Origin of the sequence: Sulfitobacter delicatus, from assembly GCF_900102535.1 — a bacterium.
Classification (GTDB): Bacteria; Pseudomonadota; Alphaproteobacteria; order Rhodobacterales; family Rhodobacteraceae; genus Sulfitobacter; species Sulfitobacter delicatus.
In genome coordinates this window covers 112,578-222,333 of record NZ_FNBP01000005.1, presented here as the reverse complement: position 1 = coordinate 222,333, position 109,756 = coordinate 112,578, and the positions used below count along the sequence as shown (strand labels likewise).

The 109,756-nt window shown below is 61.0% G+C and carries 121 protein-coding genes (2 of these 121 only partly in view); 49 read left to right on the top strand and 72 right to left on the bottom strand.

Features of this window, described 5'->3' with window-relative positions; all coding sequences use genetic code 11:
- From BLS57_RS11405 to BLS57_RS11380, 6 genes are all read right to left on the bottom strand, one after another.
- Positions 1 to 800 carry the 5' portion of a quaternary amine ABC transporter ATP-binding protein gene (locus BLS57_RS11405; RefSeq protein WP_093742328.1) on the bottom strand. The gene continues 244 nt to the left of window position 1, outside the view, so only the first 800 of its 1,044 coding nucleotides appear in the window; it begins with the start codon at positions 798 to 800; its stop codon lies off the left edge, out of view.
- An 8-nt stretch (positions 801 to 808) separates the two neighbouring features.
- Positions 809 to 1,834 (bottom strand): ABC transporter permease, encoded by a 1,026-nt coding sequence (locus tag BLS57_RS11400; RefSeq protein ID WP_093742326.1) that lies wholly within the window; start codon positions 1,832 to 1,834, stop codon positions 809 to 811.
- A 246-nt stretch (positions 1,835 to 2,080) separates the two neighbouring features.
- Positions 2,081 to 3,049, bottom strand: a complete 969-nt coding sequence (locus BLS57_RS11395; RefSeq protein WP_093742325.1) for an ABC transporter substrate-binding protein — start codon at positions 3,047 to 3,049, stop codon at positions 2,081 to 2,083.
- A gap of 236 nt (positions 3,050 to 3,285) precedes the next feature.
- Positions 3,286 to 3,603, bottom strand: coding sequence for a DUF1127 domain-containing protein (locus BLS57_RS11390; RefSeq protein ID WP_093742324.1), 318 nt, complete (start codon positions 3,601 to 3,603; stop codon positions 3,286 to 3,288).
- Between the two features lie 277 nt (positions 3,604 to 3,880).
- Positions 3,881 to 4,411 carry a DUF488 domain-containing protein gene (locus BLS57_RS11385; protein ID WP_093742322.1) on the bottom strand — a complete coding sequence of 177 codons (531 nt, stop codon included), beginning with the start codon at positions 4,409 to 4,411 and terminating at the stop codon, positions 3,881 to 3,883.
- A complete protein-coding gene (locus BLS57_RS11380; RefSeq protein WP_093742318.1) occupies positions 4,408 to 4,620 on the bottom strand; it encodes a hypervirulence associated TUDOR domain-containing protein in 213 nt (70 codons plus the stop codon). Before BLS57_RS11380 ends, BLS57_RS11385 begins: the two co-directional genes overlap by 4 nt.
- 870 nt (positions 4,621 to 5,490) lie before the next feature.
- Between BLS57_RS11380 and BLS57_RS11370 the strand changes: the two genes are divergently transcribed.
- Together BLS57_RS11370 and BLS57_RS11365 are read left to right on the top strand one after the other, a co-directional pair.
- Positions 5,491 to 8,406, top strand: a complete 2,916-nt coding sequence (locus tag BLS57_RS11370; protein WP_093742314.1) for a Hint domain-containing protein — start codon at positions 5,491 to 5,493, stop codon at positions 8,404 to 8,406.
- 210 nt (positions 8,407 to 8,616) lie between these two features.
- The gene (locus BLS57_RS11365) at positions 8,617 to 9,492 is read left to right on the top strand and encodes a class I SAM-dependent methyltransferase (protein ID WP_167356415.1); all 876 of its coding nucleotides are present in this window, start codon (positions 8,617 to 8,619) and stop codon (positions 9,490 to 9,492) included.
- Here BLS57_RS11365 and BLS57_RS11360 read toward each other — a convergent pair.
- Positions 9,489 to 10,094, bottom strand: a complete 606-nt coding sequence (locus BLS57_RS11360) for a nucleotidyltransferase family protein (protein WP_093742310.1) — start codon at positions 10,092 to 10,094, stop codon at positions 9,489 to 9,491. The genes BLS57_RS11365 and BLS57_RS11360 overlap by 4 nt on opposite strands.
- Positions 10,095 to 10,217: 123 nt before the next feature.
- On the opposite strand from BLS57_RS11360, the gene BLS57_RS11355 reads away from it, so the two are divergent.
- Positions 10,218 to 11,513, top strand: a complete 1,296-nt coding sequence (locus BLS57_RS11355; RefSeq protein ID WP_244153664.1) for a DUF2254 domain-containing protein — start codon at positions 10,218 to 10,220, stop codon at positions 11,511 to 11,513.
- Here the strand turns inward: BLS57_RS11355 and BLS57_RS11350 are convergent.
- Entirely contained in the window at positions 11,510 to 12,817 is a 1,308-nt protein-coding gene (locus BLS57_RS11350; protein WP_093742306.1) for an HlyC/CorC family transporter, read from the bottom strand. The two genes, BLS57_RS11355 and BLS57_RS11350, sit on opposite strands and share 4 nt — an antisense overlap.
- Positions 12,818 to 12,905: 88 nt before the next feature.
- On the opposite strand from BLS57_RS11350, the gene BLS57_RS11345 reads away from it, so the two are divergent.
- Positions 12,906 to 13,736, top strand: coding sequence for a metallophosphoesterase family protein (locus tag BLS57_RS11345; protein ID WP_093742384.1), 831 nt, complete (start codon positions 12,906 to 12,908; stop codon positions 13,734 to 13,736).
- Here the strand turns inward: BLS57_RS11345 and BLS57_RS11340 are convergent.
- Genes BLS57_RS11340 through BLS57_RS19765 form a run of 3 tightly spaced genes read right to left on the bottom strand, consistent with a single transcriptional unit; the run spans position 13,700 to position 16,478 of the window.
- Complete coding sequence (locus BLS57_RS11340) at positions 13,700 to 14,656, bottom strand: tyrosine recombinase (protein WP_093742304.1); 957 nt, start codon at positions 14,654 to 14,656, stop codon at positions 13,700 to 13,702. The genes BLS57_RS11345 and BLS57_RS11340 overlap by 37 nt on opposite strands.
- The gene (locus BLS57_RS11335) at positions 14,653 to 16,323 is read right to left on the bottom strand and encodes a hypothetical protein (protein WP_093742302.1); all 1,671 of its coding nucleotides are present in this window, start codon (positions 16,321 to 16,323) and stop codon (positions 14,653 to 14,655) included. Before BLS57_RS11335 ends, BLS57_RS11340 begins: the two co-directional genes overlap by 4 nt.
- Before the next feature lie 5 nt (positions 16,324 to 16,328).
- Positions 16,329 to 16,478: a hypothetical protein gene (locus BLS57_RS19765; RefSeq protein ID WP_167356414.1), complete on the bottom strand. Its 150-nt coding sequence runs from the start codon at positions 16,476 to 16,478 to the stop codon at positions 16,329 to 16,331.
- A gap of 80 nt (positions 16,479 to 16,558) precedes the next feature.
- Between BLS57_RS19765 and BLS57_RS11330 the strand changes: the two genes are divergently transcribed.
- Entirely contained in the window at positions 16,559 to 17,152 is a 594-nt protein-coding gene (locus BLS57_RS11330) for a shikimate kinase (RefSeq protein WP_093742300.1), read from the top strand.
- Positions 17,145 to 18,260: a 3-dehydroquinate synthase gene (gene aroB, locus BLS57_RS11325; protein WP_093742298.1), complete on the top strand. Its 1,116-nt coding sequence runs from the start codon at positions 17,145 to 17,147 to the stop codon at positions 18,258 to 18,260. The genes BLS57_RS11330 and aroB overlap by 8 nt, the downstream gene beginning before the upstream one ends.
- Before the next feature lie 287 nt (positions 18,261 to 18,547).
- Here the strand turns inward: aroB and BLS57_RS11320 are convergent, their stop codons facing one another.
- Entirely contained in the window at positions 18,548 to 19,069 is a 522-nt protein-coding gene (locus BLS57_RS11320; RefSeq protein WP_093742296.1) for a single-stranded DNA-binding protein, read from the bottom strand.
- A 192-nt stretch (positions 19,070 to 19,261) separates the two neighbouring features.
- Here BLS57_RS11320 and BLS57_RS11315 point away from each other — a divergent pair, with 192 nt between their 5' ends.
- Together BLS57_RS11315 and BLS57_RS11310 are read left to right on the top strand one after the other, a co-directional pair.
- Positions 19,262 to 19,858, top strand: coding sequence for a lytic transglycosylase domain-containing protein (locus BLS57_RS11315; protein ID WP_425274345.1), 597 nt, complete (start codon positions 19,262 to 19,264; stop codon positions 19,856 to 19,858).
- A gap of 170 nt (positions 19,859 to 20,028) precedes the next feature.
- Positions 20,029 to 20,556, top strand: coding sequence for a hypothetical protein (locus BLS57_RS11310; RefSeq protein WP_093742292.1), 528 nt, complete (start codon positions 20,029 to 20,031; stop codon positions 20,554 to 20,556).
- 90 nt (positions 20,557 to 20,646) lie between these two features.
- Here the strand turns inward: BLS57_RS11310 and BLS57_RS11305 are convergent, their stop codons facing one another.
- The 4 genes from BLS57_RS11305 to miaA form a co-directional block, all read right to left on the bottom strand.
- The gene (locus tag BLS57_RS11305; RefSeq protein ID WP_425274344.1) at positions 20,647 to 22,740 is read right to left on the bottom strand and encodes a dipeptide ABC transporter ATP-binding protein; all 2,094 of its coding nucleotides are present in this window, start codon (positions 22,738 to 22,740) and stop codon (positions 20,647 to 20,649) included.
- A gap of 105 nt (positions 22,741 to 22,845) precedes the next feature.
- Entirely contained in the window at positions 22,846 to 24,312 is a 1,467-nt protein-coding gene (locus BLS57_RS11300; protein WP_167356413.1) for an ABC transporter permease, read from the bottom strand.
- Between the two features lie 12 nt (positions 24,313 to 24,324).
- Complete coding sequence (locus tag BLS57_RS11295; protein WP_093742290.1) at positions 24,325 to 25,413, bottom strand: ABC transporter permease; 1,089 nt, start codon at positions 25,411 to 25,413, stop codon at positions 24,325 to 24,327.
- Positions 25,414 to 25,729: 316 nt separating this feature from the next.
- Positions 25,730 to 26,620 carry a tRNA (adenosine(37)-N6)-dimethylallyltransferase MiaA gene (gene miaA, locus BLS57_RS11290; RefSeq protein WP_093742289.1) on the bottom strand — a complete coding sequence of 297 codons (891 nt, stop codon included), beginning with the start codon at positions 26,618 to 26,620 and terminating at the stop codon, positions 25,730 to 25,732.
- A 130-nt stretch (positions 26,621 to 26,750) separates the two neighbouring features.
- On the opposite strand from miaA, the gene pyrH reads away from it, so the two are divergent.
- From pyrH to lpxB, 16 genes are all read left to right on the top strand, one after another.
- On the top strand, positions 26,751 to 27,479 hold the full coding sequence (pyrH, locus tag BLS57_RS11285; RefSeq protein WP_093742287.1) for a UMP kinase: 729 nt from the start codon (positions 26,751 to 26,753) through the stop codon (positions 27,477 to 27,479).
- Positions 27,480 to 27,617: 138 nt separating this feature from the next.
- Positions 27,618 to 28,184 (top strand): ribosome recycling factor, encoded by a 567-nt coding sequence (gene frr, locus BLS57_RS11280; RefSeq protein WP_093742286.1) that lies wholly within the window; start codon positions 27,618 to 27,620, stop codon positions 28,182 to 28,184.
- Positions 28,185 to 28,238: 54 nt separating this feature from the next.
- Positions 28,239 to 28,976: a polyprenyl diphosphate synthase gene (gene uppS / locus BLS57_RS11275; RefSeq protein ID WP_093742283.1), complete on the top strand. Its 738-nt coding sequence runs from the start codon at positions 28,239 to 28,241 to the stop codon at positions 28,974 to 28,976.
- Between the two features lie 12 nt (positions 28,977 to 28,988).
- Positions 28,989 to 29,780, top strand: a complete 792-nt coding sequence (locus tag BLS57_RS11270) for a phosphatidate cytidylyltransferase (RefSeq protein ID WP_093742281.1) — start codon at positions 28,989 to 28,991, stop codon at positions 29,778 to 29,780.
- Between the two features lie 6 nt (positions 29,781 to 29,786).
- On the top strand, positions 29,787 to 30,968 hold the full coding sequence (gene dxr / locus BLS57_RS11265) for a 1-deoxy-D-xylulose-5-phosphate reductoisomerase (RefSeq protein WP_093742278.1): 1,182 nt from the start codon (positions 29,787 to 29,789) through the stop codon (positions 30,966 to 30,968).
- A 4-nt stretch (positions 30,969 to 30,972) separates the two neighbouring features.
- The gene (rseP, locus tag BLS57_RS11260) at positions 30,973 to 32,325 is read left to right on the top strand and encodes an RIP metalloprotease RseP (RefSeq protein ID WP_093742276.1); all 1,353 of its coding nucleotides are present in this window, start codon (positions 30,973 to 30,975) and stop codon (positions 32,323 to 32,325) included.
- A 123-nt stretch (positions 32,326 to 32,448) separates the two neighbouring features.
- Positions 32,449 to 32,859, top strand: coding sequence for an L-alanine exporter AlaE (gene alaE / locus BLS57_RS11255; RefSeq protein WP_093742274.1), 411 nt, complete (start codon positions 32,449 to 32,451; stop codon positions 32,857 to 32,859).
- Positions 32,860 to 32,985: 126 nt separating this feature from the next.
- On the top strand, positions 32,986 to 34,803 hold the full coding sequence (locus tag BLS57_RS11250) for a cation:proton antiporter (protein ID WP_093742272.1): 1,818 nt from the start codon (positions 32,986 to 32,988) through the stop codon (positions 34,801 to 34,803).
- A 57-nt stretch (positions 34,804 to 34,860) separates the two neighbouring features.
- The gene (locus tag BLS57_RS11245) at positions 34,861 to 35,286 is read left to right on the top strand and encodes a VOC family protein (protein WP_093742269.1); all 426 of its coding nucleotides are present in this window, start codon (positions 34,861 to 34,863) and stop codon (positions 35,284 to 35,286) included.
- 117 nt (positions 35,287 to 35,403) lie between these two features.
- Positions 35,404 to 35,529, top strand: a complete 126-nt coding sequence (locus tag BLS57_RS20055; RefSeq protein ID WP_279626450.1) for a hypothetical protein — start codon at positions 35,404 to 35,406, stop codon at positions 35,527 to 35,529.
- Positions 35,530 to 35,724: 195 nt separating this feature from the next.
- Positions 35,725 to 38,067 carry an outer membrane protein assembly factor BamA gene (gene bamA, locus BLS57_RS11240; protein ID WP_093742267.1) on the top strand — a complete coding sequence of 781 codons (2,343 nt, stop codon included), beginning with the start codon at positions 35,725 to 35,727 and terminating at the stop codon, positions 38,065 to 38,067.
- Between the two features lie 4 nt (positions 38,068 to 38,071).
- Entirely contained in the window at positions 38,072 to 38,680 is a 609-nt protein-coding gene (locus BLS57_RS11235; protein ID WP_093742266.1) for an OmpH family outer membrane protein, read from the top strand.
- Between the two features lie 81 nt (positions 38,681 to 38,761).
- A complete protein-coding gene (gene fabZ / locus BLS57_RS11230) occupies positions 38,762 to 39,232 on the top strand; it encodes a 3-hydroxyacyl-ACP dehydratase FabZ (protein WP_093742264.1) in 471 nt (156 codons plus the stop codon).
- Complete coding sequence (gene lpxA / locus BLS57_RS11225) at positions 39,229 to 40,011, top strand: acyl-ACP--UDP-N-acetylglucosamine O-acyltransferase (RefSeq protein ID WP_093742263.1); 783 nt, start codon at positions 39,229 to 39,231, stop codon at positions 40,009 to 40,011. Before fabZ ends, lpxA begins: the two co-directional genes overlap by 4 nt.
- Complete coding sequence (locus tag BLS57_RS11220) at positions 40,008 to 40,805, top strand: LpxI family protein (protein ID WP_093742261.1); 798 nt, start codon at positions 40,008 to 40,010, stop codon at positions 40,803 to 40,805. Before lpxA ends, BLS57_RS11220 begins: the two co-directional genes overlap by 4 nt.
- Positions 40,802 to 41,953: a lipid-A-disaccharide synthase gene (gene lpxB, locus BLS57_RS11215; protein ID WP_093742259.1), complete on the top strand. Its 1,152-nt coding sequence runs from the start codon at positions 40,802 to 40,804 to the stop codon at positions 41,951 to 41,953. Before BLS57_RS11220 ends, lpxB begins: the two co-directional genes overlap by 4 nt.
- 86 nt (positions 41,954 to 42,039) lie before the next feature.
- Here lpxB and mnmA read toward each other — a convergent pair whose 3' ends face one another.
- A complete protein-coding gene (mnmA, locus tag BLS57_RS11210; protein WP_093742258.1) occupies positions 42,040 to 43,182 on the bottom strand; it encodes a tRNA 2-thiouridine(34) synthase MnmA in 1,143 nt (380 codons plus the stop codon).
- A 121-nt stretch (positions 43,183 to 43,303) separates the two neighbouring features.
- Between mnmA and sciP the strand changes: the two genes are divergently transcribed.
- The 5 genes from sciP to BLS57_RS20050 all read left to right on the top strand — a co-directional run bounded on the left by sciP (position 43,304) and on the right by BLS57_RS20050 (position 48,894).
- Entirely contained in the window at positions 43,304 to 43,582 is a 279-nt protein-coding gene (gene sciP / locus BLS57_RS11205) for a CtrA inhibitor SciP (RefSeq protein WP_093742377.1), read from the top strand.
- A 95-nt stretch (positions 43,583 to 43,677) separates the two neighbouring features.
- A complete protein-coding gene (gene ctrA / locus BLS57_RS11200; protein ID WP_093742256.1) occupies positions 43,678 to 44,385 on the top strand; it encodes a response regulator transcription factor CtrA in 708 nt (235 codons plus the stop codon).
- 74 nt (positions 44,386 to 44,459) lie between these two features.
- Positions 44,460 to 46,580: an NAD-dependent DNA ligase LigA gene (gene ligA / locus BLS57_RS11195; RefSeq protein ID WP_093742254.1), complete on the top strand. Its 2,121-nt coding sequence runs from the start codon at positions 44,460 to 44,462 to the stop codon at positions 46,578 to 46,580.
- Entirely contained in the window at positions 46,577 to 48,667 is a 2,091-nt protein-coding gene (recG, locus tag BLS57_RS11190) for an ATP-dependent DNA helicase RecG (RefSeq protein ID WP_093742252.1), read from the top strand. The genes ligA and recG overlap by 4 nt, the downstream gene beginning before the upstream one ends.
- A gap of 98 nt (positions 48,668 to 48,765) precedes the next feature.
- On the top strand, positions 48,766 to 48,894 hold the full coding sequence (locus tag BLS57_RS20050) for a hypothetical protein (RefSeq protein ID WP_279626449.1): 129 nt from the start codon (positions 48,766 to 48,768) through the stop codon (positions 48,892 to 48,894).
- Between the two features lie 163 nt (positions 48,895 to 49,057).
- On the opposite strand, the gene BLS57_RS11185 is transcribed toward BLS57_RS20050, so the two are convergent.
- Both BLS57_RS11185 and BLS57_RS11180 read right to left on the bottom strand, forming a co-directional pair.
- Positions 49,058 to 50,452 carry a methyl-accepting chemotaxis protein gene (locus BLS57_RS11185; protein WP_093742250.1) on the bottom strand — a complete coding sequence of 465 codons (1,395 nt, stop codon included), beginning with the start codon at positions 50,450 to 50,452 and terminating at the stop codon, positions 49,058 to 49,060.
- A gap of 48 nt (positions 50,453 to 50,500) precedes the next feature.
- Positions 50,501 to 50,962, bottom strand: coding sequence for an iron-sulfur cluster assembly scaffold protein (locus BLS57_RS11180; protein WP_093742248.1), 462 nt, complete (start codon positions 50,960 to 50,962; stop codon positions 50,501 to 50,503).
- A 75-nt stretch (positions 50,963 to 51,037) separates the two neighbouring features.
- Here BLS57_RS11180 and hisI point away from each other — a divergent pair, with 75 nt between their 5' ends.
- On the top strand, positions 51,038 to 51,397 hold the full coding sequence (hisI, locus tag BLS57_RS11175) for a phosphoribosyl-AMP cyclohydrolase (protein ID WP_093742246.1): 360 nt from the start codon (positions 51,038 to 51,040) through the stop codon (positions 51,395 to 51,397).
- A 9-nt stretch (positions 51,398 to 51,406) separates the two neighbouring features.
- Here hisI and gluQRS read toward each other — a convergent pair whose 3' ends face one another.
- The 4 genes from gluQRS to BLS57_RS11155 all read right to left on the bottom strand — a co-directional run bounded on the left by gluQRS (position 51,407) and on the right by BLS57_RS11155 (position 55,284).
- The gene (gluQRS, locus tag BLS57_RS11170) at positions 51,407 to 52,264 is read right to left on the bottom strand and encodes a tRNA glutamyl-Q(34) synthetase GluQRS (RefSeq protein WP_093742244.1); all 858 of its coding nucleotides are present in this window, start codon (positions 52,262 to 52,264) and stop codon (positions 51,407 to 51,409) included.
- Positions 52,261 to 52,875 carry a class I SAM-dependent DNA methyltransferase gene (locus BLS57_RS11165; protein WP_093742242.1) on the bottom strand — a complete coding sequence of 205 codons (615 nt, stop codon included), beginning with the start codon at positions 52,873 to 52,875 and terminating at the stop codon, positions 52,261 to 52,263. Before BLS57_RS11165 ends, gluQRS begins: the two co-directional genes overlap by 4 nt.
- Before the next feature lie 38 nt (positions 52,876 to 52,913).
- The gene (trmFO, locus tag BLS57_RS11160; protein WP_093742375.1) at positions 52,914 to 54,254 is read right to left on the bottom strand and encodes a methylenetetrahydrofolate--tRNA-(uracil(54)-C(5))-methyltransferase (FADH(2)-oxidizing) TrmFO; all 1,341 of its coding nucleotides are present in this window, start codon (positions 54,252 to 54,254) and stop codon (positions 52,914 to 52,916) included.
- Between the two features lie 244 nt (positions 54,255 to 54,498).
- Positions 54,499 to 55,284 carry an enoyl-CoA hydratase gene (locus BLS57_RS11155; protein ID WP_093742240.1) on the bottom strand — a complete coding sequence of 262 codons (786 nt, stop codon included), beginning with the start codon at positions 55,282 to 55,284 and terminating at the stop codon, positions 54,499 to 54,501.
- Positions 55,285 to 55,342: 58 nt separating this feature from the next.
- Here BLS57_RS11155 and BLS57_RS11150 point away from each other — a divergent pair, with 58 nt between their 5' ends.
- Entirely contained in the window at positions 55,343 to 55,768 is a 426-nt protein-coding gene (locus tag BLS57_RS11150; RefSeq protein ID WP_093742238.1) for a PaaI family thioesterase, read from the top strand.
- A gap of 238 nt (positions 55,769 to 56,006) precedes the next feature.
- On the opposite strand, the gene BLS57_RS11145 is transcribed toward BLS57_RS11150, so the two are convergent.
- Positions 56,007 to 56,237, bottom strand: coding sequence for a YjiS-like domain-containing protein (locus BLS57_RS11145; RefSeq protein WP_093742236.1), 231 nt, complete (start codon positions 56,235 to 56,237; stop codon positions 56,007 to 56,009).
- 93 nt (positions 56,238 to 56,330) lie between these two features.
- On the opposite strand from BLS57_RS11145, the gene BLS57_RS11140 reads away from it, so the two are divergent.
- From BLS57_RS11140 to BLS57_RS11125, 4 genes are all read left to right on the top strand, one after another.
- Entirely contained in the window at positions 56,331 to 57,746 is a 1,416-nt protein-coding gene (locus tag BLS57_RS11140; RefSeq protein WP_093742234.1) for an aminotransferase-like domain-containing protein, read from the top strand.
- A gap of 160 nt (positions 57,747 to 57,906) precedes the next feature.
- Positions 57,907 to 58,368 (top strand): 50S ribosomal protein L13, encoded by a 462-nt coding sequence (gene rplM, locus BLS57_RS11135; protein ID WP_093742232.1) that lies wholly within the window; start codon positions 57,907 to 57,909, stop codon positions 58,366 to 58,368.
- 2 nt (positions 58,369 to 58,370) lie between these two features.
- A complete protein-coding gene (rpsI, locus tag BLS57_RS11130) occupies positions 58,371 to 58,871 on the top strand; it encodes a 30S ribosomal protein S9 (protein ID WP_093742230.1) in 501 nt (166 codons plus the stop codon).
- 150 nt (positions 58,872 to 59,021) lie between these two features.
- The gene (locus BLS57_RS11125; protein WP_208597555.1) at positions 59,022 to 59,813 is read left to right on the top strand and encodes an endonuclease/exonuclease/phosphatase family protein; all 792 of its coding nucleotides are present in this window, start codon (positions 59,022 to 59,024) and stop codon (positions 59,811 to 59,813) included.
- Between the two features lie 61 nt (positions 59,814 to 59,874).
- Here the strand turns inward: BLS57_RS11125 and BLS57_RS11120 are convergent, their stop codons facing one another.
- Positions 59,875 to 60,747, bottom strand: coding sequence for an ornithine carbamoyltransferase (locus BLS57_RS11120; RefSeq protein ID WP_093742228.1), 873 nt, complete (start codon positions 60,745 to 60,747; stop codon positions 59,875 to 59,877).
- A 216-nt stretch (positions 60,748 to 60,963) separates the two neighbouring features.
- Positions 60,964 to 61,653 (bottom strand): hypothetical protein, encoded by a 690-nt coding sequence (locus BLS57_RS11115; RefSeq protein ID WP_093742226.1) that lies wholly within the window; start codon positions 61,651 to 61,653, stop codon positions 60,964 to 60,966.
- Positions 61,654 to 61,870: 217 nt separating this feature from the next.
- On the opposite strand from BLS57_RS11115, the gene BLS57_RS11110 reads away from it, so the two are divergent.
- Positions 61,871 to 62,866, top strand: a complete 996-nt coding sequence (locus BLS57_RS11110; protein WP_093742224.1) for an LLM class flavin-dependent oxidoreductase — start codon at positions 61,871 to 61,873, stop codon at positions 62,864 to 62,866.
- A 5-nt stretch (positions 62,867 to 62,871) separates the two neighbouring features.
- Here the strand turns inward: BLS57_RS11110 and BLS57_RS11105 are convergent, their stop codons facing one another.
- From BLS57_RS11105 to guaA, 11 genes are all read right to left on the bottom strand, one after another.
- Complete coding sequence (locus BLS57_RS11105) at positions 62,872 to 63,615, bottom strand: FkbM family methyltransferase (RefSeq protein ID WP_093742223.1); 744 nt, start codon at positions 63,613 to 63,615, stop codon at positions 62,872 to 62,874.
- Positions 63,616 to 63,660: 45 nt separating this feature from the next.
- Complete coding sequence (locus BLS57_RS11100; RefSeq protein ID WP_093742221.1) at positions 63,661 to 64,278, bottom strand: TetR/AcrR family transcriptional regulator; 618 nt, start codon at positions 64,276 to 64,278, stop codon at positions 63,661 to 63,663.
- Positions 64,271 to 65,140, bottom strand: coding sequence for a polyphosphate kinase 2 (gene ppk2 / locus BLS57_RS11095; RefSeq protein ID WP_093742219.1), 870 nt, complete (start codon positions 65,138 to 65,140; stop codon positions 64,271 to 64,273). Before ppk2 ends, BLS57_RS11100 begins: the two co-directional genes overlap by 8 nt.
- Positions 65,141 to 65,189: 49 nt before the next feature.
- Complete coding sequence (locus BLS57_RS11090) at positions 65,190 to 66,170, bottom strand: alpha/beta fold hydrolase (RefSeq protein WP_093742217.1); 981 nt, start codon at positions 66,168 to 66,170, stop codon at positions 65,190 to 65,192.
- On the bottom strand, positions 66,154 to 67,071 hold the full coding sequence (gene metA / locus BLS57_RS11085; protein ID WP_093742215.1) for a homoserine O-acetyltransferase MetA: 918 nt from the start codon (positions 67,069 to 67,071) through the stop codon (positions 66,154 to 66,156). Before metA ends, BLS57_RS11090 begins: the two co-directional genes overlap by 17 nt.
- A 54-nt stretch (positions 67,072 to 67,125) precedes the next feature.
- Complete coding sequence (locus BLS57_RS11080; protein WP_093742213.1) at positions 67,126 to 67,986, bottom strand: ATPase; 861 nt, start codon at positions 67,984 to 67,986, stop codon at positions 67,126 to 67,128.
- A gap of 13 nt (positions 67,987 to 67,999) precedes the next feature.
- Positions 68,000 to 68,932, bottom strand: coding sequence for a DMT family transporter (locus BLS57_RS11075; RefSeq protein WP_093742211.1), 933 nt, complete (start codon positions 68,930 to 68,932; stop codon positions 68,000 to 68,002).
- Between the two features lie 109 nt (positions 68,933 to 69,041).
- Positions 69,042 to 70,130 (bottom strand): OmpP1/FadL family transporter, encoded by a 1,089-nt coding sequence (locus BLS57_RS11070; protein ID WP_093742209.1) that lies wholly within the window; start codon positions 70,128 to 70,130, stop codon positions 69,042 to 69,044.
- A gap of 116 nt (positions 70,131 to 70,246) precedes the next feature.
- The gene (locus BLS57_RS11065) at positions 70,247 to 71,122 is read right to left on the bottom strand and encodes a DMT family transporter (protein ID WP_093742208.1); all 876 of its coding nucleotides are present in this window, start codon (positions 71,120 to 71,122) and stop codon (positions 70,247 to 70,249) included.
- Positions 71,119 to 71,397, bottom strand: a complete 279-nt coding sequence (locus tag BLS57_RS11060) for a putative quinol monooxygenase (protein ID WP_093742206.1) — start codon at positions 71,395 to 71,397, stop codon at positions 71,119 to 71,121. Before BLS57_RS11060 ends, BLS57_RS11065 begins: the two co-directional genes overlap by 4 nt.
- A 2-nt stretch (positions 71,398 to 71,399) precedes the next feature.
- Positions 71,400 to 72,962 (bottom strand): glutamine-hydrolyzing GMP synthase, encoded by a 1,563-nt coding sequence (guaA, locus tag BLS57_RS11055; protein WP_093742204.1) that lies wholly within the window; start codon positions 72,960 to 72,962, stop codon positions 71,400 to 71,402.
- 198 nt (positions 72,963 to 73,160) lie between these two features.
- On the opposite strand from guaA, the gene BLS57_RS11050 reads away from it, so the two are divergent.
- The gene (locus tag BLS57_RS11050) at positions 73,161 to 74,699 is read left to right on the top strand and encodes a trimethylamine methyltransferase family protein (RefSeq protein ID WP_093742202.1); all 1,539 of its coding nucleotides are present in this window, start codon (positions 73,161 to 73,163) and stop codon (positions 74,697 to 74,699) included.
- Between the two features lie 27 nt (positions 74,700 to 74,726).
- Here BLS57_RS11050 and BLS57_RS11045 read toward each other — a convergent pair whose 3' ends face one another.
- Positions 74,727 to 75,029, bottom strand: a complete 303-nt coding sequence (locus tag BLS57_RS11045; RefSeq protein ID WP_093742371.1) for a DUF6477 family protein — start codon at positions 75,027 to 75,029, stop codon at positions 74,727 to 74,729.
- A gap of 279 nt (positions 75,030 to 75,308) precedes the next feature.
- Between BLS57_RS11045 and BLS57_RS11040 the strand changes: the two genes are divergently transcribed.
- Entirely contained in the window at positions 75,309 to 76,400 is a 1,092-nt protein-coding gene (locus BLS57_RS11040) for a DUF6456 domain-containing protein (protein ID WP_093742369.1), read from the top strand.
- A gap of 41 nt (positions 76,401 to 76,441) precedes the next feature.
- Here the strand turns inward: BLS57_RS11040 and BLS57_RS11035 are convergent, their stop codons facing one another.
- A complete protein-coding gene (locus BLS57_RS11035; protein WP_093742200.1) occupies positions 76,442 to 77,938 on the bottom strand; it encodes a catalase in 1,497 nt (498 codons plus the stop codon).
- 94 nt (positions 77,939 to 78,032) lie between these two features.
- On the opposite strand from BLS57_RS11035, the gene BLS57_RS11030 reads away from it, so the two are divergent.
- Complete coding sequence (locus BLS57_RS11030) at positions 78,033 to 78,950, top strand: hydrogen peroxide-inducible genes activator (protein ID WP_093742198.1); 918 nt, start codon at positions 78,033 to 78,035, stop codon at positions 78,948 to 78,950.
- Positions 78,951 to 79,011: 61 nt separating this feature from the next.
- On the opposite strand, the gene BLS57_RS11025 is transcribed toward BLS57_RS11030, so the two are convergent.
- Positions 79,012 to 79,560 (bottom strand): peroxiredoxin, encoded by a 549-nt coding sequence (locus BLS57_RS11025; RefSeq protein WP_093742195.1) that lies wholly within the window; start codon positions 79,558 to 79,560, stop codon positions 79,012 to 79,014.
- A gap of 241 nt (positions 79,561 to 79,801) precedes the next feature.
- Here BLS57_RS11025 and lipA point away from each other — a divergent pair, with 241 nt between their 5' ends.
- On the top strand, positions 79,802 to 80,755 hold the full coding sequence (gene lipA, locus BLS57_RS11020) for a lipoyl synthase (RefSeq protein ID WP_093742192.1): 954 nt from the start codon (positions 79,802 to 79,804) through the stop codon (positions 80,753 to 80,755).
- Positions 80,756 to 80,769: 14 nt separating this feature from the next.
- Here the strand turns inward: lipA and BLS57_RS11015 are convergent, their stop codons facing one another.
- From BLS57_RS11015 to hpt, 4 genes are all read right to left on the bottom strand, one after another.
- Positions 80,770 to 81,657 carry a cytochrome c gene (locus BLS57_RS11015; RefSeq protein ID WP_093742190.1) on the bottom strand — a complete coding sequence of 296 codons (888 nt, stop codon included), beginning with the start codon at positions 81,655 to 81,657 and terminating at the stop codon, positions 80,770 to 80,772.
- 3 nt (positions 81,658 to 81,660) lie between these two features.
- Positions 81,661 to 82,140: a c-type cytochrome gene (locus BLS57_RS11010; RefSeq protein WP_167356412.1), complete on the bottom strand. Its 480-nt coding sequence runs from the start codon at positions 82,138 to 82,140 to the stop codon at positions 81,661 to 81,663.
- Between the two features lie 82 nt (positions 82,141 to 82,222).
- Positions 82,223 to 82,399: a hypothetical protein gene (locus BLS57_RS19760; RefSeq protein WP_167356411.1), complete on the bottom strand. Its 177-nt coding sequence runs from the start codon at positions 82,397 to 82,399 to the stop codon at positions 82,223 to 82,225.
- On the bottom strand, positions 82,396 to 82,932 hold the full coding sequence (gene hpt, locus BLS57_RS11005) for a hypoxanthine phosphoribosyltransferase (RefSeq protein WP_093742187.1): 537 nt from the start codon (positions 82,930 to 82,932) through the stop codon (positions 82,396 to 82,398). Before hpt ends, BLS57_RS19760 begins: the two co-directional genes overlap by 4 nt.
- A 68-nt stretch (positions 82,933 to 83,000) precedes the next feature.
- On the opposite strand from hpt, the gene BLS57_RS11000 reads away from it, so the two are divergent.
- Positions 83,001 to 83,453 carry a type II toxin-antitoxin system RatA family toxin gene (locus BLS57_RS11000; protein WP_093742185.1) on the top strand — a complete coding sequence of 151 codons (453 nt, stop codon included), beginning with the start codon at positions 83,001 to 83,003 and terminating at the stop codon, positions 83,451 to 83,453.
- A 74-nt stretch (positions 83,454 to 83,527) separates the two neighbouring features.
- Here the strand turns inward: BLS57_RS11000 and BLS57_RS10995 are convergent, their stop codons facing one another.
- From BLS57_RS10995 to BLS57_RS10915, 17 genes are all read right to left on the bottom strand, one after another.
- On the bottom strand, positions 83,528 to 84,499 hold the full coding sequence (locus tag BLS57_RS10995) for a contractile injection system protein, VgrG/Pvc8 family (RefSeq protein WP_093742183.1): 972 nt from the start codon (positions 84,497 to 84,499) through the stop codon (positions 83,528 to 83,530).
- Between the two features lie 4 nt (positions 84,500 to 84,503).
- The gene (locus BLS57_RS10990) at positions 84,504 to 84,710 is read right to left on the bottom strand and encodes a tail protein X (protein WP_093742181.1); all 207 of its coding nucleotides are present in this window, start codon (positions 84,708 to 84,710) and stop codon (positions 84,504 to 84,506) included.
- Complete coding sequence (locus tag BLS57_RS10985; protein WP_093742179.1) at positions 84,707 to 85,162, bottom strand: phage tail protein; 456 nt, start codon at positions 85,160 to 85,162, stop codon at positions 84,707 to 84,709. Before BLS57_RS10985 ends, BLS57_RS10990 begins: the two co-directional genes overlap by 4 nt.
- Entirely contained in the window at positions 85,155 to 88,232 is a 3,078-nt protein-coding gene (locus BLS57_RS10980) for a phage tail tape measure protein (protein WP_093742177.1), read from the bottom strand. Before BLS57_RS10980 ends, BLS57_RS10985 begins: the two co-directional genes overlap by 8 nt.
- A 115-nt stretch (positions 88,233 to 88,347) precedes the next feature.
- Positions 88,348 to 88,641 carry a phage tail assembly protein gene (locus BLS57_RS10975; RefSeq protein WP_093742175.1) on the bottom strand — a complete coding sequence of 98 codons (294 nt, stop codon included), beginning with the start codon at positions 88,639 to 88,641 and terminating at the stop codon, positions 88,348 to 88,350.
- A 54-nt stretch (positions 88,642 to 88,695) separates the two neighbouring features.
- Entirely contained in the window at positions 88,696 to 89,202 is a 507-nt protein-coding gene (locus BLS57_RS10970; protein WP_093742173.1) for a phage major tail tube protein, read from the bottom strand.
- Positions 89,203 to 89,217: 15 nt separating this feature from the next.
- The gene (locus BLS57_RS10965) at positions 89,218 to 90,387 is read right to left on the bottom strand and encodes a phage tail sheath subtilisin-like domain-containing protein (protein ID WP_093742171.1); all 1,170 of its coding nucleotides are present in this window, start codon (positions 90,385 to 90,387) and stop codon (positions 89,218 to 89,220) included.
- Positions 90,388 to 90,399: 12 nt separating this feature from the next.
- Positions 90,400 to 91,074 (bottom strand): DUF4376 domain-containing protein, encoded by a 675-nt coding sequence (locus BLS57_RS10960; RefSeq protein WP_139186633.1) that lies wholly within the window; start codon positions 91,072 to 91,074, stop codon positions 90,400 to 90,402.
- On the bottom strand, positions 91,071 to 93,641 hold the full coding sequence (locus BLS57_RS20045) for a glycine-rich domain-containing protein (RefSeq protein ID WP_093742167.1): 2,571 nt from the start codon (positions 93,639 to 93,641) through the stop codon (positions 91,071 to 91,073). The genes BLS57_RS10960 and BLS57_RS20045 overlap by 4 nt, the downstream gene beginning before the upstream one ends.
- A 1-nt stretch (position 93,642) precedes the next feature.
- Positions 93,643 to 94,341, bottom strand: coding sequence for a phage tail protein I (locus BLS57_RS10950; RefSeq protein WP_093742165.1), 699 nt, complete (start codon positions 94,339 to 94,341; stop codon positions 93,643 to 93,645).
- Positions 94,334 to 95,230: a baseplate assembly protein gene (locus tag BLS57_RS10945; protein WP_093742163.1), complete on the bottom strand. Its 897-nt coding sequence runs from the start codon at positions 95,228 to 95,230 to the stop codon at positions 94,334 to 94,336. The genes BLS57_RS10950 and BLS57_RS10945 overlap by 8 nt, the downstream gene beginning before the upstream one ends.
- On the bottom strand, positions 95,227 to 95,580 hold the full coding sequence (locus BLS57_RS10940; RefSeq protein ID WP_093742161.1) for a GPW/gp25 family protein: 354 nt from the start codon (positions 95,578 to 95,580) through the stop codon (positions 95,227 to 95,229). The genes BLS57_RS10945 and BLS57_RS10940 overlap by 4 nt, the downstream gene beginning before the upstream one ends.
- Positions 95,577 to 96,047, bottom strand: a complete 471-nt coding sequence (locus BLS57_RS10935) for a phage baseplate assembly protein V (RefSeq protein ID WP_093742159.1) — start codon at positions 96,045 to 96,047, stop codon at positions 95,577 to 95,579. Before BLS57_RS10935 ends, BLS57_RS10940 begins: the two co-directional genes overlap by 4 nt.
- On the bottom strand, positions 96,044 to 96,550 hold the full coding sequence (locus BLS57_RS10930; RefSeq protein ID WP_093742157.1) for a hypothetical protein: 507 nt from the start codon (positions 96,548 to 96,550) through the stop codon (positions 96,044 to 96,046). Before BLS57_RS10930 ends, BLS57_RS10935 begins: the two co-directional genes overlap by 4 nt.
- A 9-nt stretch (positions 96,551 to 96,559) precedes the next feature.
- Positions 96,560 to 96,982 (bottom strand): hypothetical protein, encoded by a 423-nt coding sequence (locus BLS57_RS10925; RefSeq protein ID WP_093742155.1) that lies wholly within the window; start codon positions 96,980 to 96,982, stop codon positions 96,560 to 96,562.
- 3 nt (positions 96,983 to 96,985) lie between these two features.
- The gene (locus tag BLS57_RS10920) at positions 96,986 to 97,921 is read right to left on the bottom strand and encodes a phage major capsid protein, P2 family (RefSeq protein WP_093742153.1); all 936 of its coding nucleotides are present in this window, start codon (positions 97,919 to 97,921) and stop codon (positions 96,986 to 96,988) included.
- Positions 97,918 to 98,862, bottom strand: a complete 945-nt coding sequence (locus tag BLS57_RS10915) for an XkdF-like putative serine protease domain-containing protein (RefSeq protein WP_093742150.1) — start codon at positions 98,860 to 98,862, stop codon at positions 97,918 to 97,920. Before BLS57_RS10915 ends, BLS57_RS10920 begins: the two co-directional genes overlap by 4 nt.
- Positions 98,863 to 99,019: 157 nt before the next feature.
- Between BLS57_RS10915 and BLS57_RS10910 the strand changes: the two genes are divergently transcribed.
- Genes BLS57_RS10910 through BLS57_RS10875 form a run of 8 tightly spaced genes read left to right on the top strand, consistent with a single transcriptional unit; the run spans position 99,020 to position 105,042 of the window.
- On the top strand, positions 99,020 to 100,300 hold the full coding sequence (locus BLS57_RS10910; RefSeq protein ID WP_139186632.1) for a phage portal protein: 1,281 nt from the start codon (positions 99,020 to 99,022) through the stop codon (positions 100,298 to 100,300).
- A 15-nt stretch (positions 100,301 to 100,315) separates the two neighbouring features.
- Complete coding sequence (locus BLS57_RS10905; protein ID WP_093742146.1) at positions 100,316 to 102,052, top strand: terminase large subunit domain-containing protein; 1,737 nt, start codon at positions 100,316 to 100,318, stop codon at positions 102,050 to 102,052.
- On the top strand, positions 102,049 to 102,465 hold the full coding sequence (locus BLS57_RS10900) for a hypothetical protein (protein ID WP_093742144.1): 417 nt from the start codon (positions 102,049 to 102,051) through the stop codon (positions 102,463 to 102,465). Before BLS57_RS10905 ends, BLS57_RS10900 begins: the two co-directional genes overlap by 4 nt.
- Before the next feature lie 42 nt (positions 102,466 to 102,507).
- On the top strand, positions 102,508 to 103,134 hold the full coding sequence (locus BLS57_RS10895; RefSeq protein WP_093742142.1) for a lysozyme family protein: 627 nt from the start codon (positions 102,508 to 102,510) through the stop codon (positions 103,132 to 103,134).
- A 26-nt stretch (positions 103,135 to 103,160) separates the two neighbouring features.
- A complete protein-coding gene (locus BLS57_RS10890; RefSeq protein WP_093742140.1) occupies positions 103,161 to 103,991 on the top strand; it encodes a lysozyme in 831 nt (276 codons plus the stop codon).
- Entirely contained in the window at positions 103,991 to 104,392 is a 402-nt protein-coding gene (locus BLS57_RS10885; RefSeq protein WP_093742138.1) for a hypothetical protein, read from the top strand. The genes BLS57_RS10890 and BLS57_RS10885 overlap by 1 nt, the downstream gene beginning before the upstream one ends.
- A 12-nt stretch (positions 104,393 to 104,404) precedes the next feature.
- A complete protein-coding gene (locus tag BLS57_RS10880; protein ID WP_093742136.1) occupies positions 104,405 to 104,839 on the top strand; it encodes a DUF1353 domain-containing protein in 435 nt (144 codons plus the stop codon).
- The gene (locus tag BLS57_RS10875) at positions 104,839 to 105,042 is read left to right on the top strand and encodes a hypothetical protein (RefSeq protein WP_040172122.1); all 204 of its coding nucleotides are present in this window, start codon (positions 104,839 to 104,841) and stop codon (positions 105,040 to 105,042) included. The genes BLS57_RS10880 and BLS57_RS10875 overlap by 1 nt, the downstream gene beginning before the upstream one ends.
- A gap of 51 nt (positions 105,043 to 105,093) precedes the next feature.
- Here BLS57_RS10875 and BLS57_RS10870 read toward each other — a convergent pair whose 3' ends face one another.
- From BLS57_RS10870 to BLS57_RS10820, 11 genes are all read right to left on the bottom strand, one after another.
- On the bottom strand, positions 105,094 to 105,777 hold the full coding sequence (locus BLS57_RS10870; protein ID WP_139186631.1) for a DUF7424 family protein: 684 nt from the start codon (positions 105,775 to 105,777) through the stop codon (positions 105,094 to 105,096).
- A 62-nt stretch (positions 105,778 to 105,839) separates the two neighbouring features.
- On the bottom strand, positions 105,840 to 106,757 hold the full coding sequence (locus BLS57_RS10865; protein ID WP_093742132.1) for a phage minor head protein: 918 nt from the start codon (positions 106,755 to 106,757) through the stop codon (positions 105,840 to 105,842).
- Complete coding sequence (locus tag BLS57_RS10860) at positions 106,754 to 107,014, bottom strand: hypothetical protein (protein ID WP_093742131.1); 261 nt, start codon at positions 107,012 to 107,014, stop codon at positions 106,754 to 106,756. Before BLS57_RS10860 ends, BLS57_RS10865 begins: the two co-directional genes overlap by 4 nt.
- A gap of 88 nt (positions 107,015 to 107,102) precedes the next feature.
- The gene (locus BLS57_RS10855) at positions 107,103 to 107,297 is read right to left on the bottom strand and encodes a hypothetical protein (protein WP_093742129.1); all 195 of its coding nucleotides are present in this window, start codon (positions 107,295 to 107,297) and stop codon (positions 107,103 to 107,105) included.
- An 8-nt stretch (positions 107,298 to 107,305) separates the two neighbouring features.
- Complete coding sequence (locus tag BLS57_RS10850) at positions 107,306 to 107,644, bottom strand: hypothetical protein (protein ID WP_093742128.1); 339 nt, start codon at positions 107,642 to 107,644, stop codon at positions 107,306 to 107,308.
- A gap of 1 nt (position 107,645) precedes the next feature.
- Positions 107,646 to 107,858 (bottom strand): ogr/Delta-like zinc finger family protein, encoded by a 213-nt coding sequence (locus BLS57_RS20135; RefSeq protein WP_167356409.1) that lies wholly within the window; start codon positions 107,856 to 107,858, stop codon positions 107,646 to 107,648.
- A complete protein-coding gene (locus tag BLS57_RS10840) occupies positions 107,845 to 108,339 on the bottom strand; it encodes a regulatory protein GemA (RefSeq protein ID WP_093742122.1) in 495 nt (164 codons plus the stop codon). Before BLS57_RS10840 ends, BLS57_RS20135 begins: the two co-directional genes overlap by 14 nt.
- 51 nt (positions 108,340 to 108,390) lie before the next feature.
- Positions 108,391 to 108,630, bottom strand: a complete 240-nt coding sequence (locus BLS57_RS10835) for a hypothetical protein (protein ID WP_093742119.1) — start codon at positions 108,628 to 108,630, stop codon at positions 108,391 to 108,393.
- A complete protein-coding gene (locus BLS57_RS10830; protein WP_093742116.1) occupies positions 108,627 to 108,890 on the bottom strand; it encodes a hypothetical protein in 264 nt (87 codons plus the stop codon). The genes BLS57_RS10835 and BLS57_RS10830 overlap by 4 nt, the downstream gene beginning before the upstream one ends.
- 58 nt (positions 108,891 to 108,948) lie before the next feature.
- Positions 108,949 to 109,221 (bottom strand): HU family DNA-binding protein, encoded by a 273-nt coding sequence (locus BLS57_RS10825; protein WP_049641802.1) that lies wholly within the window; start codon positions 109,219 to 109,221, stop codon positions 108,949 to 108,951.
- 50 nt (positions 109,222 to 109,271) lie between these two features.
- Positions 109,272 to 109,756, bottom strand: partial view of a DUF3164 family protein gene (locus tag BLS57_RS10820; protein ID WP_093742113.1) — the 3' portion only. It continues 130 nt past the right edge of the window; the window shows 485 of its 615 coding nt (coding positions 131–615); the start codon falls outside the window, past its right edge; the stop codon is at positions 109,272 to 109,274.

Genomic DNA, 109,756 nt, shown 5'->3' with positions numbered 1-109,756 from the left:
ACAAAGGCTTCGATGTAGGGATCGTTCGGGTTCAACAGGATATGCTGCGGCTCACCCTGCTGGACGATAAACCCGTCCTTCAGGATCACCAGATGATCCGCCAGTTTCAGCGCCTCATCCAGATCGTGGGTGATAAAGATCACCGTCTTGTGCAACTCGGCCTGCAATTCAATCAGCAGGTCCTGCATGTCGGTCCGAATGAGCGGATCAAGCGCCGAAAACGCCTCGTCCATCAGCATCACATCAGAGTTCGACGTCAGCGCCCGCGCAATGCCCACACGCTGCTGCATCCCGCCCGAAAGCTGCGCCGGATATTGCTCGCCCTGGCCCTCAAGCCCCACACGGTTGAGCCATTTGGTCGCCTCCGCCGCGTATTTCTTGCGGTTCTTGCCTTCGATCTCCCAGCTCAGCCCGGCGTTTTCCAACACGGTCCGATGCGGTAGCAGGGCGAACTTCTGGAACACCATCGACATCTCGTGCTTGCGCATCTCGCGCAGGCGCCGCTCGTTATAGTCGAGGATGTTCTCGCCGTTCAGGATCACTTCGCCCGCCGTGGGATCAATCAGGCGGTTCAGGTGTCGGATCAAGGTGGATTTCCCCGACCCCGACAGGCCCATAATCACCGTGGTCTTGCCCGCAGGCATGTCCACGTTGATGTTATTGAGACCCAGCACATGGCCCGTCTCGGCCTGAAGATCGGCCTTGCTCATCCCGCCGCGCACCTTTTCCAAGGCGCCCTGAGGGTCATCGCCGAAAATCTTATACAGGTTGCGAACGCAGATTTTAATGTCGTCTGTCATGGCTGGCCTCATTTCTGCGATGCGTTGATCCGCGCAAGCGCGGCTTTGGTGACCCGGTCAAGGATGATCGCCAAAAGAACGATCCCCAAACCCGACAGAAGACCGACGCCCAACTCAAGGCTCCGGATACCACGCAGCACCAGCACACCGAGACCCGGCGCCGAGACCAGCGAGGCGATGACGACCATAGCGAGGCTCATCATGATGGTCTGGTTTACACCCGCCATGATGTTGGGCAGGGCCAGCGGGATCTGCACTTTGAACAGCTTCTGGCGGTTGGTCATGCCAAAGGCGTCGGCGGCTTCGATCACATCCTGATCAACCAAACGAATGCCCAGATCGGTCAGACGCACCACCGGGACGATGGCGTAAAGAATGATCGCGATGCCATAGAGTTTCGGCTCGGTCACCGAGAACAAGAAGATCAGCGGGATCAGATAGACGAAAGGCGGCAGGGTTTGCAGCATGTCCAAGATCGGAATCATGCTCCGCTGCACCCGGTCGCTGCGCGACATGGCGATGCCGATGGGCACGCCCAAAAGCACACATATGAAGGCACAGACAAAGATGATCGCCAGCGTCTGCATCGTGTGTTCGTAAAAGTCGATGAACGCGAGAAAGCCAAAGACCAGTGCCACCAGACCAACCAGCTTCATCGAGCGGCCCACGGCATAGGTGATCAGCATCAGCATCGGGATCATGATGAACCACGGCACGGTCTGCATCAGCCAAAGCGTATCTTCCAACGCCCAGCTCAGCGGTTGGGTCAGCGGATCAACGACGACCTTGAGGCTGTCTTTGATCGCCAGAAACCCTTGCTCCAGCCCTTGGGTCAGATCGCGCGACTGCGGGATCGCATCGCAACTGTCGTGGAGCGCGTCGAGCGACGGGAAGGGGGTGTCCCACACTGTCGTATCGGCGTCGCCCCCGGCTTGCCCCATAAGGTCGGCCATTGAGCTCAGCCCGCCGCCCGACGAGTCGCCGCACCAGCCGCGTAGGCCGAGCGTGTCAAAGAAGTTGTCGTAAGTTGCCATCTGTCGCTTTCCCGGCCGCTTGGGGCCGTTTGCTATTCGAGAGCGCCGTTCAACATGCGCGGAGCACGGAACAGCATGCCTCAAAGAGGGGCGGCAAATCTACACCTATGTCCTTGCAAAGAAACTGCGCGGCGCGGCGGGGCCGGGGCGCAGTGGGTGTGAAAAGACGTAAGTCTTGCCGCCAGTTCTAAAACAATCGGGCGGGAACCTCAGAAAGGTCCCCGCCCGAAAATCTGTCACGCTGTCTTACTGCTCAAGCAGTTTCGACAGGTTGCCACGGGCGTCTTCGCTCAGCCAGTCGGCCCAGACGTCCTTGTTGTTCTGCAAGAAGTAAACCGCCGCTTCCTCGTTGGAGGCGTTGTTTTCACCCTGCCAAGCGAGCAGCTTGCTCATCTCGTCGGTCTTGAAGGTGACGTTGCCGATGAATTCCGCGATCTCAGGATTGTTGTCGTGGAAATCCTTGGTCATCACGGTCAGAACCGGCGCCGTCGGGAAGGCCGAAGGCTTGGGCTCTGGGTTGTCGGCGTTCTGGTTGGCGCTATGCGCGGCTTCGTCATATTCGCCCATGTCGACGCTGGTCATGTCGAATTTGCCAAGCGGCGTGGTGGGGGCCCAGTAGTAGCCGAACCATGGCTCTTCGCTCTCATAGGCCGAGGCCATGGAGGTCGACAGCGTTTCGCCGGAGCCGTGGTTGAACACTTCGATGCCTTTGCCTTCGAGGTCATAGGCGCGCGACAGGTTGTCGTTCACGATGCGGCAGCCCCAGCCATCGGGGCAGTTGTTGAACATGCCGCCGACCAGTTCGGGGTTTTCCAAGATGCCTTCGATGGTCTTCAGCTCGGGGTGCTCTTCGGCAAGGTATGTTGGGATCCACCAGCCTTCGACGCCGCCGGGATCAAGCACGCTTGTCAGCTCGACGATCTTGCCGTTCTCTTTCAGCTTTTTATAAGCGTCACCGGCGGAGTTGATCCACATTTCCGGCACGATGTCCGGCTCGTTGTTTTCCGACAGCGATGTCACGGCGGGGGTGGTGTCGGACGGAACCACGGTTACGTCACAGGAATAGCCCTGCGTCAGCAGGAATTCGGTCACTGCTGTGACGATCTGAGCCGAGGCCCAGTTCATTTCCGCGATCGAGACTTCGCCGCAGTCCTGAGCGGCGGCAGCCATGGGTGTTGCGACGGCGAATACCGTACCAAGCAAAAAGCGTTTCATGTAATATCTCCTCTGTATTGTGCCGACTTGCCGAGGCACGCGCCTCGCCTTGTCGATCTAGTACCCGCTCGCAACAGAATGCAGCCGGTCGCGGCCATAGATAGCGCGACCCGCTGCCGGGGCGAGCGGAAGTGCTGGGGAGATAGAAAACAGGTTCGCCTGAGGAGTGCAACCAATCGCCGGTCGCTTTCCCGCGACCGGCTGTCGGATTTGTCCTCTGTGCCCGATGTTTAGCCTTAGCGGCGGCGGCTCACGTCGATGTCGGCCACATAGGAATGAATGTCATCCCGGCGCAGACCAATGTCGCTGAGCAGACGGTCGTCCATGCTGTTGAGCGTCGCCGTGGTGCGGTTCTCCAGCCAGCGGCGGGCGATCTTGCGCAGCATCGGGCGTAGGTTCGGCGCGCCGATGCCGGGGGCGGTGCGGCGGGGGATCGCAGGACCGGCAATCGCAGTGCGGGGCAGGACGGGGGCGAGCGGGGTGTCTTTCAGCAGGTGGAAATGCATGGCATGCTCCGGTTCAAAAGTGGCGATAGAGATGCCCACAGCGATCACGAACAGGCGCCGATGCGTCGGTCCGCGAGAGAGGTGGGTTTCATCCCGGGTAAGATCCAAAAGTCGGTGGAGCCCCCAAGGGTCGGGCAGGCGGATCGGCCTGTCCCGCCCGGGGTTACCGGCGGTTCAGTAGTCTGCCTGCACAGCGCAGGCGCCTCTTGTGAACAGCGTTGATCATGGGCCGCATTTGGCCCCCCGGCGCGGCCTTTGCAAGAGGCCAAATGCGGGTGCGACCTCCTGTCGCAATGACAACGGCCTCGGCCACCATAGCAGGGCGCTAAGCCGGGTAGACCACGCGGCCATCTAGCCGACGCTCGGCCCCGTCGCTGGGTTTGGCCGGATCAATGCGTCCGGGCGCCATTAGGTGCTGCACCTCATGCCCGTTCAGCAGCAGATAATCGGTGATGATCCGGCGATGACAACGCCACCAAACGGCCTCGGAACACATCATAGCGACGCGCTGCGTTTGGCCCATGTCCAGCAATTCGGCGAACGCCTCCTGAAACTCCGGCCCAAGCGCATAGTCCGCGTAGTTGTGAAAACTGCGCACCCGCCAAAAGTCATTCACATCGTCATCGACCTGCGGCTGTTTCTTGCGGCGGCCACCCAAGGCCAGCATATGGCGGTAGCCGATCTGCACCTCGGCGAGGCGGTCCGGAAAGCGGTCATCGTTAAAATCGGGGTTGCTGCGCGACTTGGGGAAAGATCGCACATCGACAAGCAGCCCGATCTGCGCCTCCCGCAGCATGTCGATCACCACTTCGGGCGCGCGGTTGGAATGTCCGATTGTATAGAAACCGCCACTCATGATTTCAGCTTGGTCAGCGCGTCTTCTCTGTGGGCGGCGATGTGATCGCTTTTGTCGCTTTCAATTTCGTACTGCGGGTCGTCTTTTGAGGCGCGGTGGGTATGGCCCTTATAGTCAAAGTCCGCCTCATGCACTTTGACGATCCGGCCCCGCACGCGTCCGGCTTCGGAATTCCAGCTGACGTGATCGCCTTTTGAAAACTTGGCCATCGTGGTTCCTCCTCTTCTATAGGGGACGAACGAAAGCCCGCTGAGCCATGTTCCACAGGGGGTGGGAAAACCGCTTCTGACAGGTTGAGATTGATTCGACATAAATATGGCAGGCTGTTCGGAATTGCGTCACCAGTGCGCGGGGTTTGCGCGCCATTGGTTCCGGTCTGAGAACAAGCCAAAGTTAAGGAAGGCGAGAATAAGGCGAAAATTGCAGGCCATCCGCTTTCGGGCATTGTTGCATTTCGAGAAACAATAGCGCCAATGCTGGTCCCACAATTCGGCGCGAAATTCCCGAAAACCCCAAGTTTCCTTAACGATTGGCGCTATCTGCCTGATCATAAAGGGAAACAATTAACCATGATTTGGGCAGCAAAGCGGATCAATTGCGGCCAAATCGCATATTGTTCCGCCCATTTTCAAACATTTTTCGCTTTGTTGGACCGGAATGCTTGGCTATGCATATAGGTGCCCACTGGGGGGCAAAGAAAGTCTGTAGGTCACGGGGGCGGCCGCATTGAGCGCATCGAGGATGCGGGAGATGTGTGTACGCTGCATAATTTGCGACCGTATTCACATAGCCGTCGGGAAGCTGCTTTTCCCGGCCTGAGCCGACTTGTGCCGGCTTCTCCCTCTTGGTGTCGCACCGATGCGTGTCGTCCGACCTGGATTTAATGCCAGCGGGCGCATGTGAACGAAGGGAGAGACGATGAACCAACTGCGACAGACCTGCCAAGCGTCCCAAACGCGCAATTGTGCTGCCCAGCCTGTTTCTTCCGGCGTTCCGCGCCCCATTCTACTTGAACCCGCATCCACATCCAAAACGGCCGCGTTGCGCGCCGCGTGCAACAAAGCTCAGGAGATTTTCCAATGATCAGAACACTTGATTTTAACGCCTTCGCCGCCGGTACCGTAATTGACGACGAATATGCCGCAATGGGTGTGACGGTCTCTGCCAGTGGCGGGTCCGGCGACGCGATGATCTTTGACAGCGCCAACCCCACGGGCGGCGACAATGATCTGGCCTCCGATACGCTCAAAGGTCTGCTGATCGTGTCCGAGGATGGCGACAGCAGCGATCCCGACGACAATGCCGGTGGCGGCAGCCTGTTCTTTGACTTCGACGATATGGTCCGCATGAAAGGCGTGACCTTTAAAGACATCGAAGAAACAAGCGGCGACGGCACGCGGGTCATCTTTTACGATGAGAACGGCGATGTGATCCAGAACCACTATGTTCAGCCCACCGGCGACGGCGGCGAGCGTTTCGTGCAGTTCAACATCGACGGTGTGTCGCGTTTCGAAGTGCGTTTCGAAGGCTCCGGTGCGATCGACAATCTGGTCTTTGACGACGGCAAGCCCGGCGGCGGTGGCGACAACGAAGCCCCGGTGACCGAAGACGACGTGCTGGTGCTCGACGAAGACACTTCCGGCACCGTCAACGTGTTGGACAACGACAGCGATCCCGATGGCGACGAACTGACCGTGACCGTGGCGACATGCCCGGCAGGCCCGGTTCTGATCGGCCCCGATGGCGAGCTGACCTTCACGCCGGACCCTGACTTCAACGGCGAAACCACCATCACCTATACCGTTGATGATGGTAACGGGAACACCACAGACGGCACCGTTCATGTCACCGTAAACCCGGTGAACGACGCACCTGTCGCCAATGACGACAGCGCCAGCACCACCGGCACCGACCCGGTCGTGATTGATGTGCTCGCCAATGATACCGATGTGGACGGCGACACGCTTAGCGTGGCCGATGCCGACAGCGACGACGGCACCGTCACCATCAATGGCGATGGCACCATCACCTTTGTGGCCAATGACGATTTCACCGGCGACGCGACCATCACCTACACCGTGTCCGATCCTTCCGGCGCGACCGACGAAGGTGTCGTGACCGTGACTGTCGGCGAAGGCGATCCGACCCGCGACGGCTATGTCGACGGCACCGCAGGCGCCGATCTGATCGACACCGCCTATACCGGCGACCCTGATGGCGACATGATCGACAATGACGATGCGCTTCTGCCCGGTGCAGAAGGCGATGACGACTATGTCCGCGCTGGCGACGGTGATGATACCGTTCTGGCAGGCGACGGCGACGACATCGTCGAAGGCGGCGCAGGTTCTGACGAAGTATATGGCGGCGACGGTGACGACATGATCGACACCGGCAACGGCGATATCGCGCCCGATCTGGGCTACCCGGAAAGCGACAGCGACTCGCTGAGCTTTGACCCCGACGCCGACCCCGAGAACGACCGCGACTATGTCGAAGGCGGCGCGGGCAACGACACCATCAGCACCGGCGACGACCGTGACACGATTTATGGCGGCACCGGCGACGACGTGATCGACGCAGGTATCGACGACGACTTCGTTGACGGTGGCGCAGGCGATGACCGTATCGTAGGCGGCGAAGGCAACGACAGCATCCTCGGCGGCGCTGGCAATGACACGATCTATGCCGGCAACGACCCCGATCTGGGCCTCGACGTGCTCGACATCCCTGATGACGCAGAACCGTCCAACCCCTTCACCCCTGACCGCGTGCCAAACAATGGCATGGACACGGTCGACGGTGGGTCCGGGGATGACATGATCTATGGTGCCGATGACGCGGACATGCTGCGCGGTGGGTCGGGCGACGATTACATCGACGGCCAGATCGACGATGACATTATCGAGGGCAACACCGGCAACGACACATTGATCGGCGGTCAGGGCGACGACAGCATCTCCGGCGGTCAGGGCAATGATGAGCTTGACGGCGGCACCGGCGACGACACGCTTCGCGGCAACCGTGACGATGACCTGCTGGTCGGCGGCGAAGGCGACGATGTGCTCGACGGCGGCGGCGAGAATGACACGCTGATCGGCGGCGAAGGCGACGACTCGCTGCAGGGCGGCCAGGGTGACGATCTGCTCGACGGTGGCGCAGGTGTTGACGTGATGACCGGCGGTGCCGATCAGGATACCTTCGTCAACGTCAACGCTGGCGACGATATCGACGGTGGCAGCGCAGGCGTGGACTTTGACACGCTCGATCTGCGCGACTCGGCGCCCGAGGGTGGTAGCTTTACCATCACATACACCTCGGAAGATCGCGAAGACGGCTATGTCGATTACCTCGACGCCGATGGCAACGATGCAGGCCGTCTCAACTTCGTCGAGATCGAGAACATCATCCCCTGTTTCACCCCCGGCACCAAGATCGCCACGCCGAAGGGCGAGATTTCGGTCGAGGCGCTTCAGGTCGGTGACCGGGTCATCACCCGCGACAACGGCATCCAGACAATCCGCTGGGTCGGTGCACGTGAGATGACCGGGGCCGAGTTCGAAATGGCCGCGCATCTCAAGCCGGTGCTGATCCGCAAGGGCGCGCTTGGCAACGATCTGCCCGAGCGTGACATGATGGTCAGCCCCAACCACCGTGTGTTGGTCGCCAATGACAAGACAGCGCTGTACTTCGAAGAGCGTGAAGTGCTGGTCGCGGCGAAACATCTGACCGGGATGGACGGCATCGACGTGGTTGAGGTGTCTAACACCACCTACATCCACGTCATGTTTGACCGTCACGAAGTGATCCTGTCCGACGGCACATGGACCGAGAGCTTCCAGCCTGGTGACATGTCGCTGGCCGGTATCGGTGAAGAGCAGCGGAACGAAATCTTGGAGCTTTTCCCAGAGCTTGCCACGCAGGACGGTATCGACAGCTACACCGCTGCACGCCGCTCGCTCAAGAAGCACGAAGCCAGCTTGCTGGTGAAATAAAGGAATTCCCGCAGGGGGGCGGGAAACGAATATGCAGCGATGAGACGGGGCGGGCGACCGCCCCGTCTTCTTTTGTGTGGAGCCTCATCTTATTGTTTGTGCTTTAGGACGATCGCAGGGGAAACCTCGTGGAGGCATTCGTGCAATAAGCTGATGCAAAACCCCCAAAAAAATGCCACTACAGAGGCAGTAAAAAGGGGGAGATTACATATGCTAGAGGCGGGGCTTGCGGCGTGGTTCAAGCAACATTGGTCGCACAACATGGGGGCGATTGATGGGCGCGACCTTGCTTTTCTGGCTGCGATGATTGAGCGACAGCGTCCTGCTCATATGATCGAAATTGGCTGCGCCAGTGGGTTGTCGACTGCTTTGATCGCACAGCTTATGGGGGCATATGGGCCCTCAAAGTTAGACAGTTTCGACTTGGCCGAAACCTTTTATGCAGATCCACGTAAGCCTGTGGGCTACCTACTTGACGACTTACCTCCGCCGCCGAACGTGCAGACACAGATACACACCAGCAGAACCAGCATGGATGTCCAGGGTCAGGTAAGTGAACCAATCGCGCTTTGTTTTATCGATGCGGCACATAAGCACCCTTGGCCCTTAATCGACACATTGGCAGTTTTACCGCTTATGGCACCGGACGGGGTGATCGTGCATCATGATCTACAAATGAGCGGCGGCTCTGGCCACTATGCACTTGGCCCAAAAGTGCTGTTCGATCAACTTTTGCAGGCAGAGCGCCTTGCCGTCCAGGACTGGATAAACGATGAAACTATTTCGGACCTGCCGCAACGGCACTTAAAGAACAATATTTATGGCATCGACCTGCCACAAGATCATGACGCTTTCGCGGTGCGTATTGCGGAAGCGTTCTACGTAGGCTGGGACCGCGATGCGGGCAAACGCGTGCCGGAAGAGTTCGCCGCACGCTTCTCGGATTTCTTAGGAAGAACCTACCCGCCAGCGGTAAAGGTCGCATTTGATATTGGGCTTAATCGATATAATCCAAAGCCGCCTCGCTCCCAGACGCCTTTGCCCCTGCGCGCTATCCGTCGTTTGCGCCGGCAGCTGACTGGCTAATCCTTCATCCGACAGCGCCACGCGGCCCAATCCTCCGGCGTGTCCAGATCAAGCCGTGCGCGGTCTCCGGGCAGGGGGACCAGACACACCCTATCCGCCGCGCTCTGCACCACGGCGCGGCCTCCGTCATCTCCGGTAAGCTGTGTTAGCTGCTCAAACAGCGCGGCAGCAAAGACAATCGGATGCCCCGGCGCGCCGCCCATGGTGGTGGCCCGCCAGATCAGCGTGTCACCGCCGGTATCGACAGCCTCGGCCAGACGGGCAAGGTCCTCGGCCTGTAGCTCTGGCATATCGGCCAGCATCACCATCGCCGCAGGCGTCTGCGCAGGAAGCGCTGCAAAAGCAGCCCGCAGACTGGCGCCCATGCCCTCTGTAGCGTCAGCCACCGGCAAGGCGGTGACTTCAAGCCCCGTGAGTGCGGTATAGCGCGGATGCGGGGCAGGCGGCAGCGCGACAATGACCGGGCCGACACCCTGCGCCAGCCGGGCCTGCCGACGCAGCAAGGGCTGGCCGTCCACCTCCTCAAGCAGTTTGTCTCGCCCGCGCATGCGGGAGGATGCGCCAGCGGCGAGCAGTATGACAGGCAGAGATGTCTCGGTCATCCCAGAAGCCTAGCCCTCTATCGCCCGCAAGATAAGCCCCCGCTTTGATACAGACCGAAACCGCTAAACCACCGTTGGCAGGGCGCTTTTCCGTGCTACCTTCGCCCCATGAACATCAAAGACATGATCCCCCACACCCTGCTGCGCAAAGCGCGCGAGTATTCCCGCAAACTTTGGGTACGGGTGGTCTTTATGGGCCTCTTGGCCTTTGTCGCCCTAGGCCTGACGCAATTGTTTGAGCCGCTGGTGCCCAAAGAAGTCGCCACGCGCCTTTCGGGCTCTGCCGCAGACCGTCTGTTGCAGATCATCGCGGACGCGATGCTGGCGGTGACGATTTTCTCGATCACCATCATGGTCACGGTCTACCGTTCCTCCTCGGCCCAGTTCACGCCGCGGGCGCATCGGCTGATCATCCAAGACAGGACAACGCAGAACACGCTCGCCGTCTTTATCGGGGCCTATGTCTATGCGCTGGTCGCGATCATCATGCGCGAGCTTGGGGTCTATGTGGACGAACGCTCCTTCGTGCTTTTCCTGACAACGGTGCTGGTGTTGGCGATCATCGTGATCTTCCTGATCCGCTGGGTGCTGCATCTGCAAAGCTTCGGCAGTCTGATCGACACCACCCGCCAGATCGAAACCGTGACCACCTCGCTCTTTAACGAGAGGCTCAAGACGCCCTGTATGGGAGGTCATCCGCTGACCAGCGACCCGCCCGACGACGCCCGCCCGCTGCGCGCCGAGAAGAGCGGCTATCTCCAGCATATCTACCCCGAAGCGCTGCAAGAGCATGCCGAGAACCATGGGGTGGATGTCTATCTGACACGGCGGATCGGGGATTTCGTCTTTGCCGAAGAACCGCTGCTCTACATCGCACGGCGCGGCACGCCCAAGGGCGAGGAGACCGAGGATAGAACGGTCGAAGAGGCGATCTGCAGTGCAGTCAAACTGGGCGATCTGCGGACCTTTGACCAAGACCCGCGTTTCGGCCTGCGGGTGCTGGGTGAAGTCGCGTCAAAAGCGCTGTCGCCCGGCGTGAACGATCCCGGCACGGCGATTGACGTCATCACCCGCGTGGGGCGGATCCTGTCCTATTACCGCGATGAGACCAAGCCCAATGGCGAGGTCGGGCTGCCCAATCTGCATATCGCCCCGATCGACGCGCAGGCGCTGGTGGAGGATGGTTTTGGCCCCTTGGCGCGGGACGGCGCGGGAGTGGTGGAGGTGCAGGTGACGCTGCAAGAAGTGCTCACCGGCCTGATGCGCCACCCTGACCCCGGCCTTGTCGTCGCGGTGCGCGAAGCGGCAGAGAACCACCTGCGCCGTGCCTTTGAGGAAGTGCCCTTTGGTCCCGACCGAGCCATGATCTGGCGCGCGGCTCGTGAGGATGTGCGCGGCGCGGTGGCAACGCCAGATTAAAGCGGACGAATTTTCAGCTGCGTGATGCGGTTGCCCTCGCGGGCCATGACCTCAAAGCGGAAACCGTGGAAAGAGAACACCTGACCCACGGTGGGGATCATCTGGGCTTCGTGGATCACCAACCCCGCGATGGTATTGGCCTCTTCATCCGGCAGGGACCAGTCCGTTGCGCGGTTGAGGTCGCGGATCGTCATTGCGCCTTCGACCATCAGATGCCCGTCTTCGGCTTGTTTCAAAGGATGGTCACCGTCGGGGTCAAACTCGTCGGTAATCTCGCCCACGATTTCTTCGAGAATGTCTTCGAGGGTGATCAGACCCTGCAGCGAGCCATATTCATCCACCACCAGTGCAAAATGCGTGCGGCGGCGCAGGAACTGGCGCATCTGCTCGTCGAGCGTGGTGGTCTCAGGCACGAAGTAAGGTTTCATCACCACCGAGGCCACGTTGAACTCTTTCAAGGCAGCCGCATCGCCTTCTGGCCCGCCGATCAGCTTATACATGGCGCGCAGCAGGTCTTTGGCATGGATCACGCCGATGATGTTCTCCGGATCGTCGCGGAAGACCGGCAGGCGAGTGTGGTTTGATTGCAGACATTGCTCGAGGATGGCCGAAGGGTCGTCTGCCGCGTTGACCATCTCAATACCGGAGCGGTGGAGCATGATCTCTTCGACCACCCGCTCGCGCAGATCGAGCGCGCCCAAGATACGGTCGCGGTCTTCTTTTTCGACGACACCTTCGGAATGGCCCAGTTGCAGCGCACCGGCGATCTCTTCGCGCACCGCCAGAATGTTGCTGTCGGGGTCAATCTGCACGCCAAAGAGCCGCAGCACCCCGCGCACGAAATAGCGCACCGCCGTCACGACGGGCGAAAACAGCAGCACGACAAGGCTGATTGGGCGCGAGACCAGGGCTGCGGCCTGCTCAGAGTTGGTAATCGCATAGGTTTTCGGCAGCACCTCGGCAAAGACCAGCACCAAGAGCGTCATCACCAGCGTCGCGAGTGCCACGCCGCTTTCGCCAAAGACCCGCGTGAACATCGCCGTGGCCATGGAAGCCGCGAGGATGTTGACGAGGTTATTGCCCAGAAGCACCGAGCCGATCAGGCGCTCGTTGTCTTCGGTGATTTTCAACGCCCGCGTCGCCCCGCGCGAGCCTTTGTCCGCCTGCGCGCGCAGCTTGCCACGCGAGGCGGCGGTCAGCGCGGTCTCAGAGCCGGAGAAGAAGCCCGAGAGCACCAGCAGGAACAAGATAATCCCGGTGCTGAGCCAGAAAGCGGCGTCAAAAAGGGCGGGGGCCGTTTCCATGAGGTTTGAATCCATCCATTATGTGTTGCAGATGTTATGGGCGCAGGGGCTGCGTCATTCAAGGGTCGCAACAGGGCAGGGTGGCGTGATGGCTGGTGAAATCAAGAGCACCGATCTAGGCAGGCTGGACGGGCCACTGCTGCTCTTTGGCGGGCCGTATTCGAACTTGCAGGCGATCACGGCGCTGGCGGGCTTCGCGCAGGCGCGGGGGATTGCGGGCGATCAGATGATCTGCACCGGGGATATCGTGGCCTATTGCGGCGCACCTGCGCGCTCGGTTGCAGCGGTGCGGGCGCTTGGCTGCGCGGTGGTGGCAGGCAATTGCGAAGCGCAACTGGCCAGCGGGGCCGAGGATTGCGGCTGCGGCTTTGCGCCCGGCAGCAGTTGCGACATGCTATCGGGTGCATGGTTTGCCTATGCGGCGGCGCAGGTGAGCGGGGCGGATAAGGCGTGGATGGGCGGGCTGCCGGATGTGGTCACGTTTCGGCATCAGGGGGAGCGCTACGGCGTGATCCATGGCGGGGTGCGCGATGTGGCGCGCTTTGTCTGGTCCGAAAGCCCGGCGCAGGTGTTTGAGCAAGAGTGGCAGGCGCTGGAAGGGATTGTCGGCCCGGTCGATCACATCATCGCGGGCCATTCCGGCCTGCCGTTCATCCGCGAGACTCCCCGCGGGCGCTGGATCAATGCGGGCGTGATCGGGATGCCGCCCCATGACGGCGGGCAGCAGACGCGGTTTGCGCTGCTGGACGGCAGCGAGGTGACGATCCATCGCCTGAGCTATGACATGGCAGGGGCCGTGGCGGATATGCAGGAGGCCGGCTTGCCCCGCGCCTATGCGGACGCGTTGCAAAGTGGTTATTGGCCGTCAGAGGACGTGCTGCCTCAGGCCTTGCGCTTGCCGTCTTTTGCCAGGGGGTGACGCTCTAGCACCAGATCAGACAGACGCTCTTCGAGCACATGGGTGTAGATCTCGGTCGTGGCGACATCGGCGTGGCCGAGCATGGTCTGGATCGCCCGCAGGTCTGCGCCATTGGCCAGCAGATGCGTCGCAAAGGCGTGGCGCAGCGTGTGGGGGGTGACCTTTTCGGGGGCCACACCGCCTGCGACGGCGAATTCCTTGATCAGCAGATAGAAGCGATGCCGTGTCAGATAACCCGTCACCCCGCGTGAGGGGAACAAGAAGCGGGCGGGCGGTTTGCCCTTGGCTTGGGCCGCCTCATCCGCCTTGTCGCGGGCCACCAGCCAAGCGGCCAGCGCGTCGCGGGCAGGCTCGGAGAGCGGCACCAGACGTTCCTTGCCGCCTTTGCCCGAGATCAACAGCAGCCGCGGATCGCCGCGGGCGGCGCTGACGGGCAGGCTGACCAATTCGCTGACCCGCATGCCGGTGGCATAGAGCAGTTCCATCAGGCAGGTGTTGCGCAACTGATCCGCGAGCGCGCGGCCCGAGTTGCGGGCGGCGTCGAGCAGGCGGTCAACCTCCTCCACCGAAAGGATCTTGGGCAGGCGTTTGTCCTGACCCGGTCCGGCGATTTGAATGGCCGGGTTGTCTTCGCGCAGCCCTTCTTCAAAGGCGAAACGGTAGAGCTGTTTGATCGCCGAGAGCCGCCGCGCGCGGGTGGATTTGGCCAAGCCCTGCGCGTCGCAATGGATCAGGTATTTTTCCACCTCGCCCCGGCTGGCGCTGAGGAAATCATGGTTATGATGCGCCAGAAAGACGTCGAAATCCTTGAGGTCGCGGCCATAGGCTAGCTGCGTGTTGGTGGCAGCCCCCTGTTCGGCGGCGGCGGCTTCCAGAAAGCTGGAAATCCAATGAAACGTTGGGGTTTGGGTCATGGTCATTGTTCAAGCAGCACTATCTGCAAAGCGGCACGGCGGGCGGTGTCTTCGAGGCCCAGAGCGCGGAGGGTGGCAAGGGCATCGCGCAGCGCGCTTGTGTCGCCGCTGGCGCCGTCATGGAGCATGGATAGGAGGCGTAGGATCGCCATGCCAAGCTGTTCGTCGCGCGCCATTTCCATCAGGTCTGCGCGCGGTGTGGGGTTGGAAAAGGCGTCATGCACGGCGGCGGCAAGATGGGCGTCAGGCGCGGGGCCGCTGGGCGTCTCCCCGCGTGCGACGGCCCGCAACAGTTGCTCTTCGGGCGCGTCGCCAAGAACCCGCGCGGCGGCGGCCTCGTAGTTGGGCGACAGCAGCGCCACGTCCCGCGCCAAACGGGATGCATGTCCGGCGAGAGGGATGGTCGAGAGCGGTTCGGAGAAGAGCGCCGCGAAGGAGACTTCGAGAGAGGCTTCGCGCATCGCTTCCCATGCAGGGGGCAGGGTTTTGGCGACGGCTTCGGCGCTGCCTGTGCTGAGGGCGGTCTCGAACCGTTGCAGGGCGGCGACCCGGTCCCATATGCCGCCAGAAGCGGCGGGCTGACGGTCGGTATAGAGACCCAAAAGCTGGTTGTCGGGCAGGGCGCCCGCGCGGGTCAGACGCTCGGCGGCTTCAAGCTGCGCTTTCCACCCGGCCAGATCGCGGAGGTCGGCGACGGCATAGGCGCGGGGCAGGATGTTGGAGGGCAGGGGTTCGCCAATCGTCTCGAACAGACGGAAGGTCATCGGGTCCATCCGGCGAGGGGCACGGAGCGGTTCGGCGCCTTCGAAATAATCGGGGTTGAGGAAACGGTCAAAGAGGTCGAGCTGCGTGTCTTCCAGCAGGCCCAGAGCCTGCGCCGAGCCGAAGGTCAGCGCGGCGTTTTCCCAATATCCGGTGCGCGCGCTGCAAAAGATACGGGTGCCGTAGTCGCGCGTCAGATGGGGGGCTTTCATCAGCCGGGCGCAGGCGCGGTCTTCGGTGCCGGTGAGCAGGGAAAGCTGCATCCACAGGTCGAAATGCGCGGTCGAGGTGGTGACCCCGGCCTGTTCAATGAGCGACAGCGCCGGGTCCAGCGCGCCCAGTTCCATCAGCTTTTCAACCCGCGCAAGTGCCAGCGTATCGCCGTTGCGGGCAAGCCCTTGGGGTGCTTCGGCTTCGGCCAGCAACACGGTGTAGAGCAGGGCCTGCGCGGCGGGCAGATGCAGGTCGGGCAGGTCTGCGATGCGGGCGGTGAGCATGCTCACCTCGCTGCCGGTCCAGATGTTGCTTGTCAGGCCCGTGACATTGCCCGGCACCAGCCCAATGCGGCGCGGGGCGCCGTCGCCCAGAGGCGTCACCGAAATATGCGGTGGCGCGGCGCTGGTGGCGACCGGCGGCTCTTCGCTGCGGGTGGTCTTGGGCGGGCGTTTGGCGGTGGGGGCAGACGGGGTTTGCTGACCAAGCCAGTCGATGACGGACAAAGGTTGGTCGTTCTTCTTGCTCTCCGCCTGCTGCTTTGCCTGACCTTTTTCCTCCGCGGTTTTCGTCCCGGCCTGCACATGCGGCACCGGGCCGCGGTCCTCGGCTGATTCGGCAAAGACGGATGTGGCCGTGATCGCGCAGATCAGCGCGCCCAGAGCAGCTAAGCTAGGGGTCGGCAGGGCAGCGGACATGGGCTTCAATCCGCTGTCAGGGTGACAGGTTGGCGGGTTTCAGTTTGCTCGGGCGAGAAATCGACGCCAAAGAAAGGGCCAACGTAGGCATAGCCCACAAGCCCGATGAACCCGATAATCGCTAGGAATATCAGAAGCTTGAAAAGTTTACCCATGATGACTGCCTGCCCGGAATTCTGCTGTTTTGCCAAAGTATATATGGCCTTTCGGGCAAGATCACGTCATTCAAAGAAAAATGAGCGGAATTAAGCACAACACCCCCGAAGGCGCCCAAACGCCGCGCTATCGTTTGAACAAAACGGTGGCACTGGTTGGTATGATGGGCGCAGGTAAGACAGCCGTGGGCCGCGCGGTGGCCGCCAAACTGGGCGCGCCCTTTCTCGATAGCGATGCCGAGATCGAAGCGGCGGCGAACCTGAGCGTGCCGGAGATTTTCACCCGCGATGGCGAGCCCTTCTTTCGACGGCGCGAGACCGAGGTGATCGCGCGGCTCTTGTCCGAGGAGCGCTGCATCCTCTCGACCGGCGGCGGGGCCTTTCTGGCCGAGGTGAACCGCGACAATATCGCGGCCTATGGCGTGGCGATGTGGCTGGATGCCGACCTCGATCTGCTGTGGAACCGGGTGCGCTACAAAGATAGCCGCCCGCTGTTGCGCACGAAAGACCCGAAGGCCACGCTCGCCGCGCTCTATCACGACCGAGTGCCGCTTTACCGACTGGCGGATCTGAGCGTGCGCTGCGACGCGCGTCTGTCGATTGATGCCATGGCCGAACGGGTGATCGACAAGCTGCTGACCCGGCCTGATGTATTGGAGAAATTGGATGCGTAAGACCGTTTCCGTCGCCCTGCCGGGGCGGGAGTATGATGTTATTATCGGCCCAGACCTGCTGGCCGAAGCGGGCGTATTGATCGCCCCCCTTCTGCGCCGCAAGCGGGTGGCCGTGATTACCGAGAGCCGTGTCGCGGCCCTGCATCTGGAGACTTTGCGAGAAGGATTGGCGGCTGCGGGGATCGAGATGGTGTCTCTCGAACTGCCACCGGGGGAAGGCACGAAGGATTGGGCCAACCTGCAACGCTGTGTGGGATGGCTGCTCGACGAACAGGTCGAGCGCGGCGACATCGTGGTGGCCTTTGGCGGTGGGGTGATCGGCGATCTTGTAGGCTTTGCCGCCGCCGTGCTGCGGCGCGGGGTGCGCTTTGTGCAGATACCGACCTCACTGCTCGCGCAGGTCGATAGCTCGGTTGGCGGCAAGACTGGGATCAACGCGGCGCAGGGCAAGAACCTGATCGGCGCCTTCCACCAGCCGAGCCTTGTGCTAGCCGATACCTCGGTACTCAAAACCATGCCCGCCCGCGATTTCCTTGCCGGCTATGGCGAGGTGGTGAAATACGGGCTGCTGGGCGATGCGGATTTCTTTGCCTGGCTCGAAGCGCAAGGCCCGGCCTTGGCGGCGGGCGATATGGAAGCGCGGGTCGAAGCGGTGCGCCACTCGGTGCAGATGAAAGCGGACATCGTGCAGCGCGATGAGACGGAGAAAGGCGACCGGGCTTTGCTGAACCTCGGTCATACCTTTGGGCATGCGCTGGAGGCAGCGACCGGCTATTCCGAACGGCTGTTTCATGGTGAAGGCGTGGCGATTGGCTGTGCGCTGGCGTTTGAACTGTCGGCGCGGCTGGGGCTCTGCGCGCAGGAAGACCCGAGCCGTTTGCGGGCGCATCTGGCCGCGATGGGGATGAAAACCGACCTGCGCGATATTCCGGGTGATCTGCCGGAGGCTGAGGAGCTTCTGAGGCTCATGGGGCAGGACAAAAAGGTTGTCGATGGTCGGCTGCGTTTTGTCCTGGCGCGGGGGATCGGGCAGGCTTTTGCCGGCGCCGAGGTCGACAACGCCGAGGTGCTGGCACTGCTGCGCGATGCGCTCAACGCAGGACGCTAGGCCGCAGCGGGCTTGGCCCGGCGGGTTTCATGCATCTATTGCTGTTTCGGAACCGTTAAAAAGGGCGGCGCCGCCAATTCGGATGTCTGAGACAGGCGTCACCCTGCATGTCTTGAGCTTTCGACATGGCCCGAGGGCCTCTGATCCTGTTGCCGAACGGGGTCGTCCGGCGGGTATCGCGATGGGGGAGGTTCTAGGCGCCAATCGTTAAAAGCGCGTCACGCCAGCGGGCGCAGCAGAAGGGCAGGGCGCAACGGCGCCCCGCCGAATGTCTTGGTCGTTCCGGCTTAGAACGGGATTTCGTCGTCGAGGTCACGGCTGCCGCCGCCACCACCACCACCGCTGCCGTAGTTGTTCCCGCCGCCTTGCGAGGGACCGCTGTCATAGCCGCCGCCGTAGTCATTGCCACCGGAGCCACCACCGTAGCCGCCGCCACCGCCGCCGCCCGAACCGCCACCAGGACCGTCGAGCATGGTCAGCGTGCCGCCGAAGCCTTGCAGCACGACTTCGGTCGAATAGCGGTCCGCGCCGGACTGGTCCTGCCATTTGCGGGTCTGCAACTGGCCTTCGATGTAAACCTTGGAGCCCTTCTTGAGGTACTGCTCGGCCACGCGCACCAGACCTTCTTGGAAGATCGCGACCGAATGCCATTCAGTCTTTTCGCGGCGCTCACCGGTGTTGCGGTCTTTCCACGTCTCCGAGGTGGCGATGCGCAGGTTGCACACTTTGCCGCCGTTCTGAAAGCTGCGCACTTCGGGGTCGCGCCCGAGGTTGCCGATAAGGATCACTTTGTTCACTGAGCCGGCCATCTTGCCCCCTCGTTTGTCAGTTCATGTCAGGTCGGGGCGCGAATCCGATCGCACCCGGTCCGGCAGGTTATATCGCGCTTGTCGGGCAGAGGACACCGAATTTCCCGCCTTGCGGCCCCTCCAATTCCGCGCTGGCATGGGGGCCCGTTTTTGCTATAGTCGCGCCAATGCAACGGTAAGGGGCAGGGACAGATGCGAAAGACGAGACTTGCGGCCAGCATGGTCGCGGTGGGGGTGATCGTTACACTGGCGGCACCCGCAACGGCAGAGATGTTTTCCTCGAAAAACCGGCGGGCGTTGTTTGCCACGCAGAAAAACATCCTCGATGACCGGGCGTCCAAACAATATTCGGCCTCCGTACGTCTGCAACCGCCCAAGGTGGTGACCCCGACAAAATGGGACGCGCCGAAATACAACGGCTCTTACAAAGGCGCCTATCTGGGTGTGGCCCGCGAAGCCGCATCGCGGCACGGTATACCGGTCGATCTGTTTTTGCGGCTGGTGCAGCAGGAGAGCGGGTGGAACCCGAAGGCGCTGTCGCATAAGGGCGCGATGGGACTGGCACAATTGATGCCCCAGACCGCACGGCTGTTGCGTGTCGATCCTGCTGATCCGGCGCAAAACCTCGAAGGCGGGGCGCGCTATCTCAAGATGCAATATGCGACCTTTGGCAGTTGGGAATTGGCGCTGGCTGCCTATAACGCAGGGCCGGGCGCCGTGAAGAAATACGGCGGTGTGCCGCCCTACAAAGAAACCCGCAACTACGTGAAGGTCATTTCCGGCAGCTAATCCGCTCCGGATCGACCTGTTGACGCCCTGCCACATTCGGCGGGGTATTTCCTATGAAACGCCGTTAGATGCGATACATGGGAACTAACTTGGGACTTCTGTCGTTCTCCGATCAGAACCTCTCGCGGGGGAATGGCCCACCGCGGGGAAAGGAAGATAGGAGTACGAACATGCTCAATAATTTCAAGACATTCGCCCTCGCGGCTGGTGTGAGCACAATGGCTTTGGCCGGTGCTGCATTTGCCGATGACGACATCCGCGTTTCCGCGATTGACGTCGAAACTTCTGTTGCCGCCGCAGCGGATGGCAACGCGTTGCAATTCTACCCTGACCTTGCCGAAGACATTCGTGCCGAAGTGGCAGAGCGCGTGCCTATGAGCAGCGATGACAGTGATCCGCAGATCAAGATCGACATCCGCAAAATCGCCCTGAACGGCGCGACCATGCTGCCGGATTCGATGGAATTCAACCAGTTGGAAGGCGTTGTTGATATCACCAGCCCGACCGGTGACAGCGCTGGTCTGAGCTTCCCGGTGAATATCGCGGCCCAAAGCGGCGACGGCATTGTGCCTGAAGGCTATGTCACCGTGCAGCCGTCTGAGACCGAGTTCTATGTCGCGATGGTTTCCAGCTTTGCCGATGTGGTCGCTGAAGGTCTGGCCAATGTGAACACTGCCGGCAGCCCTGTTGATCCTTAAGCGATCGTTGAGATTTTCCTCAGGCCTTCTCCCTCCCCGGATACTGCCATGAGGAAAGCGGCGCGGACCCTCCCCTGGTCCGCGCTTTTTCTATTCTGCCGCCGCGCTGACCTCGATAACCGGCTCCATCTCGGCAAATTGTTCGGCTGACAGATGACACTTTACCTGATGCCCCTCGGCCATCGTCACCATCGGTGGCACTTCGCGCTCGCAGAGATCACCCGGCACCTGTGATTTCCAACGGCACCGCGTTTGGAAGGGGCAGCCCGGCGGCGGGTTCATGGCCGAGGGCACATCGCCTTCGAGCACGATATGCTTCTTCTTCACCGAGGTATCGGCAATCGGCACCGCACTGAGCAACGCTTCGGTATAAGGGTGATAGGGCGGTGAGAAGACCTGATCGGTGCTGCCCAATTCGACCACATGGCCGAGATACATCACCATGACCCGGTCCGATAGATAGCGCACGATCGAGAGGTCATGGCTGATGAACAGCAGCGTGGTCTTCTGCTCGCGCTGGATTTCCATCAATAGATCGGTCACCGCCGCCTGCACAGAGACATCCAGCGCCGAGACCGGCTCATCCGCCACCACAATCCGCGCATCCCCGGCAAAGGCGCGGGCGATGCCGACGCGCTGCTTCTGCCCGCCGGAAAGCTGGCGCGGCATGCGAGTGGCGAATTCGCGCGGCAGTTTCACCAGATCGAGCAGCTCCAGCATGCGCTGGCGGCGCTCTTTCTCATTCTTACCGATCTGAAAGATTTCCAACGCCCGAATGATCTGCCGCCCCACGGTCATCGAAGGGTTCAGCGTGTCGAAGGGGTTCTGAAAGACCATCTGCACATCGGCAACATTCTTGGTCGTCCGGTTGTCAATCGGGACATCACCGATGTCTTTCCCGTCGAGGTAGATATGTCCCTCGGTCGCCGTTTCCAGCCCCATCAGCACCTTGGCAAAAGTGGATTTGCCACAGCCGGATTCGCCAACGATGGCGAGGGTCTCGCTTTCATGCGCCTCAAAGCTTAAGCTCTCATTGGCCTTGACCACCTTGGTATTGCCGCCCCCGAACATCGCATTGGCCGCAACTTTGTAGTACTTTTTGAGCCGGTCCATCTTGAGAACAACTTCGCCCACATCGCCCTTTTGTTTGACCTCGGCCAGTTCAAGTGGCGCTTGCCAGTCGATTTCCTGAAAGCGGATACAGCGGGTTTCATGGCGGTCATTGCCGGGCACAGATTCCATCGGAATCGGCGCCGCGTCGCAGCGCCCCGGCACGAAATAATCGCAACGCGGGCCAAAGTTACAGCCAGGCGGGCGCTCGTGGGGCAGGGGGAAGTTGCCGGGAATGGCCACCAAAGGCCGGGCGTTTTTGTCTGCGCCGGGCAAGGGGATCGACCGAAACAGCGCCTGCGTATAGGGGTGCTGCATCTCGTCAAATACGTCGTGGATTGAGCCTTTCTCGACCGCTTCGCCCGAATACATCACACAAATCCGGTCGCAGGTCTCCAGCACCAGCCCAAGGTTGTGCGAGATGAACAGCATCGAGGTGCCGTATTTCTTGCCCAGATCCTTCACCAATTCCACAACCGTCGCTTCCACCGTCACGTCCAGCGCGGTAGTCGGCTCATCAAGGATCAGCAAAGACGGCTCGGACATCAGCGCCATAGCGATGACGATGCGCTGTTGCTGCCCGCCGGAAAGCTGATGCGGATAGGCCTTCAAAATGCGCTCGGGGTCCGGCAGTTTAACATCCGTCACCACCTGCAAGGCACGGGCATGGGCTTCCTTTTCGGACATGCCCGCGTGGATCATGGGCACTTCCATCAACTGCTTGCCGATCCGCATGGCGGGGTTCAGGCTGGCCATCGGTTCTTGATAGATCATGGCAATTTCACTGCCACGAATGTCGCGCAACTCTTCGGCGCTCATCTCGCTCAGATCGCGCCCCTTGAACTTGATGCTGCCGCCAACAACCCGCCCATTGCGCCCCAGATCCTGCATTACGCCCAGCGCCACGGTGGATTTGCCGCAACCGCTTTCACCCACCAGCCCCACGGCCTCCCCGGGCTGGACCTTCACCGAAAAATCCATCACCGCAGGAATTTCTCGCAGGCGCGTGAAGAACGAAATCGACAGATTGTCGATCTCCAAAATGGGTCCGTCATAGTCAGTCTTTGGCATCATGCCTCTCCCATTCAGCGGGCGGTTAACGGGGCGCGCTGTCGCCCTCTCTCTTTTTGGCCCAAAATACTTCGGGGGTCCGGGGGCAGCGCCCCCGAACGACGTTGCTTAGTCGCGCAGGCTCTCCTCACGCAGACCATCGGCCAGCAGGTTTAAACCTAACACAAGGCTCAGAAGCGCCAGCGCAGGCGCAATGGCAGCGTGCGGATAAAGCGCCAGCAAGCGGCGGCCCGCGTTGATCGTGCTGCCCCAATCCGGGCTTTCGCTTTCCAGCCCAAGGCCGAAGAAGCCGAGCGTGCCCAAGAGGATCGTCGTATAGCCAATGCGCAGGCAGAAATCGACGATTAGCGGCCCGCGGGCATTGGGCAGGATTTCCCAGAGCATGATGTACCACGGCCCTTCGCCACGGGTCTGGGCGGCGGCCACATAGTCTCGGGTTTTAATGTCGAGTGCCAAACCGCGCACGATGCGGAAGACTGTGGGGGAGTTCACAAAGACCACCGAGACAAAGACCACCAGCACGCCGGCGTCGATGTCGAAAAGGTCAATCGCGCTTGGCAGGCCGGGGATGCGGTAGGTATCAGTCGCCACGATCGAGCCGTTGTTGGACACCAGCGACAGGTAGAGCCATCCCACAATCCCCAGCACCACGATCAGCAGTGGCGTGCGGAACGACGGCTGCGTGTAATAGCGCGAGTTCAGCAGTACGGCGAGGAAGACCAGCGGGAAGATGAACAGGAACACCGCCATATAGTTCGGGATGCCGGTGCGCACGATCTCGGGCGTGACCAGCAGGTAGAACAGCAAGATCACCGGGAAGGCGAGGATCAGGTTAGCCAGAAAGCTCAACAGCGTGTCGAGCCGCCCACCGTAGTAGCCTGCGGGCAGGCCCAGCGTGATGCCGACCATAAAGGCGAAAAGCGTCGCCAGCGGCGCGATCTGCACCACGACCCACGAGCCTTTGATCAGCCGCGAAAAGACGTCGCGGGCGAGGTTGTCGCCGCCCAAGAGGAACCACGGGTATTCGCCCTCTTCCGGTGCACGCAGGGGGGTGCCGGGCAGTTTGTTTTTCATACCAGAGACTTGGCTGAGGCTGTCGTGGGTCACCAGCATGTCGAACAGCCCGCCAAAGACGCCGGTAAAGACCCAAAACATCACGATGGCAAAGCCGATCATGCCGACGGTGCTGTCAAAAAGTTTGCCATAAAGGCCAAGGCGGCGTTTGAAGTGGATCGACAGGGCGAAGGTCACGATGAGGGCGATCCATACGGGCAGCATCTGTTGCGAAATGCCGCCGAAGATGCCTGCGTTGGCGCCCATAAAGGCCCCGGCGACGATGTAGACCAGCACCAGCAGCACCAGCAGAGCGAAGAGGTAAAAGACCGCTTTGTTCAGCGCGCCCGTCAGCCCGCCGGGGGCGGTCATTGTTCCGTCGGCGTTGACCCCTTGCGGCCCGTTTGAGGGCACGAAAGAGACCACGATCTGCGCCAGCACGGCGACGGCCAGCAGCGCGGTCAGCCCGAGGAAGATGATGTTGAGCCCGGCAAGAGACCCGGTCCATGTCAGTGGTTCCATGTCCATGCTCCCTTATGAAATGCGAATGCGCGGGTTGAGGAAAACGTAACCGATATCCGAAATCAGCTGCGTCACGAGGACAACGATGACCGACACGACCGAGACCGCGAGCAGCAGCTCGATGTCATTGTTCGCCGCCGCTTGGACCAGCAACCAGCCGAAGCCTTTGTAATTGAACAAAGTCTCGACGATCACCACGCCGTTCAGCAGCCACGGGATTTGCAGCATGATGACGGTGAAGGGCGCGATCAGCGCATTGCGGAGCGCGTGTTTCAGGACGATTTCGGAGAACTTTACGCCCTTGAGCCGCGCCGTGCGGATGTATTGCGCGGTCATCACCTCGGTCATGCTGGCCCGCGTCATTCGGGCAATATAGCCCATGCCGTAGAGCGAGATGGTCAGCACCGGCAGGAAGAAGTTCCAGAAATTGGCGTCCTTCATGGCGGAGGTGGCCGAACCCAAAAACAGCGTCTTGCTGTCGATCCAGCCCCAGTCGGCCAAAAGCGGCGAGAGGCCGAAGCGCGAGGAGGCCAGCACCGCGATGAAGATCACGCCCGAGACATATTCAGGAGTCGCGGTGGTGGCGATGGAGAAGGTCGAGAGCGAGCGATCGAGCTTGGAGCCTTCGCGCATGCCTGCGAGCACGCCGACGATCAGCGCCGAGGGGACCATGAGCATCAAGACCCAGAACATCAACTTGCCGGTGAGGGCGAGCCGGGTCAACACGGTGGCGCCGACGGGTTCTTTGAAGACGGTCGAAAAGCCCCAATCGCCTTGCAGGATGCCGCAGCGGGTGGGGCGGTCCTCAACCGGGGTGCCAGCGGCAAAACAGCGGCCGAATGTCTCGTCGGGGGTTTCCCCTTCCGTCACCCAGCCTGGCAGCACGCCGAGCCATTCGCCGAATTTATCGACCGTGGGCTGTAGGTAGCCGCGGTTTTCCAGATAGCTGGTCACGGCCTCGTCCGACATTCGGAAGTTGCCTTGGGTCTTGGCGAGTTTTTCGAGGTTCGGATAGAGATTGGTCAGCCAGAATACGATGAACGTCAGGCAGAGCGCCGTCAGCAACATCACACCCAGCCGGCGCAAAATGAATAGTCCCATATGGTCCCCTGTGGCATCGCCGGAGGTGACTGTTCCGGCTGTGCGGCCTTTTGGCCTTTTTTGCTTTGTGCGACGCCGATTTGGGGCGCCGGGTCTTGCTGCGGACGTGATGCCGCTTTGGTGAATTATGTCGCGCAGGCCGCCGGGCAAGTGCTTTTGGCGGGCGCTAATGCGTTGTTTTGCCTGTCTTGCGACGGTTGGTGCCGCCCATTGGGCATGGATTACGGCCCCACGTCAACGCTCGGCTGCGCTATGACGTGGGGTTTTTGCGACATGAGGGAGGTCTGAAAGCGACATCTTGGCGGGTCAAATGCGCTTAGCCGGGGGTGACGCGCTGCCAGTCCGACATTTTGCTGCGCATCCACGTCCGCTGCCGTTTTGCAAAACGCCGGGTGGCGATGACGGCCTCGGCGCGGGCTTGTTTCAGCGTCCACTCGCCGTCGACATAGCGGATCAGTTCCGGCACGCCGATGGCGCGATGTGCGGGCAGGGCAGGGTCGTAGCGGGGCCGTAGGGCAGCGATCTCGTCCAGCGCGCCTTGTTCCAGCATCAGATCGAAACGCCGTTCGATGCGGGCGTTGAGCCAGTCGCGGTCGACGTCGAAGACCACGGGCAGGCAGGCCGAGAGTGGCAGAAGCGGCGCGCCGGTGTTGGCCTGCCAAGCCGCCAGCCCGCGCCCGGTGGCAGTCCAGACTTCCCAAGCACGCTGCACCCGCGCGCGGTTGCGTTGGTCGAGGCCTGCGGCGGTCTGAGGGTCCAATGCCGCCAGTAGGTCTTCGAGTGGCATCTCGTCGCCTGCGGCGCGGACTTCGGGCGGTGTCGCGGGGATTTCAGCCAGCCCTTGGGTCAGCGCCGAGAAATACAGCCCGGTGCCGCCGGTGATGATCAACCGCTGGTCGCCCTGCATCAGCGCGGAGACCTCGCGCAGCCAGTGGCCGGTGGAATAGGGCGCGTCCTCGGGCAAATGGCCGTAGAGCGCATGGGGGGCGCGGGCCTCTTCCTCGGGCGAGGGGCGGGCGGAGATGATGCGAAAGCAGTTGTAGACTTGGCTGGCGTCGGCGTTGACGATTACGCCGCCCGCGGCCTCGGCAATGGCCAGCGCGAGGGCGGATTTGCCACTGGCAGTGGGGCCTGCGATCAAGACGGGGCGCTCGGGGGCGAGGCCACCCAACAGCGCATCCAACTGGGCTTGGGGAATATCCGGCATTTCTTTGCGTCTTCCTCTCGCCGCGCATTGAACCTTTGGCGTATTTGCGACATTTTACGCCGGAATGAAAACCCTTCACCGCCCGCGCGATTCAGATGGTCCGCCCGCCGTGAATGAAAAAGGTGCCCCCATGCCGCAAGACACCCCGCAAGTGACCTTCAACCGTGTGATGCTCAAGATTTCGGGGGAGGCGCTGATGGGGGATCAAAGCTACGGCCTGCATCCGCCCACCGTGGCGCGGATCGCCCGCGAAGTGCAATCGGTGCATGAACTGGGTGTCGAGATCTGCATGGTGATCGGCGGCGGCAATATCTTCCGCGGGCTGCAAGGCTCGGCGCAGGGGATGGAGCGGACCACGGCGGACTATATGGGCATGCTCGCCACGGTGATGAATGCGCTGGCAATGCAATCGGCGCTGGAAGATCTGGGCATCCACACCCGCGTGATCTCGGCCATCACGATGAACGAAGTGGCCGAGCCCTATATTCGCCGCCGCGCCGTTCGCCACCTTGAGAAGAAGCGGGTCTGCATCTTTGCCGCGGGCACCGGCAACCCCTATTTCACCACCGACACCGCCGCGACCCTGCGCGCCAATGAGATGTCTTGCGAGGCGATCTTTAAGGGCACCAAGGTGGATGGCGTCTATGACAAAGACCCGGCCAAGTTTGCTGATGCCAAACGCTATGAGACCGTTAGCTATGACGATGTGCTGCAAAAGCGGTTGGGCGTGATGGATGCCAGCGCCATCGCTTTGGCGCGCGACAACAACCTGCCGATCATCGTCTTCTCGCTGGACGAGCCGGATGGGTTCAAAGGCATCTTGGCCGGCCAAGGCACCAGCACGCGGGTGCAGGGCTGACCTTTCGTTTGTGCTGCGCGGGGCATCCTCGCGCAGGTGCGAGCGAATGCCCGCTGGCCTTTCGGCCCGCCGATGATTTATACCCACAGAAAAGCCGTGCCTTGGCACGACCACAGTCAGACCACAGGATGAGACCCCATGTCAGATGAATTCATGCTCGATACCGATGATCTTGAACGGCGGATGAACGGCGCCATCGCGTCGTTGCGGACGGAATTTGCCTCGCTGCGGACGGGCCGGGCCTCGGCCTCGATGCTGGAGCCGGTGATGGTTGACGCTTACGGTTCGATGACGCCGATCAACCAGGTGGGCACCGTGAACGTGCCAGAGCCTCGGATGGTGACGATCAATGTTTGGGACAAAGGCTTGGTCGGCAAGGTTGAGAAGGCCATTCGCGAAAGCGGTCTGGGCATCAACCCGCAGCTGAACGGCACGATCATCATGCTGCCGATCCCCGAGCTTAACGAAGAGCGCCGCACGCAACTGACCAAAGTGGCGGGCCAATATGCCGAACATGCCCGCGTCTCGATCCGCAACATCCGCCGTGACGGGATGGACCAGATCAAGAAGGCCAAGAATGACGGCCAGATGTCCGAGGACGACCAGAAAATCTGGGAAGACGAGGTGCAGGAGCTGACCAACCGTTTCATCACCACCATTGATGAGCAGCTTGAGACGAAACAGGCCGAGATCATGCAAGTTTAACCTCGCTCCGCTACGGCGGAATGAGGACGGAAACTTGAAGGAGAAGGCCCACAGATGAGCACCGCCGAAATCCAACCTGAAACGATTCCCGGTGGGCCACGTCACGTGGCGATCATCATGGACGGCAATGGCCGCTGGGCTACCCAACGCGGGCGGCCCCGGCTCTTTGGTCACCATGCGGGTGCCAAGCGGGTGCGCGAGATTGTCGAATGTTGCCCCGATGTGGGGGTCGAATATCTGACGATTTTTGCCTTCTCGACAGAGAACTGGAAGCGCACGCAGGTTGAAGTGGCAGGGCTTATGTCCCTGTTTCGGCGGTATATTTCCAAGGAAATGCGGGCGCTTAGCGAGTATGGCGCACGGGTGCGCTTTATCGGCGACCGGGATCGGCTGGACGATAAGCTGATCAAGCTAATGGGCGAGTTGGAGGAAACCACCGCCCACAACAGCCGCATCAATCTGACGATTGCGCTGAATTACGGTGGCCGGGACGAGGTCGCGCGGGCGACGCATCGCTTAGCCCAAGACGTGGCCAGTGGGAAACTCGATCCCGACTCTGTGGACGAAGAGACCTTGCCGCGCTACCTCGACACCCATGTCTTGCCGGACCCTGATCTGGTGATCCGCACCAGCGGCGAGGCACGGATTTCTAACTTTCTGCTCTGGCAATCGGCCTATGCGGAATATGAGTTTATTGACACGCTCTGGCCGGACTTCACCCGCGAGGAGTTCACCAAGCTCTGCACCGCTTATGGCGGGCGTGACAGGCGGTTCGGTGCGGTCAAGACCTGAGGAGACGGCGCGATGAAATCACCTGAACAATGGTCCGACCTGCGGGCGCGGATGCTCTCGGCCACGGCGATGATCCTTGTGGGTCTGCTGGGCATCTGGTTCGGGGGCGTGGTGTTTCACCTGCTGGTGGCGCTGGTCTGCGGCATGATGGTCTGGGAGTTGGTCGGCATGTTGCGCGGCTCGGGGCAGGCGGAGGCTTTGCAGTTGGGGCTGGTGACCGGGGTCGCTGTGCTGGCGTCGGTTTATTTGCCGGTGGGTTTTGGCTTGCCGTTGCTGCTGGCGCCCGCGCTGTTGGGCTTTGCGCTGCTGGGCGGCAACCGCACGATTTATATGAGTTTTACCGCGCTGATCTTGCTGGCGGGCTTTGGCCTGATCCAGTTGCGCGATGACATGGGCTTTGGCTGGCTGATGTGGCTGGTGCTTGTCGTGGTGGTCACCGATGTGGTTGGCTATTTCGCGGGGCGTGCGATTGGCGGGCCGAAGTTCTGGCCCAAGGTCAGCCCCAAGAAAACATGGTCCGGCACGGCGTCGGGCTGGGTTGGTGCGGCGCTGGTGGGCTTGCTGTTTTCCTTCAACACCGGCTTTGGGCTGCAACTCGTTGGCATTTCCATCGCGCTGTCGATGGCCTCGCAGATGGGTGATATGGCGGAATCGGGGATGAAGCGCAAAATGGGCGTCAAAGACAGCTCAGCGCTGATCCCCGGCCACGGCGGGCTGCTGGACCGCTTTGACGGGATGCTGGGGGCGGCGGTGTTCTTGCTGATCGTCGGGCCGCTGATCGGCTTTCCGCCGGGGCTGAACTAAGCTCTGATGTCGCGCAAAATCTCGATACTAGGTGCCACCGGGTCCATCGGTCAGAACACCATTGATCTGATCCGCCGCGATCCGGCGGGCTATGATGTGGTCGCACTGACCGGGGCGGGCAATATCGCGCAACTGGCCGAGGATGCGATTGCGCTGCGCGCCGATGTGGCCGTGACCGCCCGCGAAAACCTGTTGGACGATCTGCGCGACGCACTCGCGGGCAGCGGTGTTGAGGCCGCTGCGGGGGCCGAGGCGATCACCGAGGCTGCGACACGTCCGACAGATTGGGTCATGTCGGCCATCGTTGGTGCGGCGGGCTTGGCACCCGGACTGGCGGCGTTGCAGCAGGGCGGCACGCTGGCGCTGGCGAATAAGGAATCCTTGGTCTGTGCGGGTGCCTTGATGCTGGGCGAGGCCAAGCGTCACGGGGCCACGATCCTGCCGGTCGACAGTGAACATTCCGCCGTTTTTCAGGCGCTGGTGGGCGAGGATATGGCCGCTGTGGAGCGTATCATCATCACCGCCAGCGGTGGAGCCTTTCGCGATTGGCCGCTGGAAGATCTGCCGAATGCAACGCTGGATCAGGCGTCGAGCCATCCCAATTGGGACATGGGCCAGCGTATCACCATCGATTCCGCGTCGATGTTCAACAAGGCGATGGAAGTCATTGAAACGAGAGAGTTTTTCGGCGTCTCGCCTGAGAGCATCGAAGTGCTGGTGCATCCCCAGTCCATGATTCACGCGCTGGTCGGCTTTTGCGATGGCGGCTTGATGGCCCATGTCGGCCCCCCCGATATGCGCCTTGCGATTGGATATGCGTTGCACCATCCGCAGCGCGCGCATCTGCCGGTCGAGCGGCTTGATCTGGCCCGCATCGGCCAGTTGGATTTTACCGCGCCGGATGACGCCCGCTGGCCCGCGTTGCGGCTGGCGCGGGAGGTCATGGCGGCGGGCGGTCTCATGGGCGCGGTGTTTAACGCGGCCAAGGAAGTGGCGCTGGACGGGTTCATCGCCGGGCAGTTGTGTTTCACGCAGATGGCCGAGATCGTCGAAGAGGTGCTCGACGCGCGCGCTGAAGAGGCCGCGCAAGGCCGGGGGCGCGACGCTATGACACTTGATCTGGTGGCGCAGGCAGACCATCTCGCACGTAAGGCGGCAAAGGCCGCAATTCAAAAAAGGGCAGGGTAGTAGCTTGGACATTATGGGGTTTTTGCCGGAGTTCGGCGGGCTGATCTGGACGATACTGGCCTTTATCGTGGCGCTGTCGGTGATCGTGGCGGTGCATGAATACGGGCATTACATCGTGGGTCGCTGGACCGGGATCAAGGCCGATGTATTCAGTCTGGGTTTTGGCCCGGTGCTGTTTTCGCGGGTCGATAAACGCGGCACGCGTTGGCAGTTCGCACTGCTGCCCTTTGGCGGCTACGTCAAATTTGCAGGCGATTCCAACGCGGCCTCCGGCAAAGACGAGAGCGCGATGGAGGCGCTGGCCGAAGACCCCGAAGCGCTGCGCCACACCATGCACGGCGCGCCGCTCTATGCCCGCGCGCTGACCGTAGCGGCGGGGCCGGTGTTTAACTTTGTCATGTCGATCCTGATCTTCTTTGCCGTGGCCATGTCCGTTGGAACGGCGAGCGATCCGCTCACCGTGGGCCAAATTCGCGACCTGCCGGGCAATACCTCTGAGCTGCAAGAGGGCGATGTGCTGCGCGCGGTCGAAGGCACGCCGGTGCCGTCCCTTGATGATCCCGGCGCTTATGACAGCTTTGTCGGTGGCCTGCCACAGCAGCCGGTGCTGGAATATGACATCACCCGCGACAGCGACGAGTTGACCATCGACGGCCCCTATCTGCTGCCCGCGCTGGTCAGCAGCGTGGTGCCGCAGTCGGCGGCACAGGACGCGGGCCTGCAGGGCGGCGATGTTATCACGGCGGTCGACGGGCAGGAGATCTTTGCCTTTGGTCAGTTAAAAGAGGCGGTCGAAGCTTCCGAAGGGGCGGCATTGTTGCTTACCGTCTGGCGCGACGGTGAGACGCTGGAATTCACCCTGATCCCCAAAGCCACCGACGAGCCCCAGCCCGACGGCAGCTTCAAGCAAAACCTGCGCATCGGCATCGTTGGCGGCATGGCCTTTACCCCCGCGACCGAGACGCCGGGCGTGGGCGACGCCTTTGGCAGCGGGCTGGAAAACACGTGGCGCATCATCACCGGCTCGATCTCGGGCCTGCGTGAGATGATTGTCGGTAATATCAGCACCTGTAATCTGAGCGGCCCTGTGGGCATCGCCCAGACCTCCGGCGCGATGGCGAGCCAAGGGGCGCAGTCGTTCATCTATTTCATCGCGGTGCTGAGCACAGCGGTGGGGCTGCTGAACCTCTTCCCGATCCCGGCGTTGGATGGCGGGCATCTGGTGTTCTACGCTTATGAGGCCGTGACCGGCAAACCGCCAAGCGACGGGGCGCTGCGCGTGTTGATGACCATTGGGATCACACTCGTGCTGACCTTGATGCTCTTTGCGCTTGGGAATGACCTGTTCTGCCCGTGATGTGAGCACCTTAGACGCTACAGATAGAAAACCGGCGGTGAGGGGCCTCACCGCCGGTTTTTTGATGGGGCCATCGTTTGCGGTGGCTAGATCATTCGGAACAAAGACCCATAGAGTGATCTCATGCGTGTTTTCGTCATCGATACCCTTGCCACAATCGTCTTTTTCACCACGCTGGCGAGCTTTTCTGAACTCGTCATCGCGGGAATGGATCTGCCCGAAGTTCTGACGACGCGGCTTGTCATGGTTCCGGTGATGATCGTGACAGGGCGACCCTATACGCGGTGGCGGGATTGGCTGCTGTCTCGGATGCGCCCGCAAGGCCGGATCGGCTTGGCGCTGACAGACACTACAGCTTTCCTGCTGTTTCAGGTGCCGGTCTATGGGACGACGCTGTTGGTCGCGGGGGCGCGCCTGTCAGAGGCGCTGATTGCGATTGGGGCGGCTGTTGTCTTTATGATCCTACTCGCGCGTCCCTTTGGCCTGTTTGTCGATCTTGTTCGGCAGGCGTTTGGCATAAAATCTGCACCGTAGCGCTGGTCTCCGCCAGATTTCGTCGCATGTAGCTGCAACAATCAATGAAATCCCCACGCCGAAGAGGGTGGCGGGGCTTGGCGGGGCAGGGTAGCGTCTCCCTTAACTTATAGCGGTGAGGAATTTATGGCGACGGCAGAGACAGCTGGGCTGGCCCCGGTCTTGGCATTTGCCCTTGTGGGCGGGCTTGGCGTGGGGAGCCAATGGCTGGCGTGGCGGTTGCGGATGCCGTCGATCGTGCTGATGCTGCTGGCTGGCTTGATCGTTGGCCCGGTCCTCGGCCTGCTCGACCCTGCGGCGCAGTTCGGCGATATGCTGGCCCCGGTGATTGCTATCGCGGTGGCGATTATCCTCTTCGAAGGCGGTCTGACCCTGAACTTCCACACCCTGCGCGATGCCGCGACGGGGGTGAAACGGCTTGTAGTTCTGGGCGCGCCCCTTGGCTGGCTGGCCTCTGCGTTGACCTTGCATTTTGTGGCTGGGCTTAGCTGGGCGACCTCGGCGGTCTTTGGCGGGATTATGATCGTGACCGGGCCGACCGTCATTGCGCCGCTGCTGCGCCAAGCCAAGCTGCAAAAGCGGCCAGCGGCGTTGCTGCAATGGGAAGCCATCGTGAACGACCCGGTGGGGGCTTTGGCTGCGGTTCTCGCGTTCCAAGTGGTGATCGTGCTGGAAACCGCCAGTTCGGCGGGGGCCGCGGCGCAGGAATTGGCTGTGGGCATCGGTATCGCCACGCTTTTGGGCATCGCGGGCGGCTGGGGCATCGCGCGGGCGTTCCGCTTGGCCTATGTGCCCGAATACATGAAGGTGCCGGTGCTGTTCGTCGTCTTGCTGGGCGTTTTTGCCCTGTCTGACTACGTGCTGCACGAGTCCGGGTTGCTGGCGGTAACCATCATGGGCATCTGGATCGCCAACGCCCAGCTGCCCAGCTACACTGAGTTGCGCCGTTTCAAGGAGCATGCGACGGTGCTGTTGGTGTCGGGCGTGTTCATTCTCTTGGCAGCCAGCATGAGTTGGGCCTCGCTCCGCTCACTCGACGTGACGGCGCTGCTTTTTGTGCTGGCGGTGATCCTGATCGCCCGGCCTTTGCCGGTGCTGACCGCGCTCGCCTTTTCCGATGTGCCTTGGCGCGAACGGCTGCTCGTGGCCTTTACCGGGCCGCGGGGCGTGGTGCTGGTGGCTGTCGCGGGGCTCTTCGGCGAGCGGTTGGTCGAGATTGGCATCGCCGACGCCGACCGCATCGCGCCTCTGGCCTTTGCGCTGGTCGCGGCAACGGTGGTTCTGCACGGCTTTACCCTAACGCCGATGGCGCGGCTGCTTGGGCTGACGGCCTCGGCCGCGCCGGGGGTAATCATCGTTGGCGGGTCGCGCTGGTCAGTGGCGCTGGCCGAAGCGCTTCAGAAGATGGACCTGCAGGTGATCATCGCCGATCCGAACCATGCCCACCTGCGCAGCGCGCGGGATGCGGGGGTGCAGACGTTCTTTGGCGATATTCTGTCGAAAGCGGCGGAAGAGCGCCTTGATCTGGTGGCGTATGAAAAGCTGATCTCTGCCACGGATAACGACGCCTATAACACGCTTGTGGCGACCGATTTGGCGCCTGAGTTTGGCCGGGAGAATGTGTTCCAGCTGAAACGCGTGCGGGAGTCCAGTTCGCGCCACGCCTTGCCTGCCACGCTGGGAGGGCAGGTGATCGGCGGCGGCAAGACCTATTTCGAGGCCAACGCCCTGATCCGGGAGGGCTGGGAGTTTCGGGTAACCGGGCTTTCCGAGGAGTTCACGCTCGAGCAGTGGCGCGAGAAGAACCCCGAAGGGATCTTGATCGCGGAATTGGAGAAGGGCGGTAAGCTGCGCTTCTTGGGGCCAGATGCCGAGCCGAAAAACACCACGGATGTTGAGATCCTTTCGCTGATGCCGGGTAGGCCGCGTCAGGGAGAGGGCTAGTCCCGCTGGGGTTTCGATGCCCGTGCATGGTGCGCAGGTAGAGCAAAGGGAATGAAAATGCAGCAACAGATCGCGGTCGTCACGCTCGGGATATCTGACCTTGAACGATCGAAAGCGTTCTATCGGAACGGGTTCGGTTGGACCCCTGTGTTCGAGACCCCGGAAATCGCTTTTTACCAGATGAACGGTTTCGTTTTCGGCACCTGGCTAAAGTCTTCCCTTGAGCGAGATACCAAGCAAGAGGGGCTGTCGGGGCCAGCCCCGATGTCACTTGCGCATAACGTGCGAGAGGAACGCGACGTTCAGCCTGCCATCGACAGGTTGCTGGCGGCCGGCGGGACTTTACTGCGCGCGGCCGATAGCCCTCCCTATGGGGGTTTGCGCGGTTATGTTGCGGACCCTGACAAGCATATTTGGGAAATTGCGTTTAACCCGCTCTGGCCAATTGATAAAAACGGGCATGTTGCGTTTAAGCAGTCGTGACGTGAACGGCTGCAAAGCGGCTCACTCACAGCACAATGCCCCGAAAACGCCACAATTCAACAAAATCGTGCCGCAATCCTCAGCCATAAGAAAGGCTTGATAGGCGAGGATGTATCGATGCAAGCGATTCAAGGATCATACCGCGGGCTGGGCCTGCTGCTGGACCTCAACTGGGACCGTGCCTTTTTTGTGATGGCCATCGCCACGGCACTTTCCGCGGGCGCTTTCGTCGCCTCCTTCTGATCTCATCCCAGTACGAGCGCGACCCTGTACCGTCGGCGCTGCCGTATCCTGTCATGCTGGCCGCCCTTACCGCATGATATAGTGTAAATTTCCCCCCCGTTGCTTTTGACAAAGCCCCTTAACCTGCGTAGTCAGGTTGGCAATCAATGTCGTAAAAAACGGGTCGGTGTCATGGGACTGAGGAACGAGGGCAGAATGCCCATCGAGTGGGCGCAGCGCAGCAAAGTCAGCAAGACCCTCAGGGGCGCATCGCTTTGCGTCATGCTGTCGGTTGCATGGCTGGTGCCGGGCAGCGAAGCGCAGGCGCAGCAATATCAGTTCAACACTGTCGTCATTGAGGGCAACCAGCGCATCAATGACGGTGCGATCCTGACGCGGGCGGGCATCGGTCGCGGCCAGACGGTTTCGGGCGGGCAGTTGAACGACGCCTACCAGAACTTGCAGAACTCCGGCCTGTTCGAATCCGTGGCGATTGAGCCTCGGGGCGGCACTTTGGTCATCACCGTTGTGGAACTGCCAACGCTGAACCGCGTGAGCTTTGAGGGCAACCGGCGCATCAAGGACGAGATGCTTGAGGCACTGATCGGCTCCACCGAACGCCGCGTATTTAACCCGACTCAGGCCGAGGCGGATGCCGCCGCTATCGCAGAAGCCTACAGCAACGAAGGCCGTCTCTCGGCCCGTGTGCAGCCGCGTGTGATCCGCCGCGACCAGAACCGTGTCGATCTGGTGTTTGAAATTTTTGAAGGCGACAATGTCGAGATCGAGCGTCTCAGCTTTGTCGGCAACCGCGTTTATTCCGACCGCCGTTTGCGCCGCGTGTTGGGCACCAAGCAAGCAGGGCTGTTCCGCCGCCTGATCAAACGCGACACCTTTGTTGAGAGCCGCGTTGAGGCTGACAAGCAGATGCTGCGCGACTTCTACCAATCGCGCGGCTATGTCGACATGCGCACCGAGGCAGTGAATGCCGAACTGACCCGCGAGCGCGATGGCGTTTTTGTGGCCTATAACATCACCGAAGGTCAGCAGTTCCGTTTTGGAACAGTGTCGCTCGATAACGAAGTGCCGGGGCTTGATGCCGCGGCCTATCGTAAAATCCTCAAGATTCGCCCGGGCGTGATCTATTCACCGTCGCTGGTGGAAAATGACATCGCTCGGATCGAGCGACAGGCCATCCGCGACGGGATCGATTTCCTGCGTGTGGAGCCGGTGATTGAGCGCAATGACCGCGATCTGGCGCTGAATGTGACTTACAAGCTGACCCGCGGCGAGCGGATCTTTGTCGAGCGTATCGACATCGAAGGCAACACCACCACGCTGGACCGCGTGATCCGTCGCGAGTTCGACAGTGTTGAGGGCGACCCATTCAACCCGCGCGAAATTCGTCAGGCCGCAGAACGTATCCGCGCCTTGGGGTATTTCGAGGGGGCCGAGGTCAACGCCCGGCAGGGGTCGAGCTCCGAACAGGTTGTGGTTGACGTTGATGTCGTCGAGCAGCCGACTGGCTCGCTGAACTTTGGCGGGTCCTTCTCGAACAACGACGGGATCGGTGTCGCGGTCAGCTTCCAAGAAGACAACTTCATGGGCCGGGGGCAGTCGCTTAACCTGTCGATCTCGACCGCTGAAGACGCGACGCGTTATGGCATCAACTTTGTCGAGCCCAAGTTCCTGGGCCGCGATGTCGCGCTTGGGTTTAAGCTCGACTATGCCGAGACCAACTCGTCCTACACCAGCTATGACACCGAGCGGCTGATCTTGCAGCCCAGCCTGCGTTTCCCGGTGAGCGAGAATGGCCGTATGGCCGTGCGCTATACGCTCGAAGGTATTGAGATGATCGACCGCGACGAAGCGCCCGATCAGACCAATAGCGCGACGATCCAAAACGAGATCGACGCCGGAGCGCTGTTCTCTTCGTCCGTGGGTTACACCTATACCTACGACACCCGCCGCACTGGTTTGGACCCGACGCAGGGCATGTTGTTCGAGTTCGGTCAGGATTTCGCCGGTCTCGGTGGCGACAATAGCTTTATCAAGACCTCGGCCAAGATCGCGGGCGAGAAGCGCATCTTCAACGAGGAAGTGACCCTGCGGGCCACGCTCGAAGGCGGTGCGTTGGCGTGGAACAGCGGCACCAACCGCGCGGTGGACCGGTTCATTCTTGGCCCGTCGATCATGCGTGGATTTGAGCCCGGCGGCATCGGCCCGCGGGACCAGAGCAACGGCGCTGACGATCCTCTGGGCGGCAACCTTTATGCCGTGGCACGTTTCGAAGCGGAATTCCCCCTTGGTCTGCCCGAGGAATACGGGATCTCCGGCGGTGTCTTCTATGACGTCGGCAATCTTTGGGACCTGAGCGATGTGAACACGACTGGCGGCACGATCGTCGGCGAAGGCGGTTCGTTCCGGCACGTTGTCGGCGTCTCGGTCTTCTGGGACACGCCGCTGGGACCGCTGCAGTTCAACGTCTCCGAAGCGCTGAAGAAAGAGAGCTTCGACAAGGAGCAGAGCTTTGAGATCACGTTGCGGACAACCTTCTAAAGCGATGCCCCGCGCGCTTGTCGTTCTTGCATTTGTGTTGGCCGGGGTCACTCCCGGCCACGCGCAACAACGCCCCCCCGCTGAAACACCGAAGGCCGAAGGGGCAGAGGTCGATGCGCCGACTGCCGAGCCGTCGCGGGCGGTGATCAGCCCGGTACTGACCATCGATTCAGAGCGGATGTTCCGCGAGAGTGCTTTCGGCCAGCGGGTCAACCGCGAGATCGAAGAGCAGAGCACCGCTCTGGCCACGGAAAATCGCGAGATCGAAGCCGCGCTTGAGGCCGAGGAGCGCAGTCTTACCGAAAAACGCGCGACGATGGAGTTGGAAGACTTCCGCAAGCTGGCGGATGCTTTCGACCAAAAGGTCCAGCGCACCCGCAGCGAGCAGGCGGCCAAGAACCGCGCCTTGAGCGAGCGGCTTGAGGTTGAGCGCGAACGGTTCCTGACGGCTGCGGCTCCCGTGTTGGAGCAGCTTATGCGCAATTCCGACGCTGCCGTGATCCTTGAGCGGCGCCGCGTGTTTGTTTCCTCGGCGGCGATTGAGGTGACGGGGCAGGCCATCGCCTTGCTGGATGAGACCCTCGGCACCGGGTTAGACGAGAGCGAAGAGTAGGCGGCAACCGCCCTGCGCTGCTTGCCCCTTTGCGCGCGAATTGGTAGCCATTCGGGTAGCCCCTGAGACAAAGGACAGTCCATGACCGAAGAGTTGCTGCGCGCCGATATTCAATTGATCCAGCGCATTCTGCCGCACCGTTACCCGTTTTTGCTGGTCGACAAGGTTGAAGAAATCAACGGCACCACATCGGCTGTTGGTTATAAAAACGTCACCATGAACGAGCCGCATTTTCAGGGTCACTTCCCCGGCACGCCGATCATGCCGGGTGTGACCATTGTTGAAGCGATGGCCCAGACCGCAGGCGTCATGGTTGGTGCCGCCCTTGGCATGGAAGACCGCAACATGTTGATTTACTTCATGTCGATCGACAAATGTAAGTTCCGCCGCAAGGTCGGCCCCGGCGATGTGCTGCGGATGGATCTCAAGACCCTGCGCGGTAAACCCGGTGCGAAGATCTGGAAATTTGGCGGTGTGGCCACGGTTGAGGGCGAAATGGCCGCCGAGGCCGAGTTCATGGCGATGATGGACCTGCCACAGGACGCGGCATGAGCAATATCCACCCCAGTGCCGTGGTCGAGGAGGGCGCGCAGGTCGACCCTTCGGCGAAGGTTGGTCCTTTCTGTCTGGTCGGCCCGGAGGTCGTGCTGAAAGCCGATGTGGAGTTGAAATCCCATGTCGTCGTCACGGGCCGGACTGAGGTTGGCGCGGGCACGGTGATCTTTCCTTTCGCGGTGATTGGCGAGATCCCGCAGGACCTGAAGTTCAAGGGCGAGGCCAGCCGTCTGGTCATTGGCGAGCGCAATCGCATCCGCGAGCATGTCACGATGAACTGCGGCACCGAGGGCGGTGGCGGCGTGACCCGTGTGGGCGACGACGGGCTGTTCATGGCGGGCTGCCACATTGCCCATGATGCGATTGTGGGCGACCGGGTGATTGTGGTGAATAGCGCCGCCGTGGCCGGGCATTGTGTGCTTGAGGATGACGTCATCATCGGCGGTTTGTCGGGCATTCACCAGTGGGTGCGCATCGGGCAGGGCGCGATTATTGGTGCCGTCACGATGGTGACCAATGATGTGATCCCCTACGGGCTGGTGCAGGCGCCGCGGGGCGATCTGGATGGGCTGAACCTTGTGGGCCTTAAGCGTGCAGGCGTGTCGCGGGCAGATATCACCGCGCTGCGGGCCGCGTTTCAGATGTTGGCGCAGGGCGAGGGGACATTCTCGGACCGGGCGAAACGTTTGGCGGATGAAACCCAGAGCGACTATGTGCGCCAGATCACCGATTTCGTCATGGCCGACACGGGTCGCCATTTTCTGACCCCGAAATGACCCTCGCGCTGATCGCCGGGCGCGGGTCTTTGCCCGCGCGGGTGGCGGCGGCGCAGGCCGAGCCGCCTTTGGTTTGCGTCTATGAAGGGTGTGACCCTAAGGGGCTGAAGGCGGACCTGACGTTCCGGTTGGAGACCTTGGGCAGCCTGCTCGCGCATCTGACCGCTGCCGGGATTAATGAGGTCTGCCTCTGCGGCGCGATTGACCGCCCGCAGTTGGACCCGGCCCGGCTGGATGCACGCACCGCGCCGCTGGTGCCGCAGTTTCAGGCCGCGCTGGCGTCAGGCGACAATGGTGCGCTTGAGGTGATCAAGACGATATTCGAAGAGCATGGGCTGACGGTAGTTGGTGCCGATGCGCTGGTGCCGGGGCTGGTGGTCACCGCCGGGGTGCTCTCGGCTGCCCAGCCTGACGACCAGATGCGCCGGGACGCCGCGCGCGGGGCGGCGGTGCTGGGGGGGCTTGCGGCGCTCGACATCGGGCAGGCCTGTGTGATCGGCGGTGAGCAGGTCTATGGGATCGAGGCCATCGGTGGCACGGATCACCTGCTGGCAAGTCTGCCTGAGCGCGTGCGCGGGGCGCGTGCGGTGCTGTGCAAAGGGCCAAAGACCGGCCAGTTGCGCGAGATTGATTTGCCGACCATCGGGCCGGACACGCTGCGCGCCGCCCATGCGGCGGGGCTTGCCGGGGTTGTGGTGGCCGCTGAGGGGGTCATCGTGCTGGAGCAAGAGCGTTGCGCGGCGCTGGCGGATGAATTGGGGCTGGTCCTTTGGGTGCGGGGAGACGTGGCATGAAGGTGTTTATCCTCGCCGGAGAGCCGTCGGGCGACCGTTTGGGCGGCGCTTTGATGGCGGGGTTGAAGGAATTGCGCCCCGATTTGACCTTCGACGGCATTGGCGGGCCGCAGATGATGGCGCAGGGGCTGGAAAGCCGCTTTGACATGGACGAGTTGAGCGTCATGGGTCTGGCCGAGATCCTGCCGAAATACCGCGCGCTCATGGCCCGGATCAACGAGACCGCGCAGGCGGTGATCGACACCGCGCCGGATGTGCTGATCACCATCGACAGCCCGGATTTTTCGCTGCGCGTGGCGCGGAAGGTGAAGGAGAAATCCAACATCCGCACCGTGCATTACGTAGCCCCCACCGTTTGGGCTTGGCGCCCCGGCCGGGCCGAGAAGATGGCGCGCTACGTCGATCATGTGTTGGCGCTTTTCCCCTTCGAGCCGCCCTATATGGAAGCTGCGGGCATGGCCTGCGATTTTGTCGGGCACCCGGTGGTGGCCGAACCTTTGGCCGATGATGCCGAGGCCGCAGCCTTTCGCGCGGAACATCACCTGAGCGACGCGCCCATGTTGCTGGTTTTGCCCGGTTCACGTCGGGGTGAAGTCACCCGGTTGGCCCCGGTGTTCCAACAGGTCGTGGCGCGGTTGGTCGAGGCGGAGCCGTCGCTGCGCGTGGTGGTGCCTGCGGCTTCCCCCGTGGCGGCGCTGGTCAAACAGGCGACACGCAATTGGGCGGGCAAGCCCGTGGTGCTGGACCCGCGTGAGCAGGAGGCGGACGTGTTCGCCGCGACCAAACGTGCGGCGTTTCGGGCGGCGGATGTGGCTTTGGCGGCGTCCGGGACGGTGTCATTGGAATTGGCCGCTGTGAGCACGCCGATGGTGATCGCTTATGACATGAGTTGGATCAGCCGTCAGATCATCGGACGGATGTTGCGGGTGGATACGGTGACGCTGGTTAATTTGGTGTCGGAAAGTCGCACCGTGCCGGAGTTCATCGGCGCGAATTGCCGGCCCGGTCCGATTGCGGAAGGCGTCTTACGTGTATTGCGCGCGCCCGGCGCGCAGAAGGACGCGATGGCACTGACGATGGAGCGTTTGGGGCAGGGCGGTGAGGCGCCGGGGCTTCGGGCGGCGCGGGCGGTCTTGGCGCGGCTTTGAAGGGGCGCGTACCGCGCATTTCTATATAAGATGATTGAGGGGCGTTGCCCCTCAAACTCCCCAAAGTATTTTTGGCCAAAAAGAGATCAGCCGCGGTGGATCCAGCCGCCGCCGAAGATGCGCGTGCTTTCGGGGTCGTAGAAGACGCAGGCTTGGCCGGGGGAGACGCCTTCTTCAGCAGTCAGCAGTTCGACCTCGGCTTCGGTCTCGGAGATCGGGCGCAGGATGGCATCGCGCGGCGGGCGGGTAGAGCGCACGCGCACGGCGATGGGCCATTCGGCCTGTGACATCAGTGGTGCGTCGCCCAGCCAGTTGATCTCGCGCACCGGGATTTTGCGGGTGGCGAGCATGGATTTCGGGCCGACGACGACTTCTTTGCGCTCGGCATCCAGTTTCACCACATAAAGCGGATCGGCCAGACCGCCGATGCCGAGGCCGCGGCGTTGGCCGATGGTGTAGTGGATCACGCCCTCATGTGTCGCCAGCACATTGCCGTCGGTATCGACGATATTGCCCGGATCGGCGGCCTCGGGGCGCAGTTTGCGGATCACGGAGGCATAGTCGCCATTGGGGACAAAGCAGATGTCTTGGCTGTCAGGTTTGTCGGCCACGACCAGCCCGTATTTCGCCGCCAAGGCGCGCGTGTCGTCCTTGCTCGGCAGATGGCCCAGCGGGAAGCGCAGGTAGGAGAGCTGCTCTTCGGTGGTGGAGAAGAGGAAATAGCTCTGGTCGCGGTTGCCGTCGGCGGCCGCGTGTAGTTCCGGGCCGTTTTCGCCCATCTTGCGCTGGATGTAATGGCCGGTGGCCATGCAGTCGGCCTCGAGATCCTTCGCGGTCTCAAGCAGGTCTTTGAACTTTACGCGTTCGTTGCAGCGGATGCAGGGCACGGGGGTTGCGCCGCCAAGGTAGCTGTCGGCAAATTCGTCGATCACCGCGTCTTTGAAGACGTTTTCATAGTCCAGTACATAGTGCGGAAAGCCCATTTCCTCGGCCACGCGGCGGGCGTCTTGGATGTCGACACCCGCACAGCAGGCGCCTTTTTTGGCCAGCGCGGCGCCGTGGTCATAGAGCTGAAGCGTGACGCCCACGACGTCATAGCCTTCGTCGGCCAGCATCGCGGCCACCACCGAGCTGTCCACACCGCCAGACATCGCCACGACCACCCGCGTATCGGCGGGGGCTTTGGCGAATCCAAGCGAATTGAGCGGCGGGGTCTGATCGAGGGGCATGGCGGTCTCCGGGGGTTTGTGGGGGAATATAGGAAAATGCGAGTTAGTCACAAGGGCCAGCTTCACCCCCCGTTAAGGCAGATGGGGGCATTAAGACGCCAAAGCAATGGCGGATAATGTGATGTACCTGAAAAAAGTCGACGGCCCGCGGTCCGTCACATTGGCGGACGGCAGCGTTATGTCGCGCGCCGATCTCCCGCCGCCGGAAACACGCCGCTGGGTCGCATCGCGCAAAGCGGCGGTGGTGCGCGGGGTGGTCTATGGGTTGATCACACAGTCCGAAGCACTGGAGCGTTATGGCATTAGCGATGGTGAATTTATGGAATGGTTGCGGGCAGTTACGGAGCATGGAGAGGCTGCGCTGAAGGCCACTGCGCTACAGAAGTATAGACAACTTTAGGTTGTTGTGATAGCTTGATCAGTATCGGTAACGGGTAGTTAACCTTTTTTGCTCAGGATCACGTTAATCGCCCCCTGTTGAGCCGGAGAACCCGAATGCGTGTACTGCTTGTTGAAGATGACCCTACGACCTCGCGCAGCATTGAACTGATGCTGACCCATGCGAATCTCAACGTCTACGCCACGGACCTCGGGGAAGAGGGGATCGATCTGGCGAAGCTTTATGACTATGATTTGATCCTGCTTGACCTCGATTTGCCGGATATGAACGGTCATGAGGTGCTGCGGCAGTTGCGGCTCAGCCGGATCGAGACACCGATTCTCATCCTGTCGGGCGCTGATGACACCGAGAACAAGATACGCGGCTTTGGCTTTGGTGCGGATGATTATTTGACGAAACCCTTCCACCGTGAAGAGCTGGTGGCGCGGATCCACGCGATTATTCGACGCTCCAAGGGGCATTCGCAGTCGGTGATTGAGACGGGGCAGATCGCCGTGAACCTTGATGCCAAGACGGTCAGCGTGAATGACAATCCGGTGCATCTGACCGGCAAGGAATATCAGATGTTGGAATTGTTGAGCCTGCGCAAGGGCACGACGCTGACCAAAGAGATGTTCCTCAACCACCTTTATGGCGGTATGGACGAGCCCGAGTTGAAGATCATCGATGTCTTTATTTGTAAGCTGCGTAAGAAGCTGAGCCTCGCGACCGGGGGCGAGAACTATATCGAAACGGTCTGGGGGCGGGGCTATGTGCTCCGTGATCCTGAGCCTGCGTCGATGAACCTCGCTGCAAGCGCCTGATGGCCTGAAATCGCTAGACCTGCCCCGGATGGCCACCTATCTAACCCCAAGGTGACAATATCCGAGGGCAGGTCGTGACATCTCAGATCGAAGTGGAAGCGTTGGACGAGGCCCAGGCGAAATCGGAGCTTGCGCGGCTGGCCGAGGTGCTGGCAGAAGCGAACGCGGCCTATCATACGGACGATGCCCCTGAGATTTCTGACGCAGAATATGACACGCTGAAACGGCGCAACGCGGAGATTGAGGCACGGTTTCCTCAACTTAAGCGCAGCGACAGCCCCTCGGAACAGGTCGGCGCGCCGGTGGCGGAGGGATTTTCGAAGGTCCGCCATGCCGTGTCGATGTTGTCTTTGGCGAATGCTTTTGATGCTGAAGAAGTCGCGGAATTCGATGCGCGGATCCGGAAATATCTTGGGCTCGGTCCGGAGGCGCATCTTGCCTATACCGCCGAGCCAAAGATCGACGGGCTTTCTTTGTCGTTGCGGTATGAGAAGGGCGTCTTGGTTCAGGCCGCAACGCGGGGCGATGGCGCGGTGGGTGAGAATGTCACCGCCAATGCCCGCACGATTGCTGATATTCCGCATGAGTTAAAAGACGCGCCGGACCTGCTTGAGGTGCGCGGCGAGGTCTATATGAGCCACGCCGATTTCGCTGCGGTGAACGAGCGGCAATCGGCGGCTGGTGGAAAGACTTTTGCCAACCCACGCAATGCCGCCGCCGGATCGCTGCGCCAGTTGGACGCCGAGATCACCCGCGCGCGGCCATTGCGCTTTTTTGCATATGCTTGGGGGGCGCTTTCGGCGCCTTTGGCCGAAACGCAGAAGGGCGCAATTGATCGGCTTGAAGCGCTTGGATTTGCGACCAACCCGTTGACCGCGCTGTGCGATGGCCCGGATGAGATGATCGCGCATTACGAAAAGATCGAAGAACAGCGCGCCACGCTTGGCTATGACATCGACGGCGTGGTCTACAAGGTCGACGATCTGGCGCTGCAGGACCGGCTCGGCTTCCGCTCGACCACGCCGCGTTGGGCCGTCGCGCATAAATTTGCCGCCGAATTGGCCTGGACCCGGCTTGAGTCGATCGACATTCAGGTGGGCCGCACCGGGGCGCTTTCGCCAGTGGCGCGATTGCAGCCGGTCACGGTGGGCGGGGTCGTGGTGTCGAACGCGACGCTGCACAATGAGGACTATATTAAGGGGCTGGACAGTAAGGGTGCCGAAATTCGCGGCGGCAAGGATGTGCGGGTCGGCGATTGGGTGCAGATTTACCGCGCGGGGGATGTGATTCCGAAAGTGGCGGACGTGGACCTGTCGAAGCGACCTGATGATGCGCAGCCTTTTATTTTTCCCACCACTTGCCCCGAATGCGGCTCGGACGCGATCCGCGAGCCGGGCGATGCGGTGCGGCGCTGTACGGGCGGTTTGATTTGCCCCGCGCAGGCAGTTGAGAAGCTGAAGCATTTCGTTGCCCGTGGTGCCTTTGATATCGAAGGGCTGGGCGCAAAGCAGGTTGAGCAATTTTATCAAGACGGCTGGATCGCGGAGCCTGCGGATATTTTTACCCTGAAAGATCGTTACGGGACTGGTGTGCAGCAGTTGAAGAACCGCGAAGGCTGGGGGCCGAAGTCGGCGGATAAGCTGTTTGAGGCCATTGATGATAAGCGTAAAATCCCGATGTCACGGCTGCTTTTCGCTCTTGGCATCCGTCATTTAGGCGAAGCAGCCTCGAACCTGATCGCGCTGCATTATGGCGATTGGGACAGTTTTGAGGCCGCAATGGCTGACGCACGCGGGCTTAGCGGTCCGGCTTGGGATGATTTGATCGGGGTCGACGGGGTTGGCAGCGTTATGGCGGGCTCGCTTGTGTCCACCTTCGCGCAAGAGGCGGAGCGTGCGTCTATCGACCGGTTGGTGGCCCATTTAACGGTCATTCCGGCGGAGCGGCCTGACACGGCGGACAGCCCGGTGGCGGGCAAGACGGTGGTCTTTACCGGTACGCTGGAGAAGATGAGCCGTGCCGAAGCCAAAGCGCGGGCCGAACGGTTAGGGGCGAAAGTCTCGGGCTCGGTGAGTGCCAAAACCGATCTGTTGGTCGCGGGGCCCGGGGCGGGGTCAAAGGCCAAGAAGGCTGCTGATCTGGGCATCGAGACTTTGGACGAGGACGGCTGGCTGGCCTTGATCGACGGCAAATGAGCGGTCGTCCGGAACAGTTGTTCCCGCTTTTCGCGGGGTTGGAGACTTTGGAAGGCGTGGGGCCGAAGACGGCGCAATTGCTTGGGCAGATGGGCATTCAGGCGCCGCGCGACTTGATCTTTACCCTGCCGCATTCCGGCATTGACCGGCGCCTGCGTGACACGGTGAAGGACGCGGTGCTGCCCGCGACGCTGACTGTGGCGGTGACGATCGGGCCGCACCGTCACGCCAAGAACCGCGGCGGGGCGTATCGGATCAATGTCGAAGACGCGCAGACCAGTTTTCAGCTCGTGTTTTTCCATGCGCGCGGCGATTATTGGCAAAAGCAACTGCCCGAAGGCAGCCGCCGCATTGTCTCGGGCCGGGTCGAGTTGTTTGATGGAATGGCGCAGATGGTGCATCCGGAATTCGCGCTGCCGGAGGATCAGGCAGGCGACATACCCGATTTCGAGCCGGTCTATCCGCTGACTGCGGGGCTGACCCAAAAGCTGATGTATAAAGCCACGCGCGGTGCGCTGACGCGGCTGCCGGTGGTGGCCGAATGGGCAGATCCGGGGCAAGTGGCGCAGGCAGGCTGGCCGGATTTTGCCGCGGCTGCGCAGGCGGCGCATGATCCGCAGAATGCCACTGATCTCACCGCAACAGCCCCCGCCCGCGAACGGCTCGCCTATGATGAGTTGCTGGCGCATCAGGTGACCTTGGCGCTGGCCCGTCAGCATGAGCGGCGTAAGAAAGGGCGTGTTAGCCTTGGCGACGGCGCGTTGCAGCGCAAGGTACTAAATGCTTTGCCCTACAGTCCCACCGGGGCGCAGCGGCGCGCGATTGAAGAGATCACCGCCGATATGGCGCAGGAGACGCGGATGAACCGTCTCCTGCAAGGCGATGTCGGCGCGGGGAAGACCTTGGTGGCCTTTATGGCGCTGCTGCGTGCGGTTGAGGCCGGTGGACAGGCGGTGCTGATGGCGCCGACGGAGATCCTCGCGCGCCAACATCTCATGGGGCTTCAACCGCTTGCGGAACAGGCGGGCGTGGTGCTGGAAATTCTGACCGGGCGCGACAAGGGTGGCGAGCGGCGGGCCAAACTCGAAGCGCTTGAGCGCGGCGATATTCAGGTTCTTGTCGGCACCCATGCGGTCTTTCAGGCGGATGTCGCCTTTGCCGATCTGCGGTTGGCGGTGGTGGACGAACAGCACCGCTTTGGCGTGCGGCAGCGGCTGGAGTTGGGTCGCAAGGGGCGTTTGGCCGATGTGCTGGTGATGACCGCGACGCCGATCCCGCGCAGTCTGGCCTTGGCGCAATATGGCGATATGGATGTTTCGGTGCTGGACGAAAAGCCGCCCGGGCGGCAGCCCATTCGCACGGCGCTGGTGTCGACCGGACGGATGGACGAAGTCATCGACCGGATGCGCCATGCGATCAGCGAGGGGCGGCAATGCTATTGGGTTTGCCCGCTGGTCGAGGAAAGCGAGGTCAGCGATCTGACCGCCGCGGAAGACCGGTTCAAACGTCTGCGTGCTGCGCTTGGTGAGGGGGTCGTAGGGCTGGTCCATGGTCAGATGCCTCCGGCGGACAAGGACGCGGCGATGCGCGCCTTTCAAGCGGGCGAGACCAAGGTGCTGGTTGCGACCACGGTGATCGAAGTTGGCGTCGATGTGCCCAATGCGACGATCATGGTGGTGGAACGGGCCGAGATTTTCGGCCTTGCGCAGTTGCACCAGTTGCGGGGCCGGGTCGGACGCGGGGAGGGGGCGTCGACCTGTTTGCTGATGTATCAAGCACCGCTCAGCGACACGGGGCGGCAGCGGCTGGAAGTGCTGCGCGAATCTGAGGATGGGTTCGTCATTGCCGAAACCGATCTGCAAATGCGCGGCACGGGCGATCTGATCGGCACGGCGCAGTCCGGCGTGCCGCGTTTTCGGGTGGCGGATCTGGAACGGCAGGCGGGGCTGATGGCGGTAGCACAATCAGATGCGCGCAAACTCTTGGCCGATGATCCCACGCTTGAGACAGCACGAGGCAAGGCCGTGCGTTTGCTTCTCTGGCTTATGCGGCAGGATGAGGCGATCCGTTTAATATCAGTAGGTTAGATGCTTTCCGTCCTTTTTGTTCGCGAATGTTCTCAAAAAGTTCTTTACTTAATACGTGGTAAATGAGAACAAAGGAGCAACAAAGAGGAGGTGAGCAGATGATGACATTCCAAACACTCAAATCCATCGCGGCACGGTCGCAGGATACATTGCTTCAGGACGCCGCAGGTGCGGCAGCTTTGATCGTAATGTTGGTGGTTGGCTTACATCTGCCCGCCTTTGTCTGAGTTGCCTCAGGCTCTCATGCCGCGTTGTCAGATTGCATCCGTCCCAATTTGATGCACCGACATGCCTGTCCGTCGGCTTTGCCGACAACGTGGGTCCCACATGAGTTATGCCGACTGACGCCGCCATCCCTTTGGATGTGCGGCGTTTTTTTGTGCAGTGGGATCAGCGGCTATAGGCCAGTCGCAACGCGCCCCAGTGCCGCCCGCCTGCACAGATCGGTGCAGAGAGGTCTTTCATCACACGGAACTCCCCGCCGCCCATATCACGGCGATAGACCTGCAAGAGGAAGGGCTCAGTGTTGCGCCCGGCCTTCAGCCCCACACGGTCATCAAAGATGCGACGGTTGCGGCAATGCGCGGTGTTCCAGACCACGTCGCTGCCTTGCGGCTGCGAAAAAACGCGATTGTGGGTGGGCAAATACCCGTTCACATCCACCGCGGCGCAAAAGACCACCTTGCTGTCGAAGTCCAGCGCAGGTTCCTGAAACTGCGGCAGCAGTTGGTCGAGAAAGCCAAGCGCGCGGGTGGTGAACTGCGCGGGGGCGCTGCCCCTGATTTCCTGATATTGTCGGTCGAACAACTGCGTGTCCGAAAGCTCCCCCCGGGCCATCGCGGCATCAAAGGCATCCGAGATCGCCTGCGCGGTCTTCTGCACATAGGCGATGAAAGGCGCATCGACCGATGTGCCGCCGAGGCTCGCCACTGATTGAACGATATGCTCGGAGGCGTCGATCAGCTTTAGCATCCGCGCATGGGCGGTCTCTATCCCGTCCGAGGTTTCGCGCACCGTGGCGTCGATGTCCTGCACGGCAGGCTGCAACTGAACCAAGGCCGACTGCGCGCGTTCTGCGCTGCTGGCAATGCGCAGGGTTTGCTCGTGCTCGCTTTGGATCGTGCTTTCCATTCTGCCAAGGGCGGTGTCGGTCTCCGCCGACGTATCCAGCACCTGACCCGCGTCATCGGCCACTGTCTCAGCCTCTTGCCCGAGATCGTCGATCCAGCCGGTGAGGGATTCGATGTTTTCGGAAATCTGCTTGGCTGCTGTCCGCGTCTTCTGCGACAGATCGTTGATCGCATCGGCCACCACGGCAAAGCCACGCCCTGCTTCCCCAGCCCGCGCCGCTTCGATTTTGGCGTTAATCGCCAAGGTGTTAACCTGCGTCGCAATCTGGGCGATCTGGCTGTTGTTGGCCTTGACCGCTTTTAAGGTTTCGCCCACCGCATCGGTGCGATCTGCCAGCGCCTTGACCCAAACCGCCACGTCCCGCGTTTTGCCACCCGCGGTGCGGACCATCCCGACCGAGGATTGCACCTCGCGCAGCGCCTGTTCCGAGGTCGCGCCCAAGGCCTCAACCCGTTGACGCACGTCGCCGTTGGCGGCGATGACATCCCCGGCGCTTTGCCCCAGCGTGCTCAGCAAGCCGCGCTGGTTGCGAGCGTGTAGTTCAACGAGGTCGAGAAAGCCGACGATGTCGACAATTTCGTAGCCCAGTGCGGCGGCGGAGTCTGCCAGACGGTCCAAATCCGGCGATGGGCGAAGCGGGCTGTGCAAAGTCATGGAAACCTCGGGAAAGAAAAGCTCCCAAAGCCTTTGTCACGATTTTGCTTACAATTCGCTAATGCCCGCCGGCGCTTCGGCCTGTTGCATCGCCTCATTTAGCGCCTCAAGGCTGAGCATGATCGAGGCATGGCGGTTTTTGTAGGCCGTGGCAGGGGTCAGGACCTCAAGCCCGTCGAAGGGCGCTTCGGGAGCGGGGCCTTCGCCCTTGAGCATGGCGCGCAACTGGTCGCGCGCACGGGTGACCTGAGCGGAGGTGCTGCCAGGCGCGGCGGCGCCCACGACGGCGGCAGCGGCCTGGCCCAAGGCACAGGCTTTCACGTCCTGCTTCATCTCGGCCAGATGGCCGTCTTCCATGCGCACGTCCACGGTCACCGTGGAGCCACAGAGCGGCGAGCGGCGCTTTACGCTGGCTTGAGGGTCTTCCATGCGGCCCAGATGCGGGATGTCTGCCGCCAGCGCCAGAATGCGCGCGGAGTAGAGCTTGATGAGGTCCGTCTCATCCGACATGGCTGTTCCTTTTCGTATCAAAACCCTACATAAGCGCCGCAGACGCAGATGCAAATATTTCTCAGGGGGTGCCCCATGCCATTCGATCCTGCAAGCCTGAAGTTCAACGATGCGGGCCTTATTCCTGCCATTGCGCAGGATGCCGAGACCCATGAAGTCTTGATGATGGCATGGATGAACGCCGAAAGCGTGGCGCGGACGCTAGAGAGCGGCAAGGTCACCTATTGGAGCCGCTCGCGGCAGGCCTTTTGGGTTAAAGGCGAGACCAGCGGGAATGTGCAGAAGCTGGTGGAGTTTCGGGTGGACTGTGACCGCGATTGCCTTCTGGTGCTGGTGGATCAAACCGGACCCGCCTGCCACACTGGGCGGCGCAGCTGCTTTTACACTGCGGTGGAAGGTGGCGAAGAAGTCGAACTGATGTCGCCAGAAGTTTAACGTCGCCGTCTAAAGGCCTATTATATCACGGATATCTCGCGGCGTCGAGCCATTCTCGCGATAGAGCGCGATGGCGCGGGCGTCGTCGCGTTTGGCCAGACGTTTGCCCGTCTCATCGCGGATCAATTGGTGGTGGTGATAGTGCGGGGTCGGCAGGCTGAGCAGTGCTTGCAGCAAGATGTGGATATAGGTTGCCTCAAAAAGGTCACGCCCACGGACGACATGGGTGACGGCCTGTGCGGCGTCATCGAGCACCACTGAGAGGTGATAGGACGTCCCCATGTCCCGCCGCGCCAAGACGACGTCGCCGACATGGTTGATCAGCAGGTCCTTTGAAACGGGAATAGCTCCGCTTTCTCCCTCGGGGCCGCTACCTCCTTCGACGAAGTTTAATTCTTTTCCCTCAAGTGTTTGTAGCGCCTTTCTAATGTCCAAACGCAAGGCGCCCGCCTCACGAGGGTGTCCTGCATGGCGGCAGGTTCCGGGGTAGACGATCCCATCGGGGCCAAACACCGGTTCCGCCCCTTCCTGCGGCGCGCTGCTGGCTGCAAGGATGTCGCGGCGTTTGCAGGCGCAGGCATAGAGCAAGCCACGGTCCCAGAGTGCGTCTAAGGCCGTCTGATAGGCGGCCATGCGATCTGATTGACGCATGACGGGCTGGGGCCATTCAAGGCCAAGCCAAGCGAGGTCATCGTAGATCTGCGCTTCCCAATGTGCGCGGGCGCGAGATTGGTCAATGTCTTCGATGCGAAGGAGGAACTGACCGCCCTCGGCCTTGGCCATCTCAAAGGCCAGCAGCGCAGAATAGGCGTGTCCGAGATGGAGCGGCCCGGTTGGCGATGGGGCAAAGCGTGTGGTAAAGGTCAATTCTTTTCAATAAGATATACGGTGGCGTTCAAGTCCATGCCGGGTAGGTGCGGGCCGTCTTCGCTAGAAAGCAGCAAGGCTGCGCCGCAGTCGGTCCATTCGTGGATCATGCCGAGGGTTCCACTATCGACCATCGCGTGATCGTTTAACGAAAACAGCAGCTTGCCGCCTTTGGTTAATTTATGCATGAGCGCGTCGAAAAGGGAGATCGGGGCCGCGCCGGGGCCGATCACACCGATGGCGGTAATTGCGGCATAATTGCCTGCTCTGAAGGGAAGATCTTCATCAGGTTCGACCTGTAAGAGATTGCGGTATATCGATTTTTTTCCTGCTTCCTGCAGCATCGCGGCTGAAGTGTCCGCCCCGTCAATCGTGGTGAAACCTGCCGCTTTTAGCGCGACCCCAGAAAGGCCGGTGCCGCAGCCCATGTCGAGGATGGGCGCATCTTTGTCCGCCATGAACTGGGCCAAGGTTTCCGCACCGCGCTCGGGCGTCGCATAGCCTTGCGCGGTAATGTCGCTCTCATAGGTGGCGGCCCAACCCTCGTAGATCTCTCGGATCTCTTCAGGGTCGCGGGCGGCGTAGGCTCTGTCGATGTATCGCTCTGTCATCCCCCTAAACTATGGGGGATGGGCCTGAGCGTCCAGCGTTAACCCTGATCGAGCCAGTTCTGCCACTCGGCCTTGGCGCGGTCGGTATAGGCCTTGTAGCGGTCCTTGCGCCCGCGACGGCCTGATTTCAGCCCTTCGACCGGGGGGAAGAGGCCGAAGTTCACGTTCATCGGTTGGAAGGTTTTCGCATCCGCGCCGCCGGTGATGTGGGTGATCAGCGCGCCCATGGCGGTGCTGTCAGGCGGGGTCGGCAGGCTGCCGCCTTTGATTTCGGCGGCGGCCATGCGGCCTGCGAGCATGCCCATGGCGGCGCTTTCGACATAGCCTTCGACGCCGGTGATCTGTCCGGCAAAACGAATGTTGGGCTGGCTGCGCAGGCGCATTTGGTCGTCGAGCAGTGTCGGCGAATTGATGAAAGAATTCCGGTGGATGCCGCCGAGGCGGGCAAAGCGGGCGTTCTCCAAGCCGGGAATACGTTTGAAAACATCAGTTTGCGCGCCGTACTTCATTTTGGTCTGAAAGCCGACGATGTTGTAGAGCGTGCCGAGCTTGTTGTCGCGGCGCAGCTGCACGACGGCATGGGCTTTGACGTCCGGCTGGTGCGGATTGGTCAGGCCCACTGGCTTCATCGGGCCGTGGCGCAGGGTCTCGCGGCCGCGTTCGGCCATGACTTCGATGGGCAGGCAGCCGTCGAAATAGCCCGCGGTTTCGCCTTCGCGGAACTCGGTTTTCTCGGCCTCGAGCAGCGCGTCGATGAAGTCGTCGTATTGTTGTTTGTCCATCGGGCAGTTGAGGTAGGCGGTGCGCTCTTCCTCGGTCTCGCCCTTGTCATAGCGCGACTGCATCCAGGCTTTGGACATGTCGATGCTGTCGAAATAGACGATGGGCGCGATGGCGTCGAAAAAGGCGAGCGCCTCGGCGCCGGTCTCGGCGGCGATGGCTTCGGCCAGTGCGCCAGAGGTCAGCGGGCCGGTGGCGATGATCCATTTGCCGTCTTTTGGCAGTTCGGTAATCTCGCCGTATTCGACGGTAATGTTGGGGTGCGTGAGCAGCGTGTCGGTGACGGTCTGCGCGAAGGGATCACGGTCCACCGCCAGCGCGCCGCCTGCGGGCAGGCGGTTTTTGTCGGCGCAGGCCATGATCAGGCCGTTGGCTGCACGCATTTCCCAATGCAGCAGGCCGACGGCGTTTTGCTCGTCATCGTCCGAGCGGAAGGAGTTGGAGCAGACCATCTCGCCCAGAAGCCCGGTTTGGTGGGCGAAGGTTTCGACCTTGGGGCGCATTTCGTGGATCACCACGTTGACGCCTGCGTTTGCGGCCTGCCAGGCGGCCTCTGATCCGGCCATGCCGCCGCCGATGATGTGCAATGTATCTGTCATGGGGGCGATGTAGGGCAGGGCAGCCGCGCGCGCAATGGGCAACAGGGGGCGGAGGGTGCTCAGGAGGGATGCTTTTGGGGTCGCCGCTGCGGGGATGGTCGGTCAGTGAGAGCTGACCCGGAGGGACCTTCCGCTGGCGGCGACCCAAAAGCATCAAGCCTGTGGCCTTGTCCTATCTTTGCCCCAATTTCGCCAGATTTGCCAGCAGTCAATTTGCAACAGTGCGCCGCGCTTTTGGAAACAATCACTGGGTCCATTCCGGGGGGCGCTTTTCCAGGAATGCGTCGATGCCTTCGCGGGTGTTGGCGTCGAGCATGTTTCGGACCATGACATCGCCGGTGAAGGCATAGGCTTCGGCGGTGGGCAGATTGAGTTGCTCGTAGAAAGCGCCCTTGCCGTGGGTGACGGCAGAGCCGAGTTTGGCGGCGATCTTTTCGGCGAGGGCTTGGGTTTCGGTCTCGAGTTGGTCACCGGGCACGGCGCGGTTGATCAGGCCCAGTTCCGCGGCGCGGGGGGCGGGGATGAACTCGCCGGTGGTGAGCATTTCGAAGGCTTGTTTGCGCGGGATGTTGCGTGTGAGGGCGACCATGGGGGTCGCGCAGAAAAGGCCTATGTTGACGCCGTTGACGCCAAAGCGCGTGTCCTCGGCGGCGATGGCCAGATCGCAAGTGGCGACCAATTGGCAGCCGGCGGCGGTGGCGATGCCATGAACTTGGGCGATGACGGGCTGGGGCAGGTTTTGGATGCGGGCCATCAGGGCGGCGCAGCGGTCGAAGAGGTCTTTGAAGGCCGCGGCGCCGCCATCTTCGGCTTGGCGCATGGCGGTCATTTGGCGCAGGTCGTGGCCCGCGCAGAAGGCTTTGCCCGCGCCCGAGAGGATGATGGCACGGGTGCTGCGGTCTTCGGCCAGTGTGTCGAGTTGACTGTGCAGGGCGGCGATCATTTCGTCCGAGAGGGCGTTCAACCGTTCGGGCGCGTTCATGCGCAGATGGGTGATCGGCCCTTGTGCCGTAACGTCAAGAATTGTCACCTTGCCCTCCCAAGCTGGTCACGCCAACGTTACGCGGAGGCAAGCAGGGAGAACAAGTATGGCCGTCAAGATGGATGCTAAGGCGTTGGAAGCGTTCATGCGCGAGGTCTTTGATCAGGTGGCGGATGATTTCGCGGTGGATCATGTGGCCGAGAATGAGATCACCATGCGTCTGCTCACCGGTCGGCGGCACCTGCGGCCCGGTGGGACGGTGTCGGGCCCGTCGATGTTCGCGCTGGCGGATGTGGCGGCTTATCTGGTGACGCTGGCGATGATCGGGCCGCAGGCACTGGCGGTGACGACGAATTGCTCGATCGATTTTATGCGCAAGCCGCTGGCGGATGTGCATTTGATTGCCAAGGCGAAGCTGTTGAAGCTGGGGCGGCAGTTGTCGGTGACGGATGTGCTGATCTATTCGGAAGGGTCGGATAAGCCGGTGGCGCGGGCGAGTCTGACCTATGCGATTCCGCCGGTGAAGGCGTAGCAACCCGGCCCGGAATCAAGCCGCAGGCGCCGGGCCATTGCCTGCCCGTTCGGGCGGGTAGGCGATTTGGCGAGGCTTGGCTCACCCTCGAAAGCGCACATCACAGTTGAGAGATAAAGTGGCAGCATCGGCTGGTGGATCGCCGACCCACGGGTAGGCGATGGCCCTCAGTGACCACAAAAAAAGGGCCGGGGAAAACCCGGCCCAAGGAAGAGGTCTGGCCTACGCCACAGGGAAGTTACGCCTGCCAGAACACACGGGACGCCTCCTCGGAGGCCTGTTCCGGTGTCAGTCCCGCATCCTGCAACTGCCATGGCTCAAGCGACGCGAGCGAGAGGCGGGTGCGGCGGCGGGTCGCCCATGTGGTCACGGCGGCCGCAAAGCGCAGGGCGATCATCGCAGGGACCGGCAACGCACGGTATGTCATTAAAGTCATCGCATCGGCGCTCAAGGGGCGTGCCTGTGTCATGGGGAATCTCCTGAATTGTATTGACACAATTTGTATAATATCTACAAGACTAAGGTACAAAGCGCGATACAATTTGACCATAGGAATATTGTAATGGGTACAATTTGGCAGCCAAAGCTTGGCGAAGGGCAGGGGCCGAAGTACAAGCTGGTGGCCCAGACCATCCGCGACGGGGTCGAGAGCGGGGCGCTGCAAGTGGGCGATAAGCTGCCCCCGGTGCGCGAGCTGGCTTGGCAGTTGGGCATCACGCCGGGCACCGTGGCGCGGGCCTATACGATCCTGACCGACGAGGGGCTGCTGGAAGCCGAAGTTGGGCGCGGTACTTTCGTGGCGCCGCCGCAGGCCGCCATTCGCGAGGACGTGTGGAACCGCGAGCAGGGCAATTGGATCAAGGAGCTTGAAGTCGCCGAGACCAATGCCGTGAGCCTCTTTAGCCCGCGATTGCCGGACATGGGTCAGATCGCCGTTATCCGCAACGCGCTGCGGCAGGTGGCGGATGGGCCGGGCGAGGACTTTATGAACTACCCGACCCGCGACGCCTATGCGCCCGTGCGGCAAGCGGTGATCGACTGGATGGCGCATCTGTCACTGGGTCCGGTGAGCGAGCGGGATGTTGTCCTGTCTCACGGCGGGCAGAGCGGCATTGTATTGGTTTTGCAAGCGATCCTGTCGGGGCCGAAGCCGGTAATGCTGGTCGAAGACCTCTCCTATGCCGGGTTCCGCCGCGCCGCCGAAGTGTTGCGCGCTGAGGTGGTCGGCGTGGCGATGGATGAGCACGGCGTCATCCCCGAAGCGTTGGACAAGGCTGCACGCGACAGCGGAGCGCAGGTCTTTTGCACGACGCCCGAGGTCCATAACCCGACAGGCAGCCACACCAGCCTTGCGCGGCGGCGCGAACTGCTGGAGGTGGCACAGCGGCATGGGTTGGAGATACTGGAAGACGATTGCTACCGTATGGGTGAAGCCCGCGCGCCGAGCTATCGCTCGCTTTGGCCAGAGCATGTCTGGCATGTCTCTTCGATCTCTAAAGAATTGACGCCTGCGCTGCGGGTGGGGTTCGCGCTGGCCCCGGCGGGGCGGTCGGCGGACCTGCGGCGGGTGGCGGAATATGGCTACTTTGGCCTGTCGCGCCCTCTGGCCGAAGCGACGCGCATCCTGCTGAGTGATCCGCGCATGAAACAGATCTGTGCCAATATCCGCGAACGGCTGGCGGAATATGTCCAGATCGCGGTGAACCACCTTGGCGGGCATGACTTGCGCTATTCGCGCGATGTGCCGTTCCTCTGGCTGCAACTGCCTCCCGGCTGGCGCGCTGCGGGCTTTTGCCGCGCGGCAGAGGCGCAGGGGGTGCAGATCCGGTCGGCTGATGAGTTTGCCTTGCGCGATGGCCGTGCGCCCCATGCGGTGCGGATTGCTGTGAACGCCCATGTCTCGCTCAAGTCCTTCGAGGCGGCGATGCAACGGCTGCGCTGCTTGCTGGACAACCCACCGGAGCAGATCAGCGTGTAAATTTTTGGGGTATTATTATACCTAAATCATAACTCTTTGTTTTTGCTGATATAATCGAATCTTACTGCGCTTGACCCGGCATTGCGCATCTATATAACCCCTCCATCAGATAGCGGGCGGGGGAATCCTCGTTCGACCAACCTCAAACGGGAATTCATCCATGAAAACCTTTTCTGCGACACCGGCAGATATCGACAAGAAATGGATCATCATCGACGCCGAAGGCGTCGTGCTGGGCCGTCTCGCCTCGATCATCGCCACGCGCCTGCGCGGCAAGCACAAGCCGTCCTTCACACCGCATATGGATTGCGGTGACAATGTGATCGTCATCAACGCCGAGAAGGTGCAGATGACCGGCAAGAAGCGCGAAGAGCACTTCTACTGGCACACCGGCCACCCCGGCGGGATCAAATCGCGCACCAAGGAACAGATCCTTGAAGGCGCGCACCCCGAGCGTGTGGTGACACAAGCCGTCAAGCGTATGCTGCCCGGCAACCGCCTGAGCCGCCAGATCATGACCAACCTGCGCGTCTATGCAGGTAGCGATCACCCCCATGAGGCCCAGAGCCCCGAAGTTCTGGACGTTAAGTCCATGAACAAGAAAAACACGCGGAGTGCATGAGCATGGCTGACGAAATCAAATCCCTCGACGGTCTCGAAGCAGCCGTGACCGAGAACATCGGCGGCGTGCAGGGCACCGAAACCGAAATGACGCCTCGTGAGCCGGTTCGTGACGAACTGGGCCGCGCCTATGCCACCGGCAAGCGGAAGGACGCGGTCGCCCGTGTCTGGATCAAGCCCGGCTCCGGCAAGGTGATCGTCAACGGCAAGCCGCAGAACGAATATTTTGCGCGCCCCGTGCAGCAGCTGATCCTGGCGCAGCCTTTCGGCATCACCAACACCGAAGGCCAGTTCGACGTGATCGCGACTGTCAAAGGCGGCGGCCTGTCCGGTCAAGCGGGCGCGGTCAAGCACGGCATCTCCAAAGCCCTGCAGCTGTACGATCCCTCCCTGCGCGGTGCGCTGAAAGCGGCAGGCTTCCTGACCCGTGACAGCCGCGTCGTCGAGCGGAAGAAATACGGTAAGGCCAAAGCGCGCCGGAGCTTCCAGTTCTCCAAGCGTTAAGCTTACCCATCACGACATCAGAAAGGGCCGCCCGGTTGGGTGGCCCTTTTTCGTTGAGGGTGGGAGGTTTGCATTCAGGGCAAACTTGAAGTTCTTCTCCAATGCATCGAATGTCGGCGCCACATGATTGGAGAAAAGACTTTGCAAATAATGTGCCTGAACGGTTGGGGCGGAAAACTTTATGAGGCGCTTTTGACCTATGTCGAAAGCGAAGGCCCCGATGTCCTGTGCCTTCAAGAAGTCATTCACAGCCCGAAGAGCCACAAAGACTGGCTGACCTACCGGGACGGGGATCACATTCTCCCACAGCGCGCGAATTTCTTTCGGGATGTTGCGCGTGTCTTGCCAAACCACGTGGCCGTGTTCTGTCCCGCGGCACAGGGGGTCTTGTGGGACGGCGATCAATCTGTCCCGGCGCAGTGGGGGCTGGCGACATTCGTTCGTCAATCCTTTCCGATCATCGGCCAAGCGCAGGGCTTTGTTCACAAAGGCTTTTCTCCGGATGGCTATGGCGACCATCCCCGTTCCCGCAGCGCTCATGGCGTTCGGGTCTATGACTATGCTGCGGGTCGGACTGTCAGCGTGACGCATATGCACGGCCTGCGCGATCTAAAGGGCAAGATGGATACGCCCGAGCGGGCGGAGCAGGCGCGCAAGTTGCTCGATCTATCCAATCGCGTGTCCGAGGCGGAGGATGTGGTCGTGGTCTGTGGCGATTTCAATGTCGAACCCGACAGTGAAACGCTCGCCATACTCGCAGAAGCCGGATTGACCGAGTTGGTGACAGGGCGTGGCTTCGAAAGCACCCGCAACACCCACTACAAGAAACCTGGCCGGTTTGCCGATTACATGCTCATCAATCGAGAAGAGGCCGTGCGGTCCTTCGATGTGATCCACGATCCCGAGGTATCGGATCACTGCCCGCTGATCCTGACGCTGTAACAGCGGTCAGAGCCGCGGTCATAGCTCTGAGAGGTGTCAGGGTTCGCTGCATGTTGACGGGCTAGACCCGCCCGATAACGGCTTCTGCATAGGCATTCTGTGCATGGAGCAGAAATGCCTTGGCCCGCGGTACAGCGCAGGCCGGGTGCCGCATCGCATCCTCTGACACCTCCTGCCCACGCGTGACGGGGGGGCAGGGCACAAAGAGGACATCTGGTCGGCAGCGGTCCAGATTGCTCGCGGTGACGCGGCATTTTTGGAAGGCCTCAACACCTGCCGCGTCTAGGTCAGACGGCCAGCAGTCTGTTACGATCAGATCCGCGTCTTCAATTCCGCGCATGTCGTCTGTGACATCGCAAGGGCCTCGGGCCTGTTCAGGTGCCTCGAATCCCTTTGGCGTGACTTGGAGCACGTCTAGGTCAAGAACCTGCGCCGCCTCGAACCACGACGAAGCTATGTTGCCAGCGGGGCCTACAACCGCCACCCGCAATCCCTGCCACGACCCACGAACGGACATCACATAGGCTAAGTCTCCGATCACTTCGCACGGATGGTTGTCGTTGGTTCGCAGATTCATTGCCGGGGCCTCTAGCGCATCGGCGAATGACTTTAGCGCGGCGAAGCGTGGCGTGCGCACTGCCATGAGGTCGAACCAGTTGTCCAAATATCCTGCGATGTCTTCGACCGTTTCCCCTCCTTCCAACTTTGCCGTGACGGGAACACAGGTGCCGCCCATTGCTGCGACACCTATGGAAAGGGCGGTCGGATTTCGCCAGCCGGGCAGTTCCTCAATCATCCCGACACGCCGGCCCTGCAACGTTTGAGGCATTGTTCGACTTTGCCAATGTCCGTCAAGCTGACAGGCTCGGGTAGCCAGCTTTTCAATCAGTTGGGCGTCAATTTCGGCGAGAGACAGGAGATCAAACTGTTCCAATTTGCGCTACCTAACTGTGCTCGGGATCAAAGATGCCTGTCTATCAGGTGGCGCAGGTTGTTAATAGGGACACTTCTCTTGCAAGTTGCTGGGCAGGTGTTTGGTGCGAAAGCTGGTTTTGTCCGCATAGCCGAGCGCGGAAACCGCTCCGGTAAAAAGGCCGCCGCGGTCTCCCGCAGCAGCCTTTCAGACGTTCTATGAAGAAGCCGGGCGGGCTCAGCCGCCGATCTCGTAGCTCACTGTGAAGCCCAGCACGCCGTCGCTGTCATTCGTGTCTTCGTACAGCGCTTCCAAGCTCACGCCGTCGCCGAAGTCATAAACAACACCTGCTTCGGCATAGACGTTGTCGTCACGGTCGCTGTTGCCCAAAAGGCCAACGGCGGTCCAGCGCTCGGGAAGGGGTGCCTCAAAGGCCACTTCTTGGTCGCTGTCACCTGTGTCGGGGTCGATGATCACGGCGAAAGCGCCAGTCACGTCGCGGCCAATGGGGAAGCCCAGCGTGGCGGTGATCTCTTCGCTGTCAGCGTCGGAATCGTCCAACCATGTGTAGGCGTAGCTCAGATCCCAGCTCAGGCCCCGGCCAAAGTCCGCGCCATAGCCCAGTTCGGCTTCGTATTCGGCGTCATCCGTGGCGTTCTGGTACAGGGAATTGACGCTAACGCCACCGTGCAAGCCACCGTAGGTGAGTTCGACAAAACCTTCGACTTCGTTTTCAATGTGGTCGAAATCATCGGAGGTGTTGAACTGCGTGGTGGCCGAAACGCCAGCCGACCAACCAATAACCGGCGCGGTTACGCGGTTCTCGATCACCGGATCAAAGCCCGTTGTGATGTTGTCCTGTGCGTAGGCAGCAGAAGAGAGCAGCCCGGCCGAGAGGCCGAGCCCGAAAAGAATTTTAGTTGTCATGGCAATTGCCTTGATTGCGACCCGCAGGTCTGGTTGAAAACGCCTAGCGGATATGCCCGCGGCGAGAGGGCCGCAACGTCCGAGTGCGCATATCAGCCATGCAATCGAACAAATATATGTGATGAACGAACCAATTCGAACGTTTCACTTTTTCGTTTTGTGGTGGTTTCGATATGCGCTGGGGCTGCATATATAGAGGTCAACACAGGAGCCCCAGATGCAGTATTCCGTTCTCGACCTCGCCCCGGTGCCCGAAGGGTCCGACACCGCCACCGCGATACGCAATTCGGTCGCTTTGGCGCAACTGGCCGAGGCTAAGGGCTATCACCGGTTCTGGATGGCGGAGCATCACAACATGCCCGGTATTGCCTCGGCGGCGACATCGGTGCTGCTGGGTCATGTGGCGGACCACACGCAGCGTATCCGCGTAGGCGCAGGAGGCGTAATGCTGCCCAACCACGCGCCGCTCGCGATTGCTGAGCAATTCGGCACCTTGGCTGCGATCCACGGCGACCGGATCGATCTGGGGCTGGGCCGCGCGCCGGGCGGAGATCAAGCTGTGATGCGCGCGCTGCGGCGTGGGATGTCTGGCGGAGATCGTTTTCCCGATGACGTGGCCGAACTGATGTCCTACCTCGGCGCGCCCGATGAGCGCGCCCCGGTGCGCGCGCATCCCGGCGAGGGGACGTATGTGCCGATCTGGATCTTGGGTTCCTCGCTCTATGGCGCGCAACTCGCGGCGCATTTCGGGCTGCCCTATGCCTTTGCATCACATTTTGCCCCCGACGCGCTGGAAGAGGCCACGGCGATCTACCGGCGTGATTTCCAGCCTTCACAAGCCTGCCCGAAGCCGCGGTTCATGCTGGCGGTAAATGTCTTTGCCGCTGACACAGATGAGGAAGGCGCCTATTTGCGGACCTCAATGCAGCAAGCCTTTGCGCGGCTCAGGACGGGCCGTCCGGGCAAGCTGCCGCGTCCGGTGAAGGACATCGATGCCGAGATTGGCGCAGGGCTGCGGCAGGGTGTCGATCATGCGCTGCGGATCACGGCGGCGGGCAGTCCGGAAACGGTGAAACGTCAGTTGGACGCTTTGATTGCCGAGCACCAACCTGATGAATTGATCCTGACGGGGCAGATTCACGATCACGCGTCACGGCTGCGCTCCTTCGAGATCGCGGCGGATGTTTTGCAGGAAATGGGCGTGGCTGCCTGAACAGGTCAGCCGCCGGCCACATACCAATCGTCAAAGCGCGAGATTTCGGGCAACACACGCTGATAGCCCTGTCGGGTGAGCAGGTCGTGTATCTGCGCGCGCTGAGGCGCATAGTTGTGCTCAATGCAGAAGGTGCCCACGCGCCACTTCTGAAAATCGAAGGCGTCGAGGATATCAAACTCGCTGCCTTCGGTGTCGATCGAGATAAAGTCAATTTCCTGCGGTGCGGCATGTTCGGTCAGCAGGTCGTTGAGGGAGATGGTCACGACCTCATAGTTGACGCCCCGCAAACGGCGCCGGGTTGGGGCGTAGCAGGAAATAGATGAATTCTCGCTGCGGGGGGCTTCGGTAAAGGACAGAACCTCCCCACTGCGGCTCCAGACGCAACGGTGCTCAATCGCGCAGTTGCGGTTGCGGGCAAGGTCCGCATGCCAGCCGCGTGCCGGTTCGGCCAGTATGCCGTTCCAATTGAACTGAGTTTCCAGCAGATGGCTGTTGTTCAGCTTGATGCCGTTGGTCGCGCCAAACTCGACAAAAAATCCTTCGGTCTTAAAACCGCTGCGCTGCAGGGCGAAGATATCCTGCCGGAGCTGTGATTGGGACGTTTCCATCAGCTCAAGACAGCGGTTGCGATCCTCGGCGGGCATGGCACGGAAGAATTGCAGATCAAAGTATCCACCTTCACGCGCCTGCAATTCAGCGAGGCGCTCTTTGCGTGTGAACGTGCGATTCTTAAAAAATTCTATCATTGCGCGAGCCTAGCCGAGCCGTGTCGGGCCACAAAGACAAAAGGCTCACTCGTCCGGACGCACCAGCCCCAAACCGCGCAGGTAAATGCCGATCCCGCTTTCCAGCAGGTCGTCCGCGGGGAAGGGCGAGGCGCGGCCCGGCGAGTTTCGGGCGAAAAGCTCGACGACGCCGTGGCTCATGGCCCAGATGTGGGCCGAGAACATCGACGCGGGCGGCCGTTTGTCTTCGGGGATGTGCTGGCTCAGGTCGGCGGCGGCGCGCTCCAACACAGCATTGGCGCGGTTGGCGGCGTGGGCCAGTTCCGGCGTGCGGTTCACCGAAATGCCGGATTCGAACATCGCGATGTAATGGCCGGGGTGTTTGCGCGCAAAAGCGAGATAGGCGCGGCCTGTGGCTTCAAAGGCTTTGAGGGCCGAGGGTTGGCCGGACTCGTAAGCAAACTCCATCAGATCGGCAAAAATGCCGTAGCCTTGATGCGCGGCTTCGGCGATGAGGTCTTCGCGGCCCTCAAAGTGGCGATACACGGCGGCGGGGGTGACGCCGGCGCGTTTGGCGGCCTCTGAGAGGGTAAATCCCGTGGGCCCGCGCTGCTCGATCAACTCGAGCGCCGCGTCGATGAGCGCTTGGCGCAGGTTGCCGTGGTGATAGCCGCGTTTAGGCATCCCAAAGGTCCGGCCCGCCACAGATCGTCGGGTCGATCTCGCCGAGCGTCTTGGTGTCTTTCTGCGGGTAGTCAAAGGCGTGCAGCACATAGCGCATCGCCGCCAGCCGGGCGCGGCGTTTGTCGTCTGAGCGGATGACGGTCCATGGCGTCTCAGGGCTGTGGCTGCGGGCTAATGTGTCTTGGATGGCGGCGGAATATTCCCCCCATTTCGACAGGCCCATCACGTCGATCTTGCTCAGCTTCCACTGTTTCAACGGATCGCTCTCGCGCGACAGCATGCGGCGGAGTTGCTCGGCACGGCCGACGTTGAGCCAGAATTTGAACAGGTGGATGCCGTCTTCGACCAGCATTTGCTCAAAGGGAGTCACTTGCTCAAAGAAATGTTCGCGTTGCTCATGGGTGCAAAAGCCAAAGACCGGCTCGACCACGCCGCGGTTGTACCAAGAGCGGTCATAGAAGACCATTTCGCCCTCGGTGGGCAGGTGTTTGATATAGCGTTGAAAATACCACTCGCCGCGCTCTTTTTCGGTGGGTTTGGACAGGGCCACCACCCGCGCGGCACGCTGGTTCAGGTTATCGCGCATGCGGCGGATCGTGCCGCCTTTGCCCGCAGCATCGCGGCCTTCAAATACCAGCACGACACGCTGCCCTTGGGCGCGGACCCAAGATTGCAGTTTGACCATTTCGATCTGCAACCGGTCATAGTCGCGCTCATAGGTTTTGCGCGAGAGGCGTTCGTCATGCGGGTAGGAAGGCGACAGGATGTCGTCTTTATCAGAACGGCGGATCGCTTGGCGGACGTCCTCGGGGGCGTCGTTCTCGAAAAAGGCGCTTATTGCGCCGTCAAAGGGCAGGTCCATGGGCGCTCCTGTCGGGCTGTTCTTGTTGTAATATGGGATGTTAATGGCCTTAACGCAAACCCGCACGGGCGGCGGCGCGGTCTATGGCATCAACCACCGCCTGCGGGTCGGCGTGGTGGGGCATATGGCCCATGCCGGGCATGCGGATGAGGTTGCCGTTGGGGACGTCGTTAATTAATTCTTCGGCGTGGATATGCATCGGCACGATGGTGTCTGCGTCGCCGTGCAGGATTTCGATAGGCATGGTCAGACTGTCATATTGCGCTGACATTTCAACGACATGGGGGCGGAGTTGATGCACCTGCTGCGCGTTGGCGCGGCTGGCGCTGCGGCGCAGGGTGAGGCCGGTGCCGATGTGCTCGGCATAGCCGTCGGGCGCGGATTGCGGGGCGAAGATGGCTTCAATGCTGCCTTCGACGATGCGTTCGGGGACAAAGGCGGTGACCGTTGGGATGAAGAGCGCACCGCCGAGGCGTGAGGCGCTGACGTTATAGATCCAGCCCAAGCCACCGGGCCAAGGCTCTGACACGGCAGAGACTAGCACCAACGCAGCGGTTTCCTTAGGCCGTGCGAGACCCCATGCCAGCGCCACGGCACCGCCGAAGGAATGGCCCATGACAATGGGGTTTTTGACGCCCAGTTGATCCGCCGCCTGTTGCAGCAAGGCGGCCTGCTCTTGCGGGGATTCGCCCAGCGGGTTCCATGCGCCACGGCTACCGGGCAGGCGGCCCGTATAGCCCATGCCGGGGCGGTCGAACATGATGACGCGGTAGCGGTCGCTCAGCCGTTCGGCAAATCCCATGGTGAATTCGCGCAGGTTGCCGCTAGCCCCGTGGATAAGCACAAGATCAGGTCCGCTGCCGGTGATCTTGGCATGAACCGGGATGCCGCTAACGTCGATGACTTCACCCACAGGTGGATGGCTGGCCTCGGCGGCCCGCTCATGGGCGCGGGCGCGCCATTGGGTGACGCCGACCAGCAGCGCCAGTGCTAACACGAGGTAGATCAGCAACTTAACGGCCAATTTCATTCATATCGAATGGTGTGGTCTGGTAGATCTCATTGATCCAGTTGCCATAAAGCAGATGCGCATGGCTGCGCCAGCGGTTGACCGGGGTGCGGTTGGGGTCGTCTTCGGGGTAGTAGTTGCAGGGCACGTTGATCGGCACGCCATTGTCGACGTCGCGGTCATATTCCTGCTTCAGCGTGTCGCGGTCATACTCGAAGTGGTTGAAAACATAGAGCGCGCGGTGCGCCGGGTCTTCTATCAGGCAGGGGCCGACTTCGTCGCTGCCCAAGAGCGTGGTCAGGCCGGGGTGTGTGTTCACTTCGTCTTGGCGGATTTCGGTCCAGCGCGAGACAGGCACTGTGCAATCGTCCGAAAAGCCGCGCAGATAGGGCGAGGCGGGCGCGAGGTTGCGGTGGCGGAAACAGCCGAAGGCTTTGGCGGGAAGCATGTGTTTTTTCACGCCGTGGAAATGGTTGATCATCGCCATGCCGCCCCAGCAGACGCCAAAGGTGGAGTGGACGTTGGTCTGTGTCCATTCCATGACTTCGCGCAGTTCGTCCCAATAAGTAACCTCGTCGAACTCCAGATGTTCGATCGGCGCGCCGGTGATGATGAGCCCGTCGAATTTCTCGTCCTGCATCTCTTCAAAGGGGCGATAGAAGCTTTCCATATGTTCGGCGGCGGTGTTGCGGGCTTGGTGGTCGGACATGCGGATGAGGCTCAACTCAATTTGCAAAGGTGTCGCACCGATGAGCCGGGCAAATTGGTTCTCGGTCTGGATCTTTTTCGGCATCAGGTTCAACAGCGCAATGCGCAGGGGGCGGATGTCTTGCCGCGATGCCAGTTCCTCGTCCAGCACCATGACGCCTTCGTTGCGCAGAACGTCAAAGGCGGGCAGGCGGGCGGGGATTTTGATGGGCATGGGACAGGTCTTTCAGGCGGCTAGAGCAGTCAGGTAATGTCGGACGTCTTGGGATCAACCGTTTGCGGGCAGGCGGTTGGCGATCAGGTCGGTAAAGTCTTGCGGCGCGCGCAGCGCGTCGATGTCGGCGGGCGTGATGGTGACACCCCATTTTGCCATCGCCGCATAGCGCGGCTGGCGGTGCGACAGGGCGGCGGCATAGGTCCAGCGGATGAAGTCGTCGGGGTTCACGGCGTCTTCGGTGATGTTTTTTTCGGCGAGATAGTCGGCCCAGGCGCGGGTAAGGAACTCGGGCTGGTAGGCCATGGGTTTCGGTGCTTTGTCAAAGCGGCGGATAAGTTCTTGGGTATGGGCCTCATCGCCTTTGATCCAGACCAGCAGGCATTCGTCGGCCAGTTGTTTCAGCAGCGGATCGTTCGGGTTTTCGGGATCGACCCATTCGCAGATCGACCCGCCCGTGTCGCAGATGAAATGCGGGTAGCCATAGAGCGCTTCGGCCCGGTTGGCGAAATAGGCGGTGTCTTTGAGCGCACTGATTTCGGCGCGGCGGAAGGCCTCTTGCCGCTTGGCGTATTCGGCCATGGGCAGGCCGCCGCGGTCCGGGTCGCCGGGTTTGCCGAGCCAAGTGGCCACGGGCGAGAGGTTGTCGAAGGTGATGTTGGAGCCGATGTAGATGCTGTCGCTGAGCAGCAGGTCTCTCAGAAACGGCACTTTCATCGCCTCGGCCTTGGCATTGTCGGCGATCAACTCGCCCAAGTAGCGGGTGCCGATGCGGTAATCGATGGAGTAGTGAAACCAATCGCCGCTGTCGCGCAGCATGCTCGACAGATGGGTTTTGCCCAAGCCCGACATGCCAAAGATCAGCACCTTGCGGCGCGGGGCGGCGCGCCAGTCTTCAGCCGTGGGATAGAGCATAGATCACCGAGGGTTACGAAGTGCGTTTCCCCTGAGTACCCCACAGTTTCACCAGACGCCAGATGCGGCCATCGAGCACCAGCAGGCCAAGCGCCAGCAGGGCGAAACCGCTATAGGCCGCGGGGCGCAGGGTCTCGTCGCGCAGCCATGCGCCGAGGAGGATTGCGACGGGGGCGACCAGCAGGGTCACCAGCATCAGGTTGCTGCTGCCCGCCATGCCCAGCACGCGGTAATAGAGCAGATAGGCCAGTGCGGTGGCCGGAACCGCGTAATAGGCGATCGCGGCGATGGTGGCGGGGGCGAGGTCCAGCGTGAGCGGGCCTTCGACAACCCACGCCAGCGGCAGCATGATCAGGGTCGCGCCGGTGAGCATCCCGGCGGCGGCGAGTTGTGGCGGCTGGCCCGAGAAATGTTTGCGCGCCCAGACGCCCGCCATGGCATAGGACATCGCGCCGCCCAGCACCGCGAGTTGCGCGAGGCTGCCGATGTCGAAGTTCTTGAGGTTTTCCAGACCGATGGCCGTGGTGACCCCGGCAAAGCCCAGACAGACGCCGAGCGCTTTGCGCGGGGTGATGCGCTCGTCAGCGAGAAAGACCGCGGCAGCCAGCACGCCGAAGATCGCGGTGGCGGCGTTAAGGATGGAGGTGAGGCCCGAGGGGATGTGCAACTGCCCCCATGCCATGAGCGAGAAGGGGATCACGTTGTTCAAAAGCCCCATGACCAGAAAGGCGCCCCAGATGCGCGGCTCTCGCGGTAGGGGCAGACGGATCAGCAGCACTGCGGCCCAGAGCACCAGCATCGCCCAGAAGACGCGGTGCGCGACCGAGGTCAGCGGCCCGATCTCGTCCAGCGCCACGCGCACGGCGACGAATGACGCACCCCAGAGGAGGGCGAGCAGGCCCATTTCGATCCAAGCGCGGGGGGAGATGGTTTTTTGCGTAATCATGGGGTGGGTTTAGGCGCAAACTTTGCGCCCCGCGACCCGAAAGATGCGCATGCATGAAAAACGCCGCCCGAAAGGCTTCGGGCGGCGTGTTCGTAGAGCGTTGCTTCGTTTAGAAAGTGAAGCCGACCTTTACGCCGAAGGCAACGGCGTCGTTGTCTTCAAAGTTCGCGGCTGGTGCGGCTGTGGGAATGGCGGTTTGCGCGTCGCCGATGTTCACATAGCGGATGCCGGAGGTGATCTTCATATTGTCGCGGGTGTAGACCGCCGCGAGCGCGAGGCTCTTGTTGCCGTCGGTCGGGCCGAGGTTGGAGGCAAAGCCGCCTTCAGACTTCTCGTATCCCACGGAGGCCGACACCGACCAGTTTTCGTTCAGCTTGCGGCCCACGCCCAAGGAGTAGGTGAAGACGTCGTTTTCGTAGCTTACCAGCGAAGCGCCACCGGTCGCCGTGGCATAGGCTGCGGGCGAAATATCAAAGGATGACCAATCCACCCAGCGGATGCCACCAAAGAGCAGCGTGTCTGCAGCGATGCCGGTCTGAAAGTCGAGGTTCACAGATTGCGGTGTTTCGATCTCGGTCGTGCTCATCACCGCGCCAAACTCGGTCGTGTCAACGTCGTGTTTGATCTTGGAGTTATAGGTCAGCGCGACGCGCATCGCGATGTCGGGACGCTCGTAAGCGACACCCGCCACATAGCCCACGCCCGTGTCGCGCTCGCCATCAACGGTATAGCCCCCGACGAAGGGCACGGCTGCGACCGCTTCGATGGTTTGCACGCGCACACCGCCATGGACACTGAAGTTGTCATTCATCCGGTAGCGCAACAGGCCTGTCAGCGCGTGGCTTTCCAGATCAGCTTGCGCGCCGGCGGCGTAGTAACCGGTGCCTGTCGGGTAATCCACATCCGCGCCAAAGGGCTGGTCATAGATCAACGCATAGGACAGACGGTCATTGATGTCGGCTTTATATGCCGCGCCGAACTGCAGGTAGCTCTCGGTGACATTGCCGGAGTTAAAGCCGCCCAGTGTCGCGACCGCGGTGCCGGATGTATCGGGCGAAATCGATCCGAGCGAAAACTCGGCGTAGCGGCCGCTTTCGAACAAGGCGTTGATTGACTGGCCCGAACGGTCGATGCCGCCCGCGGATACGGCTGCGGTTGATGCCAGCAAAGCTGACATGCTCAGAATGGTCGTTCTCATAGCTCTCCTCCCCAGAAGACGCGCGCCGATCCTCCCCGGCGCTTGTAGGGATAGAATGACGGGGGCGGTTCTCGGTCAACGGGTGACGCAGGGGCAGATCGGAGGGTGACTTAACGTCAGGCGGTTTGGGCGCGGGGTTTGCGGGTCTCGAACCATAAGTTGAGATAATTGCCTGCGAAAATTACGCCCGCTCCGACAAAGACCCAGATGTCGAGCGCTTCGGCATAGAGCAGCATGCCGATGATGGCGATGACCGGCAGGCGGACGAAGTCGATCGGCACCACCACCGTGGCAGGCGCGAGGGAAAGCGCATTGGTCAGGCAATAGTGGGCCAAAAGGCCACAGACACCGACAAGGGCGAGGAAGGGCAGGCTTGCTGCGTCGGGAAGCGCGATATCGCCGTCGTATCCAGCCGTTAGCAGGCCAAAGACCAATTGCGTGGTCGTCAGGTAGAAAAGGATCGTGGTGATGTCTTGCGTGCGGGTGAGCCGTTTGGTCAGCACATTGGTCAGGGCAAAGAACACCGCGCAACTGGCGGCGGCGACGATGCCGAGGTTCAGGTTGCCCATATCCGGACGGGCGACGATCAGTATGCCGATAAAGCCCATGAGCGCGGCAATCGCGCGGGTGGCCGTTAGCCGTTCGCCAAGAAGGAAGATCGACAGGACGACGACCCAAAGCGGCGAGGTGAACTCCATCGCGAAGACCTGCGCCAGCGGGATTAAGGTGACCGCGAGGAACCAGAGGTTCTGCCCTGTGAAATGTGCCATATTGCGCAGCAGTTGCAGGCCGAGGTTGCGGGTGTTGATCTGTCGCCAAGCGCCGGTGGCGGCAGCGAGGGACAAGACGACCACCACGCCAAAGGCACTGCGGTACATCATGATCTCAAAGGTGTCGTAGCGCCCGGACAACTCGCGCCCCGCCACTGCCATGGCTGAGAAGGAGGCAATGGAGCCGATCATCCAGAGGGCAGCGCGGACGGTCGGGGTCATGGGATCTCCGTAATCCCGTAATCGCGTTTGATCCCGGCGGTCAGCTTGGCCCAGTCAGACGCCCCGGCGCGGGCCTGATGGGCGTCAAAGGCGGCGCGGTCGGTGAAAAGCTCAGCGACATGCCAGACCAGCGGATCGTTTGTTGGGGTGACGTCGAAGCTGAGGCAGCCGGGCTCGGCGCGGGTCAGGCGTGTATGTGTCTCAAGCCCTGCCATCACACGGTCGGCTTCGGCCTGATCCGCGCAGCGAAGGTGGCCGGTAAGGGCCACCTTCATACTTATTCCCACTCGATGGTGCCCGGAGGTTTCGAGGTGATGTCATAGGTGACGCGGTTGATGCCCGGCACTTCGTTGATGATCCGCGTGGCGGTCTCGCCAAGGAAGTCATGGGTGAAGGGGTAATAGTCCGCTGTCATCCCATCGACCGAGGTCACCGCACGTAGGGCGCAGGCGAAATCATAGGTGCGGCCATCGCCCATCACGCCCACGGTGCGCACCGGCAGGATCGCAACGAATGCCTGCCAGATATCGTCATAAAGACCATGGCGGCGGATTTGGTCGATATAGACCGCATCGGCCTCGCGCAGGATGGCGAGTTTCTCGCGGGTGATCTCTCCGGGGCAGCGGATCGCAAGACCCGGCCCGGGGAAGGGGTGACGGCCAATGAAGCTCGGCGGCAGACCCAACTCGCGGCCCAACTCGCGCACTTCGTCTTTGAACAACTCGCGCAGAGGCTCGACCAGTTTCAGGCCCATCTTCTCGGGTAGGCCACCAACGTTGTGGTGGCTCTTGATGGTGACCGAGGGACCGCCAGAGAAGCTGACGCTTTCGATCACATCCGGGTAAAGCGTGCCTTGGGCCAAAAAGGTCGCATCGCCCACGTCTTTCGCATGTTTCTGGAACACGTCGATAAAGAGTTTGCCGATGATCTTGCGCTTGGTCTCTGGGTCCGACACGCCGTCGAGTTCACCAAGGAACAACTCCTGCTCATCGGCGTGGATCAGCGGCATGTTGTAATGGTCGCGGAACATGGTGACAACCTCTTCGGCCTCGCCCTTGCGCAGCAGACCGTGGTCAACAAAGACGCAAGTCAGCTGGTCACCAATTGCTTCGTGGATCAGCACAGCAGCGACGGAGCTATCAACGCCACCCGACAGACCACAGATCACCTTCTGGTCGCCGACCTGTTCCCGGATCGCGGCAATCGCCTCGTCGCGGTAAGCGCTCATGGTCCAGTCGCCCTTGAAGCCCGCAAGACGCACGAAGTTCTCATAAAGGCGCGGGCCATTGGGGGTGTGGTGCACCTCGGGGTGGAACTGCACCGCGTAGAAGTTGCGCGACACATCGCCGGTGATGGCGAAAGGCGCGTTGGGGGAGGTGCCATAGACCTCGAACCCCGGTGCGATTTTGCTGACGTGGTCGCCGTGGCTCATCCAGACCTGTTCGCGATCGGTGGCGAACCAGCCTTCGAGCAGTTCAAGCTGTTGGCCCGTGGGGGTCACGAAAGCCCGGCCAAACTCAGCCGTGCCATGCCCGCGCTCCACATGACCGCCAAGGCAGTGCATCATGACCTGCTGGCCATAGCAGATGCCAAGGATAGGCACGCCCAGCTCAAAGACCGACTGCGGCGGGAGCGGGGCGCCTTCGGCAAACACCGAAGACGGGCCGCCCGACAGGATCACCGCCTTGGGCGCGAAATCCTTGAGGAAAGCATCGTCCACCGTGTTGAACGGGTGAATTTCGCAATAGACATTCAGCTCTCGCAGGCGGCGCGCGATAAGCTGCGTGACCTGGCTGCCGAAGTCGATGATGAGAAGGCGGTCATGGGTGATATCTGTCATGGGGGTGTGATTAGGGCGGCACGGGGCCGCTGGCAAGCCTCAAGGGCGTTCTACGCAGGGGGCTGCGGCGAATAATCTTGCCCCTTGGCGCAACGGGAGGCCGCGATGTCGCTTTTTGCCGCTAGAGGGCGTTATCTGCGCGAAGGGGGCGCTGGGAATGGGGTAGTGACAGGCAAGAGTTGCGGGAAGGGATACAGCATGGCGGAATCAGCACGGCGGACGCGCGGCGGGGGCGGAGCGGCACGGCGGGCGGCACGCTCGGCGGTGTCATTCGAGACGGCACGCTACATCGAGCGCAATATCCCGAACTTCGAAGTGCTAAGCGAAGAGGCGCTGGAGATCATTGAGCATAACGCCGACACGGTGCTTGAAGAGATCGGTGTGAATTTCCCCGACAACCCCGATGCGCTGGCGCTGTGGCGTGAGGCCGGGGCCGATGTGCAGGGGGAGCGGGTGCGCATCCCGCGGGGGCTGGCACGCAAGCTCTGCGCCACGGCACCGTCCACGATCACCCAAGTGGCGCGCAACCGGGAGCGTGACGTCGTCATAGGGGGCAAGAGCCTTGTCCTCGCGCCTGTCTACGGCCCGCCCTTTGTGCGCGATGCCGCCGGGGGGCGCCGCTATGCCACGATGGCGGATTTCGAAAAGTTCGTGAAGCTGGGCTATATGTCAAAATGGCTGCACCACTCAGGCGGGACGGTTTGCGAGCCGACCGACATCCCGGTGAACAAACGCCACCTCGATATGCTGCATGCCCATATGACGCTGAGCGACAAGCCCTTCATGGGATCGGTGACCGAACCGTCGCGGGCGCAGGATTCTGTCGATATGTGTGGGGTGCTCTTTGGCGAGCAGTTTGTGCAAGACAACACGGTGATGACCTCGCTCATTAACATCAACTCACCGATGACGTTTGATGACGTGATGATGGGCGCGCTGAAGGTCTATGCCGAGAACAATCAGGCCTGCATCATCTCGCCGTTCATCGTCGGGGGGGCAATGGCGCCGGTGAGTGTCGCAGGTACGCTGACGCAGGTACTGGCAGAGACATTGGCCGGGATCGCCTATAGCCAGCTTGTCCGACCCGGTGCGCCGGTCATCATGGGGGCCTTTGTGACCTCCATCGACATGAACAGCGGGGCGCCGACCTTTGGCACGCCGGAGGCTGCGCATATCACCTATGGCGCTGGGCAACTGGCGCGGCGGCTCAACTTGCCGTATCGGAGCGCTGGGTCGTTCAATGGCTCGAAACTGCCCGATGCGCAGGCGGCTTATGAAACCTCGAACAGTTTGAACATGGGGCTGCTCTCGGGTGTGAACTTCATGCTGCATGCCTGTGGCTGGCTGGAAGGGGGGCTGGTGTCGTCTTTTGAGAAATTTGTCATGGACGCCGACCAGTTGGGCACCCTGCATCATCTTGCCCGGGGGGTGGAGATCGACGAGAACGCACAAGCCATGGATGCAATCCGCGAAGTTGGGCCGGGGGGGCATTACCTTGGCTGCGCCCATACGCAGAACAACTTCCGCGAGGCGTTCTGGAAGTCGGACCTGCTGGATTACAAACCTTTTGAGACATGGTCAGACGAAGGCGCGCGCGATACGCAAAGCCTCGCCACTGCACGGGTCGAGAAACTGTTGGGTGACTATCAGCAACCCGAGCTCGATCCGGCCATTCGTGAGGCGCTGGACGCCTTCGTGGCCGAACGCAAAGCCGCGGAACCTGACAGCTTTACCTAAGCGCTGGGCGGTTAGCCCTGCTGACGATCACTCCGCCGGTGCGAGGTCGGTTGCTGACTTCAGGAAGCGGGCCTCGCCCACCATGGCGATCAGCACATCGACGTGGCGCACGAGGCTGTAGCCTGCGTCGCCAATCTTGCGCTGGGCATTAAGCTCGGCCTCGATCTCCATCAGCTTGAACAGCGCCGTCCCGTGGCGCGGCAACACGCCAAAGCCGAGGATGCGCGGCAAATGGGTCGTGCGGCGGTACTCTTCCGCGCCGATCCGTGCAGCGCGCATCAGCAGGCGCGGGCGGTGCAGTTTGTTGAGCATGGAAAGCAGATCTTGCATGGCAAACACTCCGTTGCGGCAGGGTGGGGAATCACCCGTATCGACAAAGTCTGTCACAACCTTGCCGGGTGTTGCGCGATCGCCGCTCCCGCCGTACGGCAGTTTCACCGCTGTTTATCTTTTGGAAACAATCATGACCAAACCGAACAATTTTAACGAACGGGTAACCAAAGCGTTCATACTTTGTGAATAACTCTGGGGATAACTCCCCGGTTTGGGCCCGCCAAACATGGAAGTGGCAGTCAATTGAAGGCGCAATATCACACCGATCAGATCTCCCTGCCGGGATGGGTGCCGGATGGGGCGCTGCACTATCTGGCACATACCGAAGCGGGCGCTCCGATCCGGGCTTTGGCCCGGCAAGCGGGGTGTCATGCCTCGACGATCATGCGCCAAATCCGCCGCATCGAAACCCGGCGCGATGATCCGCTGGTAGATGCCGCGCTGCGTCGGCTCGGGGCGCTGCGCCCTGGGTGCCAAAAGACTGCCGTTCCCAAAGCAGGAAAGGCCGCCATGATGACCAAGACCTCCCCCAGACTTCCCGATGAAAAGACCTTTGCATTCGAAGCACTGCGTGTCTTGCGACGTCTGCGCGAGACCGGTGCGGTATTGGCCGTGGCAGAGGGCATGGAAAAGGCGGTGGTGGTGCGCGAGACCGAAAGCGGGCCCGGCGCACGTACGGCTGTAGTGGACGCCGCTGTCGCACAGGCGATGGCCTTGAAAGATTGGATCGCGCCCGGCCCGGCGGGGCGGGTTACCCGGTACCGGATTACCAATGCAGGCCGCGGAGCGCTGCGCCGTTTGGCTGAGGAGCAGGGCACGCCAGAGCGGGCGGGAGGCTTTGCCGAAGATCAAGCGGGTTTTGCCGGGCTGGACGCAGGTTGGGGAGGCACGGCTGAAGAAGTGGAGCCGGCGCGCGGGCGCAACCGCTATCACCTTTCGGACAGCCCGCTGACCGCCTTAGCCCGACGGCGCGATAAAAGCGGCGCGCCCTTTCTGGACGATGCCCTTGTCCACGCCGGGGAGCAGTTGCGCGAGGATTTCGAATTGGCTCAGATGGGCGCGCAGGTGGGGCAGAACTGGGATCATTTCCTGACGCCGGGGGCATCTACCCCTGCAAGGGGCGGTAATTCCGGTGCTATGGCAGCAGCCGAAGCGCGCAAACGGGTGGCCGATGCGATGGCAGAACTTGGCCCCGGGCTATCGGATGTGGTGCTGCGTTGCTGCTGCTATCTGGAAGGGCTGGAAACCACGGAAAAGCGGCTCGGCTGGTCGGCGCGATCAGGCAAGATCGTGCTGCGGATCGCGCTCATGCGGCTAAAGCGGCATTATGATGAGACCGTCGGGCCCGGCGGGCCGATGATCGGATAAGAACGGGGCGGCGGAGCCAAGAGCCCGCCGCCCCAAATGTATTATTCAGCGACTTTGGTTGGCGTTTCATCCGTCACGGAAATCGCCACCTCGTCCTTCTCGCAAGCAGCGCGGACCCCGGCGGCATAGTCGGGATGCACCTTCTCGAGCACTGCGTACCAGCGTTCCTTGACCGACTGCGAACAGGGAGCCATGGCACCGGCCATATTCGCGTGCAGCCGGTCGCGCTGGCCTTGGTCGAAAACCTCAAGGTAGAGCTTGCGCGGCTGGATATAATCGGCGTCCGACTCTTCTTGCACATAGCGGTCGGCATCGCCCGAAATGCGCAGCGGTGGTTCCATCACCGATGGGTCGGGGCGGGCCGATTCCTCATATTGGTTCGGCTCGTAATAGGCATCCGGGTGGCCGGTCTGCTGCGGGAAGAACCGCATGGTGCCGTCCTTGTGGTAGTGGTGCATTGGTGCCGCCTTTGGCGCATTGGCGGGCAGGGCCTCGTAATGCGTGCCTAAACGGTAGCGGTGCGCATCGGCATAGGAAAACACCCGTGCTTGCAACATCTTATCGGGTGAGAAACCGATGCCAGGGATCTTGTTAGACGGCGAATAGGCCGCGTTTTCGATGCTCTGGAAGTAGTTGTCGGGGTTGCGGTTGAACTCCAACATGCCGACCGGGATCAGCGGGTAGTCCCCGTGTGGCCAGACTTTGGTCAGATCAAATGGATTAAAGCCGCAGGTCTCGGCCTCTTCCTCGGGCATAACTTGGATGTTGAGTTCCCATTTCGGGTAATCGCCGCCCTCGATCGCGTTAAAGAGGTCCTCTTGGAAGTTCTCGCGTGTGGACCCGATCAGCTCTTCAGCTTCCTCGTTGCTGCGGTTGCGGATTTCCTGCTGACAGCGGAAGTGGAATTTCACCCAGTGACGCTCGCCCTTGGCGTTCCACATCGAATAGGTGTGACTGCCGTAGCCGTGCATATGCATCGGGTTCACCGGGATGCCACGGTCGGACATCAGGATGGTGACTTGGTGGACCGATTCAGGCTGCGCGGCCCAGAAGTCGAACATCGCCTCGGGTGAGCGCAGGTTGGTGCGCGGGTGGCGTTTCTGGGTGCGGATGAAGTCGGGGAACTTATAGGCGTCGCGGACAAAGAAGATCGGGGTGTTGTTGCCAACCACGTCCCAATTGCCTTCTTCGGTGTAGAATTTCACCGAAAAGCCGCGCACGTCGCGTTCGCTGTCTGCTGCGCCCAATTCGCCCGCAACGGTGGACCAGCGCGACAGGATTTCGCAGGTTTTGCCGACCTGAGAGAAAATCGCGGCACAGCTGTATTCGCTGATGTCATGGGTGACGGTAAAGGTGCCTTCGGCGCCCCAGCCTTTGGCATGAACGGCACGCTCGGGAATACGCTCGCGGTTCTGGTGGGCGAGCTTTTCGATCAACTGGTAATCGTCCAGCAGGATCGGGCCGCGGCTGCCTGCGGTCTTGCTGGTGTCATTGGTCGGCATCGGTGCGCCGGCGGTGGTGGTCAGACGTTTGCTCATCTCGGGGTCCCCTCTGGTTTGTCTGAGGGGAGGATGGCCGATTAGTGCGATAATTTCCAATTGCAGTTTTGTACCGCTTCGATAGGTAAAGGTTATGAATTTTACATTGAAACAACTGGAATACTTCCGCGCCCTCGCCACGCTCGGCAACTTTGGCCGCGCGGCGGAGGCCTGTCACATCTCGCAGCCCGCGCTGTCTGTGCAGATTCGCACGTTAGAACAAAGTCTTGGCGGGCGATTGATCGAACGGCAGAGCCGCGCCTCCGTCCTGACCCCACTTGGTCGAGAAGTGCTGGCCCGGGCGGAGGATATTTTGCGACAGGCGCGCTTGCTGGAGGCGTCTGCGCGGGCCCAAGTCGGTCTGGCAGGCACATTGAACCTCGGCCTGATCCCCACCGTCGCGCCCTATCTTCTGCCCGGCGTGCTCGCCGCGCTGCGGGCGCAGGACATCTCGCTGCGGGTGGAGGTGCGGGAGGCGCAGACCGAAGCGTTGCTGGCCGATCTGCGCAATGGCGCGCTGGATGCTGCCGTCATGGCCTTGCCAGCGGGGGAACAAGGCCTTGCTGAAACGCCGCTGTTTGAAGACCGGTTTCTGCTGGCAGGCTCGGCAGAGCGTATGGCGGGGCCGGTGGTGACGCGCCCGACGGATCTGAACCGCACACCACTGATGTTGCTTGAAGACGGGCATTGCCTAACGGATCAGGCGCTGGAGGTTTGCCAGCGCGACCGGACGCAGGCGGGCATTCACACAGGTGCTTCTTCGCTTGCGACCCTGTCGCGTTTGGTAGAGGCGGGGTTTGGCATGACGCTGATGCCCGAGATTGCAGCGCGGACAGAGCTGGATGCCGCGCCGGGGTTGCGGTTGCACCGCTTTACAGCGCCGGAACCTGCGCGGCAGATCGGATTGGTGCGCCGCGCGGGCACGCCAGAAGGGGGCTGGGTGACGCAGCTGGCCGAGACTTTAAAAGATGTGGGGGAAGGGCTGACGGGGCAGATGCGCAATTCACTGTAAAGCGCAGCCCGGTCGGGGGGGATCAGGCCTGTGCAGGCCTGATCCAATCGTCAAAGCAGGCTCATGCCGCTTCGGTTTTCTGCTCATTGGCAAGGTATTCCAGCACGTTTTCTGGGCTGGAAACACCGTAAGGGTCTTCGCTGTGGTTGTCGCAGATGCCGGGCTCTTCGAACCAAGCTTCGATTTTGCCGTCGTTGACGATGGCGGCATAGCGCCAGCTGCGCGCGCCGAAGCCCAAGTTGTCTTTGGCGACCAACATGCCCATGCGGCGGGTGAACTCGCCCGAACCGTCAGGGATCACGTCAATGTTCTTGACGTCCTGCATCTCTTTCCACTTGTTCATGACAAAGCTGTCATTCACCGACAGGCAATAGATCGCGTCGATGCCCTGCTCTTGGAATGCGGCAAAGTTGTTCTCGAAACCGGGCAGCTGGTAGGTGCTGCAAGTGGGCGTAAAGGCACCGGGGAGGGAGAACAGGACGACGCGTTTGCCCTTGAAGAAATCATCGCTGGTTTTGTCTTCCCAGCGGAAGGGGTTGGACCCCTCGATGCTTTCATCGCGCACGCGCGTTTTGAAGGTGACGTTGGGAACTTGAATACCGGGTTTCATTGCGTCTCTCTTTCTCGGATTAGATTCTTCGTGGGCTCCTAGCGGATATAAGAAGGCCAATCAACGGGCGCAATGCTGCAACTGCACGGTTCTTCGGGGTAAGGTTAATCTTATTTAGAAACAGCGGGGTAGACCGTTGCAGGCCATGCATGGCAGCCTTGCGGGGGCAAACAGCTAGGCTGGTGGTCATCGACGTGGTGACTATGCTAAGGAGAAGCGACACAATGATCAGAGGCCAGCCATGCGCGATCTGAAGATACCTGAACAGCGCCACCCCGAAAAAGCGCGCAAGCCTGACAATGCCCAGCCGAAAAAGCCGAGCTGGATCCGGGTCAAGGCACCGGGCGGCAAGGGCTATGCCGAGACGGCGCGGATCATGCGCGACAACAAGCTGACCACGGTTTGCGAAGAGGCGGGCTGCCCCAATGTCGGCGAGTGCTGGAGCCAAGGCCACGCCACGATGATGATCATGGGCGAAGTCTGCACCCGCGCCTGTACCTTCTGCAACATCGCCACCGGCAAGCCGCCCGAAGATCTGGATGTCTTCGAGCCCGGCCGCGTCGCCGATGCGGTGGCGAAACTGGGTCTGAACCATGTGGTCATCACCTCAGTGGACCGCGACGATATTGAGGATGGTGGGGCCGAGCATTTTGCCCAGACCATCCGCGCCGTGCGCCACCGCAGCCCCGAGACTACGATCGAAATCCTGACACCCGATTTCATCCGCTGCGGCCCCGAGGCGTTGGAAAAGGTCGTCGAAGCGCGCCCTGATGTGTTCAACCACAACCTTGAGACGGTGCCGGGTCTTTACCCCGAGGTGCGTCCCGGCGCGCGCTACTTCCATTCCTTGCGGCTGTTGCAGCGCGTGAAAGAACTCGATCCGTCGATGTTCACCAAATCGGGTATCATGGTGGGCTTGGGCGAAGACCGCCAAGCGGTCATTCAGGTCATGGAAGACATGCGCGCCGCCGACATCGATTTCCTGACCATCGGTCAGTATTTGCAGCCGACGCCAAAGCATCACGCGTTGGACCGTTTTGTGACGCCGGATGAATTCGCTTCTTACGAAAAAGCGGCCTATGGCAAAGGGTTCTTGATGGTTTCCTCGACGCCGCTCACGCGGTCGTCCTACCACGCAGGCGATGACTTTGCGCGTCTGCGCGAGGCGCGTAACCGAAAGCTGGGGCTGGCCTGATACGCGGCCCGGCGTCAGTCGCCGGGCAAGGCTTTCAGATAGGCGGCAATCGCGGCGCGGTCGCTTTCGGGCAGTTGCGACAGGTTTCTCACCACTTCGGCCATTTCACCCCCCGCGCTGTCATACTCTGGCGTGAAGCCGGAGGTGAAATACTCCACCAGATCGACCTTTGACCACTCCAGTTGCGCAGGCGTGATGCCGGGGATTTTGCCTTTTCCCGAGGGGTTCGGCGCGCCTGTCAACCACGCGCTGCGGTCCAACGCGCCCAGAGCGTTGCGTGGCGTATGACACTCGCCGCAATGGGCGAGCCCTTCGGCCAGATAGCGGCCGCGCAGCACCTCGGCATCATGATCGCCCGAGAGCACGTAGTCGTCGTCGGCAAAGAGCAGCTTCCACATGCCCAGACTGCGGCGGATGTTGAAAGGAAAGCCCACCTCATGCGCTTGGCTGGGCGTGTCACTGGCGGGCAGGCTCTGCATATAGGCAAAGAGGTTCGCCACGTCCTGCGGGGCGAGATGGCCATAGGCGGTATAGGGGAAGGCGGGGTAGTAATGCTGACCCTCAGGCGAGACGCCGCGGGTGACGGCGCGGGCGAACTGCGGCAGGGTCCAGGTGCCGATGCCCTGTTCGGGGTCGGGCGAGATATTGGGCGCGTAGAAGGTGCCGAACTTACTGGGGAAGGCCAGCCCGCCGGCCAAGACCAGTTGCGCTTCGTCTTCGCTTTTTGGCACCGCATGACAGGACACGCAGCCCCCGGCAGCAAAGATCAATGCGCCCGCTTGCGGGTCAGGCGTCAGACCTTGGGCGTAATTAGGCTCAAGCGGATCGGGCCGGGTCAGCACCCAGCCAAGGGCCGCGCCGAGAACGGCGCAGCCCAGCAGAATCAAGAGGGTACGGCGCAAGATTTAGTTCTTGGGAACGCGGTAATCATCGTGGCAGGCGCCACAGGCTTTGCCCAGATTGCCCATGCTCGCCTTAAGTGCATCCAGATCGGTCCCGGCGGCATCCATCATCGCTGCGCTGGCGGTTTGCAGGTTCTCCAGCTTGCTGGCGAAACCTTCGGCGTCGGTCCAGACCTCGGGCTTGGCATCCGACCCTTCGACCATGCCGTTCTCGGTGCCTTCAACCCACATGGTCGAGGGATCAAGCATGGCGGCGGCGTGGAGGTTGGACGCGGCAGCCTTTGCCTTCTCAGCGTCATACTCGGCTTCGCCTTTGGCCATGCCGCCCAAAATGCCGGTGTGATAGGCAATGATCTGCATCTGGGCATGGCGTGCGCCGACGGCGGCTTTGGCGGCCTTATCGCTATGGCTGGCGGCAAAACCCGTGGTGGCGATCAGCAGCGCGCCGAGGCTGATGGCAGAAATACTCTTGGTCAAATACATGATGTTCTCCCTTTGATTTCCGCAGGGTAACATGGCGACGATATGTCGCAAAAAACAAAAATGTGATCGGCGGATGAGGGCCTTAGAACCGGCGCGGGATGCGTTCGGCAGTGGCCCAATCGGGCCAATAGCCCAGCCATTCGACCAGCCCGATGGCCAGCGCGGCGGCGATGATGGCAAAGACGAGGATGACCCGTTTCAGCGATGGCGGGTTGCGCACCCAAAGGGACATGCGCAACAGCCAGCGCGGGTCCATCACGTAAAGCGGACCTTGCCGATGAAGGGCAGGTTGCGGTTGCGTTGGGCAAAGTCGATGCCGTAGCCGACCACGAATTCGTCGGGGATCTCGAAACCGGTCCAATCGGCCTTGAGGTCTACCTCGCGCCGCGTCGGTTTATCCAGCAAAGCAATGGATTTAAGCCGCTTAGGCTCGCGCGAGCGCAGCAAATTGGTGACATGGTGCAGCGTGTGGCCGGTGTCGACGATGTCTTCGACGACCAGCACATCGCGGCCTTCGATGGCGCCGCGCAGGTCTTTGAGGATACGCACTTCGCGGCTGCTCTCCATCGCGTCGCCATAGCTGGAGGCTTCGAGGAAATCGACTTCGATGGGCAAGTCCAACTCGCGCACCAAATCGGCGATGAACACGAAAGAGCCGCGCAGGAGCCCCACGACGATCAGCTTGTCGGTGCCGTCGAATTCATCGTGAATCTCGCGACAGAGGTCTTCGATCCGGGCCGCGATGGCCTTGGCCGAGATCATTTCATCGATGACGTAAGGCCGTTGTGCCATGGTTTTGCCCTTGAATCTGCGGGGTCGAACAGTGAGATAGGGGGTAACCTGCAACGCAACGGAACGCAATGCCCACCCATTCTGAGACCCGCCAACTGCCTTACACTGCGCAACAGATGTATGATCTGGTCGCCGACGTGGGCCGCTATCCTGAATTCCTGCCCTGGACCGCCGCTGCGCGCATTCGCAGCGACGAGGACCGGGGTGATCACCGTGTGATGGAGGCCGATCTGGTGATTTCCTTCAAGGTGTTCCGCGAGCGTTTTACCAGCCGCGTGGTGCTGTGGCCGGATGAAAAGAAGATCGATACAGAGTATTTGGACGGACCGTTTAAATACATGAAATCGAACTGGCATTTTGAGGATTCGCTCGACGGCTGTCAGGTGCATTTCTTTGTCGATTTCGAATTCAAGAACGCGATCCTGCAAAAGATCATTGGCGTGGTCTTTAATGAGGCGATGCAGCGGGTTGTGCGGGCGTTTGAGGCGCGGGCGAAAGCGCTTTACGGGCCGCAGGGATAAGATTCTGGACCGGACCAAAAATTTTTTCATTGCGGATCAATTTAATTTTCATTGATCCGCTTGTCGATCCAGTTTCATTCTTTCGGCTTTTCCGTCTCGATTGAGGTGGTGAAGCCCCCGCCGCTGATCTGGTGGCGGGCGCTTGTGACAGACCATAGACCACTCACCCCGACCCTAAAACCCAGGGCGATGATCTGACCCTCAGCCGCGACCGTTGGATCGCCTGGCATCGTGATGCTGAGGGTATCATCCCCGCGCTTAAACTCATCGAGTTTGGCCTTGGCGGCTTTCTCAGCCTCGGCCTTGGTGGAGTGGACGTGGCGCAAGCGCTTCACCGGCGATCCCTCACCAGCGGTCACGGTCTCTTTCTGGCCTGTTTCCTCATTGTGCCAGTGAGCCTCCACGGCCTTGAAGTTGCCACGGCTGGCCAGGGTCATAGACCAGCGCAGCTCACCGTTCCTGGTGATCGGGCGTGGGATCATCGGGATGCCGCTGGCGGTCTTGCCTTCACCCTTGCCAATAAAGAGGAGCGCCTCACCTTTCACGGTGGCGATGGCGTCATGATCCTTGGCGATCCTGGTGAGAAAGTTGATGTCGCTCTCATCGGTCTGATCGAGGTGCTCATATAGAAAAGGCTTGAGCTCCTCGGCCACCTTCGGCTCCAGGCCATGCTCGCCCGCGATGGTGCCCACGATGTCCTCGATAGTCTTATCATCCCAGTTGCGGGTCTTTTGCTCTTTGATCGATCCGCCCAGGTTCACGGCCTTGCCGCGAATTGTCACCCGATCTGGCGGGCCTTTGGCCACTACCTCATCCGCCGTGAAAACGCCCATTGGCGCAAGGAATGTCTCTTTGTACCCCATGAACACAATGAGCGGCGCACCAGGCAAGGGGAGCTCGATGGCGTTGTCGCGATCATCGAGGGTGATCTCCACCGTGTCAGACTTAAAGCCCGCCTCATCCTTCACCACCAGGCTGAGGAGGCGATCCTCGATCTGGCTGGTGATGTTGATGCCCGCCGCGATCACTTTGAAATCAGGGGTCATGCGATCAATCCCAGAGCCGGATTGTGGGTTTCTCCTGGGCGGTCTCCTCGACCGCTGGGAGCTCGATGAGGATGCCAGAGCTCAGGACCGGCCCATGCGCCGCCAGCCCAGGATTGGCCGCAAGGACCTCCTCGACACTATAAGGGGCATCGCCATAGTGCTTGGCGCATACCCGATCCAGGACATCGCCATCCTTGGTGCGATAGATCATGTCAGCCTCGCCAGTGTTGAGAGCGCCGCGAGAGCAAGGCCAAAGCCACCAAAACCACCCTCATCGCTGCCATATTCCTTGAGCGTGATCGAGAAGGTGATCACGCGGGGCGCACCATCGGCCTCCAGCTCGCTCTTGGTTTCCTCGATCTTGAGGATCACCCAATCGCCCAGGACAAAGCCGCCATAGCCCTCCAGGAGCACCAGAGGCTTGCCGCGATCCGCCTGGGCGCGCATGAGATCGAGCTGGCCATAGCCGCCTTTCCAATGGGGCAGGATTTCGCCTGAGAGGGTGATCTGATCAGCACCAGGCCCCACGAATTGCTGGCCAGGCTTGCGCCCGATCCGGTCTTGCTGTTTCCAGCGATAGGTCGAAACCCGCTTGAGCTGTTGATAGGCGGCGGTGTCCAGCATGAACGGATAAGCGCCGAGCATCATCATCACCTTAGTCATGCAAAAGCCCTCTCAATTCGACGCGCGCGCGGTCCTCGGCATCGCTCAGCTCGGCGCGCACAGTTGCCCGCACCTCATCAAGATCAACACCGCCCTCAAAGGCCAAAGGCATATTATATTGAGGCGAGAAGGTGATCGGGCCGCGCTGCATAGCCGATCCGCCCGCCGCCGCCACCGTTGCCATCGCGGGCATGGATGCGCCTGCAACGCCATCAAAACCAATGCCGCTCACCAGGTCACGGGTGCGAGTGGCCATGTCGAGCATGTTGCGCAGGGCACGGTTGTGGGCGATGAACCCGCCCTCGGTGCGATACTCCAGCTCTGGGCCTTCCTCGCCCGTTAGAAGCCAGCCAGGCCGAAACGCGCCACCCTTGGCGCGAGCTTGAACAGGGGAGCCGCTGGAGTTGGTGGCAGGGGCACCGCCTGGCAGGTTGCGCAATGATGCCGAGAGCCGCGCCACCTTGGCCAAGGCGGCATCCACCGAGGCGGTGTTGATCTCTGGTGTGGCCTCGGTCTCAGAGAGAACCTGGAGCGCCTGGCCGAGTTCATCGGACCTGGCGCGCGCATCCTTCAGCTCAGCCTCGGCCACCTCCAGATCGGCGGTGAGTGCGCGGATTTGGTCCTGGTAGGGCATAGCCATCGCGGCGGTCATTGGGCCCTCGCCAAGATTGGCGATGCCAGCTTGCGCCTCGGCGATCTGAGCATTGATGTCAGCGATGCCCAACTCCAGCTCCTCGATGTGCGCCGGGGTGGGCAATGGTCCAGACGCCACAACATTCTCGACAACCCGCGCCACATCCTGTTGATGGTATGGCAAGGCATCAAAGCCCGCACTCTCTGAGGCTTTGGGCGGGGCTACATCAACTACCTCCTGGCCCATCAGGCGTTTCCACCAATCGGGCGGCTCAGGCCACTTGATCACGTCTGTGAGGTCAAAATCGCTGATAAAGCCCCAATCCCAATCTGGGAGCACATCCGCCCAGGTGATGTCAGTGAATTTGGTTTTGACCCGCTCCCAAAGCGATCCAAACCAATCGGCCACACCCGCCCAGGTTGCCTCGATCAGGGCAGCGGGGCCGAACTCGCCGAGCTTTGTCTTGATTGCGTCCCAGCCTGTTGCAACCCCATCTTTAATAGAGGTCCAGTAGCCCGCGAAAGTGTCGGCAATGGTGCTCCAGTTGGAAATGATCAAGCCGAGCGGGTGATAGTCCAGAAAGAGCGCTTTGATGGCTTCCCAGCCCGTCGAAACGCCGGTCTTGATGCTCTCCCAATAGCCCGCGAAGGTCTCTGAGATGCCATCCCAATTCGACAGGATCAAGCCCACTGGATGATAGTTGAGGAACGTGGATTTGATCAGCTCCCAGCCAGCGCTCACACCGCCCTTGATGCGGTCCCAGAGCCGCCCAAAGAAGCCCGCCACACCTTGCCAGGCGTTAGTGATTATGTCGCGCGGGTTGTATCGATCAAAGAGCCCCTGCATGTAACTCCAAGCCGAGCTTACCGCATCGGTGACGCGCCCCCACACATCGGCAAAGAAACCGGCGATTGGCTCCCAATTCTGATAGATCAGATAGGCCGCGCCCGCGATGGCCGCGATGATGAGGCCGATAGGGTTGGCGATGAGCGCACGACCCAGAAAGAGCACGGCTTTGCCCACCAAGGGGAGCACGGTGCGACCGAGCCACAAGAGACCCTTGACAGCACCCAACACCCACTTGGCCATCCCCGCCAAGCTGAGCACTAGCTTAGTGGCCCCAAAGCTCATCATTGCCCAGCCGCTCACCAGCGCCCCCGCGCCGATCAGGATGGGCGCGATCACCGCCGCCAATGCCCCCAGCCCCACGACCACCGCGCCGATCCCCGTGATCAGCTCTGGGTTGGCGTCGATCCAGTCAAAGGCGGTAGCAATGAAAGCATCGATATAGGGCACCAAGCGTTGCACCACGGGCAAGAGGCGCTCGCCAATCTTTTGGCTGATCACATCCATCTTTTGGGACATCAGCACCATCGTGGCATCCCAGTTGTTATCAGCGGCAGCGGCCATCGCTGAGGTGAACTCAGAGCCTTGCTGGGCCGCGTCACCGAGCGCATCTGCATTGGCGCGCACCGCCGCCTCCTGGCCATAGAGGGCATTGATCATTTTCATGGCCTCATCAGTGCCAAAGGCCTCTTTGATCTCAGCCGCCTCAAAGGCATCGAGCGTCTCGCCATAGCGCGCCTGGAGATCGGCCAGGATGTCAGGCATGTCCCTCAATCCGCCATTCTCATCCAGGATGCGCACCCGCACAGGGCGATCCGCGCTTACTTGCATCTTGCCAAAGGCCTCGTGCGCCTTGGCCGCGTTGGTCGCAAAGGCGCGCAGGGCCGTGCCAGCCTCACCGGCCTGCATCTGTTGTTGCATCATGCCCAGGAGGGTCAGTTGCTCGGTCATATCCATGCCGAGATTGACCGCACCCGCGCCAGCGCTCTCGATGGCCTGTTGCATCGCCGCGCCATCAGTTTTGAACTGTTGCACCGAGGCAGAAAGAGCCGCGCCAAATTGCTCGCCAAATTCCGCGTCAGTGAGGTCCTCCATCTGCTTTTTGAAGATCCCGTAAGAGGTCGCAAAAAGGGAGGTCATTTGCTCGGCTTGGCCCTTGGTTGCCTTGGCCACCAGCATTGCCGAGGCGGTCATATCGGCCACGCCCTGATCGGTGAGTGAGCTAATCCCAGACTTGATGTCGTAGGAGGCGCGCACAAAGGCATCCGCCGTGACACCCGCGAGCTGCATTTGCATCTCCTGGCCACGGCGCACCACGGCATCGAGATCGCGCACACCCAAGGTGGCCAGCTCGCCCTTGGCGCGCTCGACATCGCGGATACTATCGGTGAAGCCCGTGACCAAGCGTTGCGCACCGTAGGCGATCCCAGCGGCGGCGGCACCACCGCCCGCCAGCTTCATGGACAAGGCCAGGCGCTTTTGCATGCGCTCACTGGCCTTGGCCACGGTATCCTCGGCATTCCTGAGAGGGGCTGTGAGCCTGTCTGCCAGGCTCACAAGGACATCGACGCCAACACTTGTAGGGATCATGAGTTCTGCGCCTCCGCCTCAATTCTCAGGTAGTCTTTTGCATCCTCGAAGGCATCGAGGAGCTCCTCCACTGGCAACGCATCAATCTCGGACGGTTGCCAGTGGAAATGTCGGCTCATGAAGAGGGAAATTGCCCTGAAATCTTTTGGATTTCCTCCTCCGATACGCCCAAAAAACCCGCGATCATCACCGAGGCCGCATTGAAATCAACGGGGTCCAGCTCCTCCACGGTATCGGGGCCGATCTCGGCAAGATCAGAAAGCATGGTGAAGCTCTTTTTCATCTTGTCCTTGATGGCCTCGAATTTCTTGAGGTCACGCATCTTGGGGCGGCGGATGGTCAGTTCGGTGACCTCCTCACCCTTGTGGGTGAAGGGGTATTCGAGCGTATAGGTCTCAGTATGTGCCATGTCTCAGCCTTCTATCCTTGAGTTGTGCGCTACCGCTTCGCTACTTGAGCGCGCTCAGCGGCCAATATTGGCGCGGTGCTCGGCCAGGAGGTCCTTGCCCTTGACGCGGAAAATCATGTTTTCCTGGTCAATCTCAAAGAGCTCGATGCCATCGCGCTCGCGCTTGTAGTAACGCAAGCTCAGGTCCAGCTTGAGCGGGACGTTTTCACCGTCTTTCCACTCACCCTCATCGAGGACTTTGACGAAACCGCGCATCGTGACCGAGTGCGCATGAGTTGCCCCATCACCGTCCTCGGTGGAGCCCTTGCAGGTGAAGGGGATCAGCGATCCCTCAGTGATGTCCAGCGTCTCATAGAGATGCGGGTCAAAGCCCTCAAAGGTCATTTTGCACATCAGTGCATTGGCCAGGCGCGCCATGCGCACCTCGATGGGGCCAGCCATGCCCGCCGCCGTGAAATCGCGGGTTGCGACCTCGATCTTGGGCACCTCGACCGACGAGGCAACACCGGCAAAGCCGTAGCCATCGACAAAGGCATTCATGAATTTCAGAAGATCACGCATTGGAATAAGCCCTCCTTAGGCCGTTGGCAGGACCTCAGACAGGTAGCCATTGTTGATCATGGAACGGAAAGTGATGTGCTCGGCGGTGGGCGTCTCCACCCAGTCATAGTCAAAGTAGACTTTGCCAGCCTCAAGAGCCTCAGGCGTGTTGAGATCGGGATCGGCCCAGCACTTGAACCCCACCAAGGCACCCACGGTGATCATGCGCCGCCCGTAGGCGTTCACGCCCTCGATCACGTCCTCGAAATAGGTGCGATCCGCATTGCGATCCACCGCCCAGAAATGGGCTTGCATGATGCTCTCATTGATCATGTCAGCCACGCGGCGGCGCTTGATCATTGCCCACTTGGGATCAGCAGAAAGCCCGCGATTGCCCCAAAGGCGATAGCCATCGCGCTGGATGATGGTGGTGACCTCATTCTCATTGAGAATGTTGGCCCGCGATGTGGCATCACCCAGGGTGAAGTCGATGGCACGGGCGGTGCCGGTGATCCCATCGATCAAGCGATTGGATGGGGAGTGCCAGAAACCACGCTCAGCATCGGATTTGGCGATCACACCAGCAACACGGGCCGAGGCGGGACGCACGATCTCAGTGCTTGTCGCGGTATCCCAGACCTTGACCCACGGATCGATGAGATAGATGCGATCAGAGCCGAAGTTTTCACGGTAGGTGATGGCATCGGCATCGGTTGAATTGGGACCATCGGCGATGATGATGGCGCGCAGCTTGGTGGCAATTGAGACCAGCTCAGAGACCACCGCTTGCTCCTGGGAGAACTCCGGCACCACGATAAGGCGCGGGGCAACCTTGACGACGCTCTCAGCAGAGAGAAGCACCTGGAGGCCTTCCGGCGCGCCTGTCACGGCATCGGTGCCGCCGATAATGTTGCTCAGCGTGGCGGCATCGTCAGCGCCTTCCTCAACGCGGATCACAACCACAACGGCCCCAACCTGGTCAAAGATGTCATCGATGGCCGGTGCCAAGGTGCCGGCAGCACCAAGACCAGCGGCATCAGATCGCTTGCCAGCTACCAGAACGGGGGTATTCAGCGGCCACTTGTCGGCGTCGGCATCGGGGGCAGTGCCCACAAGGCCAATGACCGAGGAGCGCACGGTGCGGATTGGGCGTGTGCCGGTGTCGATCTCGACAACCTCGACGCCGTGAAGAAATTGCTCAGGCATATTGGGCCTCCTTTATTGAGCGTTGGTGAGCGCCGCGTCGAATGCGGCTTGGATGTCGATGGCGCGTAGGTCTTCGACGGTGGCGGCTGCTGCAATCTGGGCAGCTACCGTTTCTTCGGCTGCGAAACACGCGGCCACGTGGCCGGTGACAGCGGTGGCGATAGCCGTGATTTCGGGGCCAGACAGGGTGACAAAGCCAGTATCCAGCTTCCAGCGCACCTCAGAAAGCACACCAGCCTGCACCTGCACCACAGCCGCTGTGAGTTGGGATTGGGTGTGCCTGTCAGTGCGCACGGGCGTACCGTCGGGCAAGGTAATCCCACCCGTCTCCCTCTGCCATCGCAAATCCGCCAAGCCATCCAAAAGATGCGCACGCAAGAGGGGTTCACGGTCGCTTTCATTTCCAAATGAAACCGGCGTTCGCACCCAATTCTGCACCCATGCTTTGTCTGCATCTTGCTCAACCGGGGCCTGCTCAACATATTCAAAGAACGGGTCACTTGAGACCGGACGGGGTTTCTCGACAAACGGCGCGAAACCCAAACTCGCCACATCATCGTACTGGAGGTGGCGATCCGGTAAATGCTGATGATAGAGCCGCAGATTACCGGCGTAGAGTGGCGGACCAGAAGGGGCTTCATCAGAAATTGGAATGAGTAACTGTTGCATTTGGGTCTCTCCAATCAAACATCTGCTGTATTGCTAGAAGGAAACTGGCGCGTGTTGCCGGGCCAGATGATCCGCAAAGCACCATTCCCTCCGGCAAATCCGACAGTGCTGCGACCACCGCCGCCACCGCCGCCGAAAGCACCACCAGAGGAAGTTCCCTGGTCACCGCCACTTCCACCACGCCCAGCCGGGGCGCTGTAACCCCATTGAGTGAGAGATGAAGCGTCATTCCCATTTGCGCTGCTGCCTTGACCATAGATGCCAACGCCACCGCCACCTTTGCCTTCTTGAACATTCGCGGCTGTGGCGTTCATATCGCCTCCACCACCACCGCCGCCGGAGCCACCAGAACCGGGCGTGTTGCTGCTCGAATTTGGCGCAGCGTCATTACCGTTGCCGCCAGAGCCTGCATAGCCAGCGGCCCCGCCGCCGCCACCGCCAGCCCCTTCGGACCCCGCACCAACTTTCCCGTCACCGCCGTTGCCGCCCGAAAACCCAGTGCCCGACAAGACCGCACCGCCCGAGCCGCCCGCACCACCGGCACCAGAACTGCCCCCTGAGCCACGCGCCCCAGCACCGCCGCCAGATGCGCCAACAAGCGTTGCGCCGCCTCGTTTTAGCCGTGTCTCCTGTCCAGCGATGCCTTGCTGCATCACAGCAGTTGCGCCGCCCGCTCCAACCTCGACTGTCAAAACCTCGCCCGGAGTAACGGTGATGTCATTTTCAAATGCCAAGGCACCGCCACCGCCGCCACCGCCACCGTTGGGCCAATTCTGCTCGGCTGCTGCCCCTGAGCCACCACCGCCGACTGTCACAGCCGAAATCGACGTAACCCCAGCCGGAACAATGAACGAATAGGTGCCCGGCTCTGTGAACTCTTGTTGACCCGCCAAAGGCGCTGTGTCGAATTGCACCGCATCTGACCAAGCGCTGACCTGTCCCGACGCGCCGCGATGGCGCACTCTGACCCAATAGGTTTCAGAATAGTCCAATGCACCCGACGACACTGTGTGTGATGTGAGGTCGGTGGACGCACTGACATCACTGATGATGTTGGCAAACTCGGCATCTGCTGCAATTTGCCAATCCGAGGTCGCATGCGTGTCTGCTCCCGCATCCGTGGCAAAGGCGCTGGATGTGAAGGGGCCTGTTGGAGCGACGCCCGTCGCACCTGCTTCTGGCGAGGTGATAGAAGGCACAGCGATGAACGTCGAAGCCGTCGAGAAGCTAACGCTATCTGACCAGTTTGACGCCCCAAGCGAGCCACCTCTGTGACGCACACGCGCATAGTAGGTGGTGCTGACAGAAAGTGTACCTGCCGGGACATCTACGGATGTCAGATTGGCAATATCCGCAGAACTGGACCAGACGACATTAGTGAACCCAGCATCATCAGCGATTTCCCAATCGCTTTCCGAATGTGTGTCAGCGCCATTTGGGTAGGTTACAAACGCGCCAGTTGTCAAAAGAAGCCCAGAACTCAATCCCGAGGCACCGCCGGCTGGCGACAAGAAACTTGGTTGCGCCACGGACTGCGCGCCGATGGCGATCTGGAAAATCGCCGTTGCGCCATTGCGGGTCACCGACAGATTGAGATTGCCTGCCGACGCACCGCCCGGAATGTCCAATGTGATCGTGGCCCCAGACAGGCTGGCGGTGCCGACATCAGTCGCAACGGCATAGGTGCTGAAGCTGTCATGGTTGGTGATAGTCAACGTGTTGCTGGAACCGGGAAACACCAGAGAGGGGCCATCCAGAGTGACCATAGAACCACCACCAGCGCCCGCGCCAACTTCCTCATTATTTACAAACTCGACCTTCTGGCCTGCTGTTAGCGCGGCGTCCAAACGCACCTGTGTTGCGTTTAGTGCGTCCCATTCATCAGTGCGCAGGCGCAAGCCGTCAACATAGACCGCAAGCCCGCTGGTGATCGTTTGGGAGAGGTTGAAGACGCTTTGCCCTTCGACCGCTGTGCGCACCTCAGACACAGACGCGATACGCAGGTCATAGCCCTCCGATGGGTCAAACCATTCGGCATCACCTTCTGCATTGGTGGCCTTGCGCAGCATCTGCCCAACGGTGCCAGCGGCGGGGATGATGTAGGGGCGCAATTCATCTACATCGGCCTTGGTAGCGATGGTGATAAAATCATCGATAAGCGCGGTCACGTTCTGTACGGTGCCTACCACTGTGATCAGGTCAAAGATTTGCTCGACCACGGTGGCCCCACCTTCGGCGGGCAGGAAATCCGACTGCGCCCCGGAATTGGAATAGCTGTAAAGATGTTCTTGCAGGGTGTCGGGATCACGCGCAAAGACACCGATCTCGGTGACAAAGAAGCCTTCTGTCACGCCTTGGTTTGTCAGAATGACGCGCATCTTGGAAGTGCCATCACCCAGCACCTCGAAAGACTGGATCGAGAGGCTTTTCTCCTCATCGACCATTGCGGTCAGCGCTTCGGGCTGGGCGGGTGTTGCGCCCGATCCAAGCGCCACGCGGGTGAAGGTCAAAGCCTGACCGATCTGCGCCTTGGCTTGAAGCTGGCGACCGGCGGCGGTCAGGATCATTCCGGGAAAGTCTGCCATATCAGGCCCTCATTGGATGGATGGTTGTGGTGGACGCGCGGTGCAAAGCCGATGCCGCTATGGCGGGTGCATCAGGGATATTCAGAGCGATGCGAGACGGCGCGATGCGCAGGGTGGATGAAACGTGCTGGGCCGTCGCGAAGCGCGGACGGCGAGGCGCAAGCGCCGGTGCAAAGCGCAGGCCAACTTGCGTTGTAAGCGCATGCTGGTGAGCGGTTCCGATGGCAAACTCGGCGCGCCCATTTCGCTTGACCTGGATTGATTTTAGGTGAGACCGGACTGGCTTCGTGTTTGCGATGACTTTCAACACGCTCGAATAGGCGTGATCTGAGGGCAATGAGCCCGATACAACCACTTTGAACTCATGAGGGGCGAGGTCACCGGCCCGCTCGATGATCTCAATGTCGTCAAGAATGCTCTCAACCGCACGACGTACCGAGCCAGGTGTGCCTTTCATGCGATGCACTTGGATCGAGTTGCGGATCACGTTGCGCTTGATGGTCTCAGGCCAAGCATGATCCCAAACCTCGACAGAGAAGGCCCATGCCATCCAAGGCAAGAGCGCCTCTGGGCATGTGTCCACATTCCAGAGCGTGGCGATTGGGGCCTCAATTCCGATGGTGCGTTCAGCGATCACGGTCTCGATGGCGCGCTCTGAGGTTGTGGCGCTTGGGGGCAAAAGGCGATTAATATCAGACATCGCGGCCCCCCACTGTCACGGTGATCTCAGTGCAATGCGCGGCGGTATCACTCCCGATCTCAAGGGTCGCGGCGGGCGAGATAATGTTGATGTCCTGGACGCCATCGCGATAAAGCGCTGCATGCAAGCCAGCAATGGTGATGTCATGACCGAGGCGGTGATGCTCATCGACAAAGGCTTGAACGGCTGCGACGGATGCCTGGCGCACGAGCTCAGCATCCGGCCCATCATACAGGATCAGCTCGGCCTCAATGTTATATGCCTGGATATTCGCGGCCTCCACCAGGACCTCATCGGTCAACGGGCGGCGGGGGTCAGTGGTCTCATCCACCAGGGCCAGGAGCGCCGCATCAGGCACCCCGTTGCCCTGGGTGGACAGCACAACGATGCGCACTTGGCCAGCGGTGACGGTCTCCAGGATCGCAACGTCCTTTATCTCAGCCGAGGCGCTCAATGCCCAGAACGTATAAGAGCCAATAGAGCCAGCCGTGGTGAACCCCTCAGGCGCAAGCTGGACGCGGGCGCGCAAGCGGGCATCATCCTCCAGGACCTTATCTATGGGCGGGCTCACCGATGCATCGGCCTCTTGGATCACCAATCGCTCGACGCCATAGAAGGCCGCGAGGTGGTCAAGAACCGCGCCAGAGGCATAGGCCAATAGGTTACCAGCGCCCGCATCTTGAACGGCGGCGCGCAAGATGAGCTCGCGATAACTATCCTCTTGGAGGAGCTTGACCAGCGGCTCGCTTTCCAGCTCCAGAGATGGCGCAAGGTGCGGCGCAAGCTCGATCAGGCGGGCCTTGCGGGCGGCAAAGATGGTCTCAAAATCAGGTTGCTCGATAATCTGCGGCGCAGGCAAGCGGTCAAGATTGATGGCGGTGAAACTCATAGCACCACCCCATCGAGCCGGATTTCCTCACCGCTGGGCAGATATTGGCCATCAAGGGTGATCGAGATGCGCCCACCTTCCAGCTCCTCAGGCAAGGCCTCAGCCTGGACGCGGGTGACGCGTAAGCGCGGCTCCCACTTGCGCAGGGCATCGACAGTGGCCGCATAGATCAGCGCCAGGGTGAGCGGTGTCAGGTTGGCATCGATGAGCTCAAAGAGCCCAGACCCATAGTCACGGCGCATGACGCGCGAGCCCAGGGGCGTGATCAGGATGTCGCGCACCGATTGGCGCAAGTGATCCAGGCCATCGATGGCGCGCCCGTTGTTTGCGTTAAGGCCAATGACACTCATTTGGGTTTCCCCGTATCGGCCGGGCCAGGCGCGATGCCGCCGTGGACGTGATTGATCAGGCTGATCCCGTTGGCGATCACGTCGCCATTCACGATCACATTGCCAGGCGCGGTTATGGTCACGACGCCGCCAGCGATCTCGATGATCTCGCCGCCTGGGTAGGTTGTTTTGAACTTACCCGCCGCCGCTTGGGCCACATTGGCCCCGTTGGCCAAGCTGCACACAATGACGCCCTGGGCCATATTGCCGGATGTCGAGACCACCAGGACCTCCTCGCCAACGCTATAGGCCCAGCTCTCATGCGCATCGCCAGCGCGGCGCACCCCCATGCGTAGCCAGCCAGTTAGCAGCTCGCCCACGCGCACCCGCGCCTTGGGCGGGTTGGAATACTTGACCTGCTCGACCACGCCCATCTGGGCGATATTGGCGAGGCGACGGTCATTCTCGGTTGTGTCAAAATCGCTCATGCATCACCGCCAATCGGTGCCACATAGGCATCCTCATTGCCTGGGCCGATGTCAGGGGCTTGCCCCACTAAGAGCTCAGGGCGCACTGCTGGGCCATGATAGGCCGCGATGGTGCCGGTGACGGTGAAGCGCAAGGCGCTGGCCACATCCTGATCGCGGAAGGTGTCACGCCACTCGGCCAGCACGATGCGGGCCTTTTCGCTGATCTGATCGACCTCAGGCTCAGCCTTAAAATTCAGAAACACGGGATCGGCCACCAGGTATGTGATGAGCGGCTCGACCTCCAGACTATCGATGCCATCGGCGCGCAGCTCGGCGCGCACTACACCCTCGAATTGGGTGCGGCGCTCCCAGTCACCCTCCAGCCCACCGGCTGAGGTGAATTTGAGTTGCTCGACCATCACCACAACGGCAACGTGATCCCACACCGTCTCCACCGCCTCAGGCAAGGTGGCGATCAGGCGGGCTTTGAGCTCCTCAGAAAGGCGGGTTCGCAGGCGCATAAAAGGTCCTCAGATTGCGCCGAGCCAAGCGGTGTCAGCGCTGGCTTGGCCTTGTGTTTCGTCAGCCGGATCGGCGGGGGTGACCTTGGCCACCAGTTCCTCGAAACGGCTCATCAATCCTTTGACTTTCGCATCGACCTCATCGGCATCGAGGAAACGGTATTCGACCGATCCCTCCAAACGCCCCACCTTGGCCGCGCCATCGAGCGCGAAGGTGTTGAGCCAGGGAAAGACACTGGCCAAGGCGCGCACGGTGAGCGCCTCGATCCATTCTTGCTCCAGGCCATCAGGTGCACCCGCCACACCGGCGGCACTTGCGAGAGCGCGCTCGGCGATCTCGATATGCTTGGTGAGGAGAGCCTCTGGCACCTCGCTTGGGAGGTTAGCAAAGGCTCTGATCTCAGCCGGTGTGACGTTTGCGACCTCAGGCATGGTTTACTCGCCCAGGACAGCGGCTTGCTTGACCGCCACCTCGTAATCCACCGCCATGTCGAAGGTGTATTCGAGGACCCGCTTACGCGAGTGATAGGAACGATCACGGCGCACATCAGTGCTCACGCCATAGACCAGGTTTTTCAGCGGCGTGAACGCCACCGAGCCGCGCGGCATATCGGGGTGGGCCTCGATGGGCTTGCCCTCGAAGCGGCGCAACGGGCTATCGGCATTCATCGCCGTGCCGGTGATCGGCGCATTGAGCTCGCGCGCATACTCATCGGCATCGGCCTCATTCATGAGGAACACCGAGGAGCTGCGGAACCGAGTGTCAGACGCATCCATGATGGCGCGCAGGGACGCGATCCAGCCATCGGTCGCGGGATCGATGGCGATCTTGGGCGTGTTGGCCGCATCGCGCATGATCTGGAGCCAGCCCTTATTGAGCCGGATGAACTTGGCAGCGCGATCCGCGCCCGCCGCATCATCTGCGATGCCGTTGAAACCCAGATCGACCAGATCGGTGGTCAGGCGAGTGTTGAAGCCTGTTTCGATCTCTTTGAGCAGGTTGGGGTTGTCCTTGTTTTCGCGCAGGAAATCCAAGGTCAGGGTTGGGAAAAGCTGCACATCGAGGGCGGTCAGCTTACAGCCGAACTCAGCAGCATCGCCGAATTGGCCCGCATCAGGATCGGTGCCCTGAGGAACGCGCACCAGTTGGCGGCGCATGATGTCCAGCACATCCACATCCTTAGTCAGACGTGTCATGCGCTCGGTTGTGATCTTGGTCAGGAACGTGTCCTGAAACAGCATCGAGATCAGGCGGGATGCGGCCTGGGGTTTCAGCTCGCCGCCATTGCGCAGGTCCTCGGCATCGATCATGCCCTTGGAAACAGCGACAATATCGTCGATCTGTTGGCCGTTGATGGTGATCAGGCTCATGCGAAGCTCTCCTCGGTCGCGCCCGCAGTGGGGTCAGTTTCGGTCACGCCCTTGGCCAGCGCCTTGGTCACCGCATCATCGATCTTTTGGTCGATGCTCTTTTCGGTACCCTTGGTGGTGCCAACGGCTTTCTCCACGGCCTTGGCGATCTTGGCATCCAGATCATCCTCATCCGCTTTTGGGGCAGGGTCAGGCACATCGATGCCGTTTGCCTTCAAAAGCTCTTTGGCCTTTTCCAGCTCAGCCGCATCGGCCTTGGGGGCAGGATCGCCAGCCGGTTGGCTTGCGTCCTTGAGCGCATCGGGCAGAACGCTTTTCAGCGTTTCGGCCACCAGCGCTTGGACCTCATCTTTGGTCATGTCAGTCTCCTCGACAGGTTCTTGGTGGGGCGCGCCGGTCAGCGCTTTAATGAGACGTGCGATCAGGCCGATCTCAGCGTCTTTCTCGGTGTACCGAGGGTGGGCAGGATCATCCGGCCCAGGCTCCATGCGAGCGATCCCAGCCAATGAGATGCCAGTCAGCTCGCCGGATTTCAGTTGCTTCCAGAGGTCGGGATCGCCGATCTGGATGCCTACGGCCCAGGAGCCCTCTGGCTCATCAGGGAAAAGCGGATCACCTTTGCGCACCAGCCAGCTCTCGGCCACATAGGCCATCTCGCTGGTGAATGAGTGTTCGGTGTCGATGTTCTTGAGGCGACCCTCGCGCATGAACTCGGCTTGAGCTTTGCGGATGGTGTCAGCATCGGCGGTGTCGCCGTGCGCGTCCTCTTGGTCAGGCGCATAGACCACGCCATAGGCGCGCATCATGTCGTCATTTTTGACCACCAGATCGAAGGCGGCGGGGCGCTCACCATCGGCGGCTTTCAGGGTCAGACCCTTGCCCGTGGCCGGTGTTTTGACCAGGGACAAAAAGCTAACCGATAGGTCTGTGAGCTTAGCCAATGGCTTGCCTCCTCAGCGTTTCAAAAAATTCCTGAAATCACTCTTGCCCGATCAGTTAATGCCGTGCCAGATAGGTGGGTGGGTTCTGGTTTATAACTAAACTTTCAAAGGCTTAGGGGGATATTGCTACCCAATTTTGCGCGGTATCTCTTTGCTCATGAGCAAAGATGAAACCCCACCCGCAGGCTCCGAAACAGAGGCCCAATCCACCGCTGAGGCGGTCACCATCTCGGTGCATAAATCTGAGATCGACGGCTTGCTCGCGTCACGGGCCGAGGTCGGCTTGGATGGTGAGTTTCTTTGGCCGATCCCCGTGCGCAATCTCTCGGCCCTTTACCGCGCCAGCGCCGAGCATAGCCGTGCGATCCATGTGAAAGCTGAGGGCGCGTTTGGTGGTGGTCTTCTTGGCGAGGCCGAGCGGATCGAGGAGCTTTGCGATACCGGCGCGACTGAGCTTTTCATGTTGCTCGATCTCGACCTCGGCACCTATGGCAACGCTTTCCTCCAGGTGATCCGGTCCAGCGATGGCGAGCGCATCATTGGGTTGCGGCGCTTGCCCGCGATCACAATGAGCCGCTTTCGCGATGGTTACCTCCAGCGCATCGGCAAACCCAATGGCGACACCCGCAAGGTGACATTCACCGCCCGCGAGATTGTCCACTTGCGCGAGCCATGCCCAATGGGGCGGCGCTACGCCTTGCCCACATGGATCGGCGCTGAGGGCATGCTGGAGTTGGCGCTGGCCGCGACCCGCTACAACGCCTCGTTTTTCAAGAATAACGCGATCCCAGAGTATGCGATCACGTTCAAAGGTTTGACCCCATCCGCCGCTCAGAAAAAGGCGATCCAGGACTTTTTCCGCAATGAGCACCAGGGGCTCGACAACGCCCACCGCACACTGGTCATGACCACTGGCGAGGAGGGCGAGATCGACATCAAGCGCCTCACGGCTGAGGTCAAGGATGGTGATTTCCTCAAGCTGATCGATGCCGCGCGGGATCGCATCCCTGTGGCGCACGGCACCCCGCCGCGCGTCCTGGGCATCATAACCGCTGGCCAGCTCGGTGGCGGTGGCGAGGTCAGTGGCCAGCTTTTCACCTTTGAGCACCTGACCCTCAAGCCCAAGCGGCGGCGCATGCTGGACCAGCTCCGCCCGCTCCTCAAAGAGTTGGGCCTCAAGCCAGGCAATGCCGAGGAAACGCTTGGCCCTGGCGAGGTTACATTCCGCCCGCTTGATCTGACCCCGCCAAGCGACGATGCCGAGGACCTGCCAGGGCTGGTCAGCGCCGGGATCATCACCGCCGAGGAGGCACGTGTGCTCATGCCCGCTTTGGCCAATTCCTCTCAGAGCGGCTCAGCGGCCCCAGGAGCGCCAGTTGAGCGCTCGGCACCCTCAGGGTCGATGGATGCCCTTGTGGCCCTCCTGGCGCGGTCCTGAGGGGTGTGAGCGGCAATGGCAAAGCAACCTGTTTCCAAAAGAGCCACAGAGAGCGCCACTGAGGGGCATTGTCCACCTCTCGGCACCACTCACCCAAAAAAGAAAGACTTGACGCATTCTGGGTCCTCTCAGCGGCTCTCAGCCACATCCAAGCGCCCAGGACGCCCACCCAAATTCACCGAGGCTCAAAAAGAGGATGCCTTAGCTCGATACCTGGCTGGTGACAGCACCAGCGAGATCGCGGCGGTGATCGGGTGCTCTGAGCGCACGGTGCGCGCCTGGGCCTCTAAAGGCGATTGGGGCAGCGACTTGCGCAAGCGCCGCGAGACATCGGACGGGATCGAGGCTCAAATTCACCGGCTCAGCCGCATCAAGAACCCCAGCAACGCCCAGGCGCAACGCCTTGCCATGCTCACCAAGTCATTGGATCGGGTGAAGAAATCGCAACCCAAGCCCAAGCCTCGGCCAACGGTTTCCAATGCGGTCTCAGCCGAGGCTTTGGCCCGCGTCCTCGATCCTGAATATGGGCTCTATGAGTATCAAACCGAGTTTCTCCAGGATGAGGGGCGGTTCCGCATCATCCTCAAGGCGCGTCAGATCGGTTTCTCCTACGTTGTCGGGCTTGCCGTGCTCCTCGGCGCGATGGCTGGACGCCCTCAGATTGTGGTCTCAGCATCCGAGCGCCAAGCCCAGATCATCCTTGCCTATGTGCGCCACCACGCCGCGCGCCTGGAGGTCCTGATCGATGAGGACAAGGCCAACAAACTCAAGGTGATGGGCACTGAAATCGTGGCCATGTCCACCAACTTCCGCACCGCCCAGGGTTGGCCTGGCGATGTCTGGCTCGATGAGTTTGCCTGGGTGCGCAATCAGCGGATGCTTTGGGCGGCGGTGATCCCATCGATCACCGCAATGGGTGGGCGCGTCACGGTGTTTTCCACACCGTTCTTGCCTGGGTCTTTGTTCTGGGAGATCGCCACCAATCACAAAAACAAGCACGGCCATTGGTCGCGCAAAACCATCACCATCGAGGACGCGATCAGCCAGGGCATGCCATTGCCTGGCGGTCTCGATGAGCTGCGCATGCTCTTTGATAGCGAGAGCTGGGCGATGTTCTATGAGTGCCAGTGGGCTGAGAATGGCTCCGCGCTCTTGTCCTGGGAGCTCCTGCACTCGCTTACCGAGGAGCGCATCTTGCTGCATCGCTTTGGCCGCTTGCGCGGTGGTGTCGATGTGGGCCGGATCAATGACCGCACGGCCATCGCGCTGGTGGGCCAGGAGGTCGATGGGAAAAAGTGGAAAGATCGCTTTGCTCTGATCCACCACGAAATGCACAAGGGCATGAAATTCGATGCGCAAAAGGCCACCATTCATGAGGTTGACGGGCGTTTCGATATTGAGAGCTGGAAGATCGACAAGACGGGCCTCGGTATGCAGCTCGCCGAGGAGCTCCACACCGCCAGCCCTGAGCGCTTTGAGGGCGTTTGGTTCTCAGCTCAGCGCAAGTCAAAGCTCGCTTTGAACGTGCTCAAGCTGGCCGAGGAGCGCCGCCTCCTGTTGCCCAATGATCCCGATGTCCTGGCGCAAATGCACTCGATCCAAAAGATCACCAGCGGCACCTCGATCAAGTATGACGCCGAGCGCAATGATGAGGGGCATGGTGACCTTTTCTGGGCCGTTGCGCTCGCCGCCGATGGGCGCGCAAAGCCAGGCGGTGGCGGCGGCGGGCTGGGCATCGAGGTGCTCTCATGAACCTCCAGCGCATCAGCCTCCAGGTGGCAGAAAAGCTACGCGAGATCGCAACACGTCAAGACAATGTGCCCTTTGATAAGGGCGATTTGCGCAAGGCGCATGTGGTCGAGCCATCCGGCACCGAGGACGCGATCCTGGCGGCCAACACGCCCTATGCGCGCGCGGTTCACGATGGCAGGCCCGCGCTCACCATCAAACCAAAACGCAAGAAAGCACTCGCCTGGAAGGGCGGGAGACACCCCGCAAAATCGGTCAAGCAACCCGCCCGCAAGGGAAACCCTTGGCTGGCGCGAGCGGTGGATGAGCTGGAGCGCGAGGGTCTCGACTTTCTCGCTCCAGAGCTTGGCCAAGATGTGGCCGATGAGCTCACAGATGCATTGCGCGCCCGTGGGCTGGCGGTGCGCCAAAGGTAGGCGATCCCGTTCAACTTCAACCCAGCCAGAGGAGAAACTCACATGGCAACACAGACCCAAGCCCAGAAGAAAGCCGCCGCCAAAAAGGCCGCTGAGGCAAAGGCGAAACCCGCCGAAACCACAACGCAACCGGCCACCACGGCTACCGCTGAGGCGCAAACCCAAACCACGGCCCAAGGCGACATCAATGCCCAGGCGCAAGCCGGTGTTGGTGAAACGCAAGGCGCTGGCGATCCGCAGACAAGCGGCGATCAGGACCAAGCGCAACCGATCCCCACCGTCTTTGATCAGGCCGTGCAATTCTCGATGAGCGGCCATGCCAGCGGGCGCACCGCACCCAATGCCGGTGAGCTTTGGGATGCTTTCGCATGCGAGGCCATGCCGCCTGAGCTGGCCGTGGCCGTGTTTGATTGCGCCGTGCATCAAGGGGCCAAGATCACCGCAATTCTCTTGAGCAAGGTGGGCATCACCTCTGAGGATGGCCAGGTCGATCCTGAGAGCATCGAGGCCCTCGCGGATCGCGATGCGGGCGAGCTGGTGATCGACTTCCTGGCTTGGCGTTTGCGACGCTACGCCTTCACCGCCAATGCGCCATCCAACATGCGCGAGTGGTCGCAACACATCCTCCAGCTCCAGGCCTTTGTCCTGAGCGATCTGCAAACCGGCTAAGCCCCAAACCTCGAAAGGAATGACCGATGAAACTCATCGCGAATTGGAAATCAGTGGCCAAAACTGCGCATAGCATGTGGGCCTTTTACGCCAGCCTCTTTTGCCTCCTCTTGCCTGAGGTGATCTTTTGGGGCTTTGAGATCGACACCAATCCCCGCATCTGGTGGGTGCTGGGTGTGGCGCTCCTGATCTATGGCATCATCGGGCGGCTCTGGGATCAGGGCATTGATCGCACCAAGATGCGCTCGCCCTGGGTTGTTGGGGTTATGGCCCTTGGCCTGGTGGTGGTGCTGGCCATGCAACATGGCACCAGCCTCACCAATACGGTGACCGGCACCAGCGAGCCCAGCGTGACGGCCGAGATCGCGACACCGGCATCAGCGCCAGCGGCCACCGCATCCAGCGATACCTCCTTTCTGGAGATCGCGGTGCCCTTTGTTGGGCGTTGGGAGGGCCTCCGTTTGGAGGCGTATCTCGACATCGTGGGCGTCCCTACGGTCTGCTATGGCGAGACCAAGCGGGTGCGGCTGGGTGACAGCTACACCAAGGCCGAGTGCGATGAGATGCTCGCCCGCGAGATCATCTCATATCGTGACCGATTGCGGCCCGCCTTTACCTCCCAAACCCTCGCAAACCGGCTCCCCATCCCGCGTGACGTGGCATTCACCAGCCTCGCCTACAACGTGGGGGTGTCAGGCACCTCAAAGAGCACCGCAGTGCGGCGCTTGAATGAGGGTAACATTGCGGGGGCATGCACCGCGCTTGGCTGGTGGAACAAGGCTGGCGGGCGCGTTGTGCGCGGGCTGGTCAACCGGCGCAGCGAGGAGACCGAGCTTTGCATGCGCGGGGTCGCGTGATGGCCAGAATTATCGCACTCCTGATTAAGGTCGGCTTTGGCGGGATGATCGAAAAGGCCCTCTATCACATGGAGCGGCGCGCCGAACTCGAAAACGACCGCGAGCGCCTGAAATCCCAAACCGCCGTAGCGCTGGCCCGTCATGCCGTGAATGAGGCCAAGATCATGGCCGATTACAACAAGTCCAAGCTGGCATTTCCGTGGTTCTGGGTGTTTGCGGGGCTCTTCATTGTTCCGCTGGCGCTTTGGTGGTCGGCTGTCATTCTCGATAGCATCTTTGGTTTTTCCTGGTCGGTAGCCGATCTGCCCACCCCTCAAATGCAGGAATGGGCGGGAGATATGATCCGATGGCTGTTTTATGTCGGCTCTGGCGTGGGTGCCTTGCGCGCCCTGCGCCGATGAGGGAGGGGCGGTATGTCTAGCTTTACAGATCGTCTTATCATCATGGCCGTACCGAACACGGCAATCGGTCTGGCACGGCTTCTCCCGCCTGGCTTTCAGCGCCCCCGCTGGGAGGTGCTGGAGGGTTTCCGCTATGCCGTGGGAAGCCTCGACCATCCCGATCAGGTGATCGAGGTGCCCGATGGGTTCCATTTCGATGGCGCATCAGTGCCTTTGCCGTTTCGGATGCTGGTGCCGATGGCGCACCCAGACTACATCCAGGCGGCGGCGCTGCATGACTGGATGCTGGAAAGCGGCCTCTATACGCGGCGGCGGTGTGATCAGGTATTCTATGAGGCGCTTGGCGTCTTGGGCATGCCTGAGCTCTGGCGCGCCGCTATGTTTGGGGCCGTGCGCCTTGGTGCATTGCGCTGGCATGCGCGCAAGCTGATTGCGAGGGTGTCGTGATGGAAGTGAACCTCAAGGACATCCTCACATGGGGTGGCATGGCGATTGGCCTGGTCGCCCAATGGTTCCACCTCAAGGGGCGCGTGGCGATCCTGGAGACCAAACAGGAAATCCAGAAAGAGCATCACGAGGAAAGCATGAGCAGGATCACCCGCTCACTGGAACGGATCGAGCGCAAGCTGGATGATAAAGCGGATAAATGAAAAGGCCCCGCTGGGCTGGCGGGGCCTTGAGAAAATGCGTGAGCGGTAGCCTTACTGCGATAATAAGATATGCCCGATAATTGCGTGGCTATATCCTTGCGCCAGCGCGACATTAGACACATCCGACAGCACGATTTTAACCTCACTGCGGCGTGCCAAGTCATATGCCTTTGTTGTTTGCACAGGAATAGCCCTACCATCAGCGTAGACGTCCGACAGATGAAGCTTGGCGGCACCTTTGAGGTCGTTCTGAATTGTCGCGCTCAACAAGGGCTCCACATCTTTCCCGCCAAAGCGCGTCAACTCCTCTGGAATAGCACCGCGAAAGCTGGCAACACCCTCAGCGCTTTGAAAAAATGCTATTGTCACTACATTTTCCACATCGGAATAGACACCAATAAAGATTGGCTGTGCACTATCTGCCTTCTGATTTTTAACCTCATGCACAATCTCCACCGGCACCCGAAATAGGGCGACACTATCAAAGCCGCGTTGCTCACAGCCAAGGCTTTCCGCACCGCCGTACGCCTCTGAAAGGGCAGGCAAAAGGCCTGCGTTAACCTTCTCACACTCACCCTTGCTGCCGATTTCAAACGCCAGCTCAAGTGGTGTGGTCAGCGGCTCCCCAGTCTCCTGTACACTCAGCAGATCAGATGTGAACAAATCAGCATCAGCCCACATTTTGCACCCTGTGAGCGTTCCAGCAAATACTAGTATAATAGCAATTCTTCTCATATTTATTCTCCCTAAAATTGAACTGACAAAACCAATCGCTCGATTTTTGGCACTTTATTTGCCTATCCGAAATAGGCAACCGTGATGGTTCGGCACCGGAAGTGATAGGGCGGACTGGCTATGTCGCTGGGGAGGTCCTCATCCGCGATCTCGCCGAGGTCCACATCATCACCGCCATTCATAGCCCAAGCGGCCTTGGCGCGGGGCTCATCGCGCTTACTCATGGCGTCCAGATACTCGGTTGTCTGGGCGCGCATCTTGGTCACCTCGATGATCCGGCCATGCATCTGGCGGCATATCTCGCTGGTGTTCTCATCCATCTGCGCGCGCACCTGGACGCGCTCGATGCCCGCCCGCTCATAGCCAGACACCCGCCCGATCTCGCGCGTCTTGGTTGCGGTGTGATCGGCCAGCATCTCCCAATAATGGCGGCTCCTATCCGTCATGCCCGCAAAGTCCTCGGCGAAACGCTGGGTCAACCCCTCGCGGGTCATGCCCTCGGTGAAATAGTCCTCAAGGATTTTGGCGATGGTGTTCTGGGTGCGGATATTCCAGCTATTGCCCACCCAATACAGATTGCCGGTCTTGAGCACATCGAGGGCATCGAGATCGGGGCGGGCAAAGGCGATGGCAACACCCGCCGCCTGGCCAACCTCCTCAGCGCCCGTGCGAAATAGCGCATCGGTCAAGTTGATCACCGGCTCGCGCATGGCGGCGGCAATCGCCTCAGGCCCCACCGAGGCCTCCAGGACGCGCATGATGGCGTCACCGTCCTCGCGGGTGAACTTGCCTGGCCCAAGGTCTCTCAGGCGGTCCAGGGCGGCGGCTATGCCCTCGCGCATGGCCTCAGACCAGGCATTGGTCATGCCCGTCTGGAGCTCACCATAGAGGCGCTGATAGGCCTCAGCATCCTTGATCACCACTGAGCGCGCCAGGCGGCGCGTGGCGGCGCTTTTGATTGCATCCTCAGCCAGGCTCATGCGTCACCTCGATCCGCAAGAGGGCGGCAATCGGTTACCTCATCAACGGATAGGTTGATAAAACGGCCATCAAAGAACTCGGCCACGGGACGCACCCAGACCTGACCATCCCAGAGAGAGCGATAAATCGCCGCCTGGACTACACCATCCTCGATGAGGGCCGTGTCGGTTTCTAAGCGGTAAAGCCCGCCCGATTTGACGTGTTGCCAGATTTCAGATTGTCGCTGGGCAGCGCTCAGCGCGATGGGTTTGGTCATGATTGGTCCTTTCGTTTGGAAGTCTGTGGAAGTCTCTGGAAGGCCAGCCCAATTCCAGATCGGCCAGATCGGGCTGAGATGGGGCGGGCTAATGCACGGTGGGCCGCTTTCGCTGATTTGGCACCTCCTGCATGGTCAGGATGAAATCGATGCCCTCGACCTCAACCACTATGCCGATCAGGTTGCCATCATCGGTGAGGCTAATGATCTCTTGGGGCAGTTGGCCGGTGCCAAGAGGCTTGAGCGCCTCAGCAATTTTGACCGCTTTGGGGAGGTGTTTCATGGAGTTTCCTACTCTTTGCCATCAGCTCGGCGCATGCGCCGGATGTTTCTGTTCATGATCCGCTTGCGCTCAGCCTTGAGCTCTTTGATCGCTTGCTCACGGCGGACGATGCGAGCCTGGAGCGTTCCGAGGCGCATGAGCTCCTCCTCGGTCGCATAGGCTGTCCAGGGCGCGCCGCATTCAAACGGCTCGATCTCCAGATCGGCGCGAGGACCGATCACCTCAAAGAGGCGCATGGCCAGATCATCGAGAGTGAGCGCCACATCATCGGGGGCACCATTGTGGCCGATCCCCGCCAAGGGTTGTGCAGCGGGTGCCGCTACACGGCCCTTGCCTCTCGCCCCCATTTTAACTGGCTTTCGAGGTGTTAGCGGTTTCAAAGAGATCGGGCGCAGGTGCCTTTTTCGAGCTCTCATATCCGCGCAATTCGCGATCCTCGATCTCCTCCCAGGTGGAGAAGCGATGGCCGCATATGCGGCATTGGCGATAGCGTTGCTTGAGGGTTCCGGCTGGCTTGGTCGCATAGACGTAGGCGCGGCCACCGCATTTAGGACACTGCATTGCCGCCCCCCTCATTGGTGTCCTGGCGCTCGTCCACCCAGACCTCCAGGCCCATGATAACCTTGCTCGCCTGGGTGCGGCTCAGGAACTTTGTGGAGCTCACCTTGGCCGTGCGTTGCACAAAGGACCGCAAGCGCTCATCCTCCAGGCCTTGCGCCCAGCCCATTGCACGGCCAAGCGCGGCGATCTTGGCCCATTGGGATGATGTGGGGCGCTCCTCGCCACTGGCCGTGGGGCCTTTGCCGCCAATGGATCGATCAGGGATCAGGCCATCCTTGCGCATCATCTTGATCAGATCGATGCGCTGGCCGGTGCTCAGCTTACCCGCCGAGCGTTTGCCGGTGTGGCGCTCCAGCCAATCCTCATAGGCCTCGCGACCATCGCCCCCTTTTGAGACATCACCAAAGAGCCGCTTGACTCCGATGTGGATCATGGCCAGATCGCTATTGCGGCGCTGTGGGGATGTCTTTGGGTTGCTCATATCAAGTCCTCATCGATGGCGAACTCAGCGCCATTCCAGTTTAATTTGTGCTCAAGCGATCCCTGGGAGCGGGAGCTCCTCTTGGTCCATCATTACGAAAGCCTCGCGGATGTGGTCCGGCAGAGTGGCAAATTCGACTGACCATTCACCTTTTGCGGGAGTGGTCAAGCGCATGTCAGCACCGTACCAGGAGCGGCCCTGGCTGGCGCGATAGGCCATGCGGCGCACATGCTTGCGCGTGAGGCCTGAGACCTTGGCGATCTCAGTGATGGTGACGTGTTGCGGGGTCATGGGCTTTCTCCAGGAGCGGGCAACGCAAGCCTCGGCGCTTTCTCGATCTGCTTTGGTTTCGCCGTTGACTTTGGTCTCGCGCGGCTGGCCTTTGCGGCCTCTTTCTGGGCGGTAGCGATGGCGTCGAGGCTCTCCACATCCATCGCCATATCGAGGGCACGACTATACTCGACCTCGATCTTGAGGATGTGTTTGCCCGCGCGCGATGTGCCGGAATACGTTTTGAGTTTTTGACCTTCACGGTCGGACAGAAAGAACATTCTGAGGCTCCTGGATGGTGCCACCGCGCTGAGCGAGGATCAGCGCGGTGGCGACTGGTTAGGCGACGTGATCAGCCAGGCCCTTGAGGACCTTTACCGAAACAACGGTCTTGGCGGCGATGTCGATCTCCTCACCAGTCTTGGGGTTGCGGCCTTTGCGGGCGGCGCGCTCTTTGGTGTCGAGCTTGAGCAAGCCAGGGATGGTCACATCCTCACCCTCGCCGAGCGCCTTGGATGTGACGTTGGCCAGGGAAGTCAGGACCGCATCAACGGTTGCGGCGCTCTCACCGGCATCGGCTGAGATGGCTTTCAAAAGGTCTGCTTTTGTCATGGTTTCTTACCTTGTATTGTGGCCGTTTTGGCCGTTGGGTTGTGGCTCGGTTAGACCGATGCCAGGTCCAGAGGGATCGCCTTGCGGCCCCCCTCAAGATCGGTTTCATAGAAGCGGATGTAGCTGCGCGATCCGGTCACCCGAACGGCATCAGAGATCGCATCCATCGCCTTGGTCCAGATCGGATCATCGATCTCCAGGCGGCGAAGGCCGAGCACTCGGCCCGTGTCGATGTTGCGCTCTTTGTTGACGCGGAAAGCGTCATTCACCAGCACCTTGATGTTGTTATTGGAGCCCTTGGACCATTTGCCGATGCACTCATCGATCAGCTCTTTGGCCGCTTGCAGCTCGACGCCGAAATCGATGGTCTCAGAGACTTGGACCTGGACCATCATCTCACCATCATAGGAGCGCAGGGTCATGTTGCCCTTGGCACCGCCCTTGGTGGCACCGTATTGCTCGGCGATCATGGCGCGGAATGCCTGGGCATCGCCCATCGCATCGGCCTTGAACTTGGCAAGCTGGGCGCTCAAGG

Bases quoted from the DNA above. Each gene is read 5' to 3' on its own strand.
- BLS57_RS11400 (WP_093742326.1), bottom strand. From the start codon at position 1,834: ATGGCAACTTACGACAACTTCTTTGACACGCTCGGCCTACGCGGCTGG.
- BLS57_RS11395 (WP_093742325.1), bottom strand. From the start codon at position 3,049: ATGAAACGCTTTTTGCTTGGTACGGTATTCGCCGTCGCAACACCCATG.
- BLS57_RS11385 (WP_093742322.1), bottom strand. From the start codon at position 4,411: ATGAGTGGCGGTTTCTATACAATCGGACATTCCAACCGCGCGCCCGAA.
- BLS57_RS11380 (WP_093742318.1), bottom strand. From the start codon at position 4,620: ATGGCCAAGTTTTCAAAAGGCGATCACGTCAGCTGGAATTCCGAAGCC.
- BLS57_RS11370 (WP_093742314.1), top strand. From the start codon at position 5,491: ATGATCAGAACACTTGATTTTAACGCCTTCGCCGCCGGTACCGTAATT.
- BLS57_RS11365 (WP_167356415.1), top strand. From the start codon at position 8,617: ATGCTAGAGGCGGGGCTTGCGGCGTGGTTCAAGCAACATTGGTCGCAC.
- BLS57_RS11360 (WP_093742310.1), bottom strand. From the start codon at position 10,094: ATGACCGAGACATCTCTGCCTGTCATACTGCTCGCCGCTGGCGCATCC.
- BLS57_RS11355 (WP_244153664.1), top strand. From the start codon at position 10,218: ATGATCCCCCACACCCTGCTGCGCAAAGCGCGCGAGTATTCCCGCAAA.
- BLS57_RS11350 (WP_093742306.1), bottom strand. From the start codon at position 12,817: ATGGAAACGGCCCCCGCCCTTTTTGACGCCGCTTTCTGGCTCAGCACC.
- BLS57_RS11345 (WP_093742384.1), top strand. From the start codon at position 12,906: ATGGCTGGTGAAATCAAGAGCACCGATCTAGGCAGGCTGGACGGGCCA.
- BLS57_RS11340 (WP_093742304.1), bottom strand. From the start codon at position 14,656: ATGACCATGACCCAAACCCCAACGTTTCATTGGATTTCCAGCTTTCTG.
- BLS57_RS11335 (WP_093742302.1), bottom strand. From the start codon at position 16,323: ATGTCCGCTGCCCTGCCGACCCCTAGCTTAGCTGCTCTGGGCGCGCTG.
- BLS57_RS19765 (WP_167356414.1), bottom strand. From the start codon at position 16,478: ATGGGTAAACTTTTCAAGCTTCTGATATTCCTAGCGATTATCGGGTTC.
- BLS57_RS11330 (WP_093742300.1), top strand. From the start codon at position 16,559: ATGAGCGGAATTAAGCACAACACCCCCGAAGGCGCCCAAACGCCGCGC.
- aroB (WP_093742298.1), top strand. From the start codon at position 17,145: ATGCGTAAGACCGTTTCCGTCGCCCTGCCGGGGCGGGAGTATGATGTT.
- BLS57_RS11320 (WP_093742296.1), bottom strand. From the start codon at position 19,069: ATGGCCGGCTCAGTGAACAAAGTGATCCTTATCGGCAACCTCGGGCGC.
- BLS57_RS11315 (WP_425274345.1), top strand. From the start codon at position 19,262: ATGCGAAAGACGAGACTTGCGGCCAGCATGGTCGCGGTGGGGGTGATC.
- BLS57_RS11310 (WP_093742292.1), top strand. From the start codon at position 20,029: ATGCTCAATAATTTCAAGACATTCGCCCTCGCGGCTGGTGTGAGCACA.
- BLS57_RS11305 (WP_425274344.1), bottom strand. From the start codon at position 22,740: ATGATGCCAAAGACTGACTATGACGGACCCATTTTGGAGATCGACAAT.
- BLS57_RS11300 (WP_167356413.1), bottom strand. From the start codon at position 24,312: ATGGAACCACTGACATGGACCGGGTCTCTTGCCGGGCTCAACATCATC.
- BLS57_RS11295 (WP_093742290.1), bottom strand. From the start codon at position 25,413: ATGGGACTATTCATTTTGCGCCGGCTGGGTGTGATGTTGCTGACGGCG.
- miaA (WP_093742289.1), bottom strand. From the start codon at position 26,620: ATGCCGGATATTCCCCAAGCCCAGTTGGATGCGCTGTTGGGTGGCCTC.
- pyrH (WP_093742287.1), top strand. From the start codon at position 26,751: ATGCCGCAAGACACCCCGCAAGTGACCTTCAACCGTGTGATGCTCAAG.
- frr (WP_093742286.1), top strand. From the start codon at position 27,618: ATGTCAGATGAATTCATGCTCGATACCGATGATCTTGAACGGCGGATG.
- uppS (WP_093742283.1), top strand. From the start codon at position 28,239: ATGAGCACCGCCGAAATCCAACCTGAAACGATTCCCGGTGGGCCACGT.
- BLS57_RS11270 (WP_093742281.1), top strand. From the start codon at position 28,989: ATGAAATCACCTGAACAATGGTCCGACCTGCGGGCGCGGATGCTCTCG.
- dxr (WP_093742278.1), top strand. From the start codon at position 29,787: ATGTCGCGCAAAATCTCGATACTAGGTGCCACCGGGTCCATCGGTCAG.
- alaE (WP_093742274.1), top strand. From the start codon at position 32,449: ATGCGTGTTTTCGTCATCGATACCCTTGCCACAATCGTCTTTTTCACC.
- BLS57_RS11250 (WP_093742272.1), top strand. From the start codon at position 32,986: ATGGCGACGGCAGAGACAGCTGGGCTGGCCCCGGTCTTGGCATTTGCC.
- BLS57_RS11245 (WP_093742269.1), top strand. From the start codon at position 34,861: ATGCAGCAACAGATCGCGGTCGTCACGCTCGGGATATCTGACCTTGAA.
- BLS57_RS20055 (WP_279626450.1), top strand. From the start codon at position 35,404: ATGCAAGCGATTCAAGGATCATACCGCGGGCTGGGCCTGCTGCTGGAC.
- bamA (WP_093742267.1), top strand. From the start codon at position 35,725: ATGCCCATCGAGTGGGCGCAGCGCAGCAAAGTCAGCAAGACCCTCAGG.
- BLS57_RS11235 (WP_093742266.1), top strand. From the start codon at position 38,072: ATGCCCCGCGCGCTTGTCGTTCTTGCATTTGTGTTGGCCGGGGTCACT.
- fabZ (WP_093742264.1), top strand. From the start codon at position 38,762: ATGACCGAAGAGTTGCTGCGCGCCGATATTCAATTGATCCAGCGCATT.
- lpxA (WP_093742263.1), top strand. From the start codon at position 39,229: ATGAGCAATATCCACCCCAGTGCCGTGGTCGAGGAGGGCGCGCAGGTC.
- BLS57_RS11220 (WP_093742261.1), top strand. From the start codon at position 40,008: ATGACCCTCGCGCTGATCGCCGGGCGCGGGTCTTTGCCCGCGCGGGTG.
- lpxB (WP_093742259.1), top strand. From the start codon at position 40,802: ATGAAGGTGTTTATCCTCGCCGGAGAGCCGTCGGGCGACCGTTTGGGC.
- mnmA (WP_093742258.1), bottom strand. From the start codon at position 43,182: ATGCCCCTCGATCAGACCCCGCCGCTCAATTCGCTTGGATTCGCCAAA.
- sciP (WP_093742377.1), top strand. From the start codon at position 43,304: ATGTACCTGAAAAAAGTCGACGGCCCGCGGTCCGTCACATTGGCGGAC.
- ctrA (WP_093742256.1), top strand. From the start codon at position 43,678: ATGCGTGTACTGCTTGTTGAAGATGACCCTACGACCTCGCGCAGCATT.
- recG (WP_093742252.1), top strand. From the start codon at position 46,577: ATGAGCGGTCGTCCGGAACAGTTGTTCCCGCTTTTCGCGGGGTTGGAG.
- BLS57_RS20050 (WP_279626449.1), top strand. From the start codon at position 48,766: ATGATGACATTCCAAACACTCAAATCCATCGCGGCACGGTCGCAGGAT.
- BLS57_RS11185 (WP_093742250.1), bottom strand. From the start codon at position 50,452: ATGACTTTGCACAGCCCGCTTCGCCCATCGCCGGATTTGGACCGTCTG.
- BLS57_RS11180 (WP_093742248.1), bottom strand. From the start codon at position 50,962: ATGTCGGATGAGACGGACCTCATCAAGCTCTACTCCGCGCGCATTCTG.
- hisI (WP_093742246.1), top strand. From the start codon at position 51,038: ATGCCATTCGATCCTGCAAGCCTGAAGTTCAACGATGCGGGCCTTATT.
- BLS57_RS11165 (WP_093742242.1), bottom strand. From the start codon at position 52,875: ATGACAGAGCGATACATCGACAGAGCCTACGCCGCCCGCGACCCTGAA.
- trmFO (WP_093742375.1), bottom strand. From the start codon at position 54,254: ATGACAGATACATTGCACATCATCGGCGGCGGCATGGCCGGATCAGAG.
- BLS57_RS11150 (WP_093742238.1), top strand. From the start codon at position 55,343: ATGGCCGTCAAGATGGATGCTAAGGCGTTGGAAGCGTTCATGCGCGAG.
- BLS57_RS11145 (WP_093742236.1), bottom strand. From the start codon at position 56,237: ATGACACAGGCACGCCCCTTGAGCGCCGATGCGATGACTTTAATGACA.
- BLS57_RS11140 (WP_093742234.1), top strand. From the start codon at position 56,331: ATGGGTACAATTTGGCAGCCAAAGCTTGGCGAAGGGCAGGGGCCGAAG.
- rplM (WP_093742232.1), top strand. From the start codon at position 57,907: ATGAAAACCTTTTCTGCGACACCGGCAGATATCGACAAGAAATGGATC.
- rpsI (WP_093742230.1), top strand. From the start codon at position 58,371: ATGGCTGACGAAATCAAATCCCTCGACGGTCTCGAAGCAGCCGTGACC.
- BLS57_RS11125 (WP_208597555.1), top strand. From the start codon at position 59,022: ATGTGCCTGAACGGTTGGGGCGGAAAACTTTATGAGGCGCTTTTGACC.
- BLS57_RS11115 (WP_093742226.1), bottom strand. From the start codon at position 61,653: ATGACAACTAAAATTCTTTTCGGGCTCGGCCTCTCGGCCGGGCTGCTC.
- BLS57_RS11110 (WP_093742224.1), top strand. From the start codon at position 61,871: ATGCAGTATTCCGTTCTCGACCTCGCCCCGGTGCCCGAAGGGTCCGAC.
- BLS57_RS11105 (WP_093742223.1), bottom strand. From the start codon at position 63,615: ATGATAGAATTTTTTAAGAATCGCACGTTCACACGCAAAGAGCGCCTC.
- BLS57_RS11100 (WP_093742221.1), bottom strand. From the start codon at position 64,278: ATGCCTAAACGCGGCTATCACCACGGCAACCTGCGCCAAGCGCTCATC.
- ppk2 (WP_093742219.1), bottom strand. From the start codon at position 65,140: ATGGACCTGCCCTTTGACGGCGCAATAAGCGCCTTTTTCGAGAACGAC.
- BLS57_RS11090 (WP_093742217.1), bottom strand. From the start codon at position 66,170: ATGAAATTGGCCGTTAAGTTGCTGATCTACCTCGTGTTAGCACTGGCG.
- metA (WP_093742215.1), bottom strand. From the start codon at position 67,071: ATGCCCATCAAAATCCCCGCCCGCCTGCCCGCCTTTGACGTTCTGCGC.
- BLS57_RS11080 (WP_093742213.1), bottom strand. From the start codon at position 67,986: ATGCTCTATCCCACGGCTGAAGACTGGCGCGCCGCCCCGCGCCGCAAG.
- BLS57_RS11075 (WP_093742211.1), bottom strand. From the start codon at position 68,932: ATGATTACGCAAAAAACCATCTCCCCCCGCGCTTGGATCGAAATGGGC.
- BLS57_RS11070 (WP_093742209.1), bottom strand. From the start codon at position 70,130: ATGAGAACGACCATTCTGAGCATGTCAGCTTTGCTGGCATCAACCGCA.
- BLS57_RS11065 (WP_093742208.1), bottom strand. From the start codon at position 71,122: ATGACCCCGACCGTCCGCGCTGCCCTCTGGATGATCGGCTCCATTGCC.
- BLS57_RS11060 (WP_093742206.1), bottom strand. From the start codon at position 71,397: ATGAAGGTGGCCCTTACCGGCCACCTTCGCTGCGCGGATCAGGCCGAA.
- guaA (WP_093742204.1), bottom strand. From the start codon at position 72,962: ATGACAGATATCACCCATGACCGCCTTCTCATCATCGACTTCGGCAGC.
- BLS57_RS11050 (WP_093742202.1), top strand. From the start codon at position 73,161: ATGGCGGAATCAGCACGGCGGACGCGCGGCGGGGGCGGAGCGGCACGG.
- BLS57_RS11045 (WP_093742371.1), bottom strand. From the start codon at position 75,029: ATGCAAGATCTGCTTTCCATGCTCAACAAACTGCACCGCCCGCGCCTG.
- BLS57_RS11035 (WP_093742200.1), bottom strand. From the start codon at position 77,938: ATGAGCAAACGTCTGACCACCACCGCCGGCGCACCGATGCCGACCAAT.
- BLS57_RS11030 (WP_093742198.1), top strand. From the start codon at position 78,033: ATGAATTTTACATTGAAACAACTGGAATACTTCCGCGCCCTCGCCACG.
- BLS57_RS11025 (WP_093742195.1), bottom strand. From the start codon at position 79,560: ATGAAACCCGGTATTCAAGTTCCCAACGTCACCTTCAAAACGCGCGTG.
- lipA (WP_093742192.1), top strand. From the start codon at position 79,802: ATGCGCGATCTGAAGATACCTGAACAGCGCCACCCCGAAAAAGCGCGC.
- BLS57_RS11010 (WP_167356412.1), bottom strand. From the start codon at position 82,140: ATGTATTTGACCAAGAGTATTTCTGCCATCAGCCTCGGCGCGCTGCTG.
- hpt (WP_093742187.1), bottom strand. From the start codon at position 82,932: ATGGCACAACGGCCTTACGTCATCGATGAAATGATCTCGGCCAAGGCC.
- BLS57_RS11000 (WP_093742185.1), top strand. From the start codon at position 83,001: ATGCCCACCCATTCTGAGACCCGCCAACTGCCTTACACTGCGCAACAG.
- BLS57_RS10995 (WP_093742183.1), bottom strand. From the start codon at position 84,499: ATGACCCCTGATTTCAAAGTGATCGCGGCGGGCATCAACATCACCAGC.
- BLS57_RS10990 (WP_093742181.1), bottom strand. From the start codon at position 84,710: ATGATCTATCGCACCAAGGATGGCGATGTCCTGGATCGGGTATGCGCC.
- BLS57_RS10985 (WP_093742179.1), bottom strand. From the start codon at position 85,162: ATGACTAAGGTGATGATGATGCTCGGCGCTTATCCGTTCATGCTGGAC.
- BLS57_RS10980 (WP_093742177.1), bottom strand. From the start codon at position 88,232: ATGATCCCTACAAGTGTTGGCGTCGATGTCCTTGTGAGCCTGGCAGAC.
- BLS57_RS10975 (WP_093742175.1), bottom strand. From the start codon at position 88,641: ATGGCACATACTGAGACCTATACGCTCGAATACCCCTTCACCCACAAG.
- BLS57_RS10970 (WP_093742173.1), bottom strand. From the start codon at position 89,202: ATGCGTGATCTTCTGAAATTCATGAATGCCTTTGTCGATGGCTACGGC.
- BLS57_RS10965 (WP_093742171.1), bottom strand. From the start codon at position 90,387: ATGCCTGAGCAATTTCTTCACGGCGTCGAGGTTGTCGAGATCGACACC.
- BLS57_RS20045 (WP_093742167.1), bottom strand. From the start codon at position 93,641: ATGGCAGACTTTCCCGGAATGATCCTGACCGCCGCCGGTCGCCAGCTT.
- BLS57_RS10950 (WP_093742165.1), bottom strand. From the start codon at position 94,341: ATGTCTGATATTAATCGCCTTTTGCCCCCAAGCGCCACAACCTCAGAG.
- BLS57_RS10945 (WP_093742163.1), bottom strand. From the start codon at position 95,230: ATGAGTTTCACCGCCATCAATCTTGACCGCTTGCCTGCGCCGCAGATT.
- BLS57_RS10940 (WP_093742161.1), bottom strand. From the start codon at position 95,580: ATGAGTGTCATTGGCCTTAACGCAAACAACGGGCGCGCCATCGATGGC.
- BLS57_RS10935 (WP_093742159.1), bottom strand. From the start codon at position 96,047: ATGAGCGATTTTGACACAACCGAGAATGACCGTCGCCTCGCCAATATC.
- BLS57_RS10930 (WP_093742157.1), bottom strand. From the start codon at position 96,550: ATGCGCCTGCGAACCCGCCTTTCTGAGGAGCTCAAAGCCCGCCTGATC.
- BLS57_RS10925 (WP_093742155.1), bottom strand. From the start codon at position 96,982: ATGCCTGAGGTCGCAAACGTCACACCGGCTGAGATCAGAGCCTTTGCT.
- BLS57_RS10920 (WP_093742153.1), bottom strand. From the start codon at position 97,921: ATGAGCCTGATCACCATCAACGGCCAACAGATCGACGATATTGTCGCT.
- BLS57_RS10910 (WP_139186632.1), top strand. From the start codon at position 99,020: ATGAGCAAAGATGAAACCCCACCCGCAGGCTCCGAAACAGAGGCCCAA.
- BLS57_RS10905 (WP_093742146.1), top strand. From the start codon at position 100,316: ATGGCAAAGCAACCTGTTTCCAAAAGAGCCACAGAGAGCGCCACTGAG.
- BLS57_RS10900 (WP_093742144.1), top strand. From the start codon at position 102,049: ATGAACCTCCAGCGCATCAGCCTCCAGGTGGCAGAAAAGCTACGCGAG.
- BLS57_RS10895 (WP_093742142.1), top strand. From the start codon at position 102,508: ATGGCAACACAGACCCAAGCCCAGAAGAAAGCCGCCGCCAAAAAGGCC.
- BLS57_RS10890 (WP_093742140.1), top strand. From the start codon at position 103,161: ATGAAACTCATCGCGAATTGGAAATCAGTGGCCAAAACTGCGCATAGC.
- BLS57_RS10885 (WP_093742138.1), top strand. From the start codon at position 103,991: ATGGCCAGAATTATCGCACTCCTGATTAAGGTCGGCTTTGGCGGGATG.
- BLS57_RS10880 (WP_093742136.1), top strand. From the start codon at position 104,405: ATGTCTAGCTTTACAGATCGTCTTATCATCATGGCCGTACCGAACACG.
- BLS57_RS10875 (WP_040172122.1), top strand. From the start codon at position 104,839: ATGGAAGTGAACCTCAAGGACATCCTCACATGGGGTGGCATGGCGATT.
- BLS57_RS10870 (WP_139186631.1), bottom strand. From the start codon at position 105,777: ATGAGAAGAATTGCTATTATACTAGTATTTGCTGGAACGCTCACAGGG.
- BLS57_RS10865 (WP_093742132.1), bottom strand. From the start codon at position 106,757: ATGAGCCTGGCTGAGGATGCAATCAAAAGCGCCGCCACGCGCCGCCTG.
- BLS57_RS10860 (WP_093742131.1), bottom strand. From the start codon at position 107,014: ATGACCAAACCCATCGCGCTGAGCGCTGCCCAGCGACAATCTGAAATC.
- BLS57_RS10855 (WP_093742129.1), bottom strand. From the start codon at position 107,297: ATGAAACACCTCCCCAAAGCGGTCAAAATTGCTGAGGCGCTCAAGCCT.
- BLS57_RS10850 (WP_093742128.1), bottom strand. From the start codon at position 107,644: ATGGGGGCGAGAGGCAAGGGCCGTGTAGCGGCACCCGCTGCACAACCC.
- BLS57_RS20135 (WP_167356409.1), bottom strand. From the start codon at position 107,858: ATGCAGTGTCCTAAATGCGGTGGCCGCGCCTACGTCTATGCGACCAAG.
- BLS57_RS10840 (WP_093742122.1), bottom strand. From the start codon at position 108,339: ATGAGCAACCCAAAGACATCCCCACAGCGCCGCAATAGCGATCTGGCC.
- BLS57_RS10835 (WP_093742119.1), bottom strand. From the start codon at position 108,630: ATGACCCCGCAACACGTCACCATCACTGAGATCGCCAAGGTCTCAGGC.
- BLS57_RS10830 (WP_093742116.1), bottom strand. From the start codon at position 108,890: ATGTTCTTTCTGTCCGACCGTGAAGGTCAAAAACTCAAAACGTATTCC.
- BLS57_RS10825 (WP_049641802.1), bottom strand. From the start codon at position 109,221: ATGACAAAAGCAGACCTTTTGAAAGCCATCTCAGCCGATGCCGGTGAG.